115 protein-coding genes and 3 riboswitches (2 of these 118 only partly in view) are annotated in these 115,343 nt (G+C 43.5%); of the genes, 17 read left to right on the top strand and 98 right to left on the bottom strand.

What is annotated here, in order from left to right; genetic code table 11:
- From ACCB35_RS19175 to ACCB35_RS19210, 8 genes are all read right to left on the bottom strand, one after another.
- Positions 1-644, bottom strand: partial view of a diguanylate cyclase gene (locus tag ACCB35_RS19175; protein WP_374054892.1) — the 5' portion only. It extends 958 nt beyond the left edge of the window; 644 of the gene's 1,602 nt are visible here — the first part of the coding sequence; the start codon lies at positions 642-644; the stop codon falls past the left edge of the window.
- 371 nt (positions 645-1,015) lie between these two features.
- The gene (locus ACCB35_RS19180) at positions 1,016-1,273 is read right to left on the bottom strand and encodes an HPr family phosphocarrier protein (protein WP_374054893.1); all 258 of its coding nucleotides are present in this window, start codon (positions 1,271-1,273) and stop codon (positions 1,016-1,018) included.
- Between the two features lie 28 nt (positions 1,274-1,301).
- Positions 1,302-2,243: a DNA-binding protein WhiA gene (whiA, locus tag ACCB35_RS19185; protein ID WP_044338284.1), complete on the bottom strand. Its 942-nt coding sequence runs from the start codon at positions 2,241-2,243 to the stop codon at positions 1,302-1,304.
- Between the two features lie 57 nt (positions 2,244-2,300).
- Positions 2,301-3,263 (bottom strand): uridine diphosphate-N-acetylglucosamine-binding protein YvcK, encoded by a 963-nt coding sequence (yvcK, locus tag ACCB35_RS19190; RefSeq protein WP_374054894.1) that lies wholly within the window; start codon positions 3,261-3,263, stop codon positions 2,301-2,303.
- A complete protein-coding gene (gene rapZ, locus ACCB35_RS19195) occupies positions 3,260-4,153 on the bottom strand; it encodes an RNase adapter RapZ (RefSeq protein WP_044338286.1) in 894 nt (297 codons plus the stop codon). Before rapZ ends, yvcK begins: the two co-directional genes overlap by 4 nt.
- A 43-nt stretch (positions 4,154-4,196) precedes the next feature.
- On the bottom strand, positions 4,197-4,655 hold the full coding sequence (locus ACCB35_RS19200; RefSeq protein ID WP_044338501.1) for an 8-oxo-dGTP diphosphatase: 459 nt from the start codon (positions 4,653-4,655) through the stop codon (positions 4,197-4,199).
- A gap of 432 nt (positions 4,656-5,087) precedes the next feature.
- On the bottom strand, positions 5,088-5,804 hold the full coding sequence (locus ACCB35_RS19205; RefSeq protein WP_374054895.1) for a GDSL-type esterase/lipase family protein: 717 nt from the start codon (positions 5,802-5,804) through the stop codon (positions 5,088-5,090).
- A gap of 428 nt (positions 5,805-6,232) precedes the next feature.
- Complete coding sequence (locus tag ACCB35_RS19210) at positions 6,233-6,547, bottom strand: MerR family transcriptional regulator (protein ID WP_374054896.1); 315 nt, start codon at positions 6,545-6,547, stop codon at positions 6,233-6,235.
- Positions 6,548-6,729: 182 nt separating this feature from the next.
- Here ACCB35_RS19210 and ACCB35_RS19215 point away from each other — a divergent pair, with 182 nt between their 5' ends.
- Entirely contained in the window at positions 6,730-6,882 is a 153-nt protein-coding gene (locus ACCB35_RS19215) for a Fur-regulated basic protein FbpA (protein WP_374054897.1), read from the top strand.
- 53 nt (positions 6,883-6,935) lie between these two features.
- Here ACCB35_RS19215 and trxB read toward each other — a convergent pair whose 3' ends face one another.
- The 15 genes from trxB to hprK all read right to left on the bottom strand — a co-directional run bounded on the left by trxB (position 6,936) and on the right by hprK (position 20,530).
- Complete coding sequence (gene trxB / locus ACCB35_RS19220; protein WP_061810184.1) at positions 6,936-7,883, bottom strand: thioredoxin-disulfide reductase; 948 nt, start codon at positions 7,881-7,883, stop codon at positions 6,936-6,938.
- A gap of 150 nt (positions 7,884-8,033) precedes the next feature.
- Entirely contained in the window at positions 8,034-9,545 is a 1,512-nt protein-coding gene (locus ACCB35_RS19225; protein ID WP_374054898.1) for a tetratricopeptide repeat protein, read from the bottom strand.
- A gap of 123 nt (positions 9,546-9,668) precedes the next feature.
- Positions 9,669-10,298, bottom strand: a complete 630-nt coding sequence (gene hisIE / locus ACCB35_RS19230) for a bifunctional phosphoribosyl-AMP cyclohydrolase/phosphoribosyl-ATP diphosphatase HisIE (RefSeq protein WP_374054899.1) — start codon at positions 10,296-10,298, stop codon at positions 9,669-9,671.
- Entirely contained in the window at positions 10,295-11,053 is a 759-nt protein-coding gene (gene hisF / locus ACCB35_RS19235; RefSeq protein ID WP_374054900.1) for an imidazole glycerol phosphate synthase subunit HisF, read from the bottom strand. The genes hisIE and hisF overlap by 4 nt, the downstream gene beginning before the upstream one ends.
- Positions 11,047-11,781: a 1-(5-phosphoribosyl)-5-[(5-phosphoribosylamino)methylideneamino]imidazole-4-carboxamide isomerase gene (gene hisA, locus ACCB35_RS19240; protein WP_374054901.1), complete on the bottom strand. Its 735-nt coding sequence runs from the start codon at positions 11,779-11,781 to the stop codon at positions 11,047-11,049. Before hisA ends, hisF begins: the two co-directional genes overlap by 7 nt.
- Entirely contained in the window at positions 11,778-12,413 is a 636-nt protein-coding gene (gene hisH, locus ACCB35_RS19245; protein WP_374054902.1) for an imidazole glycerol phosphate synthase subunit HisH, read from the bottom strand. The genes hisA and hisH overlap by 4 nt, the downstream gene beginning before the upstream one ends.
- A gap of 3 nt (positions 12,414-12,416) precedes the next feature.
- Positions 12,417-13,004 (bottom strand): imidazoleglycerol-phosphate dehydratase HisB, encoded by a 588-nt coding sequence (hisB, locus tag ACCB35_RS19250; protein WP_374054903.1) that lies wholly within the window; start codon positions 13,002-13,004, stop codon positions 12,417-12,419.
- A 46-nt stretch (positions 13,005-13,050) separates the two neighbouring features.
- Positions 13,051-14,328, bottom strand: a complete 1,278-nt coding sequence (gene hisD / locus ACCB35_RS19255; RefSeq protein WP_374054904.1) for a histidinol dehydrogenase — start codon at positions 14,326-14,328, stop codon at positions 13,051-13,053.
- Positions 14,329-14,516: 188 nt separating this feature from the next.
- Positions 14,517-15,140 (bottom strand): ATP phosphoribosyltransferase, encoded by a 624-nt coding sequence (gene hisG / locus ACCB35_RS19260; protein ID WP_044338297.1) that lies wholly within the window; start codon positions 15,138-15,140, stop codon positions 14,517-14,519.
- Positions 15,137-16,324: an ATP phosphoribosyltransferase regulatory subunit gene (locus ACCB35_RS19265; protein WP_374054905.1), complete on the bottom strand. Its 1,188-nt coding sequence runs from the start codon at positions 16,322-16,324 to the stop codon at positions 15,137-15,139. Before ACCB35_RS19265 ends, hisG begins: the two co-directional genes overlap by 4 nt.
- A gap of 222 nt (positions 16,325-16,546) precedes the next feature.
- Positions 16,547-17,086, bottom strand: a complete 540-nt coding sequence (locus tag ACCB35_RS19270) for a DapH/DapD/GlmU-related protein (protein ID WP_374054906.1) — start codon at positions 17,084-17,086, stop codon at positions 16,547-16,549.
- Positions 17,083-17,733 carry a pyrophosphatase PpaX gene (ppaX, locus tag ACCB35_RS19275; RefSeq protein ID WP_374054907.1) on the bottom strand — a complete coding sequence of 217 codons (651 nt, stop codon included), beginning with the start codon at positions 17,731-17,733 and terminating at the stop codon, positions 17,083-17,085. Before ppaX ends, ACCB35_RS19270 begins: the two co-directional genes overlap by 4 nt.
- Positions 17,705-18,670, bottom strand: coding sequence for a nucleoside recognition domain-containing protein (locus tag ACCB35_RS19280; RefSeq protein ID WP_374054908.1), 966 nt, complete (start codon positions 18,668-18,670; stop codon positions 17,705-17,707). Before ACCB35_RS19280 ends, ppaX begins: the two co-directional genes overlap by 29 nt.
- 19 nt (positions 18,671-18,689) lie before the next feature.
- Positions 18,690-19,526, bottom strand: a complete 837-nt coding sequence (lgt, locus tag ACCB35_RS19285; RefSeq protein ID WP_044338302.1) for a prolipoprotein diacylglyceryl transferase — start codon at positions 19,524-19,526, stop codon at positions 18,690-18,692.
- Positions 19,527-19,594: 68 nt separating this feature from the next.
- Positions 19,595-20,530 (bottom strand): HPr(Ser) kinase/phosphatase, encoded by a 936-nt coding sequence (hprK, locus tag ACCB35_RS19290; RefSeq protein ID WP_044338303.1) that lies wholly within the window; start codon positions 20,528-20,530, stop codon positions 19,595-19,597.
- 248 nt (positions 20,531-20,778) lie between these two features.
- Here hprK and ACCB35_RS19295 point away from each other — a divergent pair, with 248 nt between their 5' ends.
- Positions 20,779-21,459 (top strand): N-acetylmuramoyl-L-alanine amidase, encoded by a 681-nt coding sequence (locus ACCB35_RS19295; protein WP_374057077.1) that lies wholly within the window; start codon positions 20,779-20,781, stop codon positions 21,457-21,459.
- Between the two features lie 119 nt (positions 21,460-21,578).
- On the opposite strand, the gene ACCB35_RS19300 is transcribed toward ACCB35_RS19295, so the two are convergent.
- The 6 genes from ACCB35_RS19300 to uvrB all read right to left on the bottom strand — a co-directional run bounded on the left by ACCB35_RS19300 (position 21,579) and on the right by uvrB (position 28,706).
- Positions 21,579-21,935 (bottom strand): phage holin family protein, encoded by a 357-nt coding sequence (locus ACCB35_RS19300; protein ID WP_374054909.1) that lies wholly within the window; start codon positions 21,933-21,935, stop codon positions 21,579-21,581.
- Complete coding sequence (locus ACCB35_RS19305; protein ID WP_044338306.1) at positions 21,935-22,138, bottom strand: PspC domain-containing protein; 204 nt, start codon at positions 22,136-22,138, stop codon at positions 21,935-21,937. Before ACCB35_RS19305 ends, ACCB35_RS19300 begins: the two co-directional genes overlap by 1 nt.
- A gap of 21 nt (positions 22,139-22,159) precedes the next feature.
- Positions 22,160-23,293: a DUF4097 family beta strand repeat-containing protein gene (locus tag ACCB35_RS19310; protein WP_374054910.1), complete on the bottom strand. Its 1,134-nt coding sequence runs from the start codon at positions 23,291-23,293 to the stop codon at positions 22,160-22,162.
- 22 nt (positions 23,294-23,315) lie between these two features.
- On the bottom strand, positions 23,316-23,630 hold the full coding sequence (locus ACCB35_RS19315) for a DUF4870 domain-containing protein (RefSeq protein ID WP_044338308.1): 315 nt from the start codon (positions 23,628-23,630) through the stop codon (positions 23,316-23,318).
- A 212-nt stretch (positions 23,631-23,842) separates the two neighbouring features.
- Positions 23,843-26,716 carry an excinuclease ABC subunit UvrA gene (uvrA, locus tag ACCB35_RS19320; protein ID WP_374054911.1) on the bottom strand — a complete coding sequence of 958 codons (2,874 nt, stop codon included), beginning with the start codon at positions 26,714-26,716 and terminating at the stop codon, positions 23,843-23,845.
- Positions 26,717-26,723: 7 nt separating this feature from the next.
- The gene (uvrB, locus tag ACCB35_RS19325; protein ID WP_044338310.1) at positions 26,724-28,706 is read right to left on the bottom strand and encodes an excinuclease ABC subunit UvrB; all 1,983 of its coding nucleotides are present in this window, start codon (positions 28,704-28,706) and stop codon (positions 26,724-26,726) included.
- 625 nt (positions 28,707-29,331) lie between these two features.
- Between uvrB and ACCB35_RS19330 the strand changes: the two genes are divergently transcribed.
- Positions 29,332-31,332 carry an N-acetylmuramoyl-L-alanine amidase gene (locus ACCB35_RS19330; protein WP_374054912.1) on the top strand — a complete coding sequence of 667 codons (2,001 nt, stop codon included), beginning with the start codon at positions 29,332-29,334 and terminating at the stop codon, positions 31,330-31,332.
- Positions 31,333-31,405: 73 nt separating this feature from the next.
- Here ACCB35_RS19330 and ACCB35_RS19335 read toward each other — a convergent pair whose 3' ends face one another.
- From ACCB35_RS19335 to ACCB35_RS19365, 7 genes are all read right to left on the bottom strand, one after another.
- The gene (locus ACCB35_RS19335) at positions 31,406-31,636 is read right to left on the bottom strand and encodes a CsbA family protein (protein WP_044338312.1); all 231 of its coding nucleotides are present in this window, start codon (positions 31,634-31,636) and stop codon (positions 31,406-31,408) included.
- Positions 31,637-31,708: 72 nt separating this feature from the next.
- Positions 31,709-32,350, bottom strand: coding sequence for an HD domain-containing protein (locus ACCB35_RS19340; protein ID WP_374054913.1), 642 nt, complete (start codon positions 32,348-32,350; stop codon positions 31,709-31,711).
- A 73-nt stretch (positions 32,351-32,423) separates the two neighbouring features.
- The gene (locus ACCB35_RS19345; protein ID WP_374054914.1) at positions 32,424-33,179 is read right to left on the bottom strand and encodes an alpha/beta fold hydrolase; all 756 of its coding nucleotides are present in this window, start codon (positions 33,177-33,179) and stop codon (positions 32,424-32,426) included.
- A gap of 70 nt (positions 33,180-33,249) precedes the next feature.
- Entirely contained in the window at positions 33,250-34,425 is a 1,176-nt protein-coding gene (locus tag ACCB35_RS19350; protein ID WP_374054915.1) for a phosphoglycerate dehydrogenase, read from the bottom strand.
- 2 nt (positions 34,426-34,427) lie between these two features.
- Complete coding sequence (gene serC / locus ACCB35_RS19355; protein WP_374054916.1) at positions 34,428-35,507, bottom strand: 3-phosphoserine/phosphohydroxythreonine transaminase; 1,080 nt, start codon at positions 35,505-35,507, stop codon at positions 34,428-34,430.
- Between the two features lie 1,381 nt (positions 35,508-36,888).
- Positions 36,889-38,211 carry a TrkH family potassium uptake protein gene (locus ACCB35_RS19360; RefSeq protein WP_374054917.1) on the bottom strand — a complete coding sequence of 441 codons (1,323 nt, stop codon included), beginning with the start codon at positions 38,209-38,211 and terminating at the stop codon, positions 36,889-36,891.
- Positions 38,212-38,214: 3 nt separating this feature from the next.
- Complete coding sequence (locus tag ACCB35_RS19365) at positions 38,215-38,871, bottom strand: TrkA family potassium uptake protein (RefSeq protein WP_044338318.1); 657 nt, start codon at positions 38,869-38,871, stop codon at positions 38,215-38,217.
- A 239-nt stretch (positions 38,872-39,110) separates the two neighbouring features.
- Positions 39,111-39,247: riboswitch (cyclic di-AMP (ydaO/yuaA leader) on the bottom strand.
- A gap of 200 nt (positions 39,248-39,447) precedes the next feature.
- On the opposite strand from ACCB35_RS19365, the gene ACCB35_RS19370 reads away from it, so the two are divergent.
- Positions 39,448-40,296, top strand: a complete 849-nt coding sequence (locus tag ACCB35_RS19370) for a DUF1206 domain-containing protein (RefSeq protein WP_374054918.1) — start codon at positions 39,448-39,450, stop codon at positions 40,294-40,296.
- A 110-nt stretch (positions 40,297-40,406) separates the two neighbouring features.
- Here the strand turns inward: ACCB35_RS19370 and ACCB35_RS19375 are convergent, their stop codons facing one another.
- On the bottom strand, positions 40,407-41,360 hold the full coding sequence (locus tag ACCB35_RS19375) for a polysaccharide deacetylase family protein (RefSeq protein WP_374054919.1): 954 nt from the start codon (positions 41,358-41,360) through the stop codon (positions 40,407-40,409).
- A gap of 169 nt (positions 41,361-41,529) precedes the next feature.
- Between ACCB35_RS19375 and ACCB35_RS19380 the strand changes: the two genes are divergently transcribed.
- The 4 genes from ACCB35_RS19380 to ACCB35_RS19395 all read left to right on the top strand — a co-directional run bounded on the left by ACCB35_RS19380 (position 41,530) and on the right by ACCB35_RS19395 (position 46,266).
- Complete coding sequence (locus ACCB35_RS19380) at positions 41,530-42,762, top strand: hypothetical protein (RefSeq protein WP_374054920.1); 1,233 nt, start codon at positions 41,530-41,532, stop codon at positions 42,760-42,762.
- Between the two features lie 23 nt (positions 42,763-42,785).
- Positions 42,786-43,478: a response regulator transcription factor gene (locus ACCB35_RS19385; protein ID WP_374054921.1), complete on the top strand. Its 693-nt coding sequence runs from the start codon at positions 42,786-42,788 to the stop codon at positions 43,476-43,478.
- Positions 43,459-44,853, top strand: a complete 1,395-nt coding sequence (locus ACCB35_RS19390) for a sensor histidine kinase (protein ID WP_374054922.1) — start codon at positions 43,459-43,461, stop codon at positions 44,851-44,853. The genes ACCB35_RS19385 and ACCB35_RS19390 overlap by 20 nt, the downstream gene beginning before the upstream one ends.
- Positions 44,854-45,030: 177 nt before the next feature.
- Complete coding sequence (locus ACCB35_RS19395; RefSeq protein WP_374054923.1) at positions 45,031-46,266, top strand: dicarboxylate/amino acid:cation symporter; 1,236 nt, start codon at positions 45,031-45,033, stop codon at positions 46,264-46,266.
- Between the two features lie 45 nt (positions 46,267-46,311).
- Here ACCB35_RS19395 and cobD read toward each other — a convergent pair whose 3' ends face one another.
- The 50 genes from cobD to ACCB35_RS19645 form a co-directional block, all read right to left on the bottom strand.
- Positions 46,312-47,388: a threonine-phosphate decarboxylase CobD gene (gene cobD / locus ACCB35_RS19400; RefSeq protein ID WP_374054924.1), complete on the bottom strand. Its 1,077-nt coding sequence runs from the start codon at positions 47,386-47,388 to the stop codon at positions 46,312-46,314.
- A complete protein-coding gene (gene cbiB / locus ACCB35_RS19405) occupies positions 47,363-48,328 on the bottom strand; it encodes an adenosylcobinamide-phosphate synthase CbiB (RefSeq protein WP_374054925.1) in 966 nt (321 codons plus the stop codon). The genes cobD and cbiB overlap by 26 nt, the downstream gene beginning before the upstream one ends.
- Positions 48,325-49,032 (bottom strand): adenosylcobinamide amidohydrolase, encoded by a 708-nt coding sequence (locus tag ACCB35_RS19410; protein ID WP_374054926.1) that lies wholly within the window; start codon positions 49,030-49,032, stop codon positions 48,325-48,327. Before ACCB35_RS19410 ends, cbiB begins: the two co-directional genes overlap by 4 nt.
- Positions 49,033-49,123: 91 nt before the next feature.
- A complete protein-coding gene (locus ACCB35_RS19415) occupies positions 49,124-50,320 on the bottom strand; it encodes a PDZ domain-containing protein (RefSeq protein WP_374054927.1) in 1,197 nt (398 codons plus the stop codon).
- A 234-nt stretch (positions 50,321-50,554) separates the two neighbouring features.
- Positions 50,555-52,000: a S41 family peptidase gene (locus ACCB35_RS19420; protein WP_374054928.1), complete on the bottom strand. Its 1,446-nt coding sequence runs from the start codon at positions 51,998-52,000 to the stop codon at positions 50,555-50,557.
- A 174-nt stretch (positions 52,001-52,174) separates the two neighbouring features.
- Complete coding sequence (locus tag ACCB35_RS19425; protein ID WP_374054929.1) at positions 52,175-53,248, bottom strand: homoserine O-acetyltransferase; 1,074 nt, start codon at positions 53,246-53,248, stop codon at positions 52,175-52,177.
- Between the two features lie 408 nt (positions 53,249-53,656).
- Positions 53,657-54,952, bottom strand: coding sequence for an O-acetylhomoserine aminocarboxypropyltransferase/cysteine synthase family protein (locus ACCB35_RS19430; protein ID WP_044338329.1), 1,296 nt, complete (start codon positions 54,950-54,952; stop codon positions 53,657-53,659).
- Positions 54,953-55,310: 358 nt separating this feature from the next.
- Positions 55,311-55,428, bottom strand: a riboswitch (SAM riboswitch).
- 94 nt (positions 55,429-55,522) lie between these two features.
- Entirely contained in the window at positions 55,523-56,662 is a 1,140-nt protein-coding gene (locus ACCB35_RS19435) for a PLP-dependent aspartate aminotransferase family protein (protein WP_374054930.1), read from the bottom strand.
- A 126-nt stretch (positions 56,663-56,788) separates the two neighbouring features.
- A complete protein-coding gene (locus ACCB35_RS19440) occupies positions 56,789-57,172 on the bottom strand; it encodes a DUF302 domain-containing protein (RefSeq protein ID WP_374057078.1) in 384 nt (127 codons plus the stop codon).
- Between the two features lie 99 nt (positions 57,173-57,271).
- Positions 57,272-57,853, bottom strand: a complete 582-nt coding sequence (locus tag ACCB35_RS19445) for a peroxiredoxin family protein (protein WP_374054931.1) — start codon at positions 57,851-57,853, stop codon at positions 57,272-57,274.
- The gene (locus ACCB35_RS19450) at positions 57,846-58,463 is read right to left on the bottom strand and encodes a hypothetical protein (protein WP_374054932.1); all 618 of its coding nucleotides are present in this window, start codon (positions 58,461-58,463) and stop codon (positions 57,846-57,848) included. Before ACCB35_RS19450 ends, ACCB35_RS19445 begins: the two co-directional genes overlap by 8 nt.
- A 22-nt stretch (positions 58,464-58,485) precedes the next feature.
- Positions 58,486-59,526, bottom strand: coding sequence for an ATP-binding protein (locus ACCB35_RS19455; protein WP_374054933.1), 1,041 nt, complete (start codon positions 59,524-59,526; stop codon positions 58,486-58,488).
- 10 nt (positions 59,527-59,536) lie between these two features.
- On the bottom strand, positions 59,537-60,223 hold the full coding sequence (locus ACCB35_RS19460; protein WP_374054934.1) for a response regulator transcription factor: 687 nt from the start codon (positions 60,221-60,223) through the stop codon (positions 59,537-59,539).
- Between the two features lie 9 nt (positions 60,224-60,232).
- A complete protein-coding gene (locus ACCB35_RS19465) occupies positions 60,233-60,946 on the bottom strand; it encodes a cytochrome c biogenesis CcdA family protein (RefSeq protein WP_374054935.1) in 714 nt (237 codons plus the stop codon).
- Positions 60,947-61,027: 81 nt separating this feature from the next.
- Complete coding sequence (locus ACCB35_RS19470) at positions 61,028-61,597, bottom strand: class I SAM-dependent methyltransferase (protein WP_374054936.1); 570 nt, start codon at positions 61,595-61,597, stop codon at positions 61,028-61,030.
- Between the two features lie 331 nt (positions 61,598-61,928).
- Positions 61,929-62,303, bottom strand: coding sequence for a hypothetical protein (locus ACCB35_RS19475; protein ID WP_374054937.1), 375 nt, complete (start codon positions 62,301-62,303; stop codon positions 61,929-61,931).
- Positions 62,304-62,363: 60 nt separating this feature from the next.
- On the bottom strand, positions 62,364-62,609 hold the full coding sequence (locus tag ACCB35_RS19480) for a type B 50S ribosomal protein L31 (protein ID WP_374054938.1): 246 nt from the start codon (positions 62,607-62,609) through the stop codon (positions 62,364-62,366).
- Positions 62,610-62,639: 30 nt separating this feature from the next.
- Entirely contained in the window at positions 62,640-62,909 is a 270-nt protein-coding gene (rpsN, locus tag ACCB35_RS19485) for a 30S ribosomal protein S14 (protein WP_044338339.1), read from the bottom strand.
- 184 nt (positions 62,910-63,093) lie between these two features.
- Positions 63,094-63,366, bottom strand: a complete 273-nt coding sequence (locus ACCB35_RS19490) for a hypothetical protein (RefSeq protein ID WP_374054939.1) — start codon at positions 63,364-63,366, stop codon at positions 63,094-63,096.
- 89 nt (positions 63,367-63,455) lie between these two features.
- Positions 63,456-63,546, bottom strand: a riboswitch (cyclic di-GMP riboswitch).
- 146 nt (positions 63,547-63,692) lie between these two features.
- Entirely contained in the window at positions 63,693-65,054 is a 1,362-nt protein-coding gene (locus ACCB35_RS19495) for a murein hydrolase activator EnvC (protein WP_374054940.1), read from the bottom strand.
- Between the two features lie 39 nt (positions 65,055-65,093).
- Positions 65,094-65,978, bottom strand: coding sequence for a permease-like cell division protein FtsX (gene ftsX, locus ACCB35_RS19500; RefSeq protein ID WP_044338342.1), 885 nt, complete (start codon positions 65,976-65,978; stop codon positions 65,094-65,096).
- Positions 65,968-66,654 carry a cell division ATP-binding protein FtsE gene (gene ftsE / locus ACCB35_RS19505; protein ID WP_044338343.1) on the bottom strand — a complete coding sequence of 229 codons (687 nt, stop codon included), beginning with the start codon at positions 66,652-66,654 and terminating at the stop codon, positions 65,968-65,970. The genes ftsX and ftsE overlap by 11 nt, the downstream gene beginning before the upstream one ends.
- 509 nt (positions 66,655-67,163) lie before the next feature.
- Positions 67,164-67,475: a cytochrome c551 gene (gene cccB, locus ACCB35_RS19510; protein WP_374054941.1), complete on the bottom strand. Its 312-nt coding sequence runs from the start codon at positions 67,473-67,475 to the stop codon at positions 67,164-67,166.
- A gap of 81 nt (positions 67,476-67,556) precedes the next feature.
- Positions 67,557-68,429 carry a YitT family protein gene (locus ACCB35_RS19515; RefSeq protein ID WP_044338346.1) on the bottom strand — a complete coding sequence of 291 codons (873 nt, stop codon included), beginning with the start codon at positions 68,427-68,429 and terminating at the stop codon, positions 67,557-67,559.
- A 555-nt stretch (positions 68,430-68,984) separates the two neighbouring features.
- A protein-coding gene (gene prfB / locus ACCB35_RS19520; RefSeq protein ID WP_156142358.1) for a peptide chain release factor 2 occupies positions 68,985-70,086 on the bottom strand; the annotation gives its coding sequence in 2 pieces (ribosomal slippage) (positions 68,985-70,013 and positions 70,015-70,086; 1,101 coding nt in all).
- 496 nt (positions 70,087-70,582) lie between these two features.
- A complete protein-coding gene (gene secA / locus ACCB35_RS19525) occupies positions 70,583-73,093 on the bottom strand; it encodes a preprotein translocase subunit SecA (protein WP_374054942.1) in 2,511 nt (836 codons plus the stop codon).
- A 473-nt stretch (positions 73,094-73,566) separates the two neighbouring features.
- Entirely contained in the window at positions 73,567-74,697 is a 1,131-nt protein-coding gene (locus tag ACCB35_RS19530; RefSeq protein WP_374054943.1) for a YecA family protein, read from the bottom strand.
- A gap of 129 nt (positions 74,698-74,826) precedes the next feature.
- Positions 74,827-75,663, bottom strand: coding sequence for a DUF1028 domain-containing protein (locus ACCB35_RS19535; RefSeq protein WP_044338350.1), 837 nt, complete (start codon positions 75,661-75,663; stop codon positions 74,827-74,829).
- A 155-nt stretch (positions 75,664-75,818) separates the two neighbouring features.
- Positions 75,819-76,397, bottom strand: coding sequence for a ribosome hibernation-promoting factor, HPF/YfiA family (hpf, locus tag ACCB35_RS19540; RefSeq protein ID WP_044338351.1), 579 nt, complete (start codon positions 76,395-76,397; stop codon positions 75,819-75,821).
- A gap of 419 nt (positions 76,398-76,816) precedes the next feature.
- A complete protein-coding gene (locus tag ACCB35_RS19545; RefSeq protein WP_044338352.1) occupies positions 76,817-77,380 on the bottom strand; it encodes a transposase in 564 nt (187 codons plus the stop codon).
- Between the two features lie 187 nt (positions 77,381-77,567).
- On the bottom strand, positions 77,568-78,323 hold the full coding sequence (locus ACCB35_RS19550; RefSeq protein ID WP_374054944.1) for an ABC transporter permease: 756 nt from the start codon (positions 78,321-78,323) through the stop codon (positions 77,568-77,570).
- 6 nt (positions 78,324-78,329) lie between these two features.
- Positions 78,330-78,674, bottom strand: coding sequence for an MmcQ/YjbR family DNA-binding protein (locus ACCB35_RS19555; protein WP_374054945.1), 345 nt, complete (start codon positions 78,672-78,674; stop codon positions 78,330-78,332).
- An 85-nt stretch (positions 78,675-78,759) separates the two neighbouring features.
- Positions 78,760-79,101: a flagellar protein FliT gene (locus ACCB35_RS19560; protein ID WP_374054946.1), complete on the bottom strand. Its 342-nt coding sequence runs from the start codon at positions 79,099-79,101 to the stop codon at positions 78,760-78,762.
- Positions 79,098-79,502: a flagellar export chaperone FliS gene (fliS, locus tag ACCB35_RS19565; protein ID WP_374054947.1), complete on the bottom strand. Its 405-nt coding sequence runs from the start codon at positions 79,500-79,502 to the stop codon at positions 79,098-79,100. The genes ACCB35_RS19560 and fliS overlap by 4 nt, the downstream gene beginning before the upstream one ends.
- 22 nt (positions 79,503-79,524) lie before the next feature.
- Positions 79,525-81,048, bottom strand: a complete 1,524-nt coding sequence (locus tag ACCB35_RS19570) for a flagellar hook-associated protein 2 (RefSeq protein WP_374054948.1) — start codon at positions 81,046-81,048, stop codon at positions 79,525-79,527.
- Between the two features lie 15 nt (positions 81,049-81,063).
- Positions 81,064-81,423, bottom strand: coding sequence for a flagellar protein FlaG (gene flaG, locus ACCB35_RS19575; RefSeq protein WP_374054949.1), 360 nt, complete (start codon positions 81,421-81,423; stop codon positions 81,064-81,066).
- Positions 81,424-81,556: 133 nt separating this feature from the next.
- Positions 81,557-81,793 carry a flagellin gene (locus tag ACCB35_RS19580; protein ID WP_374054950.1) on the bottom strand — a complete coding sequence of 79 codons (237 nt, stop codon included), beginning with the start codon at positions 81,791-81,793 and terminating at the stop codon, positions 81,557-81,559.
- A gap of 219 nt (positions 81,794-82,012) precedes the next feature.
- Positions 82,013-82,771 (bottom strand): flagellin, encoded by a 759-nt coding sequence (locus tag ACCB35_RS19585; protein WP_374054951.1) that lies wholly within the window; start codon positions 82,769-82,771, stop codon positions 82,013-82,015.
- 158 nt (positions 82,772-82,929) lie between these two features.
- On the bottom strand, positions 82,930-83,151 hold the full coding sequence (gene csrA / locus ACCB35_RS19590; RefSeq protein WP_374054952.1) for a carbon storage regulator CsrA: 222 nt from the start codon (positions 83,149-83,151) through the stop codon (positions 82,930-82,932).
- A 4-nt stretch (positions 83,152-83,155) separates the two neighbouring features.
- Positions 83,156-83,599, bottom strand: coding sequence for a flagellar assembly protein FliW (gene fliW, locus ACCB35_RS19595; protein ID WP_374057079.1), 444 nt, complete (start codon positions 83,597-83,599; stop codon positions 83,156-83,158).
- 18 nt (positions 83,600-83,617) lie between these two features.
- Entirely contained in the window at positions 83,618-84,208 is a 591-nt protein-coding gene (locus ACCB35_RS19600; protein WP_374054953.1) for a DUF6470 family protein, read from the bottom strand.
- Positions 84,209-84,283: 75 nt separating this feature from the next.
- Positions 84,284-85,189, bottom strand: coding sequence for a flagellar hook-associated protein FlgL (flgL, locus tag ACCB35_RS19605; protein WP_374054954.1), 906 nt, complete (start codon positions 85,187-85,189; stop codon positions 84,284-84,286).
- Between the two features lie 9 nt (positions 85,190-85,198).
- On the bottom strand, positions 85,199-86,761 hold the full coding sequence (flgK, locus tag ACCB35_RS19610) for a flagellar hook-associated protein FlgK (RefSeq protein WP_374054955.1): 1,563 nt from the start codon (positions 86,759-86,761) through the stop codon (positions 85,199-85,201).
- 29 nt (positions 86,762-86,790) lie between these two features.
- Positions 86,791-87,285 carry a flagellar protein FlgN gene (locus ACCB35_RS19615; RefSeq protein WP_374054956.1) on the bottom strand — a complete coding sequence of 165 codons (495 nt, stop codon included), beginning with the start codon at positions 87,283-87,285 and terminating at the stop codon, positions 86,791-86,793.
- Between the two features lie 14 nt (positions 87,286-87,299).
- On the bottom strand, positions 87,300-87,569 hold the full coding sequence (gene flgM, locus ACCB35_RS19620) for a flagellar biosynthesis anti-sigma factor FlgM (RefSeq protein WP_374054957.1): 270 nt from the start codon (positions 87,567-87,569) through the stop codon (positions 87,300-87,302).
- 113 nt (positions 87,570-87,682) lie between these two features.
- Positions 87,683-88,099 (bottom strand): TIGR03826 family flagellar region protein, encoded by a 417-nt coding sequence (locus ACCB35_RS19625; RefSeq protein ID WP_374054958.1) that lies wholly within the window; start codon positions 88,097-88,099, stop codon positions 87,683-87,685.
- A 61-nt stretch (positions 88,100-88,160) separates the two neighbouring features.
- Complete coding sequence (locus ACCB35_RS19630; RefSeq protein ID WP_374054959.1) at positions 88,161-88,709, bottom strand: ComF family protein; 549 nt, start codon at positions 88,707-88,709, stop codon at positions 88,161-88,163.
- 142 nt (positions 88,710-88,851) lie between these two features.
- Positions 88,852-90,345, bottom strand: coding sequence for a DEAD/DEAH box helicase (locus ACCB35_RS19635; RefSeq protein ID WP_374054960.1), 1,494 nt, complete (start codon positions 90,343-90,345; stop codon positions 88,852-88,854).
- A gap of 194 nt (positions 90,346-90,539) precedes the next feature.
- Positions 90,540-91,391: a DegV family protein gene (locus ACCB35_RS19640; RefSeq protein WP_374054961.1), complete on the bottom strand. Its 852-nt coding sequence runs from the start codon at positions 91,389-91,391 to the stop codon at positions 90,540-90,542.
- Positions 91,392-91,605: 214 nt separating this feature from the next.
- Complete coding sequence (locus tag ACCB35_RS19645; RefSeq protein WP_374054962.1) at positions 91,606-92,508, bottom strand: DMT family transporter; 903 nt, start codon at positions 92,506-92,508, stop codon at positions 91,606-91,608.
- Positions 92,509-92,789: 281 nt separating this feature from the next.
- On the opposite strand from ACCB35_RS19645, the gene murB reads away from it, so the two are divergent.
- Positions 92,790-93,710: a UDP-N-acetylmuramate dehydrogenase gene (gene murB, locus ACCB35_RS19650; protein WP_044338369.1), complete on the top strand. Its 921-nt coding sequence runs from the start codon at positions 92,790-92,792 to the stop codon at positions 93,708-93,710.
- Positions 93,711-93,919: 209 nt separating this feature from the next.
- On the opposite strand, the gene ACCB35_RS19655 is transcribed toward murB, so the two are convergent.
- The 5 genes from ACCB35_RS19655 to ACCB35_RS19675 form a co-directional block, all read right to left on the bottom strand.
- Positions 93,920-94,045, bottom strand: a complete 126-nt coding sequence (locus tag ACCB35_RS19655; protein WP_299743027.1) for a hypothetical protein — start codon at positions 94,043-94,045, stop codon at positions 93,920-93,922.
- A gap of 128 nt (positions 94,046-94,173) precedes the next feature.
- Positions 94,174-94,635, bottom strand: a complete 462-nt coding sequence (locus ACCB35_RS19660; protein ID WP_374054963.1) for a hypothetical protein — start codon at positions 94,633-94,635, stop codon at positions 94,174-94,176.
- Between the two features lie 77 nt (positions 94,636-94,712).
- Positions 94,713-95,642: a helix-turn-helix domain-containing protein gene (locus tag ACCB35_RS19665; protein ID WP_374054964.1), complete on the bottom strand. Its 930-nt coding sequence runs from the start codon at positions 95,640-95,642 to the stop codon at positions 94,713-94,715.
- Positions 95,643-96,121: 479 nt separating this feature from the next.
- Complete coding sequence (locus ACCB35_RS19670) at positions 96,122-96,511, bottom strand: VOC family protein (protein WP_374057080.1); 390 nt, start codon at positions 96,509-96,511, stop codon at positions 96,122-96,124.
- A 76-nt stretch (positions 96,512-96,587) separates the two neighbouring features.
- On the bottom strand, positions 96,588-97,514 hold the full coding sequence (locus ACCB35_RS19675; RefSeq protein WP_374054965.1) for a manganese-dependent inorganic pyrophosphatase: 927 nt from the start codon (positions 97,512-97,514) through the stop codon (positions 96,588-96,590).
- Positions 97,515-97,681: 167 nt separating this feature from the next.
- Between ACCB35_RS19675 and ACCB35_RS19680 the strand changes: the two genes are divergently transcribed.
- Complete coding sequence (locus tag ACCB35_RS19680) at positions 97,682-97,921, top strand: hypothetical protein (RefSeq protein WP_374054966.1); 240 nt, start codon at positions 97,682-97,684, stop codon at positions 97,919-97,921.
- 78 nt (positions 97,922-97,999) lie between these two features.
- Here ACCB35_RS19680 and ACCB35_RS19685 read toward each other — a convergent pair whose 3' ends face one another.
- Positions 98,000-99,034, bottom strand: a complete 1,035-nt coding sequence (locus ACCB35_RS19685; protein WP_374054967.1) for a DctP family TRAP transporter solute-binding subunit — start codon at positions 99,032-99,034, stop codon at positions 98,000-98,002.
- Between the two features lie 74 nt (positions 99,035-99,108).
- Here ACCB35_RS19685 and ACCB35_RS19690 point away from each other — a divergent pair, with 74 nt between their 5' ends.
- The 6 genes from ACCB35_RS19690 to ACCB35_RS19715 all read left to right on the top strand — a co-directional run bounded on the left by ACCB35_RS19690 (position 99,109) and on the right by ACCB35_RS19715 (position 106,045).
- On the top strand, positions 99,109-100,719 hold the full coding sequence (locus ACCB35_RS19690) for an ATP-binding protein (RefSeq protein ID WP_374054968.1): 1,611 nt from the start codon (positions 99,109-99,111) through the stop codon (positions 100,717-100,719).
- Entirely contained in the window at positions 100,703-101,392 is a 690-nt protein-coding gene (locus ACCB35_RS19695) for a response regulator (RefSeq protein ID WP_374054969.1), read from the top strand. The genes ACCB35_RS19690 and ACCB35_RS19695 overlap by 17 nt, the downstream gene beginning before the upstream one ends.
- Positions 101,393-101,545: 153 nt before the next feature.
- A complete protein-coding gene (locus ACCB35_RS19700) occupies positions 101,546-102,544 on the top strand; it encodes a TAXI family TRAP transporter solute-binding subunit (RefSeq protein ID WP_374054970.1) in 999 nt (332 codons plus the stop codon).
- A gap of 42 nt (positions 102,545-102,586) precedes the next feature.
- Positions 102,587-103,060 (top strand): DUF1850 domain-containing protein, encoded by a 474-nt coding sequence (locus tag ACCB35_RS19705; RefSeq protein ID WP_374054971.1) that lies wholly within the window; start codon positions 102,587-102,589, stop codon positions 103,058-103,060.
- A 12-nt stretch (positions 103,061-103,072) separates the two neighbouring features.
- Complete coding sequence (locus ACCB35_RS19710; RefSeq protein WP_374054972.1) at positions 103,073-105,238, top strand: TRAP transporter permease; 2,166 nt, start codon at positions 103,073-103,075, stop codon at positions 105,236-105,238.
- Between the two features lie 15 nt (positions 105,239-105,253).
- Positions 105,254-106,045, top strand: a complete 792-nt coding sequence (locus ACCB35_RS19715) for an SDR family oxidoreductase (RefSeq protein WP_374054973.1) — start codon at positions 105,254-105,256, stop codon at positions 106,043-106,045.
- A gap of 50 nt (positions 106,046-106,095) precedes the next feature.
- Here ACCB35_RS19715 and ACCB35_RS19720 read toward each other — a convergent pair whose 3' ends face one another.
- Entirely contained in the window at positions 106,096-107,166 is a 1,071-nt protein-coding gene (locus ACCB35_RS19720) for an SDR family oxidoreductase (protein WP_374054974.1), read from the bottom strand.
- 186 nt (positions 107,167-107,352) lie between these two features.
- Positions 107,353-109,353, bottom strand: a complete 2,001-nt coding sequence (locus ACCB35_RS19725; RefSeq protein ID WP_374054975.1) for a penicillin-binding transpeptidase domain-containing protein — start codon at positions 109,351-109,353, stop codon at positions 107,353-107,355.
- Between the two features lie 385 nt (positions 109,354-109,738).
- On the opposite strand from ACCB35_RS19725, the gene ACCB35_RS19730 reads away from it, so the two are divergent.
- Entirely contained in the window at positions 109,739-110,704 is a 966-nt protein-coding gene (locus tag ACCB35_RS19730; RefSeq protein WP_374054976.1) for a rhodanese-related sulfurtransferase, read from the top strand.
- 496 nt (positions 110,705-111,200) lie between these two features.
- On the opposite strand, the gene ACCB35_RS19735 is transcribed toward ACCB35_RS19730, so the two are convergent.
- The 3 genes from ACCB35_RS19735 to ACCB35_RS19745 form a co-directional block, all read right to left on the bottom strand.
- Positions 111,201-111,629: a VanZ family protein gene (locus ACCB35_RS19735; RefSeq protein ID WP_374054977.1), complete on the bottom strand. Its 429-nt coding sequence runs from the start codon at positions 111,627-111,629 to the stop codon at positions 111,201-111,203.
- A gap of 109 nt (positions 111,630-111,738) precedes the next feature.
- A complete protein-coding gene (locus ACCB35_RS19740; protein WP_374054978.1) occupies positions 111,739-114,192 on the bottom strand; it encodes a cell wall-binding repeat-containing protein in 2,454 nt (817 codons plus the stop codon).
- 171 nt (positions 114,193-114,363) lie between these two features.
- Positions 114,364-115,343, bottom strand: partial view of a cell wall-binding repeat-containing protein gene (locus ACCB35_RS19745; protein WP_374054979.1) — the 3' end only. Its footprint extends 2,992 nt past the window's final position; 980 of the gene's 3,972 nt are visible here — the last part of the coding sequence; its start codon lies beyond the right edge, outside the window; the stop codon is at positions 114,364-114,366.

A 115,343-nucleotide genomic window follows, 5' to 3' on the forward strand; every position in this document is an offset into this window, starting at 1 on the left:
AATTCTTCCAGATCAAAGGGCTTGGATATAAAATCGTCCGCCCCCATCTGATAGCTTTTGATACGGACTTCCTTACTGTTCTCCACACTCACCATGACCGTAGGGATGAACTGCTGCTTCAGCTTTTTTTTAAAAAAGTCCAGCACTTCGAATCCATTCGTCCCGTCCATATAAATATCAATGATGGCACAGTCCGGCTTTACGTCGTAGTAGGACATGACAGCCTTATCAGGATTGGCGATGGCTACGACATACCATCCTATTTTCTCAAGCTCTTCCTTCATGTACATAAGGAAAGAGGTGTCATCATCAATGAGCAATACGACAGGTTCTTCCCCGGTCCTTTTTTGCTTTCCCGGAAATACTTCCGTGGACTCCTCCTCATATTGATAACAGAATTGAATGATATCAAAAAGTTCTTCCTTTACTTCTGTAATCGTCCACAGCCGTTCGTCCTTTTCTTCATACTGACCCATCAGTTCTCGTGCACGGTCCCCGATTTTATGTAACCCAAGTACAGAAGCTGATCCAGCCATGGAATGGATGAACCGGTATACTTCTTCATGAGGGATGGAAACTGTGGCCTCCCACTCCCGTAGTTTTTTTCGTACATTATTCAAAAAATATTTTGTGTATTTTTCCATTTCGCATCGTCTTCCTTTATCGTAAACTCCTGACTTCCGGCATCCTTTTTTAAACGTATGCCGTACATACTGGAAAAGTCATGACTTTTATCATTTTGTAAGAATTTTCATCAAACCATTTTCATTATACTCCCCCATATACTAGTTTGATAGGCAGGGTAAAAAAATCTTTTCAGTCGTATTTGCAATAGTAACCTAGAAGTCCTGAAAGGTATAATGTAACAAAATATTCCATTAACATCCAACCAGGATATTGAAAAATGAAAAAAAGGGTCTATAGAAGTAGGATCACACTGTTTCAAAACAAGCACAATAAAAAAAGCCAATGCCCACTCCCTGGTCATTAGCTTTCCATTGATATAAAGTTGATCTTATGCTTCTTTTTGTACAAATCGCTCCAGGGCAAACAGTGCTTCTTCTTCGTCACTTCCGTCCGCTACCAGCGTAATGGCAGAACCTGTAGAAATGGCTAAACTCATTAAGCCCATGATGCTTTTTGCATTGACTTTCTTTCCATCCTTTTCTAAGAAGATTTCAGATGAGAAGCGGTTCGCCTCCTGAACAAATAATGCCGCCGGGCGTGCCTGAAGACCTGTTTTCAATTTCACTTCCACTTGTTTTTCCACCATAATCATTTCTCTCCCCTTTGCCCAAAATTTACACTTTCTCTCCCGCTCGGAGTTTCTCAGCAAGCTGGTCGATTTTCCTTAAGCGGTGATTGATACCTGACTTACTGATGGTGCCGCCTGACACCATTTCCCCTAGTTCTTTCAATGTAACGTCTTGATAATTCACTCGTAATTCTGCAATTTCTCTTAGTTTATCGGGTAAAACCTGTAATCCTACATGCTTTTCAATAAACTTGATGTTCTCGACCTGCCTTAAAGCAGCACCGATGGTTTTATTTAAATTAGCCGTCTCACAATTCACAAGGCGATTAACGGAATTTCTCATATCCCTGACAATCCTTACATCCTCAAATCGGAGTAGGGCATTGTGGGCCCCGATGATATTTAAGAACTCCGTGATTTTTTCTGCTTCCTTCAAATACGTAATGAAGCCTTTTTTGCGTTCAAGGGTTTTACTATTCAACCCGAAGGAATTCATCAGCTCGGACAACGCATCGTTGTGTTCAGAATAAAGAGAAAAAATTTCTAAATGATAGGAGGATGTTTCCGGATTGTTAACAGAGCCTCCTGCAAGGAACGCTCCCCTTAAATACGAACGTCTGCAGCACTTCTTCTTAATCAGGTCTTCCGATATATTATGAATAAAGGTGAAACCTTCACCTAGAATTTTCAAATCCTCGAGAATCATCTTTGAATCTTCTTTGATTCGTACAATGTAGACATTGTTTTTCTTTAACCGCATCTTCTTACGCACTAAAAGCTCTACCGGGGTGTCGTATCCCTTTTTGATTAATGTATAGATTCTCCTGGCAATGGCGGCGTTCTCTGTTTGAATATTTACGACGAGCTTTTGATTCGAGAATGACAATGAACCATTCATGCGAATCAATGCGGATAATTCTGCATTCGCGCAGCAATCCTTTACTTCAATGTTCGTTAATTCTTTTTTCGTTTCGGACGCAAACGACATCCCCATCACCTCCTAGCAAACGCTTGCACAACCTTATACAAAGGAAATTTTCGTAGTTTATCTGGTTGATTTTTTTAGATAAGAATAAATGATATCCGCGACCTTCTCAGTGTTATGACGAACAAGATGGTTGTCATAGGAGAGAATCTCTTCTGCAATCACTTCTAAGCCCATGGACTTTAATTTTTCTAGATCAAAGTGAACGGGCCTCGCTTGTTCTTCATTATAACGGGCCTGCACCTCTTTCGGTACCTGCTTTTTATTGACTAAGATATAATCAATGCTTGGCGTTTCCAGGTGATCGTATAAAGCCAACACATGATCACTTGCTGAATAGTCCAGTGTTTCCCCTGCCTGGGTCATGATGTTGCAGATATACATTTTCTTCGCTTTCGCCTGGCATACCGCTTCACCAATCCCCGGAACAAGGAGATTCGGTAAAATACTAGTATATAGGCTTCCCGGTCCCATCACAATCAAATCGGCTTCCCTAATGGCACGCAAGGTTTCTCCCAATGGCTTGATGCTATCCGGCTTTAAGAAGACCCTTTTGATCTTCTTCCCGGCTTTCGGAATGGCCGATTCTCCAGTGACAATCGTCCCATCCTCCATCTCCGCCTTTAAGATGACACTTTGATTCGCCGAAGGCAAGACCTTCCCCTTCACATTCAATACTCTGCTCATTTCCTGAATCGCATGAACAAAATCACCTGTAATGGAAGCAAGGGCAGCAATGATCAGGTTTCCTAACGCGTGACCGGAAAGTTCATTCGTTGTTTCAAAACGATGCTGAAACATTTGTTCCACCAGTGGCTCCACTTCTGAAAGGGCAGCCAGGACATTCCGTATATCTCCAGGAGGGGGAATATCCAAGCTGTCCCGCAAACGACCTGAGCTGCCACCGTCATCAGCGACAGTGACAATGGCCGATATATCTATAGGGTGTCGTTTTAATCCACGAAGAAGGACGGGCAAGCCCGTACCTCCTCCGATCACGACGACCTTGGGTGTATGTGTCATGTTGTTAGACCCTTTCTCTTCTGAATATCCCGATGAGAAATTTTCGTTTGATAGTCTTTTTCAAAATGATGGCCAAGATATTCTGCTAATGCAACCGATCGATGCTGCCCGCCTGTACAACCAATCGCCACCACAAGCTGACTCTTTCCTTCCCGCTTGTACTGAGGAAGCATGAACGAAAGTAAATCGGTCACTTTCTCGATGAATTTATTCGTTTCATTCCATTTCAACACATAGGTGGACACTTCTTCATCCAACCCCGTTTTCGGACGCATGTGATCGATATAATGCGGGTTAGGCAGGAAGCGTACATCAAACACCAAATCGGCATCGATCGGGATACCGTGCTTGAAACCGAAAGACACGACATTCACCGTGAAAATCGTCTTTTTATTCACCGAGAATTCCGTTAGAATCTTCTCCCGAAGCTCTCTTGGCTTCATGGTTGAAGTTGTATAAATCAACTGCGCACGCCCCTTCAATTCTTCAAGGAGCTCCCTTTCCTGACGGATCCCCTCGAGAGGCAGTCCCGATGGAGCCAGTGGGTGGGATCTGCGCGTTTCCTTGTAGCGTCTCACAAGGGAAGAATCATCTGCATCAAGATATAGTACCTGCGGTGTGACCCAAGAGGTTTCCGCTAATTCATCCAATGCCTTAAATAAATGATCAAAGAATTCTCTTCCCCTAAGGTCCATAACAAGCGCGACCTTATTCATTTTATTACCGGACTCTTTCATCAGTTCCAAAAATTTTGGCAGAAGAGTTGGCGGCAGATTGTCCACACAGAAGAATCCTAAATCCTCGAAGCTCTGAATGGCAACGGTTTTTCCAGCTCCGGACATCCCTGTTATGATTACTAATTGAACATCGTTTGTAGAACCTGTACTCATACTCTTCCCCCATTTTTTCGTAATGTTCTATTTAAAAAGTTCGTTAACTTGGATCTAATCGATAAGACAATAACTTAAAATCAGGAGTATAGGTAAACGTTCCATAAATCGTATTCTTTCCGTGTAAGAGGTAGTCCAGAATATGATAATCCCCTTCAGCCATCGGGAGGTCCTTAATATCCTCGATCGGATGCCATTTAATCTTGCCTTCCTCTGATTCCTGGAGGTTGACGCCATCCGCTTCGGTTGCAAAGAAAGAGAACATCATCCACTCCGATGCAATCTGATCTCCATCTTTAATAATGAACGTAAAGACGCCTTTCAAATCAGGATTCTTCAAGTAGATGCCTGTTTCCTCACGATACTCTCTAATGACGGCATCCCTGATCGATTCACCGGACTCCATCTTTCCACCCGGGGCGACCCACCAGTTCCTTCTTGGCTTTTGGAGAAGGAGCACCTTGTCTCCATCCAGATATAAACAATTTGTGACACGTTGCACTACCTTCACCTCAATCTTGATGAATAGGGATCCAATGAATACATCCATCCCACTTTCAGTCATTCTCATTCCTTACATTATACTATGATTGTAGACAAGCTACAATGTCTTGGCTTGCTGTTTGACGGTTGTCGATTGAAATCGAAAGATATTGGGACAGGTTTTGACATGATGAGGAATTGTAAATAATAGGTACAGACCCATTGGAGTCACTATAACAGGAAAAAAAACAAAAAAAATAGACACAGGCGAGTCCTGTGTCGTCTACGGGATTTATTACTTAAAAGGGGGTCAATTTCTTATTTTCTATATTACCCGAAAATTGTTTCACTAGTGTTACAACAGATTTAAAACGGTATTACGGAATTGTTAATGTTTCAAGGAGCTTTTTGCAAATTCTCTCGAAAGCTAACGAATCGTGTCAAAACAGGGTTAAAAGTCATAATTCTTCATGATTTGATCTGCGATTAATTCGTACCCTTTCCCATTTGGATGAAGGGAATCATGGAAATAGTTTTCCTTGGACTTCCCTTTGAATAATGGATTCGTTGGTACGTACTTCACATTTTCATGTTTTTCTGCTTCTTTCATCATCGACTTATTCCAATCCTCGACGTACGCTTCGATTTTGTCGCTGTCTTTGTCCGGGTATGGGTTGTATAAGCCCAAAACGATGATATCCGCTTCTTTGCTCGCTGTCCCTACAATATTCAGGATTTTATCCAGATGGTCGAGATAGTCCTTTTTTGCATCCATGATCTCATCATGGTGTAAAGGGAATAAGTCTCCACCATTGTTCTTGATTAAATCATTCGTTCCAATGTTGATGATATATACATCCGCTTCACTTAAATCCTCTGCTACCTCAGGCTTTACGATTTGACCGAGCAACTGATCCGACTGCTGCCCTGGTACTCCAAGGTTTTGGAAGTTATACGACACCATTGTATGTTTTTGATTTACTTTCTCTTCTAAACGCCCTATATAACCCGCTTCCTTTTTATCACCATATCCATAGGTGAGGGAATCTCCCAATGCAATCACGCGCTTCTTCGATGATGATTGAGTCTCATCTGCAAAAAAACTGAAATAGGTGATGGGAATAAGGGCAAACAGTGCGATCACAGCTGCGACCTTCAAAATTTTCATGGTTGATCCGACCTTCCAAAATAAACTGGGATGACTTTCATAATAGTGGTTATTCCCTCTTAAAGGGGTTGTAATCCTGTTTATTTATGGAAGTTGTCTGATGAACGATTGGTTCTTCATTTCTTTTAATGATGGCTTCGAGGAGCGTATACTTTTTAGATAGAGGAAAGTGACTTGTAGATGCTATTTGTATGGATTTGAGTCCTCTTTAAGTGGAATGCGTCGATTGGCGGCATACTTCTCAGGGAATTCCCCTTAATGAGCAGTCGTTCTGTATGCAGAGTGGGGTATTAATAGAGGTTTAGTTGAAAAAATCCAGCCGTTTTACTTTTTTCACCACAAAAAAGCATCAAATACCCACCCTACACATTTTGCAGATTCACAAAACCCCTTCAAAAACGAGCTTCACTCCGGAGGTCCGTCCCCCCTTACTTCTTCTGAACACCAAACCGCGCATTGAGTTGGCCCTTTATCATTTTTTGCTTTGCTTCTTTTCTTTCTTTTCTGGTTAATTCATTTTTGATTTCTTTTGTGGTGACCCCTTCTTCTCGCTGGTCGGCGATATCCATTAGTCGTTCTACGTCGGAGAAGGAGTATTTGCGATAGCCCCGATTGGAACGCTGTGGAAAGATCAGATTCTTCTCTTCGTAATAACGGATCTTCCTCTCGGTCAATCCGGTCAATTCACTGACGACACCGATTGATATCACTTTTTTATCCTTATAGGAAGGTTCATTCTCCACGTTCTCCTCATCCTCCTAAGCAGGGAATATCTTGATTATACATGTCCCTCTTACGGATTTGGACTATTATGTTAGAAAACCTCACAAAGAATTCTAAATTGGAAGAAAACTTAACGAACTAGAAGATTTCTACATTCATTCCCCTTACACTATGGGTAAGAATCCAAAAGGAGTGAACACGCATGCCATTTTTACGAGAAGCCGTTGAAAGAGAAAGACAGCAATTTATTCGTCGGTTAGTAGAAGCTGGTGTTTACAAGCCATGTGATGAAGGATTGAAGAAGTTGACCCTGTCGGAGTTGGTGTATGTGTTTAATAAACATAAGAAGAATTGACTCATACAAAAAAAGCCTTACGAAAGGGTTACCCTTGCGCAAGGCTTTCTTGTTTAACCGTTTTTGACTTTTTCTTTCAGCTCTTCGATATAATGCTGAGCCGTTTGAGCGGCGATACTGCCGTCACCCGTTGCTGTAACGATTTGGCGGAGTTGCTTTTCACGGACATCTCCGGCTGCAAAGATTCCAGGAACCTTTGTTTCCATTTGTTCGTTTGTTTCAATGTAACCTTCCGAGTTGATGATTCCAAGGTTAGCAAATGGCTTTGTCAGTGGAAGCATTCCGATGTAGATGAAGACACCATCCGCTTGGAAATCAGTTTCTTCTCCATTTTCTGTGGAGACAAGGGTCACACTGCCCACTTTTCCATCTTTGTCGTTGATTTCTTTCACCGTGTGGTTCCAGATGAAATCAACTTTCTCGTTATCAAAAGCACGCTGTTGCAGGATCTTCTGAGCACGAAGCTCATCGCGGCGGTGAACGATCGTTACTTTGTTAGCAAATCTTGTCAGGTAAACCCCTTCTTCTACAGCGGAGTCTCCTCCACCTACTACAACAAGGTCTTTTCCTTTAAAGAATGCTCCGTCACAAACTGCACAATAAGATACTCCGCGTCCGCCAAGCTCTTTCTCACCAGGTACACCGATTTTTTTGTATTCAGCACCCGTCGTGATGATGACGGCACGCGCTTTGAATTCTTTTGAACCGGTTTTGACGATTTTGAAGTCTTCTCCGTCAACGATCTCTTTAATATCCCCGTATGCGTATTCCGCACCGAATTTCTTCGCATGATCAAACATTTTATTTGAAAGATCAGGTCCAAGAATATGGTCGAAGCCTGGATAGTTCTCCACTTCTTCCGTATTCGCCATTTGTCCACCCGGCACTCCTCTTTCAAGCATGAGCGTTGAAAGACTTGCGCGAGACGTATAAACAGCTGCAGTCATTCCTGCAGGGCCTGCACCTACAATGATTACATCATAAATTTTTTCTTCAGACATAATGACATTCTCCTTCCGAAACAGTCGTAAGCATATTCTTTATTAAAATACTATGGTTAGAGGTTGTAATGGTGCTGAGCCTTCCACCCATAGTATTAACTTCCTACACCTATCCTATAAAAAATAGGGTCATATCGTCCAAAAATATGCTCACGGAAGGTAACTCTCAACGACTGCAATGTATTTTGTCAACGTACTTGTGGATAAGTTGAATCGATCACATAGCTGCTTCTTCGTGATTTTTTCATTTCGCAGCCGACTCCAGACGAATTCTGTCGCTGCTGCAAAAGCTTTGGCATTCTTGAAGGTTTCCCGTTCTTTTATGCCTCTGTATGCGATCGTGAACCAAGTTAGGAACAATCCGGACTCCACGCTCGTAATCGGACGGTGACCGCCGTAAAGGTGAAGGGCCACTTGATGCATATTCTGTATCTCCTGGTTCACTTTGATCGAGCTGTTTCCGTTGCTGTTCAACACCTGTGCCAAATACACCTTCTCGACAATGGAAAGGTCCTCAACATCACAAAAGTCGGCGTGAGTCAGGATGGCTCTTTGATTATCGGAGATGGACGTAAGAAACAGACCAAATAACTTCTCTTCGGTATATTCACTTTGCAGCTTTTTTAAAATCGATGTGACGTGATTTTCAAAGCCCTCTGCCTGCTTTTGGTCGTTCCAAGGCTCGAGTCCTTCTTTTTCAGGATTGATATCAAGTACCCTTTTCCACGCATTACGGGCAGTATCCTCATGACCCGTTTCATAAGCAGAATAAGACAACCAATAATAAAAGCTCGCATCTCCCTCGAAGCCAATCTTCTGAAGGGACTTCAACCAATCATACGCCCGCTTCGAATGACCAACAAGCGCAAACGTGGCCCCGAGCTTGTAACGATGCTCATGAAGTAAGGGACGGACCTTCTCAAGACCCTGGATCAATTCATCCAGCTCGTCATGACGCTTTTGGTAGAAATAAAAGACAGCCGTATTGCACAGGGCATGAAGATTTCCAGGATTCTTCTCCAGCACCTCTTCTAACGTAGCAGCAGCTTGATCGACTTCTCCTAAATAGAAATAGGCAAGTGCCAGATTATTATAAGCTGACCAGAATTCAGGATAATCCTGAATGACCTTCTGTAAGGTGTCCACGGCTTTTTGAAAATGTCCTGATTCAAGAAGATCTCTTGCTTTTTCCTGTTGGACGATAAGCTCATCATGCTCATATAAATCGTCCACAATCAGATCGGAATCGAGCTCCAGAAGTTCTAATAAGTCTTCTGCATCCTCGACGAATTCACCATATTCTTCTTTGTCAAGATAAGCTGAAACCTGTTCGTACGCCTCTTTAAATAAGCCTAGATGGGCATAATTGTTGGCAAGGAAATAATGACACTCCGCCATATGGGGATCCAGACCATCCAAGATTTGATGCAATAAATCATTGGAACGCTTGTATTCACCAAGTTCTGTATACACAATCGATAATTGACAGGCAATCATCGGTTCTATCGGTTCTAATTGAAATGCTCTATTTAAATATTTTAACGATTTCTTAAGCTCTCGACGTTGATAAGCCTTCATCCCTTTGTTGTAGTAATACTCGCCAGTCGGGACAAAAGACAACACTTTCGCTTGCTCACTACCTAATTTTGACCCTTTTCTCATCAAAGTCCTCCGAAACGTTCATAGTATAACTACAGTAGTATATCATACAATACCCCTGTACTAAACTACCATATTTTGAAGGACGGACCTTTGCGCGTGCGCGAAGGTCCGTCCCTCAGGGAGTTATTTATTATGACGTTCCACAAGGACTTTTAATACATCATCGAGTGGAAGTTTTTGTTCTCTTAATAGGACGAGGACGTGATAGAACAGGTCGGCGACTTCCCATTTCAATTCTTCAGTGTCCCTGTTTTTCGCGGCGATGATCACTTCTGACGCCTCTTCGCCTACTTTTTTAAGGATTTTGTCTACACCTTCTTCAAAGAGATATGTCGTGTATGCTCCCTCTGGTCGCTCGATTTCACGATTTTCAATGAGTTTTTCCAGAGTAAGGAGGATAGTTTCTGTTGATGATGCCTCCTCCCCATACACTCCTTCATGAAAGCAGCTCTCTTCACCTTTATGGCAGGCAGGACCTTTTTTATCGACGAGGACCAGGATGGTGTCTTTATCACAATCCCACGTGATATTCTTGACCTTTTGGGTGTTACCGCTTGTCTCTCCTTTATGCCACAGCTCCTGGCGTGAACGGGAGTAAAACCACGTTTCCCCTGTCTCAACCGTTTTTCTTAGAGACGTTTCATTCATATAGGCCAGTGTTAAAACTTCTTTAGTCGAAGCGTCCTGGATGATGGCAGGTACCAATCCTTTGTCATCATACTTAACGGATGCGATCCAATCGTCATTTGTCATCGTACATGCACCTCCTGCTCTCTTAAGTAGCTCTTTACTTCTTCAACGCTCGTTTCTTTATAGTGAAAAATGGAGGCTGCTAGGGCCGCATCGGCCTTGCCTTCCGTGAATACCTCCTTGAAGTGCCCCGCATTGCCTGCACCGCCTGAAGCAATCACCGGAATCGAAACCGCTTCACTGACTGCCTTCGTCAGGGCAAGATTGAACCCCTGCTTTTCTCCATCGCTATCCATGCTGGTTAACAAGATTTCCCCCGCACCGAGAGATTCCACTTCTTTCGCCCATTCAACGGCATCCAGGTCTTTCAGCTTTCTGCCTCCATGGGTGTAAACTTTCCAACCTTTGCTCTCTTCATCATACTTGGCATCGATGGCCACTACGATACATTGAGATCCGAAGTAATCGGCCCCTTCACGGACAAGCTCTGGACGCAGGACGGCTGCAGTGTTAAGGGATACCTTGTCTGCCCCTGCCCGCAGGATGGCTTTCATATCTTCGACTGAGTTAATCCCTCCACCTACTGTAAAAGGAATTGCTAATTCAGCCGCCACATGTTGAACGACCTCGACCATGGTTTTTCGGCCTTCGTGGGAGGCGGATATATCCAGGAATACAAGTTCATCAGCACCCTGATCGTCGTATACCTTGGCAAGCTCAACGGGGTCGCCCGCATCTCGCAGCTCCACAAATTGAATGCCTTTTACCACCCGGCCATCCTTCACGTCCAGGCAAGGGACGATACGTTTCGTTAACATGTTTTCACCTCATTTATAGCCTCACTCACCGTGAACTTTCCTGTATAAAGTGACTTTCCACAAATCGCACCGGAGACGCCTTGTTTTTCGTATTGCTTTAAAGTCTTTAGATCTTCAAGTGAGCTGATGCCTCCAGACGCAATCACTGATTTCCCCGTTTGTTCGGCAAGCTCCACAACCGCTTCAACATTGGGACCAGATAGCATTCCATCTGTGGCAATATCGGTGAAAATGAACGTTTCCGCGCCGGCTTCAGCCAGTTCTTTTCCAAGATCGACAGCTTTAAGCGCAGACGTTTCCAACCAGCCATGAGTTGCCACATATCCATCCTTTGCATCAAGTCCGATGGCAATCTTGTCACCATATTCCGACAGCCATTCCTTCACTAATCCTGTGTTGGAAACAGCGATACTGCCAATGATCACACGGTCGACACCCCTGCTTAAATAGTGCTCGATATCCTCTTTGGAGCGGATGCCTCCCCCGATCTGCACCTTGGCATCCAGCTTTTCTGCAACGGCAATCACGAATTCATCATTGATCCTGGAGCCTTCCTTTGCCCCATCAAGATCCACCATGTGAATCCACTCGGCCCCTTCATCAGCGAATTTCTTCGCCATATCATAAGGGGAGTCTCCATAAACCGTTTCTTGATTATAATCACCTTGAACGAGACGGACGCATTTCCCGTCCCGCATATCGATGGCTGGATAAATCGTAAAACTCACGAGACCGCCTCCTTCACTCGTTTTGTAAAGTTTTCTAACAGCTTCATACCAAGCTCTCCGCTTTTTTCAGGGTGAAACTGCATTCCGTATATATTTTCCCGGCTCACGACTGCCGGGATTTCGACTCCCGCATAATCAGCACTTGCTGCGATCACGTCTTGAGATCCTTCATGCACATAATACGAATGAACGAAGTACACATAGCCTTCTGATAACCCTTCTAAAAGGGGGGATTTTTTTTGGTAACGCAGAAGATTCCATCCCATGTGGGGGACTTTGAATGAGTTTCCTCGGCTGTCCTTATTCGGGATGTGAAGCACTTCACCGGGAAGCAGGGCCAAGCCCTTCGTCCTTCCATTCTCCTTGCTTTCCTCGAACAGGAGTTGCATGCCTAAACAAATGCCTAAGAGCGGCTTCCCGCTTTGGGCAAAAGTGAGGATGGTTTCTCTTAAATGAGTGGTTTCGAGAAGATTCATGGCATCTTTAAATGCTCCCACTCCCGGTAATATCAACCCATCTGCGTTCAGTAATTCCTCTTGTTGATCACTGATGAAATAAGGAACGTTCAACCGTTCAAGTGCTTTACTGACGCTGAACAGATTCCCCATCCCATAGTCTACAATGCCGATCATGAATTATAACATTCCCTTCGTAGACGGAACCCCTTTTACCCGGGGATCGATCGTGGTTGCCTCATCAAGGGCACGACCCAGTGCTTTAAAGATCGCTTCAATGATATGGTGGGTATTGTGACCATAATGAACAATGACATGAAGGTTCATTCTTGCCTCGAGAGCAAGTTTCCAAAGGAATTCATGAACAAGCTCCGTATCAAAGGTCCCAACTTTCTGACTTGGAAGTTCTGCACGGAACTCAAGGTGCGGACGGTTACTCAGGTCAACAACGACTTGAGCAAGGGCTTCATCCATGGGAACCATGGCCGAGCCGTAGCGCTTAATCCCTCTTTTATCTCCCAGTGACGCAAGTAATGCTTGACCCAAGCAAATGCCGATATCTTCTGTCGTGTGATGGTCATCCACTTCAATATCGCCATTTGCCTCGATCGTACAATCAAATTGTCCATGTTTTGTGAACAAATCCAGCATATGACTCATGAATGGGACGCCTGTCTCTACTTTAGAGTTCCCCTCTCCATCGATTCCAAAATTCAAACGAATATCTGTCTCATTCGTCTTTCGCACAATCTCTGCACTTCTCACCATGATGTCCTCCTTTTTGGAGGGACGGACCTCTGTGAGGTCCGTCCCTCTACCATTTCTCTTTATCGAATCGAATCTCAACTGCTCTTGCATGGGCTTCCAGTCCCTCTAATCGGGCAAGCTTCGCGATTTTTTGATAATTTTGCTTCAGTGCTGTCTCACTATAAGAAATAACACTTGTCTTTTTCATGAATTCGTCTACATTTAACGGACTTGAAAAACGTGCCGTCCCGTTGGTAGGGAGAACGTGATTCGGTCCAGCAAAATAGTCCCCGACAGGCTCAGAGCTGTAGCGGCCGAGAAAGATCGCTCCGGCATGACGGATTTTGGCCATCGTTTCAATCGGCTTTTCTGTAAGAATCTCCAAATGCTCTGCAGCGAGTTTGTTTACAACATCGATCCCCTCTACCATGTCTCTCGTCACATAGATCGCTCCGTAATCGGTTATGGATCGACGGGCGATCTCTTCACGAGGGAGGGTGGTCAGTTGTCGTTGGACCTGTGAGGAAACCTCCTCAGCAAGTGTCGCGGAATTCGTAACAAGAACGGCAGATGCAAACACGTCATGCTCGGCCTGGGATAGAAGGTCTGCGGCAATTTCATCGGCCCGCTGATGTTCGTCGGCCAGGATCACGATTTCACTCGGACCTGCGATCATATCTATATCCACATCACCGAACACTTCCCTTTTTGCAAGTGCTACGTAGATGTTCCCCGGTCCTGTTATTTTATCCACAGGAGTGATGGATTCAGTCCCATACGCCAGTGCGGCTACGGCTTGAGCACCACCCACTTTGAAGATGTCTTCCACTCCGGCAATTTTTGCAGCAACCAGGACTCCGGCAGACAGCTTGCCACCCTTACCCGGTGGCGAAACCATCGTGATCCGTTTGACTCCCGCTACTTTAGCCGGCAAGACATTCATTAATACTGAGGAAGGATACGCAGCCGTTCCACCTGGCACGTACACGCCGACTGAATCAAGCGGCGTCAGCTTTTGCCCAAGCATCGTCCCATCCTCGTTGGTTGTAAACCATGAGGATCTCTTTTGCTTGGAGTGAAAGTCACGGATATTATCCGCAGCTTCTTCAATGATCGAGACCATCTCAGCATCCATAGAAGCGAAGGCTTCCTCAATTTCACCCTGAGACACCTTGTAGTTCTCTAAATGAACCCCATCAAATTTCTCTGTATACTCACGGACAGCCTGATCTCCATTCTCTTGCACAGAAGAAATGATCCCCTGAACCGCTCTACGCTGCTCCTCCGTACCACTATCGATCGAGCGCTTAATCGACGCCCCGCCTATATCCTTAATAATCTTCATACCATTCACCAGCCTTTTACGGGGACGGACCTGCACACTAAGAGCAGATGCCGCGAACCCTATGTAATCTATATTTGGAGGGACGGACCTTGCCGTGAATGGACAAGGTTCCGAACCTCGGAGTCTCTTTATAAGTGTCGCAATCCCTGTATTAACAGATTCCAGGCAAGGTCCGTCCCTCTTGCCCATTATCCGATGATGCGTGTCAGCCGGGTGACGAGGTCTTCGATTTTTTCGTCTTTCATACGGTAGCTGACGGGATTGACGATGAGGCGTGAGGTGATGTCGACGATGGTCTCGTATTCCACCAGTCCATTTTCCTTCAGGGTCCTTCCCGTTGAGACGATATCGACGATGCGATCAGCGAGCCCGATTAAAGGAGCAAGCTCGATGGAACCGTTGAGTTTGATGATTTCCACTTGCTCTCCCTGCTCCCGGAAATAGGATGAAGCAACATTCGGGTATTTTGTTGCGATTTTCGGTGCCACATCACTCATCTTTGTATCCGGTAACCCCGCTACCGCCAAATAACAACCACTGATCCGTAAGTCCAACAGCTCGTAGACATCCCGTTCTTCCTCGAGCATGACGTCCTTCCCAGCAATCCCTAAATCAGCGACTCCATGCTCCACATATGTCGGAACATCCATCGGCTTCGCCAAAATGAATCGTAAGTCCTCCTGGGGAACTTCGATAATCAGCTTTCTAGAATCATCGAATTCAGGCGGCAGATTGTAATCTGCCTTCCTTAATAGTTCTACTGCTTCTTCAAATATCCTGCCTTTAGGCATGGCAATGGTTAATGAACTCATGATGTCTCACCGCCTTTCCGCTCCTGTCCCACAACGAAGTGAACATTGCTGAAGCCCTTCGTAAACTCATCCACATCTCCTACGCCCTTCCAGTTCTGCAGCACCACTTTAACTCCTTCGCTTCGCAGCTCTCGAGCAAGACCAATGGCCTCTTTCCTGCGCTCATCACTGAACAGCACACATTGCTGAAGGGTGGAAGTTAACTCAACCTGCATCGCTTCAAGCACATAATCGAGACGCAATCCAAAGCCTGTCGCACCGGAGTTCTTCCCGAATTTTTCAAGTAGCTTGTCGTAGCGGCCGCCATTTCCGATTGCAAACCCTACATTTTCTCCGTACACTTCAAATAAAATGCCGGAATAATAACTCATATGGCTCACCAGACTCAAGTCAAACTTCACATATTGCTCCACTTCATAATCTTTTAAAATACTCCATAGTTCTTTCAGCTGTTCGAGAGCATCAAGCCCTTTTTCCCCCTCTAGAAGGGAATGCGCTTCTCCCAACACATTTTCAGATCCACGCAATTGAAGAAATCGGAATAGTCGCTCTTTATCGATGGACGAAAGCGCCAGCTCATTTACATGTTGACGGTATCCAACATAATTCTTCTCATACAAAAATCTTCTTAACGTATTCGCACGCTCTTCTGTCCCAACGATTTGAGTGAATAGCTCTTGAACGAATCCAATATGCCCGATGGAAATTTTGAAGTTATCCAATCCTGCTTCTTTTAGGACCGATACCATTAACGCAATCACTTCAGCGTCGGCGCTGACCGAGTCATCACCGATGCATTCGATTCCGACCTGCTCAAACTCGGCCGGACGTCCGCCTTCCCGCTGCTGTGCCCTAAACACTGAATTGGAGTACGCCAATCGCAGCGGTGCCTCATCTATTAACAATTTTGACGCGGCAATCCGGGCGATGGGAGCTGTCATATCAGGTCTTAACACGAGGGTATGACCCTGCTGATCCAGGAGTTTGAATAGTTGCTGATCCAAGATGGCAGATGCCTCACCAACCGTTTCATGATACTCAAGGCTTGGGGTTTCAATAAATTTGTAACCCCACAGCTTCATTGTTTGTTCCATTTTCTTTTTCGTCTGATCTTTGATTTCGTATAAATCAGGAAATGTATCTCTCATTCCCAATGGCTTCTCGAACATAAATAACTTAGTCATAAGAACCACCTTTGGCGTATTAATTCATCTATTTTCCCCCGATTTGGGGTTTGCTACTAATTCTCGATTATTCAGAAATCCTTTAGTTCGCTAATGTGCTAATAAAATAAAGTTATTTGTAGTGTAGCGTTTCTTTTTTTATTCGTCAACCGTTTGATTTGCGGATTTTTTTATAAAACAAAAAAGGCAAAAATAGAACTCAGTCTATCTTTGCCTTTTCCCTTATTCTTCTCTTTTCAATCCGTAGATTGAATCTTCTCTCCATCGTTCGGCCAATTCGTCCTGGGTATAGATGACTCTCATCGGATTCCCTCCGACGAAGGCCCCTGCCGGAACGTCTTTATGGACGAGGGTTCCCGCTGACACGATGGCTCCGTCACCGATCTTAACGCCTGGCAGAATCGTGGTGTTGGCACCGATCATGACTTCCGATCCGATTTCCACGTCACCTAATCGGTATTCCTTGATCAAGTATTCATGGGCCAGGATCGTGGTATTATACCCGATCACCGTGTTCTTGCCGACGGATATTTTTTCCGGGAACATGACGTCAAGCATCACCATAAGAGCGAATGAGGTTTGTTCACCGATGTCCATCCGTAAAAACATCTTGTACAGCCAATTTTTCATCCCTAAAAAAGGAGTATACCTCGCCAGTTGAATGACGATGAAATTTTTGACTACCTTCCCAAAAGGAACGGTCTTGTAAACATGCCAGAGAGAGTTTGCTCCTTCCACAGGGTAGCGGGTCGTTCGTCTCATGTAGCCGGAACTCCGACAATCTTTAGTAAATCTTTCATATTATCCAACATAAAGTCCGGTTCGTAGTGAGCCAGATGCTCTCTTCCCTTTGCACTCCACGCGACACCTGCCGATAATACACCTGCATTTTTCCCAGCTAAAATATCGTGGTGATTGTCCCCGATCATAATCGCTTCCCCTGGTGAAGATCCCAATGCCACTAAAGCTTTCTCGATTGGTTCAGGATGTGGTTTCGCGTTCTCCACTTCGTCCAGGGTGATGATGACTTCAAAGAAAGGCCGTAGATTCATGAGATCCAATCCTTTTAACACAACATCCCGTACTTTCGTTGAGACAATCGCTAATTTGTATCCATTTTCGTAAAGTGCTTGAACGGTTTCATATACCCCTTCAAATTCAGTCACTAGTGCATCATGATGCTCATGATTATAGGCACGGTAGTGGGCACACATTTCGTCCATCCGGTCGGGATCCAATCCCCCGAATGACTCTTCTAATGGGGGTCCCATAAAAGCATGAACGTCTTTTTCCTCGTACTGCCCTGGATAATAATGATTCAATGTATGCAAAAAGGAAGAAATAATTAAATCATTGGTGTTGATCAATGTTCCGTCTAAGTCAAACAATATGGTTGTAATCCTGCTCATAATGTCTCTCCTTTTCTTTCTTTGCATCGACTCTATTCCAATAGTACGCAACCGCCATCGTTAACAGGATCGCTGTGACCAGCCTGATGATCAGGAGCGGCAGTACCGGGATGCCAAGCGGGATGAAGATTAACGTATCCTCCACCACTGCGTGGCATGAGACTAAGAAGATGAATGCAATCGTGACATCCTTCTTGCTCACTCCCTCCTCTTTTACCGCCTGGATCATGACGCCTGCTCCGTATGCCAGACCAATGACGAGTCCCGCTACCATCGTGGAAGACGTATTTGCATTCATGCCAAGCGCCCGGGTTGCAGGGGACATCCAGCGTGAAAACACATCCATCCATTTCAGATCTTTCATAATCTGAATAATCATCATAAGTGGAATGACGATCAGAGCTAATTGCAGGACACCGAATCCTGCTTTTTCAAGTCCCAGGAGAATGATTTCTCCCCATCCATCAGGCTCGGCTTGCTCTGGAGGCATCATTCCATACTTGGCGATATCAGATCCACCGTTCCAAACCAGATTGATAACAACCGCCGAAACCAAGGCCAATCCGACCCTTACCGCTACAATCAGCCAAATTTTCACTCCCACTTTGGCAGCCACTGTTGATTCAATGATGAGATTATGAGAGAAAGAGAGCATCACCGCAATGATGAATACTTCTTTTACCGTTAAATCAAGGGATAGGATCCCCCCGATTCCTGCATACAAGTTAAGGAAATTCCCCAATACCAGAGGAATGGCCGCATCACCTGAAAGACCTAGTAGCTTCATAAAAGGAGAGATTTTCTCCATGACCCAGGGAAGGACAGGCGTGTATTGAAGCAAAAACACAATCAGTGTGATTGGAAAGATGACCTTACCTAATGACCAAGTGGTTCTCAAACCTACGTGGCCACCTTTTTTCAAAGATGAGATCCACATTCTCCCTACTCCCCTTTTGTTAAGCGTTTACGCTATCCGTTTTCTCATCGTATGCCTTTTTCGCAAGACCTGCTTTTCTTCTGTAAAAGAACAATGCAAGAGCTCCAATAATAAGAACAATGGATATCACTTGAGCAAAGCGTAAAGGCCCCAGCATCAGACTATCCGTTCTCAAGCCCTCGACAAAGAACCGTCCGATGGAATACCAAATCACATACGTAAGGAAAAGTTCTCCTCGACGAAGGCTGCTTGCTTTTCTTCTCAAAACCAGGAGAAGAATCAGGCCTGCGAAACTCCAAAGAGATTCGTATAAAAATGTAGGATGATAATAGGCTCCATTAATGTACATTTGATTGATAATGAAATCAGGCAGCATCAGGTTTTCAAGAAACGTACGGGACACTTCTCCACCGTGAGCCTCCTGGTTAACAAAATTGCCCCAACGTCCTATTGCCTGACCTAAAATAATACTTGGTGCTGCAATATCAACAAGCTTCCAGAAAGGCAGCCCCTTTACTTTGGCAAAAACAATGGTGGTAAGAACCGAACCGATCAATGCACCATGAATGGCTATTCCACCATTCCACACTTTGATGATGTCCCCGGGGTGATCGGCATAATAATCATTCCATTCAAAGATGACATAATAAGCACGGGCACAAATGATGGCGATAGGAATTGCCCAAACGAGCAAATCTATGAATGTATCGGGATGAAGACCCAATCTTTTGCTCTCACGAATAACTAAATAGAGTCCTAATGCAATTCCCAGGCCGATAATGACACCGTACCAGTGTACTTGGATCGGCCCAAGTGAAATGGCAATGGGATCGATTGGCGTAATGTTTTCGTTCATTTTGTCTCTCCTTTTTTTTGATAAAGATAGAATGTGATCGTTAACACCATTAAAGTTTTATGTAAGGATCAGATATCTTCATTCTCTCCATCTTCAATCACATCAGACAGACGGCTTGTAAATTGCTCTGCTGCATTTACGCCCATCCGTTTCAAACGGAAATTCATGGCGGCCACTTCAATGATAACCGCGAGATTTCGTCCAGGACGAACAGGTACGGTTAGTTTTGTAATATCAGTATCAATGATTCTCATTTTTTCTTCATCCAGACCAAGTCGGTCGTACTGCTTCGCTTTGTCCCACAGCTCTAAATTAATACAAAGAGTGATGCGTTTATAACTGCGCACTGCTCCTGCTCCGAATAACGTCATCACATTGATGATGCCTAACCCTCGGATTTCTAACAGATGTTCAATCAATTCAGGAGAACTGCCGATTAGCGTATCCATGTCTTCTTGACGGATTTCTACGCAATCATCTGCTACAAGCCGGTGTCCTCTCTTCACAAGTTCCAGAGCTGTTTCACTTTTACCGACACCGCTTTTCCCGGTGATCAAAACCCCGACTCCATAGATATCGACCAATACACCGTGGATGGCCGTTGTTGGAGCAAGCTTACTTTCCAAATAATTAGTGAGCCTTGAAGAGAATCGTGTTGTTTTCATTGAAGAACGCATGACAGGAACATCATAACGATTCGATGCCTCCACTAGCTCAGGCGGGATCTCAAGGTCTCTTGAGATGATGATACCAGGCGTGATATCTGTACAAAGAGCTTCCATTCTGCGCTTTCGTTCTGCATCATCCAGCAATTCCAGGAAAGATAACTCGGTTTTCCCCAATAATTGTATACGCTCTGCGGGATAGTAATTGAAATAACCAGCCATCTCTAAACCTGGACGGGAAATATCACTTGTTGTGATCGGTCTATGTAAACCTTCTTCTCCACCGACAAGTTCTAATTTAAACTTATCGACGATATCTTTCGTGCGAACCTTTGCCACAAATAGCTCCTCCTTCACGATACACTCGCTTCAAATATTGATAAGCGTACTCTAACCTATTTTAGCAATTATAGAGAAAAGCGCAAGGCAGCTTCCTCGTGACAAACGAAAGGATGCGTATTTCCATTTTCGGTTCAGCTCGATGGCTGCTCATTCCTGAAACCTAAAGGTCCGTCCCTCTTTCAAAGGTACCCATAAAACGACTTTTTCCATATATGAAGGTTGAGAAATTCGTTTAGGGGAGGATGATGAGGTTGAAGATTATGTTGGACGCCGGGCATGGGTATGAGACAAGGGGGAAAAGGACACCGGATGGAATGAGAGAGTATGAATTTAACAGGGATGCCGCAGCATTTTGCAAAAATGAGTTGGAAAAATATGATGTGGATGTTTACTATTCTCACTCAGATTCAAAAGATATCCCATTACAATTGAGAACGGATCGGGCAAATAACTTAAAGGTGGATGCGTTCGTATCGATTCACGCGAATGCGTTTGGTTCCGGGGGCTGGAACGATGCATCGGGCATTGAAACATATACCTACACGACACAGCCTTCCAAAAGCACTGCCTTGGCGCGGGAGATTCAATCTCACTTGGTTGCCTCTACCCAAAGACGGGATCGTGGTGTAAAGTTTGCCAACTTTCACGTACTAAGGGAAACGGACATGCCATCTGTTTTAATTGAATGCGGGTTTATGACAAACCCTGAAGAAGCAGCCCTGTTAAGAACCAGAACCTACCGTCAAATATGTGGAAAAGCAATCGCCAAAGCCCTTGTTGCCTTCTACAAATTGAAGTCCAAAGAGCACAACTCACTATACAAAGTTCAGTTAGGAGCATTCTCGAAAGAAGAAAATGCCCGCAAGCTGGCAAACCGCCTAATAAAAGCAGGATTCACTCCTTACATCCATATTGAAACAAAGTAGGAATACACCAAATGGGGATACATGCTGGTAAAGGAATGCTGTGCCTATACGGCCTTTCGCTTTTGTTCATGACGAAAAAAAGTGCCTGTCTCATTGGCCAAGACAGGCGCTTTCCCTTATTATTTCTCTTTCATCGAATCAAACACCGTTTTTTGAATCACGAGATTGGCCAGGGACAAAATGATCGACGCCAGAAAAGCCATGCCAAAGCCTGATAACTCAAAGCTGCTCCCCATCAGACCATCCGTCAGGAGTAACGTGATGGCATTGATGACGAAGAGAAACAGTCCAAGGGACAAAATGGTGACCGGCAATGTCAGGATGATCAAAATGGGCTTTACGAGAACATTCAGGATCGACAGGATAAAGCTTGCCCCTATCGCTGCCCCGAACCCCGACACTTCAAACCCGTCAAAAAAACCTGCTAATGCAATAAAGATTACTGCATTGATTAAAATTCCGATTATCCATCTCATTATCTGATGGCTTCCTCCTCATGTGGCAGCACGAAGGCTAATAAAGCGTATACGATGATAAGGGGAAAGAATCCCGTCGGAATGAGCAGGATGATGAAAATCACCCTTAGAATCGTAGCATCGATTCCCACATAACGGGACAATCCTCCAATCACCCCAGAAAGCTTTCTGTTTGACCTTGATCGTGCTAATTGTTTTTTCATCTTTATTCCTTCTTTCTCATCTTATGCGTTGTCCTTATTAACATTCTTCTGTTCATGCTTTTTTATGAGGACAGATCCCGCTTTTGTTTCTGCAAAAAGATGAAGCTTATCTAATGAGTCGGTTTTACGACTGAAACGAATCGACTTTTGGACCACTTCGTTTTTTTCTTCTAGTACATCAATACCCGGCAATTCAAGTTTAAAACTACCGAAGTTTGATTTTGCCTCTCCGGAAATATTGATCTTTTCAGGAACGAGTAAATCAATGTTGCCCGTTACGGTTTTCGCGTGAAGTGTATCCGCTTTTTCCCCCGTTAAGGCACAAACAATGTTTCCATTGAGGGACTGTACATCCGTATAAGAGATATCTCCTTCCACATGCACCTTGCCGTTAATGGATTCCGCTTCAATATGGTCTGCTTTCGCATTCATGATGGAAATTGCACCATTGGAGGTTTCGACCTCGGCCTTCTTCGTCGTCAGATGGTCGATATGAATTTTCCCATTCGCCGCCTTGGCACGAAGATCCTGGACCTCTAATTTTCCGGCTTTCAAACCTCCATTGAATAAACGGACAGAAACCCTCTTATATTGATGCTTTGGAATGTATAGCTTAGAATCTACTTTCATCCACTTTAATTGCGTCGAGTAATAAAGCGTATCCCCATCGACCGCAAAGGACGTATTCTCCATAAACTGTTTTCTCGCCTCTTCGTGATCTTCCGTACGATAAACCTTGGCCTCGCATTCCACACGGACTTCCTCACCGTCCCAAGGAATAAGCTCCACCTTCCCATTGGCCACATCTATATCAATTTTCTCAAAATGAGTATTTGGCTGTTGGTAAACATGGGATAATTCAACCGATTGATTCCATTGAAAATCAAAGTCAAAATTCTTGATTTTGTTTAACGCCGAATTCATGAAATCCAGTAGCTTCTCTTTCGGATTGCCCGAATGGGTAGAGTGTTCTTGCTCACCCTTTTTACCATCTTGAAAGAGAGATACAAAATCATCAAGGAAATCCTTTTCTTTTGCCTTTGAGGTTGAGGTATTCGGCTTTTGATCGAGTGCTTCCAATAATGCCACTGCTTCCTGTGCCGAAATCGTCCCATTTTCTAGCATATCCAAAATGCGTTTACGTTCTTCATTCATACTCTTTCATCCCCTTTATTGATTATAAAAGTACTTTGATTCCCTTATACACATTCCAAATGACAACGACAACACTAAGTAATATAGCTAAACCGATCATGATGACGGTAAAAATCGGCAATCCCGCACCACTCGCGAAAACCCCCATATCCAAAAACAAGCCCGCAATGATTAGGGGAACCGCAACGACCGGTAATAAGTGAGATAAAAAGGCTGCTTTTGCGTCCTTTTTCACATAAGGTTGATCTGATACAAAATAAACAATCAGCGGAAAAAGGAAGCCTGCAAAAAATATACTGAAATAGCATAGGGCTGATAATACCTTATTGGTCTCCATCTTCATCCTCTCCTCTACTACTATTTACGATACGTGAAGGAAAAGGTTTCAATGCATTTGTTTGTAATCCTATTTTTACATAGAGGGAATGTTCTTCCCTCCATCTTGAGGCTGAATTCAGGTAGGTATGGAGGTGTGGTTTTGGTTGGTGGATTGATGCGAATATTGTTTTTCCAGTTGAAAGAGAGATGCATTATGCATCTCTCTCATCACTAATTCGTCACTTCTTCTTTTTCACGGATTTTCTTTTTCATCCGTTCACGATCGCGCTCGAGCACAGGTTTCAGATACTTTCCTGTGTAGGAGCCTTGTACTTCGGCCACTTTTTCCGGGGTTCCGCTTGCAACAATCGTACCACCTTTGTCTCCACCTTCAGGGCCAAGATCTACAAGGTAATCGGCTGCTTTAATGACATCGAGATTGTGTTCGATGACCAGGACCGTATCCCCGTTTTCTACAAGACGCTGCAGTACAACTAAGAGTCGCGCAATGTCATCCACATGAAGTCCAGTTGTCGGCTCATCTAAAATGTAGAGTGAGCGGCCGGTAGAACGGCGATGTAATTCTGACGCAAGCTTCACGCGCTGGGCTTCTCCTCCAGATAATGTGGTCGCTGGCTGACCCAATGTGATATAGCCCAATCCCACATCAAAGATGGTTTGAAGCTTACGCTTGATCTTCGGGATGTTTTCGAAGAATTTCACTGCGTCTTCGACTGTCATTTCAAGTACATCGGAAATATTTTTATCTTTATATTTTACTTCAAGTGTTTCCCGGTTGTATCGTTTCCCGTGGCAAACTTCGCATGGAACGTATACATCTGGAAGGAAGTGCATTTCGATCTTGATGATTCCGTCTCCGCGGCATGCTTCACAACGGCCGCCTTTTACGTTAAAGCTGAAGCGGCCTTTTTTATAGCCGCGCACCTTTGCTTCGTTGGTTGTGGCAAACACATCCCGGATATCATCGAATACCCCGGTATAGGTAGCAGGATTCGATCTTGGGGTACGACCGATGGGTGATTGATCGATGTCAATGACCTTATCAAGGTTCTCAATCCCCTTCACTTCATTATGCTCACCAGGCTTTGATTTCGCATTATGAAGCTTTTGAGCCAGTGACTTATGGAGGATTTCATTGATCAGCGTACTTTTTCCGGAACCCGACACACCTGTCACCGCTGTAAAAATCCCCAATGGCAGCTTCACTTTGACATTGTTCAAGTTATTTTCCTTCGCTCCCACAATTTCTAAATACCTGCCATCAGGCTTACGTCTTTCCTGTGGAAGAGGTATGAATTTCTTTCCTGACAGGTATTGGCCTGTCAATGAGTGCGGATCGTCCATTACTTCTTGAGGAGTCCCGGCAGAGACCACTTCTCCCCCATGTACTCCTGCTCCCGGTCCTATATCGATAAGGTAGTCCGCAGCCATCATCGTATCTTCATCATGTTCCACTACGATCAATGTGTTTCCTATTTCACGCATGTTCTTTAAAGTGTCAATCAGTCGATCATTGTCCCGTTGATGCAACCCAATGGATGGCTCATCCAGAATGTACAGGACTCCCGTCAGACGGGAACCGATTTGAGTGGCTAATCGAATACGCTGAGCTTCTCCTCCTGATAAGGTTCCTGCTGCACGGCTTAGTGTGAGGTATTCAAGCCCTACATTCACAAGAAAACCGAGGCGTTCACGGATTTCCCTCAAAATAAGGTTGGCAATCTTCATATCCTTTTCGGATAGCTCGAGTTTATGGAAAAACTGCTCTGCTTCTTCAATAGAAAACGCTGTTACTTCCCCTATATGAAGAGAATCTACTTTGACGGCCAGGCTCTCTTCTTTTAAACGGTGTCCGTTACAGGTTGGACAATCTTGCTGTGCCATGTATTTCTCCATCTGTTCACGGATGTAATCAGAACTTGTCTCACGGTAACGTCGCTCCACATTCGGGATGACACCCTCGAAACGAAGATAGTTTTCACGGACTTGACCGAAGTCGTTCTCGTAACGGAAGTAAATCTCATCCTTGCCGGACCCAAAAAGGATATTATCCATTTGCTGCTTGGGAATATCCTTTACAGGCATATCCATCGGAATTTCATAATGATCACATACGGCCTTTAGAAGAGATGGATAGTATTGGGAGCTTGTCGGTTCCCACGGAGCAATGGCATGCTCGTCGAGACTGCGATCCCAATTGGGAATCACAAGCTCCTTATCGACCTCAAGCTTTGTCCCTAATCCGTCGCAGCTTGTGCAAGCACCGTATGGACTATTGAAGGAAAACATTCTTGGCTCCAGTTCCGTAATGGAAAACCCACAGTATGGACATGCGTGATGCTCACTGAATAAAAGCTCTTCTTCCCCGATTACATCGATGATCACCTGACCGTCTGCCAATCTAAGTGCTGTTTCAAGTGAGTCAGATAGCCTCGCTGCCACACCTTCCTTCACAACGATCCGGTCAATGATCACTTCGATGGAGTGCTTTTTATTTTTTTCCAGGGAGATTTCTTCCCCAAGATCCTGGACTTCACCGTTTATACGAACTCGAACAAACCCTTGTTTTTTGATTTCTTCAAGGGTTTTCACGTGCGTTCCTTTTCGTCCCGACACAACAGGTGCCAGTACTTGAAGCTTTGTTCTTTCCGGATACTCAAGAATTCGGTCGACCATCTGCTCAATTGTTTGGGAGGAAATTTCGATCCCGTGATTTGGACAAATCGGCTTCCCTACTCTTGCAAACAACAGTCTTAAGTAATCGTAAATTTCGGTTACCGTCCCTACTGTCGAGCGGGGATTACGACTGGTCGTTTTCTGATCGATGGAAATCGCCGGGGACAACCCCTCAATGGCATCGACATCCGGCTTATCCATTTGACCTAAGAATTGACGGGCATAGGCAGAAAGGGACTCCACATAACGTCTTTGTCCTTCTGCATAAATGGTGTCAAAGGCTAAGGAAGACTTTCCGGAACCGGAAAGCCCGGTTAATACGACCAGCTTATCCCGTGGAATCTTTATATCTATATTTTTCAGATTATGAGCCCTGGCTCCTTGTACGATTATTTGATCTTGCGCCATATCTCTTTCATCCTTCCGCCTTGAGCTCAAGAATGGTATCACGAAGCTGTGCAGCCCGCTCAAAGTCCAATGCCTTGGCTGCTTCCTTCATTTCCACTTCTAAGCTAGCAATAAGTTTTTGTCGCTCCGGTTTAGACATATTCGAAACTTTTGTCTGTTCTCCTTCGTAAACCCCTGCTTCTTCTGCAGCATGGGTTGCCCTGATGACATCCCGGATTTCTTTTTGTATGGTCGTCGGTGTCACGCCGTGTTTTTCATTGTATTCTTCCTGGATCGTCCGACGACGTTCTGTTTCATCAAGTGCTTTTTGCATAGAGTCGGTAATTTTGTCCGCATACATGATGACTTTACCGTTACTATTACGGGCTGCACGGCCAATCGTTTGAATGAGTGAACGTTCAGAACGCAAGAATCCTTCTTTGTCAGCATCCAATATGGTGACAAGTGACACTTCAGGAATGTCCAATCCTTCTCGAAGTAAGTTGATCCCGACCAAAACATCATATTTCCCCAGACGAAGATCCCTGATAATTTCAATGCGCTCCAATGTTTTGATCTCTGAATGCAAGTATTGAACTTTTATCCCGATCTCCTTCAGGTAGGCGGAAAGATCCTCGGACATCTTTTTCGTTAAGGTGGTCACCAGGACACGCTCGTTTTTCTCGATACGTTCATTGATCTCACCCAATAGATCATCAATCTGTCCTTCGATCGGCCGCACCTCGATGATTGGATCCAGCAGTCCGGTCGGCCGGATGATCTGCTCGACCATTTCAGGACTATGCTCCAACTCATATGGTCCTGGAGTTGCCGAAACGTAGAGGAGCTGCTGGGTTTTCTTTTCAAACTCTTCAAAGCGCAGGGGACGATTGTCCATGGCTGAAGGCAGGCGGAAGCCGTGATCCACAAGCACCTTTTTACGGGCCTGGTCCCCGTTGAACATCCCCCTGATTTGAGGTAATGTCACATGGGACTCATCGACCACAATTAGGAAGTCGTCAGGGAAATAATCCAGAAGGGTATATGGAGTCGACCCGGCTGGTCTCAGTGTCAGGTGACGGGAATAGTTTTCAATCCCCGAGCAAAAGCCCATCTCCCTCATCATCTCCAGATCATAGCGGGTACGCTGCTCTAAACGCTGGGCCTCCAGCAGTTTATTTTCTTCTTTCATGACGGCGAGCTGCTCTTCAAGCTCTTTTTCAATGTTCTTAATGGCTACCTGCATTTTTTCTTCACGGGTTACGAAGTGGGAAGCAGGGAAAATCGCGATATGTTCACGATCACCCATGATTTCGCCGGTCAGTGCATCCACTTCACGGATACGGTCAATTTCATCTCCAAAAAACTCAACGCGCATACAGTGTTCATCCCGGGAAGCAGGGAAAATTTCCACTACGTCGCCCCTTACCCGGAAGGTTCCACGTTGGAAGTCTATGTCATTTCGTTCATACTGGATATCCACCAGCTTGCGGAGTAATTGATTTCGTTCGATCTCCATCCCGGTTCTGAGGGAAAGGACGAGCTCCCGATATTCTTCCGGATTACCTAAACCGTAAATACAGGACACGCTGGCTATGATGATGACATCTTTTCGTTCAAACAAAGCAGATGTGGCAGAGTGCCTGAGTTTATCGATTTCATCATTGATGCTGGCATCCTTCTCGATAAACGTATCCGTTTGAGGAACGTATGCCTCCGGCTGATAATAGTCGTAGTAACTGACAAAATATTCAACGGCGTTATCAGGAAAAAACTCTTTGAATTCGCTGTAGAGCTGTCCTGCCAACGTTTTATTATGAGCAATGATGAGGGTCGGCTTTTCAACCTGCTTGATTACATTGGAAACAGTGAATGTCTTTCCGGTCCCTGTTGCCCCAAGCAAGGTTTGATGACGTTTCCCTTCATTTATACCTTTAACCAATTTTTCAATTGCCAGGGGCTGATCTCCCTCTGGTTTATATTTAGACTTGAGCTCGAATTGATCTTTCACCGTGAAACCTCCTATAATAAAGGACTGCTACCTTGTATTTACCTACTTATACCCATCTTAAACACTGTCCATTCATCTATACACATTCTACCACATTTCCTACATTATTAACCAATAATAAGCGAACAAAAGTTCGTTATTTTTGATATTTAAGGATCGGACCTCATGAAACGTCCTCTTGGTTGTGGATAACATTCGGTGAAGTAGCAAATTAGAGGCTTGAATTGAGATTTCGACATTTTACGGGAGGTGACAAAGAAATTTTCGACACAATCCGAGCATTTCTATACACACCCTGTGTACAACTATGTGTATAAGTCGATATACCTTGTGGAAAATGCATAAACTTATTCACAATTCGTCAAATTTTTTGTGCACAATGTTGATGAATGCGTATTCAATTTGTGAATAACACGTCCAATACTTCATTTATTCACACTATTCTTTATTTATCCACAATTAAGAAACCAATAACTGAAATGCTCTCTACCACATCATAAAGATTATCCCTCCATCAAATATTCATTTAGGCATATATCCAATAATTGATTGACTATTCTGTCTAATTTCCAATAAGCTTTTTTATAAGTTCTACAAAAAAATACATATTGTTCAGGAGGAATGTATGAAAAAAACTAAATGGCTACAAGTCGCCGGTTCCCTTAGTTTAACGGGATTTCTGCTGAGTTCCACCATTACCCCGATGGCACCATCGATCACCTCTCATGGAGTGGTCCAAGCTGCTGAAGTTGCCGATTCACTCGAGTTGCAAAAAGCGTTCCAACAAGCAGCGCATGAATTCAATGTCCCGGTTGAAATCCTGCTTTCAGTTGGTTATAACGTATCCCTATGGGAGCATCATGACGGCAAGCCAAGTGCTTCAGGAGGCTACGGATTGATGCATCTTACGGATGTTAACACTGATAGTTTAGAAGATACCCACAGCGATGAACCCGCTCATATGTTTTTATCCGGTAAAGAGGACAGAGACGCTCCGCCTTTAGATGAATCAACACTGAAAGTCGAGTCTACATTAGATATTAATGACCCCAAACTTCATACTCTGAATACAGCAGCTGAACTACTCTCACTTCAACCAGAAACGTTAAAACAAAATAAAAAGCAAAATATCCGGGGTGCTGCAGCACTGTTGGCACAGTATGCCAAAGATACCTCTGGTGAGACATCTTCTGATGTAAATGAATGGTACGGGGCCGTAGCTAAATACAGCGGTTCATCCGACTACTCAGGAGCAAAGGACTTTGCTGACCGTGTATACGAGACAATCAACAACGGGGTGACGAAACAAACAGAGGATGGATCTTCCTTAACATTAGCACCTAAACAAACCACACCTAATCAGGAAGCGATCCAATCATTAAACTTAAAAATGGATACAGAAGAAACTGGGGCCGATTGTCCGAATGGCCTTGCATGTCATTACGTTCCGGCAGCTTACAAGAAGATTGACTGGGGCGGCGGGACCTACTATGAAACTTCCTACGGCAATTACGATATAGCAAACCGGCCACATGACAATCAGGAAATCAAGTACATCGTCCTCCACGACACGGAAATCAGCTATGATTTAACCAAAACCGTATTTCAACGTGAATGGACCCAGGCTTCCGCTCATTATGTGATCCGTTCTTCCGACGGTGATATAACACAGATGGTGGACAATAAGGATGTAGCCTGGCATGCCGGAAACTGGTACTTCAACTCCAAGAGCATCGGGGTCGAACATGAAGGAATCGCCATCGAAGGGGCAGCCTGGTATAACGAGCAGCTCTATCATGCATCCGCGCGTTTAGTGAAGCACCTTTCCAAAAAGTACAATATTCCATTGGACCGAGATCACATCATTGCACATGATGAGGTACCCGGAACGACTGCAGCAAGACAACCTGCAATGCATTGGGATCCAGGTCCATTCTGGGATTGGGCTCATTATATGCAGATTCTTGGAGCACCCCTGGAATCAGGGAAAGGACAGAAAGACATCGTCCAGATCCGTCCGAATTTCGAAACAAACAAGCCAATCCTTCAGACACCAAAGGGAGAACCTGTACCTGAACAATCGGCAAATTTTGTGTATTTGTATAAAGCCCCAAGCTTTGATGCTCCATTGATCAAAGATGCTGCCTTACCGAATGCCCACCCATATGATGCCTCCAATTGGGGCAACAAGGCGGTTACAGGGCAAACCTTTTACAAGGCAGAACAACAAGATGACTGGACAGCGATTTGGTACGCAGGACAAAAAGCGTGGTTTTATAATCCTAAAGGAACGAATACCACGAAAGGATCAGGCATTGTGATCAAACCTAAGGAAGGAACGACCGGTATCCCTGTCTATGGACTTGCTTATCCGGAAGAAGAAGCTTTTCCTGATGGCATCCCTGTAAGAGGAATGTCCCCTCTTCAGTACACGCTCACCTCTGATCAAAAGTATGTAGCAACCGAAAAAGTAAAAGGAAGCTACTATAGTGCGCCTGTTTACACGTACAATCCAGAGACGACACATAAAATCGTCTGGGGGAATGATGAGTTTTATCTTATTCACTTAAACCATCGCCTGGCATTTGTAAAAGCCAGCGATGTCGATGTTGTAGCTGCTCCATAAAAAAACGGGCTGTCTTTTATTAATAAAAGACAGCCCGTTATTTTCAAGAACTTCTATTCATCTGTCACCTGAATCATGCACTTCTTTTCGCTTTTTTCATCATCCGGTCGCTATACCAGAATCCGACGGTCAGTGAAGCCGCGTCTACGACAATCAGCAACCAGGAGTCCGTATAGCCCTTTGAAACCGAAGCTGCAATGAGGGCTACGGTCAAGATCAATCCCACATAGTGATTGTACGTAACCCGTGTGAACAGAACGACAAGCAAACCTGGCAAAAATATACCTAAAATGATTTTGGACACGTTCAACTCTCCTTAAAGATAAGGGAATAACACATATTCTACCGAAGTTTTCCCTATCTGGAAAGGGTTTTCCTACTCCTCACCCTGCTGAATTAATTTCTGGGTCCTTTCCTTCAACTCACTATGAGGGATGAATTTTTCAGAAAGCATATCAGGCAGGATGTATTCCAAGAAGTATTGTACGCACTCCAGGTCCTTGTATTTCACAATCGTCGACAGGGCTTCTTGATAAATCTCAATAAATAGAGGCTCCGGATTCCCTTTTTGGATTTCTCCAAAGGATTCATACAGAAGATCGATTTTATCTGCGACAGATAAGACCCGTCCTTCAAGGGTATCGTCTTTCCCCTCTTTAAACCGTTCTTTGTACACTTCTTGAAATTGCGGGGGAAATTCTGTAGTAATGAATTTATTGACCATCTGATCTTCTACCTGGCTGAAGAGCTCACGCAACTCTCCCGATGCATATTTTACAGGGGTTTTGATATCACCTGTAAACAGTTCCGCGTAGTCATGATTCAAAGCTTTTTCATATAGTGCTTTCCAGTCAATTTCTTTCCCGCTCTGTTCTTCCACCGTTCCTAAAAACTGTGCAATTTTGGTCACCTTAAACGAGTGGCTTGCTACGTTATGCTCATGATACTTAAATCTCCCCGGACAGCGAATGAGGGTTTCTAGATCCGATAAGCTCTTAAAATAATGATGAATTCCCATGTTAATCTCCTCTCATTGATCGACTTTACTTTATGAAAATAGTATCAAGTAGAAGGAGTAAGAGCAAAGATAATCACCCTTCTATTTCTCCTAACAGTATATTATTTAGAGCATCGTGATAACGTGTGGGTATTTGATGTGAGGCTCCTGGTATCACATATATTTTCTTAGGATAGCAATCGTTATACAGTTTAAGCTGAGAATTGATCCAATCCGATTTTTCCCCATAAATCAAAAGTAGCGGGATGGCAAGCTTCTCGACTTGCTCTATTCCATTATAATGAAGTGACTCCTCGTAGAACTGATACCAAATATGGGGGTTCGCCTTATTCATATGACCCCTCAGCTTCTCCCGTTCGAGCTTGTCCTTGAAATGCGCTCTGGAAATAATCCCGGATAGGCGGGCCGGATGGTCACGAACCATTTTCATGCCCATATGGTGCATCCATTTCAGCTTGGGATTCGTGACTTTCGGGTAGCCCCCAACTAGAATGAGGGTGGAAACCCGCTCTTCATATGTACAGGCGAATGATTGTCCCACTATACCTCCTGCAGAATATCCAAGCATCACGCAGACAGCAATGTTCAGGTGGTCGAGGATCGCCTTTATGTCCTCTACAAACTCAGAGATACTGATACTCTGATCCATAGTAAAGGAGTCCCCGTGACCTGTTAAGTCTGGAATAATCAGGCGGAAATGCCTGGAAAGCACATGCTGCTTTATGAAGGTCACCCTCCCCATTCCCGGGGGGTGAATCAAGACGAGAGGTGTTCCCTTTCCTAAATCATCAAAATAAAGATCTCTATTCTTAAAATGGATCATCGCCATAAAAATAAATCCTCCCTCAACCGCTTTACTACACATTGTTCTCGGGTTAAGGGAGTTCTAGTCACTTTATTTAAATGAGTCGGACGGAAACAACACCGTGTATTTCCTTCATCCTGCTTTTCACTTGATGTTGTTCTTCTTCGACGAGTTTCTGATCCAAATCAATCATGGTATAGGCCCACGTATGCTTACTGCGGTTGATCATATCTGCAATGTTGACCGCGTAACCTGAGAGAACATTGGCGATTTGGCTGACCATATTCGGAATGTTTTGGTGCATGACCGTTACTCTCATTTTTCCGCTATAAGGCAGTTCCACATCAGGCAGGTTCACAGCATGCTTGATATTCCCCGTTTCAAGATACGTTTTCAGCTGCTTTGTCGCCATGATGGCACAGTTTTCTTCAGATTCTACGGTAGATGCGCCCAAGTGAGGAACAGGGACGACGTTTTTCATGCTCAATACCTTTTTATTAGGGAAATCCGTCACATACTTACGGACTATTCCTGCTTCAAGGGCCTTTTCGAGAGCATCTTCTTCCACTAGTTCACCTCTTGAAAAGTTTAAAATTGTCATACCCTTTTTCATCTTCGTGAAGCCTTCTTCACTTACAAAGCTTGCCGTTTTGTCTGTCAGTGGAATGTGCAGCGTCACAAAATCACACTCTGCCCATACTTCTTCTATATGATGAGCGCGCTTCACATCCTGGGATAAACGCCAAGCTGCGTCGACGGATATAAATGGATCATAGGCGACCACATCCATACCAAGGGCAAGAGCATCATTTGCGACAAGGACGCCAATCGCTCCCAAGCCTACAACACCAAGCTTCTTCCCTTTAATCTCACTTCCTACAAATTCTTTTTTCTTTGCTTCTACGACACTCGGAACGTCTTCCCCTGTTTCTTTTAACGTGTTCGTCCAGCCGACTGCAGAATACAGGTTACGGGAAGAAGCGATCAAATTGGCCAGTACGAGCTCCTTCACCGCGTTTGCATTGGCACCTGGCGTATTGAAGACTACGATTCCTTTTTCCGTACAGAGATCGATCGGGATATTATTGACTCCCGCCCCTGCCCGGGCAATGGCTTTGACTGAAGCCGGAAAAGAGTAATCATGCAAGTTCTTGGATCTTACCAGAATTCCATCGGGATCCCCATTCCCATTCAGGTGGTAGTTAAGGTCATCCTCGATAAGTGAAAGTCCGCTTTGGCTGATGGCATTGTACGTATTGATTGAAATCATCCTCATAATCCTCCTTGATCAGATTCAAATTTTTTCATGAAATCGACTAGTGCTTCCACCCCTTCGATAGGCATGGCATTATATAAACTCGCTCGCATCCCACCCACGGAACGATGTCCTTTTAAAAACTCAAACCCTTCTTCTTTGGCTTCTTTTAGAAACCTTCCGTCCAGCTCCTCATCACGTGTTGAAAAAGGAATGTTCATTAAAGAACGATTTTTTTCCGGGACAGGGTTATGGAATAAAGATGATTGATCTATACAGTCGTATAAGAGACCAGCCTTCCTCTCATTTTGAGCCTGCATCCCTTCCACACCGCCATTCTCCTTCACCCACTCCAGTACAAGCTTTAATACATAGATGGAGAAGGTCGGAGGCGTGTTGAAGAGAGAATCATGTTTTACATACGTTTCATAATTCAGCATCGTAGGACACGTATTCGATGCTTGACCGACAAGGCTGTCATGAATGATCGCCACTGTTACACCCGAAGGACCTAGATTCTTTTGAGCACCTGCGTAGATCAGTCCAAAAGAGGAAACATCGATTTTCTCAGATAGAATATGGGAGGACATATCGGCTACAAGTGGAATGCCCCCTGTTTCAGGCCACTCATGGTAACGCGTTCCTTCAATGGTATTGTTGGATGTAATATGTACATAGCTTGACTGTGGTGAAAAATCTTCTGGTGTATAAGCTGGGATCTCGAACTTTTCTTGAGGTGATACAGTTCGGACATTTCCAACCTTCTCCGCTTCTTTCACAGCTTTTTTCGACCAGCTGCCTGTCACGATATAGTCAGCCTCTTGATGTGAACCGAGAAGATTAAGAGGAATCATGGAAAATTGCAGGGATGCTCCACCTTGCATAAATACGACATGGTAATCATCCGGGATCGAGAGCAGTTCACGCAATAAACCTTGAGCTTCTTCTATTATATTTTGGAAAGGAGCAGATCGATGACTCAATTCCATCACAGACATACCCGTTTCTTGATAGTTCAATAATTCATCTTGAACCTTTTTCAGAACAGGCTCAGGTAACACCGCAGGACCAGCAGAAAAATTATACACACGCTTCAACAACAGCACCGCCTAAAGTTCAGAATTTTTCAACAGTATAATCGCGTCCATTGGTTTAGTCAATATCAAAAAGCTGAGATGAAAACGCTTAACATGACCGTTTTTAGGCTCATGCGTGAGTATGGATAGTTTCTTTGTCGTTTTTAAAAAAGGCTCTTTTCGTAAAGAGAGTTGTTTTTAACATACGATCTGCAAGGCTCTGTCAATCGGTGTGTGCTGGATGGTGAGGGGAACTGCTCCGCTTGTAGCTAGCGTTCGGCCGAGCCTCCTCAGCTTAGCCGAACGGGGTCTCGGCACGCCCAAAATCCGCAGGAGTCTGCGCAGTTCCCCTCACCATCCTTAACAGGATCTTTGTGACAGAGCTTCAAGGCGTACCAGAAAACAAAATAACTAGTAAAAATAATCTTCTTTCTTAAGACAATCAATCTTTACTTACCTAAAATGAGATTGTTTGCTAAAAAGCTTGTTTTAATTGTTTTCGATTAAGGATTCATGTTTAGAAAGTTAATTGCAGCGGAAGGATGCTCGACTCCTGCGGGAATAGCTGGACAGTACGAAAAGCGGAGGGGCTTTGCCCAGGGGCGACAAGCATAAGACGAGTCTGCCGGAAAGGCGTTCTTTGCCTTTTTGGCAGAATTGGCTTATGACCTCGAGCCCCTAAGCCCCGTAGCTGGACAGTACGAAAAGCGGAGGGGCTTTGCCCAGGGGTGACAAGCATAAGACGAGTCTGCCGGAAAGGCGTTCTTTGCCTTTTTGGCAGAATTGGCTTATGACCTCGAGCCCCTAAGCCCCGGAGCTGGACAGTACGAAAAGCGGAGGGGCTTTGCCCAGGGGTGACAAGCATAAGACGAGTCTGCCGGAAAGGCGTTCTTTGCCTTTTTGGCAGAATTGGCTTATGACCTCGAGCCCCTAAGCCCCGGAGCTGGACAGTACGAAAAGCGGAGGGGCTTTGCCCAGGGGTGACAAGCATAAGACGAGTCTGCCGGAAAGGCGTTCTTTGCCTTTTTGGCAGAATTGGCTTATGACCTCGAGCCCCTAAGCCCCGGAGCTGGACAGTACGAAAAGCGGAGGGGCTTTGCCCAGGGGTGACAAGCATAAGACGAGTCTGCCGGAAAGGCGTTCTTTGCCTTTTTGGCAGAATTGGCTTATGACCTCGAGCCCCTAAGCCCCGGAGCTGGACAGGTGAGACCCCGGAGGCGCAGCCGAGGAGGCTCACCGCCAGCCCCGCGGAAAGCGAGCATCCTGTAGCGGAAATCAACTATTACTTTCTCCTCTACAAGAGCAACAAACTTTACGAAAAGAACCTTAAAAAAGAATTAAAAAACCGGCTCTCTTATATTACCCACGAAGGGAAACATGAAGAGAGCCGGTTGTTTGAGTATTAACCTGTTAAAATATCTTCTTTTGGATAGCGTATCTTTTCTTTGTCCGGTCTTGATAGGGAGAAGGCCAATGTGAGGGGGCCCAGTTTCCCGACAAACATCACGATGATGATGATCCATTTACCTATGGCCGTCAAAGATCCGGTAATGCCCATGGACAACCCCACCGTTCCAAAAGCTGATACCACTTCGAAGAGAATAGCCAGGAAAGAAGCATTCTTTTCAGTCATATCTAGAAAAAACAGAGCCGTAAAGACAAGGAGCACACTGATCATCGACACGGCCAAGGCCTTGAAAATATAGTTTTGATCGATCGTACGACGGAAAATACGAATTTCTCTTTTCTCCTTTAAGAAAGCAAACACACTCAATGAAATCACGACAAAAGTGGTCAGCTTGATTCCTCCACCCGTTGAAGCACTTCCGGCCCCGATGAACATCAAAAGAATTGTGAGGAGCAATGTGGAGCGCTCCATGCTGCCATAATCTAGCGAGTTAAAACCAGCCGTGCGGGGGGTGACAGCTTGAAAATAGGAAGCGAATAGTTTATCCAGGAATGGTAATTGAGCCAGTGTATTCGGGTTATTATACTCCAGGATGAAAATCATCATAAAAGCGAATACATTGATGACCAATGTCCCAACCACCATGATTTTCGTATGGAGGGACAGCCTTCTGATCGTTTTCGATTTCCACAGGTCCACTAAAACAGTGAACCCGATTCCCCCTAAAATAAACAGAAACGAAATCGTGATATTGACGACGGGGCTTCCCACGTAACCCATTAAACTATCGGACCAAAGGGAGAATCCTGCATTATTAAACGCAGAAATAGAATGAAATAAACTGACGTACAACCCTCTTCTCCATCCGAATTCCGGAACCCATTCCGATGCCAGTAAAAGTAAAGCGAAGCCTTCTACAACGAAGGAAAAGATAAACAAATATTTTACAAGCTTGATGACTCCTCCTACAGACGTCTGATTTAACGCCTGTTGAAGGAGAAGTCGTTCTTTAAACCCAATTTTCTTTCCAAGCATCATAAAGATCAGGACGGCAAAGGACATGATACCCAGTCCCCCGATTTGGATCAGACTCATTATGACCACTTCACCAAATAGGGTAAAGGCATTTCCCGTATCCACTACCGCAAGCCCAGTCACCGTCATGGCTGAAGTGGTCGTGAACAAGGCATCCAGCCAGGTAATCGATTCCGTGGTGGCAAACGGCAGCTTAAGCAAGCCCATTCCTACTATGATAAAAAATAGAAATGTCACAACGAGAAGCTGAGGGGGGCTTAACCGGATCACCTTATGCTTCATAAGTTATACACCTTCTTTTTCAAATCGGTTGATATCCCTGTTATGTCCAATGACGATGAGTAAATCTTCCATTTTTATGACTTCATCGGCAGAAGGGGATACAATGACTTCCTCCCCGCGGTGAATGGCAATGATATTACATCCGAATTTCGCCCGGACGTCCAGATCAATTAAGGTTTTGCCCGCGACCTTTTTAGACGCACGCACTTCTACGATACTGTGTTCTTTCGATACTTCGATATAATCAATGATCTTTTCTGACGTAATGTGGTGGGCAATTCTTCGTGCCATGTCACGTTCAGGGTGAATGACTTTATCGGCGCCGATCCGGTCCAATACCTTCTGATGATAAGCGTTTGAAGCTTTCACCCATACCTCTTTAACCCCTAATTCCTTTAAAAGTAAGGTGGTAAGAATACTTGCCTCTATATTATCCCCAAAGGACACGATCACGTGATCAAAATTTCTGAGCCCAAGGGATTTCAAAACGGATTCATCCATCGCATTCGCTTGCACGGCATGCGTGGCAATATCTATATATTGTTGGACAACATCGTGATGAATATCAATGGCTAATACTTCTACATCCAGGTCAGCTAATTCCTGAACCAGATTTCCTCCAAATCTCCCTAATCCAATAACGGCAAACTGCTTTTTCATGATGAAATCCTCCAAAACCTTTTTAATAGCTTAACCATATAGTACTTCTTCATTACAGCAAAGGCTCAGGCAACTCGAACTGAGGCCACAAACATAAGACGATCCTGGTGGAAACCTTTGCCTTTTGGCTGGTTTGTCTTATGCCGTCCTGCCTAAAGCCTACAGAAGCCAAACATCTAAACAACGCAAAAAGACCAACAGGAACTAAGCCTGTGGTCATCCATAATCGATCACAAGTATCATCCTCTCCCATTACGCTTACGAGGTTAGCTGACGGATTCGGGTCATGGAAGTAGCCCTACCTTTCAAAAGAAAGGATTCACCCCTTAAATACTCGGGTCCCCCGCTTCAAAAATGAATTAAGCGATAAAGAATATTCATTTGATGATAGATATATTACTCCTCTCCTAATTCGTTGTAAATAGGTTTTATGTAAAAATTTTTTTAAAAGAAAAAGGCAAATTCAGATCAATCCATCCAGCATTTACTGTTCGATAAAAAGGTTTCTTTTTTCAGATTCCGGGGAATAGCATACATAAGTCTCACGAAAATAGAATCAGAAAGGAAGAAGCGTAAATGGCAGGAGTTTCATCCATTACATCATCAAACACGAGTTCATCTGTTTCATCAAATGATATAAAACCCTGGATAAGGGGATTTGCTCGAATTGGATATGTTTCACGCGGATTAGTTTATATGCTGATCGGCGCTTTAGCCGTTATGGCGGCTCTCGGAATAGGAGGAAGCACTTCGGACTCGAGTGGTGCCTTTTCAGCAGTGGCGAGCAAACCCTTTGGGGAAGTCCTTCTGTGGATATTAGGTATTGGTCTGATCGGAATCGTTCTTTGGCGCCTCATTCAAGTGGTGAAGGATCCGGAACATGTGAAAAACGATGGGAAATCCATGTTTAGAAGACTCGCTAATCTGATCAGCGGGATTGCCTATGGTTCCTTGACTTATAATGCTTTCGCCATTGCGATGCATGCCAAAAGCTCCGGTTCGGGTTCTAAACAAACCTTATCCGCCAAGTTATTGTCTCAGCCCTTTGGTCAATGGATTGTCGGGATTATCGGACTCATCATTATCGGATATGCACTCTATGAAATTCATAAAGCTTATACTGAGAAATACACGAACAAATTTAAACGTCATGAAATGTCCGAAAAAGAATGGGAACTGGGAAGAAAGACAGGAAAGCTCGGGTTATACTCCAGGGGCACCGTCTTTTTATTGATCGGCTATTTCTTTATTCAAACTGCAATCACTGCCGATCCTGATAAAACGCAAGGGTTGGATGGAGCACTTTCTAAGATAGCTCAACAACCATATGGACAATGGCTGCTGGGGATAGTAGCGGTCGGATTATTTGTATATGGTGTTTTCCAGATTTTAAAAGGGAAAAACCGTCATATGAGTATTTATTGAATACCAAAGGAGCAGCCAATCGGCCGCTCCTTTGTTCTATTCCGATATCATATACACTTACTGCTTCCCTATTTAAACTCAATCGACTTGATTAATTGATTTCTCATTCCCTAAAACGTCACTGGTTCCATTTGTTCAGTTAATGCTTTCATGATATACCCTTGATCCGTCAGCTTCTCAAGAAGGGACTCTAAATAAGCGAGTGTCGTATGCTTTTCATGCATAAGAATGATTTTTGACTGATTTTCATATGGAAAAGAAGCTAACTGTTCCAAGACACTATGAACAAACTCCCCATTATGAAATTTCCAATCTTCACTATCCACATTCCAATCCCATAGTCTTAATCCCTCTCTCTTTACTGCTGTCAAATATTCCGGTTTCATATTGGGTACAGACCCATAAGGAACGCGAATCAGATCGCTGCGAATACCCGTAATGTCCTCTAAAGTAGACCGACCCGTCAGCATCTCCCGTACAACCGATTCACTAGATTGATAGATTTCAGATACATCATGAGTGACACCATGCAGCCCTACACCATGACCTTCTGCCACCATGTGCCGTACGGCCTCAGTATGCTCTTTCATATTCGGTTCCAGCATAAAGAAGGTCGCTTTCGCTCCATATTGATCAAGTACTTGTAGAATCTCTTCCGTATTTTCATTAGGACCATCATCGAATGTTATGTAAACCGTCTTCTCATCGCCGGTATTCTCTTGGTCAGTCACATTGGCCGAATGTTCTTCCATTTCCTCTTCCTCATCATGATTGTCATCTTTCACACTTACAGCTTCACTGGAATTAGCCTCTTGTTTCTCTTCATGAGAATTGCGCCCATGATCCTCATCCCCTACTACAGGTCCCCCCGATACGCCTTCCTCTTTTTCAGAAGGTTCTCCCTGGACTACTTTTTGTGGAGTGATTGTTTCCTTTGAAACCTTCGCTTCACCAATGTTAAGTAGCCACGAAGTAGAAAGAATGAGTAATAGCACGATCACTCCCGCCAATCCTCCCAACTCAATGGGCTTAATCCATTTTCTTTTTTTTCGTTGTCTCCCCATGTCGATCACCTTTCTGCATTCTTGTTACGTTTAATGATAGGATCATAGATGATGAAAAGGGTTACTTTCCGGTTACAAAGCAAGCGCGACTTTTGTAACTTTTTTGTTACTTTTGTCGATTGAGTTTACACTATACTAGTGAAAGCTATAGGCAGGATGTGATGATCAATTGAAGAAGATTTTGTTCCTTATGGGAAGTCTTTTGATGTGCACGGGTTGCTCTTTATTCCAATCCAACACTTCATTACTTAAGCCGCCTGAACTTCCGGTTAAACAGCAGGAAGTGAAACAAGCGATTGGAAAGTATGTTCCTTCACAGGCGGAATGGGTTTCACCGATTGAAAACAAACAAGCGAATAAAATGATTGAAGCAGATTTAGATCATGATCAAACGAACGAATTGATCGTATTTTATAGACTACCTGATCAAACCTCTCAAATGGAAGCCATTGTTCTAAAAGAAGAAAAAGGGGAATGGAAGGAAAAAATGAAATTGAAGGACCTTGGAAGGGAACTACATAAAGTGGAATTCCTGGACTTTAATCAGGATGGCTACAAAGAAATACTGGTTGGGTTCTCTTTCTCAGAAGACGCTTCAGACAAAGCATTGATCGTGTTCGACCTGACTAAAGGTAAACCACAGAAGCTGTTTGAATCCCAATATAGTGCATTTTTTTCAGGGAACTTCACGAAAGATGATCAAGGGGAGATCCTCCTCGCGTCACTGGTACCAAACCAGTCCCATTCTGTACGTCTTTATCAATTCAGCAATCATAAAATGAACGTGTTAGATGAGCTGAAATTAGATCCATATGTATACCCTTACTACCACTCCTTAGCCGGGTCCATTTCCCCTTCAATAAAAGGAGCGATACTGGATGCAGGTGTGGGTGCTCATTCGTCTACGTCATTCATTATTGGTGTAGAGGGTGAGAAGTTGAGGAATGTCCTACCGAAAAACATGAAGGAGGAAGAGCTTTTCAGGGCATATGCCGTGAATAGTGAAGATTCGAACGGAGATGGAATCCTTGAATTCACTCTTCAAAAAGAGGCAAGCGATGATGATCTTGCCTATTCTGAAATGCCTTTCATCAATGAGTATTATCAGCTCACCGATCAAAAACAAGCCGAGCTCATTCATCGATACTACGAAAATGCAGCTTATTTATACAGGTTCGAGATTCCACAAGACTGGCCTTCTGTAAAAGTGGAGGAATCAGAAGACGGACGTTATGTGCAATTTCTTTCCATGAAAGAGGGCAGCGTGCTATATGATGTATACGCGATTGACAAAGGTCAACCACTGCCAAAAGGGTGGAATCTATTATATGAAACCAATCAATTCACATATGTAACAAAATACTCAACGGCAATAGGCAAGCGTCTCTTCCAGCCTATCTGATGTGAAAATGGAGGTGTAGTTGGATGAAGCACATTTTGATTATTGAAGATGAAGAATCCATCCGTGGCTTTATCGAGATTAACTTAATGCGATACGGATACGCTGTCTTGCAAGCTGGTAGCGCAGAGGAAGGAATCGACCTGGTCAAGAAAGCACACCCCCCCATTGATATTGTCTTACTTGATGTCATGCTCCCCGGTATGAACGGTTTTGAAGCATGTAAAGAGATCAGAAATTGGAACCCATCCATTGGAATCATCATGTTAACGGCCAAAGTGCAGGAAATGGATAAGGTACACGGGTTGATGAACGGGGCAGATGATTATATTCCGAAACCATTCAGTCCGAATGAACTCATTGCTAGAATAGAAGCGTTACTGAGAAGAATGAATGTTCATCGGGTCAAGGAAGATAGCCAGTCCCCCATCACGCTAAACGAACAGAAGAGGCTACTATTCGTTCAAGGAAAGAAGATTGACCTTTCCCCGATAGAGTATGAATTACTCAGCATCATTTTCAAGGCAAATGGAGAAGCGGTCTCCCGCAATGATTTGTTGGATGAAATATGGGGACTTCAATACGCAGGTGATCCGAAGATTGTGGATGTGAATATTCGACGAATCCGTCAAAAAATTGAAAAAGACCCTTCCCATCCTCACTATATCCTGACGGTTTGGGGATATGGGTATCGCTGGAATGATGAAAATGGGAATTAAAAGAAGATTACTCATTCAGAACGTCTCTCTTATCACCTTAACCATTCTATTATTTTTGGGCATTCTCGTTTCAGGAATCTATTCGTATTACTACAACGGTACAATAGATATGCTGAAGAATCATGCGGTCAACTCGTCACAGTTTGCGAATAAGTATATGGACCTGCACTCCTTTACTTTGAGAAATGAATTGACTAATATCCAAAATAATTTCTCCATCCCTCAAGCCGAAACACAAATATTGAACGCGAGTGGAGACTTATTATCCTCTTCGACTGGCTTTATTCCAGATGAAAAGCCTGCCTTCAAGGATATTGAGGAGGCATTTCGAAATGGCAGCGGAACTTGGATCGGCGACCATCCTATTACAGGTGAGCATATTTTGGCTGTGTCGGTACCGTTGAATGGAGAGAATAACACCATTGGATTGATCCGGTTTATTACATCCCTGGAATCACTCGATAACAATTTCCGAACGATCTTGCTTTCTTTATTTTTAATTGGACTCGTTATTTTGCTTATCGTTTTTATGGTAAGTACACTTTTTGCCCGTAATTTAACGAATCCAGTGATTGAACTGACCGAAGCATCACAGAAGCTTGCCAAAGGAGAATTGGAAACTAGAATTGTCGGACAGTACAAGGACGAATTCCAAACATTGAGTACGTCCTTTAATGACATGGCGAGAGAACTCCTTAAAACGGAGAAAATGAAGAATGAGTTCATCTCCTCCGTTTCCCACGAACTTCGCACTCCCCTTACGAGTATTAAAGGATGGAGCGAAACATTGCTGACCGGTGATTTACAAAATGTTCAGGAAAATAAAACGGGATTAACAATCATTTCAAACGAAACGAATCGATTAATTGGAATGGTAGAGGATTTATTGGATTTCTCGCGCTTTTCAAATGGATCATTTACGATTCACCCCATTACCTTTTCTTTCAATCGGATTCTCAATGAAGTCATTCTACAGCTGGACCAAAAACGGAAACAAAAAAATATATCCATTCTGTTGGAAAGCGATGAGACAATGGATCTATTCGCCGATGAAAATCGTATCCGACAAGTGTTGATCAATCTCTTAGATAACGCAATTAAGTACTCGGAGCCGAATTCAACGGTTTTCATTCGTTATATCCAGACGAATTCCCATTTTACCTTTGAAATAGAAGATGAGGGGCATGGAATCCACCCGGAACACCTGCACCAAATTGCCACCTTATTCTATAAGGAGAGGGAGAATTCAGATGGGGTAGGGTTAGGATTAGCGATCTGTAAAAATATCATTGAATTGCACCATGGAAAATTGTTTGTGAAAAGTGATAAAGGTTCAGGTACAACTGCCGGTTTCACCATTCCCTTACGTTCTTAAAGAGCTTGGATTTTGAATCCAGGCTCTTTCTTTATAATGGATTAGGCATGAATTTTGACACTCCTTTCATTCTGTTGTATCTTATGACAATGAATCCTTACTAAACCTATCAGAATTATGAAAAATAGTATGTTTCAGATATTTGGGGAAATCTACTAAATAGAAGGAGTGGCTACAATGAAATCTCTTTGGAAAAGTTATCTAGATACGTCCCTTATTGTGAAAATAACCGTTGCTCTTGTACTGGGGATTGCGGTCGGACTGATATTCGGAAAAGATGCATCCGTCCTTTCCCCCTTGGGCGATATCTTGATTCGCTTGCTTAAATTTCTTATCATCCCTCTTATTCTGTTTACATTGATGGTTGGCGTGAACCAGACCAATGTGAGCAAACTCGGGCGAATGGGAGGAAAAACGTTCTTATATTATTTATTCTCATCGGCATTAGCGATCGTGGTAGGGATTGCCGTTGCAAGTATTCTCAACCCGGGAACGGGCATGACCCTCGATACGACGGAGAAATTTGAAGTACCCGAAAATCCAGGAGTGACCAGTGTACTCCTGAATATTATTCCTGAGAATATCGTCACGGCATTCACGGATATGAACCTCCTGGGAATCATCTTTACTGCCCTTGTGTTTGGTATTGCGATTTCCTATTTAAGGTCTTCATCCGAGCACCATGAACTGGGTGAACAGGTATATAAAGTCGTGAACGGGTTAAACGAAGCGACCCTAGCGATCATGAAAGTGATCCTTCAATATGTTCCGATCGGTATCTTCGCCATCATGGCTGAAACGGTCGGGAAACAAGGATTGGATACACTATTGTCTCTAGGAAACATGATACTGGTTCTTTACATTGCTTTGTTTGTTCAAATTGCCATTTATATCATCGCCTTACTCTTCTTTAAAATCAGCCCAGGCAGGTTCTTTGCTCAAGCAAGAACACCGATGATTACGGCATTTGTGACTCAGAGCAGCTCGGGTACCCTGCCTGTAACTTTAAACGCTGCGAAAAACCTTGGTCTGCCGAAGAGCTTATACGGATTCAGCTTACCCCTTGGGGCCACAATCAATATGGATGGTGCTGCGATCCGGATTGCAGTGTCCGCTGTTTTCGCAGCAAACGTAGTCGGCAATCCTTTAAGTTTGACTGACATGCTGGTAGTCGTCCTCGTCGGAACACTGGCATCGATCGGAACTGCCGGTGTTCCAGGAGCAGGCATCATCATGATTGCCACTGTCTTCGCACAGCTGGGGTTACCGATGGAAACCGTCGCCCTCCTGACAGCGATTGATGCCCTGGTTGGAATGGGTTGTACGGCTCTTAATGTGACGGGGGATTTGGTTGGTACGTCGATTATTGATAAGACGGAGAACAGAGACAATCAGGAAGCAGCTTCCGTATAAATATCGAATAAAAAACAAGCTTGAGGTGGCTCAAGCTTGTTTTATTTAAGGACGGGATTTCCATTCCGTTAAGGCATCCATCAATTTTCCGTGGTCTAATTCTCCCTTAACGGCAAACCTTAACCACCTTCCATCCAATCCCTTGAAATTATGGGTATGGCGGCTCACAATCCCATTCTCCAACAGAAAGCGAAATAACTCGGTTTGATCGTTAAGCCACGGATCCCTTAAGAGATAAAAGTTTGTCTGACTTGGTGAATAGCGAAATTGGGATTCGTCGAAAAATGCAAATAACTTCTCCCTCTCCTTTTTCACCATGTATTGAGTCTGACGGATAAAATCCTTTTCCTCCAAGAGTATTTCCCCTACTTTTTGAGCGATCCCGTTTACACTCCAATGAACCTGATAGTTTTCCAATTCTCTCACCACTGTTTCCCCAGCCATAAGAAAACCTAGGCGGATCCCAGGAATACTAAACATTTTCGTCATGCTTCTTAAAACAATGAGATTTGTATATTTCTTTACCAGAGGGGTTACCGTTATCTCTTCCAAAGGAAAATCATAAAATGCTTCATCCACAATCACGTAACACTGCTCATTATTAGCTTCCATAATGATTTCTTCTAACTTGGAAGCAGAATACAACACACCCGTCGGATTGGTAGGATTACATATAAAGACAGCATCCATTTTCGGCAGAGTGACTTTCAATCGATTCAAATCAAGGTCCCAATCATTCTCTTTTAAAATAAAATGATGGATTGTGCAATCATTGATTTGACAAGCCTTCTCGTACTCCGAAAAAGTGGGATGAATGATCATAACATTGGAACGGGACAACCATCTACCAATTTGATGAATCAGTTCTGCGCCGCCATTACCAATAAGTATCGCTTCTGGCTCTAGCCCTTCCTTCCGTGCAATGCTTTTTCGTAATGCTACAGAATGCGGATCAGGATACGTAACGATCTCATCTATCAGGTCTTTCCATATCTCTTTTAAAACAGTTGGTGGACCAATAGGATTAATATTTGCACTTAGATCAACGATTTGTTCAGGCATCCTAATATCCATTGCTTTATATGTATACTGTGGATTAGATCCATGATCTGGTAATACCAAAAATAATTCCTCCTATCCAAAGAACGATGATAAAGATGAAACAAGCCTTCTGCATTCGGACAATGGTTTTCGGGATATGATTTCGTTCTAACTCGAAAGCCTTCCTTCCCATTTTCGCCCGATCTGAGACCACTCCTTTATATGTATTGAGTCCCCCCAGTTGTATTCCTAAATTCGCAGCTACAGCCGCCTCTCCCCAGCCGCTGTTTGGACTGGGGTGTTTCTTGGCATCTTCCTGTAAAATTCGAAAACCTTCTCTGTAAGAGAAATATTCAGGTCGTTTACAGAAATATAGGATGACTCCCGTAATTCTACTTGGAATCCAATTCAGTACGTCATCCAGCTTGGCTGACGCCCACCCAAAATCGATGTACCGCTTGTTCTTGTATCCCACCATGGAATCACACGTATTCACACATCTGTACACGATGGCTAGTGGAGCACCGCCGATCAACGCCCAAAACAATGGAGCCGTTATCCCATCGCTAGTATTTTCCGCAACGGTCTCAACAGTTCCCCTTACGATTTCACTTTCATTTAAGTGTTCTGTATCTCTCCCCACGATATAAGAAAGCTTCTCCCTCGCTGTTTCCATGTCGTTTTTTTCAAGCGGGTGAAATACTTCTAAAGCCGCCAATTTCAGGCTCTTCTGGGAGATGGTCGTCATGATGATGATTGCTTCTATCAAGATCCCTATAATGGTATGAATAGAATAACTTGCCCAAATAATGCAGGAGGTAAGAATAAATGCCGATATTACCAATATCGATACCATCACTATGCCTTTACTTTTTAGAAATCTTCCTCTATTCAATCTACGATCCATACGAGAAATCGCCTTTCCCATCCATTTAACAGGATGAGGCCAGTCTGGTGGATCTCCAATCCATAGGTCCAGCACATAGGCAATGGTTATAGCAAACAAGTGATGAATCATCATGAGATCCCCACCCTTTTCTTATACTTGGATATCGCTTGGATGGTACACTCGTAGACTCCCTTACTAATCCTTTTACCTAAAGGAGTAATCGTACCAGCATATTCCAGAAGCACTCCCTCTTCAGTGCTAGCGATCAATACACTGTCAGTAGAGGTTCCCGTTGCCCCACTCCCTGTAATGGGATCTTTTACATTATGAGCTTCAAGAGCTTTCACCTTGGCTTCTGTTGCAGTCATAATCCCCTGTACGCTTGCCGCCTCTGTTACTTTCCCATTGATAAACACCCAGATATTAATCGTGCCCGGTGAATGATCAAACGAATGACGGTCACTCCTACTCGCATCAACCGCATTGCCTACTCCTGCGGTAACGACAATGAATACAGAAAATGATCCCTCCTCATAAAATCCCCAGCAGACATCTTCCAATTGAACAGCCGTCATCATCCCAACCGTGTCTTCCACCTTGGCACCCATTTGCTCAAGGAATCTTTTCATTTCTTCATGGTGGTCCTCACTATTATAGTTTTTCGATACATGGCGATTGACGAATGTTGAATACCAACCTGTTCCGGCATTGGTGACTGCAGAGGATATTGTTTTTAGTGGAATCGGTGATTGAAGAATGATTTGGTCCTTGGAGTGTCTAAGTAAGTGTTGATTGATGATGAAACGATTTTGAAACTCTTTATTTCTGTTATACATATCATCTGTTCCTCCCAGGAGATATCAATATCCCTATCACTATTTCTAATAAAAAAGCAAACTACTGTCAGTAGTTTGCTTGAAGAAGAATCTATGAAACCTGATGGTGTTCCCACCCTGAAGACTCATCCGCAAAAATGATTCCCAACTCGTGATGATCACCTTCGTACAGGGCTCCTTGCGTAAAACGGTTTTCCCCGTTCGTCCCAAGTACCTCAAGCTTACAATAAGCCCCGTTCTTTTGAAGGGCTTCATAAAACGCCCTTTCTGTATTCACTTCGACTCCATTTACTTTCAGGACGATTTCCCCTACTTGAAGCGTCAGTTTCTTTGCAGGAGAACCAGGTAGAATTCCAAGAATCATGACTCCCTTAGACTGTCTTTTAAAGAAGTATGGCTTGGAATCCTCAGTACTCCGGTAGCGATAAGAAATCCATACCCGTCCTACCATCGCCACAACAGCTGCCCCGATTGAAAACATAGGAGCCCAGAATCCCGTTACAGCCAGTGTCAACACAAATGCACCAAGCCAGAAAACCCTGTGACCTGTATGCTTGATTGCAACTTCAGGCAAGGTACTTTTAACAAGCTGCTGAAAACCAAGAAGGAACGGCACACAAAGGAGCGAATACGCCTCTGTCCCCATTGTAAACACCGGCCACCATTCAAATGGAGGGGTCAATGCACCAGCAGGAATCGGCATAAACATCGGCACGAGCCATAATTTCTTCCCTTGATGAGCCCCTACCTTAAGACCTCGGGCACTCTTTAGCAAACGGGGTGACGTATGCTTCCACCCGTTCAATCGAATCAAGCTTCCTTCAATCATGGTCAACACACCAAGAAGCACGACGATGGAACCCAGCAGTCCTACATTCAAGGTTTCTACATATGTATTCATATAGGGGATCTCCCACTGGAAATAATCCACCGCAAACAGTAAGAAATACGAAAACCCTACAGTCATGGTCGCAGACATAAGCTGAAAACGACTCGTTAAAGCAATGAGGATGGACACCACCCCTATAAGCATGATTCCAGCGAAAGGAATTACAACCCCAGCTCCAACTGTTACGACAGAAAACAGCAATCCAAGTACAATCCCATATGAAAATAAAACCCGAGTATCGTGATATCCGTCCAGCAATCTCGTATTAAAGTCCCTTCGCTCTCTTTTGACACGATAATAGCCCGTCATGATAGCGAAAAACACAGACAAATATAAAACAGGATGAAGAAATAACTTTCCAAATCCCTTCACTACCTCCAGCAACCAAATCTCAACCAATGATCCGTCACCACCTTTTTTAAGAAAATTTGCATTATCTACTATTTTATCAAAAGAATCCCCTAAAACCTATTGCAATTTTATTTGATAGTTTTACGATTCGATTTCATTTCCGACATCATTCCCCATATTTTCCCGGGAAATGATGTCGGATAGACGGGAAAAACAAGTGATTATGTTTGTTTATATAAACAAAAACAGAGCTGACCATCATGATGGTCAGCTCCCGATTTATTAACGCCGTGCTGTTCGTTCTACATATTCCAGTGCTGCCTGAAGCTGCAGATCATTTTTCTCATCCTGAACCGCTTCAAAGATTTCTTCCTGCAATCTTTCCGCCGTTACAGTATCAATGATTCCTGTGACATCAATACTCTCCTGACTCTGAAAATCCTTTACGGCCTTTTCCGTTTCCTTACTGAAATACCCATCCACGCGGTCAATGGAGAATCCAAGTCCTTGAAGCATTTCCTGGGCGTTTTGAACCTGTTCATTGTTCATCCCTTCTTGAAGAGGCTTTTCCACTTGAAGAGGGTGGGCATAGAAATAGGACGGCTGTCTGACAGGGATATCCGGTTTGATCCCCTTTTTATGAATCCAGTTTCCATTTGGCGTCAGCCACTTGAACATCGTCAGCTTGATATTACTTCCATCTCCCATCGGAACGGCTTGTTGCACGGTGCCTTTCCCAAAGCTCTTTGTTCCGATGAGCGGATATCCTTCAGCCTCTTTTAAAGCACCAGCCAGGATTTCAGAAGCTGAGGCACTTCCTTCATCTATCAGCACGACTACAGGGTAAGCCTTTCTTGCTTTACTGTTTGAGAAGGATTTCATCACTTCTCCACTTCGCTCTTGAATTTGAACATACGGCTTTTTCTCCGTTACAAATTCTTTAAGGATTTCTTCTACACTTGAAAGGAGACCTCCAGGATTCCCTCTCACATCCAGGACCAATCCTTCTACCTTTTTCTTTTCAAGTTCGCCTAATTGCTTCCTAAAATCAACGGCTGTATTTTCCGAGAAAGTAGTAATCTGGATGTAGCCTGTTTTCTTTCCATTGATTTCTTTCACATCAGAGAGGACCGTCTCAACAGGAATCTCATCGCGTTTCACGGATACTTTGATCGGATCCGTCAGTCCTTCCCGCGTAATTTCCAATTGGACCTCAGTACCCTTTTTCCCTCTGATTTTTAAAGTAGCTTCGTACAGGTCAAGTCCTTCGATGCTATTTCCGTCGACTTTAATGATACGGTCATTCGGTTTCAGTCCCGCTTCTTCCGCCGGAGAATTTTTAAAAGGGGCGACAATGATCAGCTTTCCGTCCATGATTGTGACTTCTGCTCCGATTCCTTCGAATGAAGAATCCAATGCGTCATTGAATTGGGAGGCAGTCTCGGCATTCATGTAAACCGAGTATGGATCATCGAGGGTCTTCAACATTCCTTGAATGGCACCTTCTACAAGCTGCCCCTTGTCCACATCCTGAAAGAATTTGTCACTGATCAGATCATAAGCCACTTCCACTTTGTGAAGCTTATCATTGAGCTCGCCTTTTCCGTCAAACTGAGCAAGCTCGTCCCCATCCTTGCCCGTCCATTCCAAGCCGCCATACATTCCTCCAGCACCGATCAGCATACTGATGATGATTGTGATGATGAGCTTTCTGCCCGTCCACTCCATATATTCCCCTCCAGCTTGTAGTTGGTCTTTGTATAGATAAGAGTGGCGCGACTAAGGACGCCAGCCTTCCTTATCCAACGAAAAAGACACCACACAAAAACGCGCTAAGGCGGTGCGATGTCTTTGCTTATCTAACTATATGCCGGAGGGGGACGAGTTATGATAAGAGAGCTCTTATTTTGAACCTGTAAAAAGTCTTTGAACGTGATGGTTTTTGAGATGAGAAGCAATGATTCCTCCCCATTTTTCAAATTCCACCAGGAATCCGTCATGACCAAAGGAGGTGGAGATAAAGTAATGTTCACTCTTTGGTACAAGCTGAGTAAACTCTTTTAAATATTGAGGTGAATAAATTAAATCTCCTTCATAGCTGATGGAAATCAATTCGCACTGGTAGTTCTTAGCTACCTCTTCTGTTCCTCCTCTTCCCCTTCCGATATCATGTGAGTTCATCGCTTTCAGCAAGGTTAGGTAGCTGTTTGGATCAAACCGCTTCCCTAATTTCTTTCCTTGGTAATCGAGATAGCTTTCCACATTGAACAGTTCGTTTTGCTTTTCACGTTGGAAACGATGATCGAACAGCTCCTGCGTCCGGTACGTGACCATACCGACCATTCTGGCAATCTCCAATCCTTTTAAGATAGCCCCTGGTGGATAATGCCCCTTTTGAAATTCGGGGTCCTCTTCAATCGCTGTGATGCCAATGTGATTAAAAGCAAGACCATAATCATTTAAGGCAGGGGTTACGGCAAGGGCGAATACTTTATTTATATAGGCAGGATAGAGGGCTCCCCATTCCAAGGCCTGCATCCCTCCCAGTGAGCCTCCGATGACTGCCTCGATGTGGTCGATTGTAAGTTGTTGGAGTGCTTCATATTGGGCATGGACCATGTCCCTTATCGTAATACCCGGGAAGTCCGGACCGTAACGCTCTCCGGTATGATGATTGGTTGACGCGGGTCCCGTACTTCCTTCACATCCTCCTAAAACATTAAAGGCAATCACATTAAAATGTTCGGTATCAATATACGATCCCGGACCAATAAGCCCATCCCACCAGCCGCGGTCTTCACTCGTCCCCTTTACGATATGGGTACCGGTGAGGGCATGGCAAACCAGGATGGTCGGGCCGTCTTTGTTTCCTGTTCGTTCATACGTAAGATCAACATTTGTCAACGTGGTGCCTGACTCTAATGTTAGGGATGGGATGGTAATGGAGCTTACTTCATATGTGGATGGCTTCTCCATTCCTCCACCTCCTTTTTTTGGTGTTGTGGCGGGGGTGATCAGGATTTTACTCCGGATTTCCCCCGCGTGTAAAACAGTTGATTTCGGTCTGTTTTTGGATATGGCGCTCAACCGCAAAAATTGAAAATTCGCCGTTAAGTCTCTCGCAAAGAATTCAGATTTTCATTCGAGGGGACAGCTAGCAGCCTGTTCGCTGATAAAATCCTGATTTCGCTGATATATTGCGGATTTCGCTGATAAATGGTCCGATTTCGCTGATATATTTGAAATTTCGCTGATAAAATCAGATTTTCTCTGATAACTCCCTTTCATAAACCCCGAATGCCCTAAAAATAGTATATAAATCCCCTTTTTCACCCTGTAAAGTGATTTCAATTACGATTTTAGGGTTTAATTCTCCCGTTTCAATCATACCCTTGATGTTTCCAACGCCACTTCAATGGCATGATCCAAATCCTCAATCAAGTCTTTCGCAGACTCTAATCCAACAGAAAGTCTCACCAGATCCTCGGTTACACCTGTCGCACGAATTTCCTGTTCGTTTAATTGCTGATGGGTCGTGGATGCCGGATGGATAATCAATGATTTGGCATCTCCCACGTTGGCAACGTGAGACCAAAGGGAGATATTATCGACTACTTTCCGTCCAGAATCCCTGCCGCCTTTTATACCAAAGACGACTATGGATCCCGCTCCATTTTTCAAGTATTTTTGAGCAAGTTTATGAGACGGATGCTGAGGCAATCCTGGATAGGATACCCACGCAACACCATTGTGCTGATCTAAATGCTCCGCAATCTTCAAGGCATTCTCTGTGTGACGTTCGATGCGAAGATGCAGCGTTTCCAATCCCTGCAGCAATAGGAATGCGTTTTGTGGACTTAAGCAAGCTCCCAGGTCACGGAGCAGCTGCACCCTTAATTTCGTAATGAAGGCTGCCGGTCCCACATCCTGTGCGTAGCGCAGTCCATTATAGCTCCGGTCCTCTTCCGTGAAGCCCGGGAACTTTTCATGATTCCAATCAAACTTCCCACCGTCAATGACGACTCCCCCTATTGCCGTACCGTGACCGCCAATCCATTTTGTTGCAGAGTGAATGACGATATCCGCTCCCCACTCGATCGGCTTACATACATATGGAGTGGCGAATGTGTTATCGATGATCAACGGAATATGATGGTCATGAGCCACTTTTGCCACTGCTTCAATATCGAGGACGTGAAGACTCGGATTACCGATGGTTTCAGCGAATACCGCTTTTGTTTTGGGAGTGATCGCTTTTCTGAAGTTTTCCGGGTCATCGGGATTTACAAAATGGACCTTGATTCCATATTTCGGTAGAGTCGTAGAGAATAAATTATACGTTCCACCGTAGAGATTGGTAGCCGCTACAATTTCATCACCTGCTCCGGCGATATTTAAGATTGATAGAGAGATCGCGGCCATCCCGGATGAAACACCCAGTGCTCCGATTCCCCCTTCTAGAAGTGCCAGGCGTTTTTCCAATACGTCTACTGTCGGGTTCATGATGCGGGTATATATGTTTCCCGGTTCTTCAAGGGCAAATAATTTTGCCGCATGATCACTGTTATCGAAAACGTAGGATGTTGTTTGATAAATGGGAACTGCCCTTGAACCTGTGGATGGGTCGGGCTCCTGGCCACCGTGAAGCAGTAGTGTGTCGAAATCGAATGATTTTGTCATAGAGAATTCCTCCTGAAATGGTTTTTAATTTTGGATTTTGCGTTTTGCGTTTGGATGTTTTAGACGTTTGCCTGTTGATGTTTGTTGGATTTTTGACTGTTGAATTTTAGTGTTAATTTGACTGTTGAATTTGGAATGATATTGGACTGTTAAAATAATGCGTTTATTTGACTGTTGAATTTCCGACTTATTTTAACTGTTAAATATCGACCCATTTTCTCCTGTTGAATTACGGCTAAAATTCTCCTGTTGAAATCAGAGACTCAAAAATCGAAGTAGTATGTTTCCTTAAGAAGATAGAAGAGGAAAAAATAAAAACCCTCTTCCTAAGAAGAGGGTCTAATTTAATAGGGTCCTCCTCTTATCTTTCAGGCAGATCGCCTGCAGGAATTAGCACCTTTTCATGCAGCTTGAAAGCGTACATGAAGGTTGCCGGGTTTCATCGGGCCTAGTCCCTCCACCTCTCTGGATAAGAGCATATAGTTGTCAATGTGAAAATTCTTGCGTTGAGATGAATTATAAGGGGTAACCGACCTCAACGTCAAGGTATTTTTAGAATTTTTACATTATTTAATTTTTAACCGAAGCTGCAATCGCTTCGTTGAATTGCACGACGATGTCTTCCCCATCCTCAATACCTAACGATATGCGCACGACATGTGTGTTTATGCCCAGTTTTTCCTGAGCTTCCTTCGGTAAGGCGCGATGGGACGTTCCTAACGGATAGGAAACCGTTGTCTCCACCCCGGCCAGGGACGGGATGATCTTGATCCATCCAAGTGACTTGAAGAATGAGCTGATATCACATGTTTTGGATAGCTCGATGGTTACTATGGCGCCATTTCCCTTATCGGATAAATCTCTTGGATAATAGACTTCCTTCACATATTCATTTGCTCGAAGGTCCGCCGCCAGAACTTCGGCATTCCTTGCTTGAGTCCCCATCCGAAGAGCCAATGTTTTTGCTCCGCGGCATGTCAGCCAGGCTTCAAATGGACTCAAGTTCGAACCGATGTTGACGACTTTTTCCCTCGCTTTTTGAACGAGCTCTTCTTTTCCGACGACGACCCCTGCTGTGATATCACTGTGTCCTCCGATATACTTCGTGGCACTGTGGGCGACCAGGTCCACTCCTTCTAAGAAAGGCTGGCGCAGGAACGGTGTGGCAAATGTGTTATCGATCATGGTTTTCAGGTTGTGTTTTTCAGCGAATCCGACCATTTTCGGAATATCTTCCACTCGCATGAACGGGTTTGTGACGGTCTCACTGTAGAGGAGTTTGGTTTGTGGAGTAATGGCTTCCTCTAATTCTCCCACACTTGTAAAATCAACGAATGAAGTAGAAATACCGAATGATTTCAGCTCTTCTTTCAGCATATGGAACGTACCTCCATATAAATCCTCAGCGGCAATGATGTGATCGCCTGATTTCACAACTGCGAGGATTCCCACAAGGATTGCCGATAACCCAGAAGAAGTTGCAACACCTGCCGGGGCCCCCTCCAGGTCTGCCACCATCTTACCAAGCTCGTCCGTATTTGGATTTCCCGTTCTTGTGTAGAGATAAGGAGACTTTCCTTCATAGAAACCTTCCAGCTCCTCTAAAGAGGCAAAAGAAAAAGCAGAGGTCTGATAAATCGGAGTCGTCTTACTGCGGATTTCCTCCGTTCCTTTTAACTGGTTGTGTACGACCTTGGTTGTGAATTTCATCTCTCTTTCATCCTTCCTGAATCATTGTATTTTTAAAAGTGTATCATATTCAGAAGATTGTGAGGAGTAAGACGTATTGGAGGGCATAGAAAAACACCTGCCAAATTGCAACAGGTGCTCTACATTTTATTGAACGTTATCTAAACATCCGATCAAGCGATTTTCAATATCCAATGCCAGGTTCTTCAGTTCATCGTTATCCACCATTTCGATCAGCTTGCTTGGTTTTGCCATACCGATCTTGGTGGTCCCGCCTTCTGTGTATACCGTTACTTTGCAAGGGAGGAAGTAGCTTACGAGCATGCTTTCTTCCAGCACCTTTTTCGCTTCATGCGGATTACACACCTCTAATACGACTACTTCTTCGTTGAAATCAAGCCCTTTATCCTGCAGCTTCTGGGCAAGATCGAGATTCCATAACACGCCAAAGCTTTCATTTTTCAGGGCCGTTTCTGCCGCTTCCACTGCTTCTTTCACACTCATTGACACTTCCTTTGTGTAATGAAACACGTTCACATCTCCTCCTTTATCTATCTCTAGCCTACATTCTGTTAATACCTCATAGTGTATCAGGTCAAACATCGATATTCAGAGGTCCGTCCCTCTTCATTATTCCATTCCTTCCACCATCTTACCCATCATTTCTTCGTTCATTGGTCCGACGATTTTGTGTTGGATGATGCCTTTGGTATCGATCATGTAGGTGGTGGGGATGGTGAATGCCCGGTATTCGTCTCCGATTTCTCCCTTTTCATCCATTGGGATAGGGAAGGTGAGTTCGTAGCCGTCGATGAATTCCTGGACAGCTTTTTCCCCATCGTCCATGGATGTCAGATTGACGGCAAGGATTTCAACGTTTTCTTTCTCTGCATTCTCTTCGTAGTAGCTCTGCATATGGGGCATTTCAGCTTTACATGGCGGACACCAGGTAGCCCAGAAATTCAGGATCACCTTCTTACCTTGATAATCTGAAAGCTTGACGGCTTCACCATCTAAGGTGGTTAATTCAAAATCCGGAGCGCGGTCCCCTTTTGCGAGGCCCTGCTGTGCATTAGAAAGGTCCATGGATTCATTGGCTAATTGGGCAGCCTCTTCCCTGGCCTTCTTTTCCTGTTGATCCTGAAAAAAGTTCACTAAGAAAATGCCGATAAGAAGTGCAACGATGGTCAAAGCAAAATTTCGTTTATTCAATGTGTTTCCTCCTTACGTTTAAAAGAAAGATGAGATAGGTCATCATGACCAGATAGGTCCAGGTGGTGACGGTAAATTCAAAGCCGCTAATGAATGCCCTTAGAAATAGCTGGACTAAAGTAAACATGATCAATAACTGGCCTGCCCAGGTATCTCCGCCTTGATCACCGGCTTTTTTACTAAAGAATACAAGGATCAATAGATTGAGCAGTACCTGAATACCAGCTAGTAGATAGTGGTTATAAAGGATATGAAGGACCGCTTCATAGACAAGAACTGTGACCATCCATGAAATAATAATTGTTGTTGGATGATCAACTTTTTTAACCATTATGTAAGTAAGAGCTGCTATCAGTCCTAACCAGTATCCAATGACTCCTCCGTGAAAATAGAGGATGGTAATTGGATGCTCTATCACCGTTTGAAAGTCAATTACTATCACACTCAGCTTCCAGACGAGTAAAAAAGTGAAAATAATATTGGAGTACCAGTCGCTTGCCTTTCTATTCCAAAAGAAGAGGAACAAGAAAGTGATTATGAACGAAGCGATAATGGCTCCCCATGAAGCCGGGAATGTGAAGGAGCCTATGGTGTACCACTGTTGTGTCATGATATTCTCCTTAAGTCGTTCTTTATTTAGGGATTGGAAGTCGTATTTCAAAGGTATGGTAATGGCTATCTGTTACGAGGGAAAGGTGCCCTCCATGCGCTTCCACAATTTCTTTTGCAATTGCGAGCCCCAGTCCGGTTCCACCTGTCACCAGTGAACGGGAAGCATCCACTCGATAAAAGCGTTCGAAAATAAGCTCACTTTCTTCAATGGGAATTTTTCTTCCCTTATGTGAAAAACGGATAATATAATGTTCTTTCTCCATATAGCCTTCTATCCTTACCTTTTTCCCATTGTCATAATCCACAATATTTTGAAGGATATTGCTAAGGACTTGATTAAGTCCATGAGTGCTCCCTTCCAAAGTGAAAAGCTTAAGATTGTAGTCCACTTTTATATCTTTCTCAAGGAATTTGACGTGAAAGATGGTGAGTCGTCTCTTTATCAGTTCGTGGATCAGAATTTTTTCATGGTTGAAGTGCTTCATTTCTCCATCTGATGTCCATTGATTGATTCGGACGAGTTGTTCCAGTAATCGTTCGATTCGTGTGGTTTCTTCTTGAAGTGAACGATACATCTCTTGGTCCCCTTCAATGACCCCTTTTTCAAGTCCTTCGAGATAGCCTGATAAATTCGTCAGGGGGGTCCTTAATTCATGAGAAAGATCTCTCAGCAAACGATTTTGCTTTGCTTTTATGATAGCCGTTCTTTCTGAAAGTTCATTGAAGGCATCATTCAGCTCCTTCACCTCATAGATCAGAGGATTCTTTAGCTTTGTCGGATGCTTTCCTTTTTGCAGCTCTTGAGTTGCTGCTGTTAATTTCTTTAGTGGATGAATCAACCATTTTAATAAAATAAAATGAAATCCGCCTGCAAGGATGAATGCAAGAATACTCACTTTAACTAAATACTCATTTAGGAGGGTTTCTAAGTCAGTTCCTCTAATCTCTTGCTGATTTACGAGTGTACAAGCATAGTTTTTCACGGTAAATCCTGCAATGACAATGACTATGGCAATGATAATGGTGTTAAGGAAAGTCAACTGTGTGAAGATCCCCCACACTTTTTTCCTCTTAAGCCTCAAACTTATACCCCATCCCTCTAACGGTTTGGATAAATGCTTGATGAGTCAATTCTTGAAGTTTTTGACGAAGGTGGCGGATATGGACATCGATCGTTCGTTCCGAAACCACTTTTTGATTCATGTCATACAGGGAATCAAGAATCTGTTGCCTTGAAATCACTTGACCAACATGCGTCATTAAAAAATGAAGGATTCTGAATTCAAAAGTCGTTAATTCCAGGACTTCCCCTTTATAGGTGACCTCGCCCTTCAAAGGCTTCAACGTCAATCCTTTCCGACTGAGCTTCTGGCAGCGTGTCCCTGTTCTGCGCAGCACTGTGTCCACGCGCGTAACGAGCTCAGATGGACTAAATGGCTTTGTGACATAATCATCCGCTCCAGCTTTCAATCCGTGGATCCGCTCTTCTTCACTCGTCTTTGCCGTAACGAAAATAATGCCGATATCACTTTTCTCTTCTTCCCTAATCCACCTGCAAAGCTCTTCCCCTTGAGTTTTCGGAAGCATCAAGTCCAGTATCGCAAAGCATGGGTCATGCTCTTTGAATAGTTGTTTCCCTTCTTCCCCGTCACTTGCTTCAAATACCTCGTACCCTTCTTTTTCAAGGAAAAGCTTTATCAGATTACGGATTTTCATATCGTCTTCAACAATCAGAATCGTTTTATTTTGAACCTTCATACTTTCCCCCTATGTTGAGAAGAGACTAAAGACAGATAGATACGAGCTGATTTGCTGCATCTTCCCGCTGAACACGAGAAATCCCAATGCAATCATCAATGCTCCATTGATTTTAGAAAGCTTTGGCAAGATTTTATTCACCATTTTCATTACGGTAAATGTCTTCGTGATCATCAGTGAGATAAGCAGGAACGGTACCGCTAAACCAATCGAGTACACAATCAACAGCACGACTCCTTGAGTCAATGTACTGGTGGCACTTGCCAATAAAAGGATGGAAGAAAGGGTTAATCCTACACATGGTGACCATCCGCTGGCAAAGGCCATCCCCAGCAGGATAGAACCTAACGTCGTTCCCTTCTTCCTTGTTTCAAACTTTCTCGTATCCTTCATTAAGAAAGAAAAGCTAAGCCAGCCCATCATCTGTAAACCAAACACAATGATGAGAATCCCTGCAATCTGTTCGATATAGATTCGATATTCTGAGAAAATCTCTCCAAGGAAGCTGGCAGAAGCCCCCATTAGAATGAAGATTAGGGAAAACCCTGCAATGAAACCAAATGACCTAAGTAAAACCACCGATCTTTCCACCTGCATTTGTCCTTCTCTTGCCTGACCACCTGTTAAATGACTTACGTAAGCAGGGAGAAGCGGGAACACACAAGGTGAAAAAAAGGATAGTGCCCCGGCGGCTAATGCGAACCAAATAGATACTTCCGTCATACTGATCACTCCTTTACATGAACAGTATGAACAGGAAATGTTAATGTTTGATTAAGATAGCTATCTTTATTTACTATATTCCTACCCTTTTTTCACGACAATATAATAAACCGATGGATGCAAGTGACCCACTGTTGTGTGGAACCCGGATGATTGGAGCTGCCGATCGAGTTCCCCTGAAGAAATCCGATGATCCAGAGGCGGTCCCATTTCTGACTCTACCCTTTCCCAATCCAGGATCAGCCAGATGCCTTCTTCCTTCAGCATATCGTGTAAATCCTGAAATACTTTGATCAGATCGGGAACTTCATGCAAGACAAAAGCGGATACGATTTTATCCAAAGTACCTTTGTTGAAGCTGAGATATTCAAGGGATGATTTCACATAAACGATATTGTCTACATTTTCTTCATTAGCACGGTGTTTCAAGTATTCCAGCATTTCCTGCTGCAGATCTACTGCCTGTACCTTTGATTCTACCGCTTTCGCAATGGGAAGGGTCAGGTAGCCATTTCCACAGCCTAAGTCGGCGACGATATCGTCTTTATTGAGTTTGAGAAGTTCGAGAACTTTGTCCACTGGTACGAGCTCCTGACGTCTTGGGTCGAGGAGCTTTGAAGCTTTATGGTGTTCGAATAAATCTCCGGCCATTGGGAATTCCTCCATTCGTTCATCATACCCTACTATGTATTAGTATCCTGAATCTTTTATATACAAGCAAGTTATTTACTCATAGTTTATCCTATAGGAGAATTATTACAGATTGCATGGATAAATGTGTGTCGAAATTTTGAATAATAAAAGGATTCTCCATGAAGGAGAATCCTTAATTTCTGCTTTTGTAGGATAGGGACTTCCCCTATGATCATAGGAAATCATAGAAGGGAAAACACCGGTTCCCTGATCTTCGATATTCCCATTTCCTACTGAGTATTTCTTTTATAACGAAAAGATTACGATTTAAATTATAAAGTTCTACTTCTTATTTAGTATAAGCATGATTCATGGAAAAGAAGAAGTAGCTTGTATTTATTGCTTCTGACCCTTTCATCGATCGAATGGTGTCTGTATAATCAATCCACGTTACATTTCGCAGCTTCTGATCTAACTTGGCATTAATCTCTTGTTCAATTTCCCTCATCCGTTTCATCAGCTCTCCAAAGTTCATGTTAAAATGAGAGGCTGCCTGTTGATGAGGAGAATGTTTCACAAGTAAGGCCATAAATTCCTCAGACGTCTCGGATCGGCTCGCCAATTCATCTTCAAGATCGACCACATATTGATAGATCTCCCTTTTTTCATTTGGCAGGCCCTTAACAATATCCCGAGCAGCAATTTCCATTAAATGTTCGTTCATCGTATTCACCCCGGCATAAGTCTATACCTTAACCTATTCTCTCTAGTGGCACGACATGCACTATTTCATGTTGTATTTTTTCAAGAAGCGTTCTGCACGCCCTCCTCTATCAGAGAACTTCTGTCTTCCTGTATAAAACGGATGCGTATCCGAACTTACTTCTATTTTTAATAAAGGATACGTGCTCCCGTCTTCCCACTCAATCGTTTCATTGGATGTTTTCGTAGATCCTGTTAAAAAGGAAAAACCGCTGTTCGTGTCCATAAATACCACTTGTTGATACTCTGGATGAATGTCTTTTTTCATTCTTAATTCCCCACCTTAACGTTTAATGTATTACCAACTTGATTTTTTGACGCCGGGTATTTGCCCTTTATGAGCAAACTCTCTGAAAGCGATACGGGACATCTTAAATTTACGGAGATAGCCTCTTGGTCTCCCTGTAACTTCACAACGACTGTTTAATCGGGTCGGCGAGGAATCCCTCGGCAGCTTCCTTAACGCTTCATAATCACCCTTCTCCTTTAACTCCCTGCGTAAATCTGCGTATTTCTGAACAAGTTCCTGACGTTTCTTCTCTTTCACTACCTTTGATTTCTTTGCCAAAATGGTTCTCTCCTTTATTAATCGTAATCATTACGTTTTAAGTACGTATGGTTATTAAACCATACTCTCTTTCTTTTTGCAACGATATTAATTTCCTACAATTTAATGGATTGAACTCTCTTATACTGTTAAAAAATAGATAAAACCGAATGCCATTCATGACCGGCATTCGGTTTTATTCGTCTTATGCTGCCTTTAGCCCTTCTAAAATAAGCATAAAGTATGTAACTGTATTTCCACCACGGCGATTGATGATTTCGATGTCCTGTACAACTCTCTTTACTTCTTCTGCACCGAGACTTTCGATAAGCATTTCACTGAGCTCTTCAGCTGTATATTTACCTACATAAGTAGACTTCAAAGCAGTACGATTCCTTCTACAGAAACTTCTTAATTGCCTTTTTAATTCAGTCAATTCCAACATCATCATCCTTACTACAGATTCAAATCTTATCAAACAAGTCGTATAAAAAAAGCCCACCAAAAAGGCAGGCTAAATGATACTAATAAAAACTTTCGAAATAGTATTCATTGTAATCCATTGTTTTCGGTAACCCGGCCATCGTTATTCTCATCTGAGAATGGTAGACCCGTGGCTTTGCGTCCTAATCTTTCAATTAGTTTGCCCTTATCAATTTGTAGAAACTACAGTTGTCATTATACTAAAAAGTGTAATATTTGAGAAGATTCTTAATGGAAATAGTGAATATTCCCTAGACTTACATTGAACTAGAAAAAACGGCAAAAAATAGACCCCGCTTCTCAGGAAGTGGGGTCGTAAAATTAGAAGTTAATATATTGACGTGGGTTTACAGCATTAGATTTCGATGCATTCCATGAACCTGCATGAAGTTCAAAGTGTAAATGCTGTCCGAAAGAGTATCCTGTGTTACCCATGTAACCGATTCTGTCTCCCTTGTTAACTGCTTGTCCAGTGCTAACAGACGAAGAAGCCATGTGGGCATAAACCGTTGTGAAGGTTTGTCCGTTGATTGAGTGAGTGATATATACTACGTTACCGTAGCTTGAGCTATAGTGACTCTTGATGACATATCCATCAGCAGCTGCAGAGATCGGAACACTGCCGCGAGCTGCAACATCAATACCATAATGATAGCGCTTTTTACCGTTCAAAACGTCCCAACCGAAGTTTGTAGTAATCGTTCCGGAAGCTGGAGATGTCCAGGCACCGGCACTTACTGGCGCACTAGGGGCTGATGGCGCTGGTGCTGCAGATTCTGAAGAAGAACCACCGCTGCTGCTTGTAGTTGCTTGTTGTTGTGCTGCTGCACGTTTTGCCGCTTCAGCTTCCGCTTGACGCTTACGTTCGATTTCACGCTGACGTGCAAGTTCCGCTAGACGTGCTTGTTCAGCCTGGATTTCACCTTCAAGCTGATGTTCCATTTTAGAAAGCTCATCAGATTCTTTTTGAAGATCTTCTTTCTCTACTTCAAGAGAAGCCTGTTGTGCTTCCAACTGCTTGAATAACTCAGCTTTTTGAGCTTTTTGACTATCAAGATCTTGTTTAAGAGACTCAAGACTCGCTTTAGTAGACTCCAGGTCTGCAAGCTTGCCTTCTACTTCTTCTTGTTTCTTTTCTAATTCAGCCTGATCACGTTTTTGTTCGTCCATGATCTTTTTATCGGCACTTACGATTGTATTTACTGCCGTTACGCGGTTGATGAAGTCACCGAAGCTGTCCGCGCCAAGTAGTACATCAAGATAATTTGCAGAGCCGCCTTTTTCCTGGATCGCACGGGCACGTTCTTTCAGTAGTTCATTACGCTCTTTTATTTTTTCTTCTAAAACTTTAATTTCTTCTTTAAGCTTATTGATTTCTGCAGTTGTTTCATCAATCTCTTTTGTTTTTTCGGCAATTTTGGTTTCAGTATCTTTTAATTTTGTACTGATTTCAGCAATTTGTGATTGGATTTCTTGTTGTTTATTGATGTTTTGGTTAATCTCTGATTTTTTCTCATCGATCTTTCCGTTGATTTCTTCTTTTTTTGAAGAAATGTCGTTTTGTTGCTTCTGTAATTCCTCCACACTATGGGAATGAGCGTTAGCGGTTGTCCCTAACGTTGGTAAACTTCCGATTGTTAAGGCTGCTGCAATTGATAATGATATGAAATACTTCTTGTTCAAGCGGCATGCTCCTTTCAGCTTCTATCAACCTATCAAATTTTACACTTTTAAGAACTTACGAACAGACATAAAGCTTCCCCATGCCCCGATCAAGCAACCCATTAATAGAATCAATCCGTTTACTTGATAGATAAAGGGGGTAAAATCCAATATCTGAATAAAATGGTTTTGTAGTTTTGGTTTAATAAAGTCATAAGCATAGTAGTAACCTGTAGTTACAAGAGCGATCGGGATAATAGAACCTAAAATTCCAAGCCATAATCCTTCTAAAATAAATGGCCAGCGCACAAACCAGTTGGTTGCACCCACGAGTTTCATTATCTCGATTTCCCTTCTTCTGGCGACAATCGTAATTTTTATCGTATTGGAGATAAGGAACATGGCTGTAAACAACAGACCGATGATTAACACCAGGCCAACGTTTCGGCTCATCTCAAGTACGTTAAATAATTTTTCGATCTTCGCTTCACCATACAGTGCTTCATTCACATTCTCATACTTGCTGATTTCAGCAGCAATCTTCCCTGTGTCACGAGGATTCTCTGCTTTTACGATAAACACATCGTATAATGGATTATCTTGTTCAAATAATCTGAAATCGTCTCCCAGATCTTTCACAAGATTCTGAAGCTCCTCTTCTTTAGAGGAATACTCTACGGATTCCACTCCACTTATTTGGTTAATCTTCTTTTCTATTTCATCTATTTGAGCTTTTTCAGTACCGACCTCGAGCAGAACGCGCACTTCAACGTCTTTTTCAATATCGGTTGCAACCTTGTTCATGTTTAGCATCAATACCATAAACACACCAACGAGCAGTAAGGTTACGGTAACGGCACTCACTGATGCAAATGTCATCCAGCCATTACGTCCGATGCTTTTGAAACTCTCTCTAAGGTGTCGACCATACGTTCTAGCTTTCATAACCGTAATCACCTCGCTGTTCGTCACGAACAATTCGGCCATTTTCAATGGCAATTACCCGATGCTTGATAGTATTTACGATTTCCCGGTTATGTGTAGCCATGATAACTGTCGTTCCACGGTTACTGATCTCTTCAAAGATGTTCATGATATCCCAAGATGTTTCGGGGTCTAAGTTACCTGTAGGTTCATCTGCAATCACAAGCTTCGGCGTGTTCACGATGGATCTTGCAATGGATACACGCTGCTGCTCTCCCCCGGACAACTCATCAGGCAGCATTCTTGCTTTATGCTTTAGCCCTACCAGATCCAGGACTTCCATGACTCTCTTCTTGATTTGCTTTGGATGTTCTTCTATTACTTCAAGTGCAAAGGCAATGTTTTCATAGATTGTCAGCGATGGTAACAGCTTGAAATCCTGAAATACAACCCCAACGTTTCTTCGTAAGTATGGAACTCTACTATTTTTTAATTTTGCGAGATTGATACCATTTACAATGATATCTCCTTTGGAAGGACGTTCTTCGCGGTACATCATTTTAATAAAAGTAGACTTCCCGGCGCCACTTGGACCCACAACATACACAAACTCGCCTTGCTTAATGTGGACGTTAAAGCCATTAGCAGCCATGACACCGTTGCTGTACTGCTTGTAGACGTCTTTCATTTCTATCATTTTAAAATCACCTAATTTGTATTATGTAGTTACCCTCTTGGCTGTTATCGACATATGTACGCGGTATGAGCTCAACGTTTTTACCATAATTAGACACAAAATGGCGAAAAAACTCGAATTGCTCTCCCGAAAATTATTATAACATCACTTTATACGATGTTAAGGAAAAAAATTATTACATTTACGTTTCAAAACATATAATAATGTGAATTTTTTACCTTTTTTATTGTCGATTGTACCTATTACGAACGAAAAAAGTAGTCTTTTATAACTAGTATCTGGTGCTAATACCAAGTTCGGAAGTTTGAGGATCCATTTCATCAAAATGCTAAGCTGGTGCTATTCTGATTTGGTTACTAGGTTATAACGGAGGACGGTTTGAGTACTGGTTGCCAGCTATGGTTATTGGGATTAGCTCCTGTAACAAATATTTAAAGAAGAGCAAGGGTAAAACTTGTGAAGTATCAAAAAAAAAGAAGAATCCTCTTACAGGGACTCTTCTTCCTCACTTATTTCTTATTCGCCAACCACTCTGCCACTGCTTCTGCTTCTTCACCTTTGATGAGTCCTGCAGGCATTTGACCTTTACCATTTTGAATGACTTCCAAGATTTGATCTTTGTTTAATTGAGCACCAATGTTATTTAGGGCTGGACCCATTCCGCCTTCAAGGTTACCACCGTGACAGCTGGTGCATTTATTGTTTACGATTTTTTCAGGGTCCACTCCGCCAGAGCTTGTTTCTGTACTTTCTTCGCCGCCACCGCAGGCTGCAAGTACCAATGAAGCGCCAAAAACAATTCCAAGTAGCTTTTTCTTCATTTTTTCTCCCCCTAGGAACACATTTTTATGAGTAACGGGATATACCGAGGTCCGTCCCTCTATTACATAATTATACCAAGGTTAAACGCGTTTGAAACCTTCTCCCAACACTTCAGAAGCGTCCATTGTGACGACGAAGGCAGAGGGGTCAATGGTTTTGACCAGTTGTTTCAGTTTTGTGAATTCTGTTTGATCGACCACACACATAAGGATCGGGCGCTCATCGTCCGTATAACCACCGTATGCAGATAGTTTTGTCACACCACGATCGATTTTATTCAGGATTCCTTCACGGACTTCTTCCTGTCTGTTTGTAATGATAAGAGCCATTTTTGAACGGCTGATGCCGACTTGGACTAAATCAATTGTTTTACTGGTCACGTATAAGCCGATAAGAGCATATAAACCACGCTCGATGTCAAACACGATGGCAGCCGATAGAACGATCATTCCATCAATAAGCGCCACACACGTGCCAAGGGACAACCCTGTAAATTTGTTGACGATCTGGGCTGCAAGGTCCGTCCCTCCTGTAGATGCCTTACCTCGAAAGACGATTCCCAACCCCAATCCTACACCGATCCCGCCGAATAATGCACCTAATAAAGGGTCCTCTGTCCATGGCTCCCAACTTTCTGTTAAGAACACCACTAATGGTAAGAAGACCGTACCGATGGCTGTTTTCACGCCAAATTGAAGGCCCAGGAATATTAACCCCGCAATAAATAACGGAATATTAAATGCCCACTGAACGAAGGCTGGCTTCCAATCGAACAAACCTTTAAGGATGGTCGATATCCCGCTCACTCCTCCTGAAGCCACCTCATTCGGCAATAAGAACACATTAAACGCAATGGCCACAATCGTTGACCCAAACACAACAAACAAATACTCTAACAACTTCTCTTTCCGTGGATTAAAAGCCTGCTCACGACGTCTCTCCTTCAAACCCATCCAGTACGACTCCTTTAACCTATGTATTTATAGTATGAGTACAACCTCTTCCTTTATGCAGAGGGACGGACCTCTTATCACGGATCCTGCCTCGTCTTTTGAGATAAGGGTTGTTCACCAATAGTCTTTTCTAATGACTGCAGAGGTAATGAATTGAGGTGATAAATAGACATATCAACCCTTTAAACACGCTCTGTATCAACCTTTGAGAGTATAGCATGGGTACTTAGAGGTGTAAATGACACTTCAATAACGTGGTAAAGCACTAATGGATTGTGGTGGTTACGAGTTGCAGTGGTGAGGGACGGACCTTGGATAATGGGAGGTCGGATAACTGAATATCGGACTTTCACTAAGAATAATTTAGATTCAACCTTCTGCAAAGGGGATGATGGCAGTCGTTGGTATGTACTTATTCATCTATGCAGAGTATATTCCAAGCCCTCCTTTATACATATAATGGAAGAACTTCATCACTCTTTGAGGTCCGTCCCTAAATAAATTTAGAAAAAAGCTGAACCCTCCATTGGATAGGTGGGCTCAGCTTGAAAATTATTATTGAATTTTGGAACGCAGGTAGGCATTGATGAATGGATCGATGTCGCCGTCCATGACGCCTTGTACGTTACCGGATTCAGTGTTGGTTCTGTGGTCTTTGACCATTGAGTATGGATGGAATACGTAGGAACGGATCTGGCTTCCCCATCCGATTTCCTTTTGTTCTCCACGAATTTCGGCAAGCTCTTGCTCTTGTTCTTCGATTCGCTTCTGATAAAGCTTGGCTTTAAGCATTTTCATGGCTGACTCACGGTTCTTGATCTGAGAACGCTCAGATTGGCAGGTTACCACGACATTCGTCGGTAAATGAGTGATACGGACAGCCGAGTCCGTCGTATTGATGTGCTGTCCACCGGCTCCACTTGCACGATACGTATCGATTTTCAGGTCTTCCGTACGGATTTCAATTTCGATTTCTTCATTAAACTCAGGCATGACTTCACAAGATACGAAAGAAGTGTGACGACGGCCTGAAGAATCGAATGGAGAAATACGCACAAGACGGTGTACGCCCTTTTCAGCTTTTAAATATCCATACGCGTTGTGACCTTTAATGGCAAGGGTCACACTTTTGATCCCGGCTTCATCTCCTGGAAGATAATCAAGTGTTTCCACTTTGAAGCCACGTTTTTCTCCCCAACGTGTGTACATGCGAAGAAGCATGGAGCCCCAATCCTGAGACTCGGTTCCACCTGCACCTGGATGCAGCTCAAGGATCGCATTGTTCTTATCATGTTCTTCACTTAGAAGAAGCTGAAGCTCGTAGTCATTTAATCGTTTGACTAAATCACCCAGCTCCTCTTCAAGGTCCTTTTGAAGTTCTTCGTCCGGCTCTTCTTTGATCAGTTCAAGGGTCAGCTCTAGGTTTTCATGGGATTCAAGCAATGATTTGTACTCATTTACAAGATCCTTCAGACCATTCCCCTCATTGATCAGCCCTTGCGCTTTTTGCTGATCATCCCAGAAATCGGGTTGAACCATGATTTCATCAAGTTCTTGAATTCTTGCCTCTTTGTTTTCTAAGTCAAAGAGACCCCCTGAAGTCCGCTAATGTCTTAGCTGATTTTTCTAACTCTGCTCTGATTTCTGATAGTTCCATGTGTGGTCACCTCTATAGTTATTTGGGTTGTTGAATTTGTTTTGTATTGTTGAAACGTTGAATAGAGTGGCATGTTTCTATTTGAGAGTGCTGGTTGATTTCCGCTCCAGGTGCTCGCTTTCCGCGGGGCGTGAGTTGAGCCTCCTCGGGCTTTGCCCTGCGGGGTCTCAACATTCCAGCTCCGGCGGCTAGCCCCTCGAGGTCATAAGCTAAATGGTCCAAGAAGGCAAAGAACGCCTTCCCGGCCCATTCAGCTTATGCTTGTCGGGGCTGTGCGAGCCGCCTCCGCTTTTCGTACTTTCCCGCTATTCCCGCAGGAGTCGAGCACCTTCCGCTCCAATCAACTTTAAAGTCATGCTTTTACATAACTTATTATTAAACTCTAGTACAAGAAAACATCCAATCATTAGTAAAATCTTTCCCAGGCACCCATTAAAAACGGAAAAGTACCTGGCACTTATTTTATCAAAATAAGCACCAGGTAGCATCTCTTTATTTATCCAGTTATGCCGTGGCAGTGTTTGTACTTTTTGCCGCTTCCGCATGGGCATGGGTCGTTGCGCCCTACGTCCTCTTGCTTGCGAACTGGTTGTTTCTTAGCCTTACCGCCTTCTTCTTTCGGGTTCACCGCTTGACCCTTGGCTACTTCCTGACGCTCAAGATTGTTGCGGATTTCAGCTTTCATGACGTATTTTGCCACGTCTTCTTCGATTGCGAGCACCATGCTTTCAAACATGGCAAACCCTTCATGCTGGTATTCACGCAGTGGATCGGTTTGACCGTATGCACGCAGGTGGATACCTTGACGCAATTGATCCATCGCATCGATATGGTCGATCCATTTCGTATCAACCGCACGCAGCAGGATGACTTTTTCAAACTCGCGCATTTGCTCCGGCGTGAGCTGTTCTTCTTTTTCATCGTAACGGTGCTTCACATCTTCATAGATCAGATCCATCATTTCTTCCGGCTCTTTTCCGCGAAGATCATCGACTGTCACATCGTCTTCAGGAAGAAGATTGGCGTTTACATAATCAACGATTCCTTGAAGATTCCAGTTCTCCATGTCTTCTTCTGCTGTATGGGCTGCTACCTGACGCTCGATGGCTGATTTGATCATGCCTTCAACAATGTCACGAAGGTTTTCAGAGTCAATTACTTCATTACGCTGTTTATAGATGATTTCACGTTGTTGACGTAGTACATCATCGTATTGCAGAAGCTGTTTACGAGCATCGAAGTTGTTTCCTTCCACTCGTTTCTGGGCCGATTCAACGGCACGGCTGACCATTTTACTTTGGATTGGCTGCGTATCATCCATTCCAAGGCGTTCCATCATGCTCTTCATATTGTCAGAGCCGAATCGACGCATCAGTTCATCTTCCATGGAAAGATAGAACTGGGTCACACCGGGATCTCCCTGACGTCCGGAACGTCCACGAAGCTGATTATCGATACGGCGTGATTCATGACGCTCGGTCCCGATAACGGCAAGACCCCCACGTTCGATGACGCCTTCTCCAAGCTTGATATCCGTACCACGACCGGCCATGTTTGTCGCGATCGTTACAGCACCAGGCTGACCCGCTTCCAAAATGATTTCCGCTTCACGGCCATGATTTTTCGCATTCAATACATTGTGGCGTACGCCTTTTTTCGTCAATAGTTTAGAGATGAGCTCTGACGTTTCAACGGCAACGGTACCAACCAAAACAGGCTGACCTTTTTCATGACGCTCTTTGATATCCTCCACTACAGCAAGGAATTTCCCTTCTATGGAAGCATAGATCAGATCGGCACGGTCATCACGGACGATCGGCTTGTTTGTTGGAATCACAATAACGTTCATATTGTAGATATTACGGAACTCTTCCTCTTCCGTTTTCGCCGTACCGGTCATACCGGAAAGCTTTTCGTACATACGGAAGTAGTTCTGGAACGTGATCGTTGCCATCGTCATACTTTCGTTCTGGATTTCAAGGCCTTCTTTTGCCTCGATTGATTGGTGAAGTCCATCACTGTAACGACGACCTTTCATCAGACGTCCTGTGAAAGAGTCAACGATGACGATTTCGCCTTCCTGAACCACATAGTCCACATCACGGTGCATGCTGACGTGAGCTTTTAACGCTTGATTGATATGATGGTTCAGGGTTACATGTGAAATATCGAACAGGTTTTCAATGTGGAAGGACCTTTCCACTTTGCTGATTCCGTCTTCCGTTAATTGCACACCTTTTGTTTTTTCATCATATGTGTAATCCTCATCTTTTTTCAGGGTACGTACGACGGCATTGGCCTGGATATAAAGCTGAGGCGTGCGCTGTGCGTTACCGGAAATGATCAGAGGTGTACGTGCTTCATCGATTAGAATCGAGTCAACCTCATCGATTACGGCAAAATGAAGGGGACGCTGCACCATTTGATCTTTGTACAGGACCATATTGTCACGAAGGTAGTCGAATCCGAATTCGTTATTCGTACCATATGTGATATCCGCTTTGTATGCTTCACGTTTTTCGTCTTTGGACATAGAGTTTAAGTTCAGACCTACAGAGAGTCCCAGGAAATTATAAAGCTTGCCCATTTCCTCAGCATCACGGCTGGCCAGGTATTCATTGACTGTGATGACGTGAACGCCTTTTCCAGTGATGGCATTCAAGTACACAGGCATAGTCGCTGTCAGCGTTTTACCTTCACCGGTTTTCATCTCGGAGATGTTCCCTCCATGCAGGGAGGCACCACCCATAAGCTGAACGCGGTAAGGGTACTGACCCAACACGCGGCGCGCGGCTTCCCGTACGACAGCAAAGGCTTCAACCAGCATATCCTCCAGGTCTTCACCCTTTTGGTAACGCTCCTTGAAACGCTCCGTTCTTTCACGGATTTCATCATCCGTCAAACGCTCCATATCGGGGCCTAATTCTTCTATTTGATCAGCCAGTTTTTCCAGCCTCTTTATTTCTCTTTTATTCGCATCGAATACTTTGTTTAATAGACCAAGCATGTATAAACGCTCCTTTATCTGTGTTTAAATGAGAGCCGAACGTCACTAATATAACAAAAGAAAATGAAATTCAGATGAGATTGTCGAAAACTCATGTAAAAACACACCCTCATCAGCTTCCAATCACTCTACTTAAAATTCGCTACAAAATCCAAATATCCTCCCACAAAAACACGATATATTCCCTACCAATCTTACCACTATCCTATATGGGTTACAACTCAAGGAGGGACGGACCTCTCAACCTCACCCGTTTCAATGGTTGGATGCTGCACTATCAGCCTGTGTTCGTGGATGGATCATGTGTTGAGGAGCCATTAGGAGCCATTAGGGACGGACCTCACCTACTTCATCAATTCATCAAGGATTGGCGACTTTAAAGCAATTCCATATATAATTGGTGAACGGCGAGGTCCGTCCCTCTAAAACAAAAAAGCCGCCTATGCAGGCGACTTTTAGGTGTTTTGTATTGGTCAGGCTTTGGTTGCTTTCAGTAGTTCGCAGACGGTGTCCTGGTAGCTTTCCCAGATTTGTTTGCTTCGTCTTGAGATGCTGTTGGCGGAGACATCGAAGTATTCTGCCAGTTCCTTTTGGACGTGACGGATACTGATTTCGTCGATGTTTTTCGCCATGTCCACCAGTGCTCCCGAGTAGATTTTCGGATTGCGGATCGTCGGGCGCTCTGTGTAGAAGTATTTTTCCAATACGGCTACGAGCAACTCACTTTCTTTTTTGTCTTCCCCTTTTTCAGTCAGGAAGTTTTGAAGGGATGTAATTGCTTCAACGTATTCCGGAGTTTTCCATATTTCTACTCCTTCGATCGCTTCTTCCGATTTCTCATCCGAATCCTTGGAAGTATCTGTTTCATCCGTGGCTTTAGTAGATGCTGCTGCTTTACCGCCCTTCTTCTTCTCAGCACTATAAAGAACGAATCCCACATCCGCTATTTCCAAGTACTGCCCTGAAAGGTAATCATGCAAGTTTTCAAACTCGCCTTGTTCAAAACGGATTTTCACCAGCTCCATCGCTGCTTTCTCAATCGCAGGATAAATGAAGTATTGAGCGAATGGAAGATACTTCTCCCCATTCGGCAACAATAACCCCAAGAAGAAACTATTCTCTTCCAGCTTACCGAACTTTTCCGTTACAATCAGCACATCACCAGAGAGGGCTTCTTCCACACGTAACGTATTGTCATCCAGCTTCTCGACTGAACCTGCCGTCACGCGAACGTTTTTCCATGACTCCAACACTTCAGCTGTCTGAGGACGAGTCACCGTGCTCAACTGCTTATCAACAAATCGTTCAATCAAACGAACACCGTCAGCATCCTTTTGAGTCGCTCCGTACCAGCTGACAAATGCCATTTCATAAATATCCGGATCCGCTTGCATAAGATCCATCTTCGCCAAGTAGTGATGATAGGATTCTTCCATCTCTGTTGACTGCGCCGTAGCAATATAATCATAAAGTTGCGCCTGAAGCACATCCAGCTCCTGACTCACCAACGTATCTATATTCACAACATTTTCTTTTTCACAGCATTTCTTATATTTTTTCCCACTGCCGCATGGGCATGGTTCATTTCTTCCGACTGTACTCATGTTTGTATTTACCTCCAACTTCTTGAGTCCCGTACACAAATGTTCATTATATAACATTTGTGGCGTTCCTTAAACTGTTTTAGAACAAGAAAAAAGAACCAATCGCTTTTGGACCGGTTCTTTAATGATCTATCGTCCTTGTTTTTTCATATAATCCAAGACATCTAAATCGATATAATTCTCATCCTGCTCCCGCATTTCAAAGTTCTCGGTGTGGAGATAGTCTTTCAAACTCTGATGAAGGGACTGTCTTTCTTTTGCATAGCCAAGACGGGTGAGTTCCCGCTCCACTTCATCGTGGATTTCACCTTCCAGTAATACGACTCTACCAGGATCTGATTCTTTAAAATAGAGCTGATGCAACAGATAGATTCGCTTCAGTTCCTTAATAGGAGACGCGTGATCATCCACCCTGAGATCGATGTACCGATCATTGAAGCCACCATATCCACCGCTTTCCTTCACCACTAGAAGAGCAGCAGACTGCATACCTCGGGAATCACCTCCCGCTTCCTGACCGGCATCTAATGCATGGAGTAATCGTTCAGCCAGTGATCCGGTCGTCGACTCAAATGTCTCTGCCATCGCCTTTACGGTATTCTCATCAACTAAAATATTCCCTTGAGCAGCAAAGTGCTTTCCTATTTGTCCTCCAGCCCAATCATAGCAGCCTTCTCCTGTAAAAGTGGCAGGGTTGCCTCCAGCATCAATTAACCCTACTTGACGTAAAGGACGCTCCGGATCATCCTGTGTGATGATATCGAGCGCTTCCTCCGCCGTCTTTCCTTCTTCCATTAATTGAAGTGCATGGGGTCCGTACGAAGTATTCGCGTAAGACTGAGTCGCTACCGCCCCCACACCCGCTTTCGCAAAAGGCACGACCGAACCGACCCCGAGGAATTTGGATTGGACCGCAATCCCCCACTCTTTTTCTTCCGGGTCATAGCCTACAATGGAATACGTCATGGTGATGTCCTCCTTAAGTTTTCTATTACCATCTTCCTATCTTTGAGGGTGAAAACATAATGTCTACCTACAAACTTCTACAATAATTGTCAAAAATCCTTTTTATAAAAAAGATCCTGCAGTCATGTAGACTACAGGATCACCTCATTTAATAGTTAATTCGTTTCAATCAAGCCGTACTTCCCATCACGACGCTTGTACACAATATTCGTCGCGTTCGTCTCTGCGTCCGTGAAAATGAAGAATGTGTGACCCAGCATGTTCATCTGCAAGATCGCTTCTTCACTGTCCATCGGCTTAAGATTGAACTGCTTCGTTCTTACTACTTCCGTATCGTCCTCTTCCTCCAATTCCACGGCAGCTGCGCCGTTAGGAGAAACATGATTCAAATCTTCCTGAGCCGCGAAGAACTCCTTCGGGCTGCCCTTTTCACGCATCTTACGGTTCACTCTCGTTTTATGTTTGCGAATTTGACGCTCCAATTTATCTACAATCAGATCAATGGCCGCATACATATCTGCGTTGCGTTCCTCTGCACGTAGCACTAATTGCGGCATTGGAATAGTCACTTCAGTTTTCGTATTTTTATCAGGATACACTTTTAAATTAACATGTACATTTGCATCAGGAGTTTCATTAAAGTAACGATCTAACTTGCCAATCTTCTTCTCCACGTGTTCGCGAATCGCTGGAGTTACCTCAATGTTCTCGCCTCGAATGTTGTAGTTCAACATGTAAACTCCTCCTTTTAAAAATAAAGCTATGTTTATATATTCTCCATTCCCTTGATTATTCCTTCTTAAACTTTCTAAATTTTTTGTCAATTTTCCGTAAAGTTTGTAATGTGGTGTCGAAAGTGTTGATAGGTGTGGGGTTGGAGAATGAAAGAGTGAGGTGATGGCTGCGAGTATGTAGGTTCACCTGTGGCTCTTTCTATTATTATTTTCTCACTTTTTGAGGAGATTAAACGGTGGGAATTTGGAGGTTTTGTGAATGGTTTGGGGCGGATTTGTGAATGAGGTTGATTGTCATTGGTGTTTTAAATTTATTTGTACCTGGTACATTTACTTTGGATTGTACCTGGTACATTTACTTTGGATTGTACCTGGTACAATGACTAACAAATGCACCTCGTACAAAATGAAATAAACAGTTATATCGGCTGGTTCCAATCCTTAATATTAAATTTTGTTTCTACATAAAATTTATATTTCTCGTTTGGATGATCACCAAGATTTGAAAGAATCTTTTGAGTATCGACAATTGATTTATAACCTGCATTTATAAAACTCTTATAGCTGCTCCAATTATAGTCTTCTGGTTGTTTAGAGTACTTGGATTTCACCGGGTTCAAATGAATGTAACTACTTGTATCGATAAGCTGCTTAGAATTATTAATCAGCTTGGCATAATATCGGTCCTGAAACACATGACCAATATAGTTGTATTTCCGGTTAAAATACCTAGCATAAATGGAATGAATGTAATGGATAATCTCTGAAGGAGAGTCATCGAGTGTCCCAATTATGAGATGAACATGATTGGGCATGAGGCAATACGAATGGAGAATGAATGGAGTTTTTTCTTTTGCTCTTTGTACTAATCCTAAATAATGATTAAAATCTTTTCTATCTCGAAAAAGATTATTCTTCCTGTTACCTCGTGCGGTTATGTGATAAATAGCTCCAGGATACCAGACCCTATGATTTCTTGTCATTAAATCTTCCTCTCCTTAATAAAGTTACAACTTTTATTCTTATTCGACATGATTCGAAATTTCCCTTCTCATATGTGTGTGAAAGTTGATATGTACCTGGTACATCTGAACCTTTTTGTACCAGGTACATATCTGACCTCTTGTACCAGGTACAAATTGGATTCATTGTACCTGGTACAAGAGAGAACTAAACATCCACATCCCGCCGACCAAAAAACCACCCCGCTAATCCACCAAACCCAATCAAATACACCACAATAACCCCAACAGAAAACAAAAACGTCATCCCTTCAAAAGGCGGTGTACCGAAGAAATACTGCTGCAGATCCGTATTTGCAAACAACAAATACCTCCCCCACTCCATTCCCCTCTCGTTCATTACAAGCAAGAATGTACCTGCAGAGAATGTCAGAAAGATGGTCGACCCGATGGCAAAGGAACCGCTTCTCGTCAGTACAGATAGAGTGAAAGCAAAGGAACAAATCACGACCAACTCAAGAAATCTCAGCACATAAGCCCCCGCTACAATAAAAACGTTCAAGCTGAAGTCAAAGAAGCTGTCGTAGAACCAGAGTATGCCCAGTATGGACGAAAATAAGAAATGTGCAGTCGTCAAAAGTGTTGCTATGACAACGACCGTTAAGTATTTTGAGAGCAATATTCTCACACGGTTGACGGGGCGAATGAGCAGCAGCTTGATGGTACCTGTCGAAAACTCACTGGATACGATGTCGCCTGCTATGATGAGGCAGAAGACTTGGAGGACAATGAGCAGGTTTGAGCTGATTCGCATGTATTCCCAGAAGGAGAATTGGATTCCATCGAATAGCATGTAGACGAAAAGGGATGCGATGGAGTTGATGAATACGATCACTCCAATGGAAATCCACATGCGGGGGCGGGATAGTTGTTTTATAAGTTCATTGGTTATTAGGTTGATCATATGTCTTCATCCGTTTCGAACTTGATTTGCCAGTTTCTTGGGAGCCACTCTCAAATAGCCTTCGTAAATCAAGGCTTCAATCGCTTGCCATCCTACTTCCTCGGCGTCTACCAACACCCAGCCATGTCTTCCGATGTAGGGGGCTTTTGTGTAGCCTGGCTGTTCGAGTAGGATTTCTTGTGTGGTGGGGAGGGTTTTAATAGATAAGGAGAGATTGTTCTCCTCGCCAATGATCACAAATGGCTTGTCCTTCACCCGGAAGGAAGTGTGGCCAAAGCCGTCTATGTGTTCATGAACTTCCGGATAAGTTACGCAAAGACTTCTGATTTCATCTACCAGACTATTTTTCATACCGGCTTCCCTCCAGCATTTTTTCTATTATTATAGCATGAGAGTATTTGGAAATAGAAAAAAGCCTCGCATATTGGTCGAGGCTTTATTTCTTTTTATCGTAGAACATTCCGTCGTATTGTAAGGATTCGTATGGATTTGCATATTTCTGAACGGAGGTTCTTTTCCTGGATAACCCGTTCATGTCCCGTTTTATTGAAGACTGCAATTGTGAGAGTTCCTTATCTATTTCTTGACTCCATGTGATCATTTGCTTTCCAAGCACTTGCTCCTCTTCGGTAAAAGGGGGCCTGATCGCTGTGATTAAAATTTGTCTTTTATCTAAAAGAGACTCTATTGTTTCGATCGTGGATTCCCGATTTTCTATGTGTTCCAACGCTTCTTTCAACTGCTTCGTAATGGTGTGACAACGAACGACCGAGCTCACGCCTGTCCCACCTGACCCCCGTGCTGCTTTTGACGGTTCAGCTTAATGACTTCTTTCCACGTGTCGCGGAACTCTGTGATGAGGCCATCCACTTCTTCTAAAATAGAAGCATCATTCTTGATATTGGCTTCCGTCAGACGGCGATTGATGTAGTCGTATAGGGACATTAGATTTTTCGATACTTCAAGATCCATGTTTAACGTAACCATCAGCTCATTCACGATGGCCTGTGTCTTCTGGATATTTGTGTTCTTCAGTTCAATATTCTTATCTTCCATCGCTTTTTTCGCGATATGGATGAATTTCAGGCTTCCGTTATAGAGCATAAGGGTGAGTTCACCTGGTGACGCGGTGTTAACCGAGTTGTTCTGGTATGCTGCATAAGGGTTGTTGATGGCCATAGTGACACTCCTTTAGGTATGATTAGCCGCCAAATTGGTTCATGAGGAACATGGATTGCTGGTTTGAACGCTGGATCGCTTTTTCCATGGCGGTGAATTGGCGCCAATAGCGGTCTTCGACTTGGATCAGACGATTTTCAAAGCGATCCATTTGATTGTCCATATTGTTCAAGAGGCGACCAAGGGTAAATGTATTATTCGTACTGGATGCTTTTCCGGCTTTTTTCTCAATGCTGTCCATTGTATTTTTCAACGTATCACGAAGTCGACGGGCAATTCCCTGCTCACCTGGAGTCTCTCCATTTTTCGCAAGAATTTCGTATAGAGCATTCGGATCTTTTGATATTGCTTCTTTCAGCTTGCTTTCATCAATGGTCAGCTTTCCACGGTCAAGGTAGTTACTTGATGTTTTGATTCCGATTTGCGCCAGCTGGTCGACGCCTGATGTACCGCCTAAAACTGGTGTGTACATGTCTGTCCGCATTTTGTTCAGACCCGATGTTAAGACGGAATCATTCCGAAGCGTTCCACTACGGGACTTTTCTTCCCATAATTCAATTTCCTTTTCTTCCATCGACTCTTTTTGTTCAGCCGTTAGTGGTTGGAAATCCCGGTATTTCTTTTCGTTCACTTCACCGTTTACTTTTTCGATGAGTTTGTTGTATTCGTCGACGAATTTGACGATTTTTTCTAGGATTTTATCCGTGTCAGGCTGTGAGGAGAAGGTTACATTGGTATTGGATGCATTCTTCAACGTTAATTCAAAGCCATTGATCGTAAACGTATTGGATGAACGTTCAGTCTCCATCCCGTTGTATGTAAACTTGGCATTCTCTCCAATGGAGCCCCTATTATTAGCCAGGGCCGTATCATTGTCAGCGTCAAGATTCAGGTGGGTAGTAAACAGGTCTCCCTGCAACTCAATTTCAGCACCTCCGGCATTGGCACCTGTATTCTTACTCATCACAGACATTTGCTTTGTGTGTTGATCATAGAACATCGTGACACCGGTCTGAGCATTGATCTTCGCTATTAAACTGTCCAACGTTTCATCTTCAGCAATAAATTTGATTTCGGTAAAATCAGCCGCCATCGTTCCGTCTGCTTTGATCGCTTTTACTTTGATGCTCTGCTCACCCGTCATCCCGAACGATTCACTCAACTTCTTTTTGGGATCAAATGCTCCCCCATCTGACTGGGTGATCGACGAGCTGTACATAGTAGCTGCAGTAGCTAATTTTTCCACCTTCAATGTTCCTGAGAAGTCAGTAGTAGAATTAATGTTTTTAATGGAGACTTCATTCGGGTTCGACACAGATACCGTTTTCTGAGTATACGTCCCCTGCTTCATTACTCCGTCAAAAATAAGATTACTAAAATCAAACATCATCTTATTCATATCCCGGTAATCATCACGCTGCCACTCAAGGAATTGCTTCTTCTGTTCAAGTTTATCTAAAGGAATTCGCTCTGCCTTCATCAGGTCTTTAATAATTTGATCCGTGTCCATGCCACTGGCAAGTCCACCAATTCGCATATCAGCCATATGTATCTCCTTCCGCTAAATCTTCTTATCGACCATTAAACCAACAAATTCCGTCATCGCCGCATGCATATCAAGAATCTTCTTTGCTGGTATCTCTTTCACTATTTCCTGCGTGCGATCATCCACGATCGTCACATAATATTCCTGTAATTTATCATGAAATTCAAATTTGAGGTGTGTATTCGAAGTGGACATAAACTCATTCATCCCATGAACGACATCTTCCACCTTTTCTTTGGTGACAGGTTCTCTTCTGGAGGTTTCTTCATGGTGTCGTTCCTGCGCTTGAATTTGCTTCACTTCTTCACTGGTTTGATTCTCTAATCTAGTAAATGATTGTACTCCTGAAACTCCGCCTGTCACTTTATCAATCATCGTTTGATCCTCCTGAGGGATATATGGGTTATATCGGAATTTGGTGGGAAAAGTTTAGTGGTTAGAAGCCTATTTAACTTTAAACATAGAAAAAGAGACCCTATTGCTAGAGCCCCTCTTAGAAATATTAAAATTAACGAAGAAGTTGTAAAACTCCTTGTGGTTGCTGATTTGCTTGCGCTAACATAGCTTGTGCTGCTTGAGAAAGAATAGAATTCTTCGTTTGGTTCATCATTTCTTTCGCCATCGTGCGAACATTTATTCTCATAAATGACCAGACTATATCTTCACCCTCTAGCATAGCAGGGGTTGGGCACTTCGGATCCACAATGCTGATGACCATTGTTTCACCTACGGATTTCATCACCATAGCTTTCGCCTTAGATGGTCTATCCTAGTCGTTGAACCTTCTCCAGAGTTTCCTCACAGAAGCTTGGCTGCTGATTGCCCAATCTCTTCTTTTGTTAAAGCCATCACGCTTGTCGTTTCCAACTACGTTGTGGCAAGAAAAGCTCTAAGGGGTTTCCAGCAATTCACCCAATTATGATCTCTAGCCGTTACCAGCTAGGACGACTGTGCTTGTGGCTGCTTAAGCAGCTAAAGCATAATCTACGTCACGCACACGAGATTCAGCTGCTGTTAAGTTTTCAGCAGATGTGTCAATATTATTGATTGCATAATCTAATCTGTTTTGATAAGCACCAAGATTAGAACGTTGAGCAGATACAGTTTCTATAGCATCATTAATAACTGTAATTGCTGCTGTAGCAACTGCTGCAGTTGAACTAATATCCACAGCACCATCTGTTTCCGCTGAACCTGCAGCTACTAATAGTGTAGCACCATCCATCGCAGCAACACTTAATGAAATTTGTTGATTTTCATTAGCACCTACTTGGAAAGTAAAAGAACCATTTCCATTTGGACCACCTGTTCCAGTTAATAAATCTTGACCATTAAATTGTGTGTCTCTTGCAATACGATTAATGTCTTTGGCTAACTGATCAGCCTCATCTTGAATCGCAGTACGATCCTCAGTAGTATTTGTATCATTAGAAGCTTGTACCGCTAATTCACGCATACGTTGAAGCATAGAATGCGTTTCATTTAACGCACCTTCAGCAGTTTGAATTAATGAAATACCATCTTGAGCATTACGTGAAGCTTGTTCTAAACCACGAATTTGGCCACGCATTTTTTCTGAAATCGAAAGACCCGCAGCATCATCACCTGCTTTATTAATACGGAGACCTGAAGATAGTTTTTCCATTGAAGATGATTGTGCAGTAGAAGCACTATTCAATTGACGATAAGTATTCAACGCCGCGATATTATGATTAATTCTCATAACTAAAATTTCCTCCTTGAAAGTAAGCCCACATCCATGTGAACTATAAAAGTTTAGTAGTCTGCAACGATTCACAAAGGTCGGCCGCCCTTTTCCTCATTGCTTACACTACTAATATCGGTCGGTTTAACTAGTATTTAATAGTTAGTGAAAATTAATTACTCATTTTTTGGCAAAAGATTAAATAGATTGTCGATTCCCTTCGAAGCTTCGGTGTTTTCTTCCTGAATAGATAGGTAGACTTCTTTCCGATGAATATCTACATTCTTTGGGGCATTAATCCCCAACCTCACTTGATCCCCTTTTACTGAAATCACGGTTAACTCAATGTCATCCCCAATCTGAATGCTTTCTCCCGTTTTCCTTGTCAGTACTAACATCCCCTCACCCCTTCTTCCCTGCAGGCTGGGCAAAGATCTGGTGCTTGGTTTGGTAGTCTGTGTTGTTCAGGATGACTTGTTTTCCTTTGCGATTTGCCAGATTAATAATGATCGGAGCCTGGAGATTTGCGGTTGATTCATGAAGGGTTTCGCGTACAGTCAAAATAGAAAGCACCTGCACCTCTTTTTCCGAAGGGTTCTCTAGTAACTCCACACTCGCCTGATCCAATTCAAAGTCATATTCCTTAAAGAATACAAACGGATCCGTGACCACGAATCCAAGTTGAGGTGTGGCCACCGATTGCAGGATATGAAACCATTCATTTTCAGGGAGGGGCAATAATATAAACTGCTTTTCTTCTCCAAATCCGGGGATTCCGTGATCAAATATCAGGACTTCCTCTGAATGGATGTCAATGGCGCCGTGGTATTTTGTATCTATGTTCATCATTCTCATTCCTTCGTTTTATATTTCTTGTTCGTAGTTAATGCCGACATGCTTTAAGTTCGCGAAGTCGATTTGTAAATCGGCGTATCGTTTCAGGCTGATGTCGACTTTGGCAGGCGTATAGTGGATGGTCGGTTTCTGTGGACGGGTATTATTGATTACTCTTTGAGGTTCGAAGTTCACTCTGACACTTCCCGGATCATACCCGATCTTGACGCTTCCGGGAGATGGAATCCAGCCAATATTAAAGTCGTATATAGGGTTTTCGCTGTTTCGTTTTGCCTGGTCTGCTATCGCGTTTCCTCCATGTTCAACCATCATGAGTTCATCGCCATCCTGGGCCACCCGGGCAAGCCCCCGTAACCAATCTTCGTACCCTTGTTGAGAGTATTCTTCTATCCTGCGGCGTACGGATTTCAAATCCATGTCTGCCCTTGCCTCTGTTTGATCGATGGTCAGCCTGGATGGTCTCCGTTCAATCTCCATTTTCCCTGCCGGCTGTTGGATATCGAGTTCTACTTTGGGTTGTTCGATATCCATTCGTCCCGGAGTCGTGTGGATCCCGAGTTCCGCCGGAGTGGATTGCAATCGAATTTGTGGCATGTTCATGAGTGTTCACCTCCAAAGAAAAAGGGACTACCCCTTAAGGTGACAGTACACCTTAAAGGGTCAGTCCCCTTGCTTTTATCGTAAGAAATCCATCAATGTCGGCTGCATGATTCTTGCCCCTACACTGAGGGCGGCACGGTGGACACTTTCCTGGGTTTTCAGGTCGGTGATCACCCGTTCGATATCGGCGTCTTCGTTATCCGAAAGAATACGGCTGGCGGTCACTTCCTGCTGAGCCAAGCGGTCATCGATCATTTCCAGCCTATTGTAGCGGGCGCCCAGGTCCGAACGTTCCGCAGATAGTGTATTCATCACTTCATCCAAGTTTTCGAGTTCCGTATCAAGACTTGAAACATCTCCCGATTCTAATGCTTTTTGGATTGAGTGTACTGTATTGAACAATTGTTGACTAAAAACTTTTGATGGGTTGGCGTTTGCCTTTAGTGATACGCCCTGTGACACTTCAATGGTGTATTCGCCGTTCGTCCCATTGAGTATGTTATCAGCTACCTTTGGGGCGGTCCCGTCAGCAGGTACCCCATCCTTCATTGGAGAATTCCCGACATCCGTTCCATTAAAGATGTATCGTCCTGCCACTTTTGTTTCAGCCACACTGACAAGGTCCTTTTTGATTTGTTCGATTTCAACGGCCACCGCTTTACGGTCTTCTTCACTGAGGGATCCGTTCTTCCCTTGCAGTGTCAATTCCCGAACACGCTGCAGTCCCTGATTGGCATGATCAATTCCGGACTCTGAATTCTCCATCCATAAGTAAAGTTCTGATAGATTCCTTTTATATTGTTCGATTCCCGTCAGATTGGAGCGATAGAACATGCCCTTCATGGCAACAACAGGATCATCGGAAGGCTTGGTAATTTTCTTCCCCGTCGCCAACTGGTCCTGTAGCTGCCCCATCCGTCCATAGGATGAACTGAGATTTCTCATCGAGTTCCCCGTCAGCATACTTTGAGTTACACGCATATTGTTTACCTACCTTCCAACGGTTCCCATGCCGTTGATGATTTTATCGAGCATTTCGTCCTGCAGCGTGATCATTCTGGCAGAGGCGTTGTAGGCATGCTGGAATTTGATCATGTCCGTCATTTCTTCATCAAGGGAAACCCCGCTTACGGACATCCTGCGTTCGTCAACAGCGGATCTGAGGACATTCGAGTTGCTCGCAAGTCTTAAAGATTCCTGTGATTCAACCGCCATCCTTCCAATAACTGATTCGAAATGACCCTGAAAAGATGACTCTTTTTCCCCATAAGGTAATTTGGTGGTTGTGATGATATCAGCGAGGGCCAGCACATTTGTTGCATCCCCCAGGGTAGGATTGTCTGCACTGGCTGTGGCTATGTTGTCGAGATTGCTAAGTTCATCAGCTATTTGAATCCGTTGAGCGAATCCCTCTTTATTATCGGGATCCAAGTCTAATGAGGGATCTTTTGAATCCTGAAAGAATTTAGGTGTTTCTGAGATGGAGGTCGGATTATTGATTTGTTCCGCTGTTACGCCTTGTTGATGCTGTTCATTAAAGGCTTTCGCAAATTCAAACGCCATGCTGTCTAATTCTTGGAGCATGGTGACATAAGATCCTTCTGCCTCACCTTTTTCATTTTCAAATCCATATGTATCGACAAGGGCCCTCAATTTCCCTTCACCTTTTGATAAGAAGTCATTTATAGCGATCGTTTCCCCACCGATTGTGACAGAATCAACCGTATCTTGATCTCCATTAAATGAAAGACTGAGTTCCTTAGCTCCACTCTTATCGACCAGGTCCACCGGATTCTTTCCGTCTTTACCTACTAATGTTATGGTCACGGAACCTTCAGCCATTGGAGAAGACCCTCCACCGTTCGACTGATAACTTGTTTTGATCGTGACCTGTTTTGATAACTCATCGATTAAACGATCCCGTTCATCATACAAATCGTTTGGGAGATAGCCATGGGGCTCTACTTCGGCAATTTGTTTATTAATATTATCAATCTGTCTTGTAAGAGAGTTAATTTGCGTTTCACTCACAGACAATTCATTTTTCAAATCGTTTCTCACGCTTGTTAATGAAGATGATAAATAATTAAACGTTTCTGCAACAGCGATTCCACGCTGACGTACGACAGACCGGGCACCTGAGTTCGTAGGGTTGACTGCTAGATCCTGAAGGGATTGCCAGAACATATCCATCGTTTTCGACAAGCCTGAATCAGATGGTTCATTCATCACTTCCTCCATCTTCTTCATGGCTTCCATTTTCGTATCCCAGTAGCCAAGCTTATTATTTTCCCCTCTATATTGGGTGTCCAGGAAAGAATCTCGAACACGCTGGATCGATCCAGCTTCAACACCTGTTCCGATTTGACCGGGAATTTGCGGACGGTTCATGGAGGGAGCCGGGTAAGGTTCCGTTTGGGCAAAATTGACACGTTGTCGGGTGTAACCGGGGGTATTTGCGTTGGAGATGTTATGACCAGTCGTATAAAGGGCTCCTTGTTGGGTGTACATCCCCCGTTTAGCCGTTTCAAGGCCCATAAAAGTGGATCGCATGGTGTTGCCTCCGTTTCACATGATTGGTGTTATGCTTTCGAATCGAATATGGATTTTCCTGCAGGTATCGACTTTTCAGCGTTTGGACGGGAATACGTTAATTTTACTGATTTAGGCTGCAGCAACGACAAGTTCATATTGACAAATTGAAGAGATTGATAGACAAGCTTTTGATTAAGTTCGTTCCGTGCCTTTAACTCGGCTATCATATCAACAAGCCTTCGCTGCCAGATGCCAAGAATCTCTGCATCTTCAGGTGAACTGTATTCCATACACAAAGAGATTGTTGGGGTTTTCTCCATTCGGACTCCTAATGAATCAAGATAGTGATTGGACTCCTGTTGTCTTTTGATTTCAAGCGTATTGATGGCTGCCAGATGCTTTTGTTCATCCTTTAGCACTGCGTCCAGCTCGATCATGGCACCTTTTTTAATTACATCCGTCTTTTCAACCGAAAGATCGAACAAACTCTTGTGCAACTTATAAAGTTTTTCCAACGTTGCAATCAATGAAGTTGCCGGCATGTCTGTTCGCTCCCTTAATTTCCGTTATAAAAATTCTTTAATCCTTTAGCAATCGCTTTAGGGTCAATGGTGTAGTTACCGCTCTGCACCTGGTCCTTGAGTGCTTCTACTTTCGCCTGGCGTTCCTTGCTGATTTTAGAGACCTCCTGCATCTCTTTGGCAGCAGAAGAAATCTCAATCTTATCTGAAGCCGTCTTTCCGGTCTTGCCAACTTGATCCATTTTGTTAAGATTGCGCTTATAAGGATTAATGTTTTGATTTCCGATATTGTTAATCTTCATCATTTTTCCCTCGCTTTCATCACGTCCATCGTCTCTACCTAGTATATCGGATAAAAAAACGGTTTGTTTAGTTCGAAAGACTGGTTAGTATTTCCTGATTTTCTTGCGTGACGTATCTAGTTCTTATTTCTTACTGTGTAATACGTTTTTTGATTCGATTCCTTCACCTTACTCTTCCATTCTTGCTCCGACTCGAACTGCTTCAGCTCACTGACAAGTTCTGAAGAACAATCGTTACAAATCCTCCCCGTCCCAATAATCTTCCCGCATTTATCACACGGATAACCCATGTTCGGAAACTGCCTTGTCTGGATGCGCCCCTTCTTCACCCATTTATAGAGAAGCTCTTCGTCCACACCCGTCACTTCAATCACACGATTCATGGTGGCCGCACGGTTTTCCCGTCTCTTCAGGAATTGGTAGACTGCCTCGTACGTATTCTCTTCTTCTTTATAGCACGTATCGCATACATCCCTGAATTGATTTTTCATAAAAATCCCGTTGCAGCGTGGACAGTTAATGATCTCTGACATCGTTCCATTCCTCCCTGATTCACTTCTATTATTCTCTATATCGGCAGAAGCGAGCGTTGCTTTAACCTCTTGCAAGGGTCAAAGAGGATACTTCGCTGGCACCCGCTTCCTTCAGCAATTTAGCTGCTTGCCTCAACGTCGTTCCCGTCGTATAAATATCATCAAACAGAAGGACCCTCTTTCCATCAACACCCCCTTCGCCCAACTGAAACACCTGCTCCTGCTGAAGCCGCTCCCACCGCGTCTTCTTCGACTGCTTTTCCGAGTGGGAGCGGGTAAGGAGACGAGAGGGACGGACCTCTGCTTCTTCCAGGAGAGCAGTGGATTGATTGAATCCTCTTTCATATAAACGGTCGTTACTTAGTGGGATCGGGGTCACTAGATCAAACTCACTTTTTTCAATATAATTTTTGAGAATAGAAGCAAATGGTTTTGCCAATACATAGTCTCCTCGATATTTGTATCGAGCAAGATACTCTTTAAGAAAATCATTATATTGATAGAGTGATACGTTCTGTCGCAGGACCCCTTTCCACTCATGGTCAGACTCCCACCGTTCACAATCCAGGCACTGCTCCCCTTTTATAAAATCGGAAGGTAGCTCTTCCATGGACCGGGAACAACCTGAACAACGCTTTCCCTCTATTATCACCAGCTGTTTTTCACACTTATTACAAAGCAACGGAGGTACTCTGTAAAATAAACCTTTCCAGGATAAGACCTCAACAAGTTCATTCCCACAGTACAAGCAGTTACTTACCATCAATCAACCCCCGCTTCACGGCTTCCCTGTTCATGTCATTGATATGAAGGAGCGCTTTGATCATCTCACGGGTGCGACCGAAGTGAAAATAGACGATGTCACCCTTTGGAAAGTCCGCACTTCGCCCCACTCTCCCTGCAATCTGAACAAGGGCGCTTTCTGTAAAGATCTTTTCTTCAGCTCCAAGGACTGCTACATCGATATTGGGTATGGTAACCCCCCTTTCTAAAATGGTGGTGGTGAGTAAGATCGGAATCTCTTTATTACGCATTTTCATGACTTTTTCTTTTCTTTGGGGATCTTCTGCATGCACAGATTGGATGAGAGGATCGATTTCTTGAAAGAGAGGAAGGGCTTTTTCCATGATTTCAACGGTGGGGAAGAAGATCAAGGCTTGTTTGGATTGCTGTAGTTTTAGGGACGTCCATTTCTTCAGTCCAGGAGGAATCCGTTTTTTCTCAAGGGATTTCTTCCAAAGTCCGCACCATGCAAAGCGTGGCAGGGGAATCGGATGGCGGTGGAAACGGGCTGGGATTTCGATGAAGGATCGCTTCCCTCCCGCACATTGCTTCTGTGTCTTTCGATCAGGTGTGGCTGTGAGATAAATGATAGAGGATTGAGTTTTCCGCGCTTTTTCTACTGCCCACTTCAAAGAAACATCATAGGAATACGGAAAGGCATCCACTTCATCGATGATCATGACGTCAAATGCTTCTTTAAACCGGTAAAGCTGGTGGGTGGTGGTAAGAACGAGCTGGCCATAGGTGTTTCTTTCTTCAGACCCGCCGTAAAGTGTGATGATCATTGTGTCAGGGAAGACCTTTTTAAGGCGGGGAGACAGTTCAAGAATGACGTCGGTTCTGGGTGCGGCAATGCATACCCGTTTGTTTTCCTGAAGAGCTTCATGAATCCCTTCAAAGAGAACCTCGGTCTTTCCTGCCCCGCATACGGCCCACACAAGCAGGTCCTTGCTGGTATGGACTGCTGAGACCATTCGCTTGGAAGCTTCTTTCTGCGCCTCTGAAAGAGTTCCAAGCCATTGAAAAGTTGGAGGTGAGTCAGGAACCGGTTCAGGCCCATGCCATGTCAGAAGCGTTGTGCACTCCGATACCTTTCCCATCATGATGCAATTTCGGCAATAGGTACACGTGGTGTGGCATCTTGAACACGAAAAGGAAGCGAACAAATGAGGCCGTTTGTTTCCACAACGGTGGCAACAGCTCTTTTCCACACCCTTTTGATAGGAAACATATCCATTTAAATAATGCTCATGCAGGACATCAATCGAAATTGGGATTTCGTCTAAAAGCAGGGATCGGCCGCTGAGAAAGGATTGAAGCTCTGAAGAAAAGGTGAAGGATTCATTGAGGGGTTGAAATGGGATGGAAGATATATCTGAAATCCGCTGCAAAATGGTACTTTCTCCTATCAGCAGGGATTGCGGGGTTAAATGGTTATCTGTAAAAGCAAAACGCAAACACATCACTCCTTTTTGGGATAGTGTTGTATTCTACACTGGTCTGTGAAAATCCTGCCTAAAATAAAGGTGCCAGGCACAAAAGCTTTGTTTTGTGCCTGGCACCGAGAGTTCGGAAGTGTACCTGGTACATGATAACCTGATTGTACCTGGTACAAAATCTTATCATTGTACCAGGTACAATCAAAAACCCCCAAAACCTAACGACTCATCTTCCGAGCCCATCCCATCCCCATCGAACCCTCACCTAAATGAGTACCGATGACAGGACCGAAAATACTGACATTGAACTCCACATTCGGATACTTCTCCTGAAGCTCATTCTTCCACTCAATCGCATCTTCTTCGCGATTCGCATGGATGATCGAAGCTTGAAATTCTTCTCCGGAAGACACGGCTTCTTCAAGCAGTGACTCCACCCGCTTCAATGCTTTCTTCTTCGTACGGATTTTTTCGAACGGGACGATGACTTTATCCACAAAGTGCAGAAGTGGTTTTACCTGCAAAAGGCTTCCGATGATTGCCTGTGCCTGTGATAATCTGCCTCCGCGTTGTAAGTGAGCCAGGTCATCAACCATGAAGTATGCCTGTACCGATTGCTTCATTTCATCCAGTAACGCAACGATTTCTTCAGCCGTTTTCCCTTCACGGCCAAGCTTGGCCCCTTCAATCGCATAGAAGCCCTGAATCATGCAGCTGATCTCGGAATCATACGCATACACGTCGATTCCCTCGACCATTTCTCCAGCTTGAACGGCACCTTGATACGTTCCGCTGATCCCACTTGATAAGTGGATTGAAATGACGGCATCGTAGTCCCTTGAAAGCTTTTCGAACAGCTCGACGAACTTCCCGACAGGAGGCTGCGAAGTCGTTGGAAGCTTTTCCTGGGTGCTGACCTCTTCGTAAAATTCACTTGCCGTAATATCAACTTCTTCTTGATAGGTTTCTCCTCCCAAAATGACGCTGAGAGGGATCATATGTATGTTCAGTTGATCACGCAATTCTTTCGGGATGTAGGCTGTACTATCCGTTACAATTGCCGTTTTCATAGAATTACCATCCTTATTGTTTATTTTTAAGCCCGTGCTGCGAGCTTGTTTAGTCTACCTTATGTATCCTTTTCATTTTATATGAAAACAAGTTGGTTTGCATCTGTTTATCGGGACTTTCGGGTCCACAAAACGAATCAAACGTTTGTTTAAGACTCAGAACCCTTAAGCTATAAGGGATTCCATATCCTAATCAAACGTTTGTTTAAAGGTCTTACCTCGTACCGACAGGCATGGTCGAGACCAGTTTTTTTGATTTTCTGGAAGACAGGTACACTCCTGCAAAGATAATCAATAAACCTAAAATGAGATTATGTGTCACAGGCTCCCTCAGAAGAACAAACCCCCAGATCATCGCTGTACCCGGTATCAAATACGTCACCGTCGATGCAAATTCAGGTCCTCCATTGGTCATGATGTAAAAATAAAGAAGCGTCGCCACTCCAGAACCTAAACAGCCCAACCCGAGAATGCCAAGAATCACTTCACCGGATAGCAGGCTTCCTACAGATATCGGATTGGTCAACATCATTCCCACAAATCCCACCGCTGCACCGATCAACAACTGGAACGTAGAAATCACCACTACACTCGTTCCCGCCAGGTATTTTTTCGTAAACTGTGAAGCAAACGCGTAGCTCATTGTCGCGAGCACCATCGTCCCTACCCCTACAAAATCAGAAGTGAAAATCCCGCTCACTTCGAAATTCATCAGGACGAGGATTCCTATAAACCCAACGATGATCCCAATCCATTGAAATCCGGTCAATAGGACCGAGAAAAATAAAAATCCCGCAAGTCCAGTCCAAATGGGAGTCGTTGCGTTTAAAATGGAGGCAGTGTTACTATTGATCTGTGTTTCACTTAACGCGATCAGAGTCCAGGGCAACGCCGCATTACCAATCCCGACAACAAATAACTTCCACATAGGGAGCGATTTCTTCTCTCCTTTTTTCCTCTTTATAAATAAGATCGGAAGAAGCACAAGAGCACCGGCTATACAGCGTAAGAATACCGTCCCCCATACACCTACGGGATCCACCAGCCACTTGATAAAAACGAACGACATCCCCCAAATCAAACTTAAGCCAATTAGCGCTATATATAATCTGGCCAATTTGCTTCCTCCTCTCCAAATTGTATAATTTAATAGTTAAATAGACGTTATAACATATTTTGTTAGTTCTATCCTATCTTACTTTGCTGGCGATGGAAACATTCTTTTTTCGTATTTTCGACCTATGATCAAGCATTCTTTTCCAGTTGGAAGAGGTTCATTCGGAGGGGATTCACATCTGCCAACTGAAACCATTTAACTTTCATGGGTTTTCGTCATATAATGGTTGGGTAGGATTTAACTTAGAGAAGACGAAAATTACTTTATAGGACTGATATAGAATGTACAATAAGGAAAAAGTGTTTGAAGAATTATCAAAGGTGATGCATTCTGACAATATCAAACGTGACGAATTGTTAAGAGAGCATCTGTATACGAAGTTAGGCGGAAAAGCAGATTTCTTCTTGACTCCGACCACATATGAAGAAGTTCAAAACATCGTGAAGCTGTCAAATGAAGTGGATGTCCCATTTACATTATTAGGGAACGGATCGAATTTGATTGTAAAAGATGGTGGAATCCGTGGGATCGTTCTTCATTTAAAGAACTTCACAGACATCAAAACGACCGATCAACTGATTGTCGCTCAAAGTGGCGCAGCGATCATCGATGTGTCGAGACGTGCGTTAGCTGAAAAATTATCAGGACTTGAATTCGCCTGTGGTATCCCGGGTACCGTTGGTGGTGCTCTATTCATGAACGCCGGGGCTTATGGCGGAGAAATCAAAGATGTTCTGGATTATTGCCATGTCGTCGACCGCGATGGGAACCTGGTAAAACGTACAGCCGCAGAATTGGAGCTTGATTACCGCCACAGCAATATCTCTGAAAAAGGCGATATTGTACTGGAAGCAACCTTCAGCTTGAAGCCTGGCGACTACGAAGAAATCAAGGCCGTCATGGATGACCTCACTGACAAGCGTGAATCCAAGCAGCCGCTGGAATATCCATCTTGCGGGAGTGTCTTTAAACGACCACCTGGTTACTTTGCCGGTAAGCTTATCCAGGACAGTGAGCTTCAAGGAACGAACTTCGGTGGCGCTGAAGTCTCCACGAAGCACGCCGGTTTCATCGTGAATAAAGACAATGCGACAGCCTCTGATTATATTTCACTTATTGAACACGTTCAAAAAACAGTGAAAGAAAAATTTGATGTGGAACTTGAACGGGAAGTACGCATCATCGGTGAAGATCTAGAATAAAAAAGTCAGGAATCATTTGATTCCTGACTTTTTTATTGGCCATACAGCATCATCGGCGATACAAATCCATAATTAATGATTGAAACGCTTGGAGCAATAGTTGTATCCCCAATGTTTGAAATGTGTACTGGATGAACGGAAATAAACCGAAAAAAACAGCCTAAAAGAGTTTTAGACTGATCAGGGTTTATTCGATTTGGTTGTTTACACTATCTTTTTTTGACAATGGGGGCGGGCTTCGTTCTACGGAATTCCCTGAGCTTGATTACTTGGGATTGAGATACTTTCGCATCCAGCTCATATGCTTCACGAGCTTTAAAGTAGAGTAACGACACAGCTAATGCCCTCCTTTATAAAATAATTAGTTTCTTATTACCCGATAAATTCTAAATAAAACCAATATAGAAGAAAAAAATCAGACGTTTTTCACTTTGCCTTATTACCATGATCATGACACCTTTTGTCAGAAGCTATAATCCCACAGGATCTTCCATTCTCCTTCTTCCAGTGCCACGTAACAGATTTGACTGATGGTCAGCTCTCCGAATTGACTGTCAAAAAATAAATCGACCTCTGCTTTTCTTACATTCTTGAACGTCAGGCCTTCCTCGTTAAACGTGAACTTCTCTAATTTCTCTATTTTTCCCACTTCCACCTCAAACTCGTCTACCCCCATATGCCCCATGAATACATGGTTCTTCGTTTGAATGTAAGAGGATTTAGGGAATTTGTTCTGCATTTCCGGATGAAACAATTCCCACGCATTTCCGAAATCACCGGATTGTTCAAATTGATAAAATTCCTTGATGACCTCTTCTGGTGTATCAGGTTCCCGGCTTTCCCCCACCATCATGAATAGGGCCACTACGATCAGAATGGACGCAATCGCCCCAATGACCAGAGGAACCGGGCTTTTCCTTCTCATAGCTCCACCACTCCCTGTCTATAGTAATCTTTATGAGGGACTTGCTGGATGTATGAAAATAAAAAAGCTCTACGAAGTTATCTTTTCGTAGAACCTTTTATTGGAGTGAATGTAGAATTCTTTTCCAGCTTTTGAATCAATTCTTCTTTTTTCTCTAAGATGAAGGCTGTCAGCTTTTGGTTAAATTGTATATCAAACAGCATGGCCGCTTTGTCGAGATAAGGTAATGCTTCCTTGTAACGCTCTTGCAGCTCCAGGTTATACCCTATATGATAATTTAATTGAGCAAAACCATATAAGGTTTCTTCTTCAATGATCCACCTGATGCCTTCTTCACAGTATTCGATGGATTCCTGATACTTCCCCAGTCTTGTTAACACTCTCGCAGTATTATATAAAAGCCGTGTTTTAATCGATTTATCGATGAGCTGGTCATTGTATTTTAAAGCATCATTCACTTTATGATAGATTTCCAATGCTTTCTCATAATTATTTCTGCCGAATTCAAGTATCCCCATACTGATGAGAATGTTCATTTCTCTTTCTGACATGGCTTTTTTTATATCAAGGGTAAGTGAAAGTGCTTCCTCTAGGATTTGTAACGCTGTTTCTCGGTCCTTTTTTACTTCAATCATATAAATTCCCTTATGCCAGTAGAGGAGCTGGAGGTTGGTTTCATCTTTTAAAAATAGTGGGTTCTTCTCCTCCGTTTTAACTATCTCAATGATTTCATCATATTTTAATTTTACTCTGAGCTTCTTTAACTGTCGCTCTACTTCCTTAACATAATCCAGGCGGGGTGTCATCCCAATCTCAAAAAAGTAGTTTACATCCACTCCGAGCTTCTTTGAAATTTGATAAAGAGAAGTAGCACTCGGATAGATGTCTCCTTTTTCGATCCGGCTGATGAGAGCTTGTGTGCAAATCCCATCGGCTAGTTCACCCTGAGTCAATCCGACTACTTTTCTGAGCTCTTTAATCTTGGTTCCAATGACTGAATAATCCACACTCTCACCACCCTTAAAATATTAATATATTTATATTTTAACAGAAAACGAGCAATTTTTTTAGGGAAATCCTCATACATCTCCCCTCAAGCCCATAGACCGACAATACATACATTTCAAATCTATGTTTTAATATACCTAACGACAAATTACAATACCTTTGGACGGCACTTCTCCTTGTGGGAAGTGCTCTTTTTTTTGAGGGACGGACCTCACATTCCAACGGCTATATACAAATGGTGCCAGGCACAAAAAAGAGGTTCTATGCCTGGCATCCCATTTCGCAATATTAATATTTTAATAAATATAAAGATAACAGAGTTATTCGTAAGAAACGCCTCTAAATATCAACCAAAATCGCACCTTAACGACAATACACGGTTTATCAATCTATGATTTAATATACCTAACGACAAATTACAATACCTTTGGACGGCACTTTCCTTAATGGGAAGTGCCCTTTTTTTAGGGACGGACCTCTACATGCTTTCATACATTTCTATAGGAAGTCCATCTGGATCTTCAAAGAAAGTGAAACGTTTATGAGTATATGGATCTATCCTTATTTCTTCCGTTTCAATCCCTTTTTCAGTTAGAAGATTTACACTCTCCTCGATATCCTCCACTTCAAATGCTAAATGACGTAACCCTTGGGCTTCTGGATAGCTGGGACGTGCTGGTGCGTCAGGGAATGAAAATAATTCGATGACGTATTCACCATTTAACGCTAAATCAAGTTTATATGAGTCCCTTTCCTTCCTGTATATCTCTTGTTTTATTTCAAAACCCAGTTTGTTGACGTAAAAGTCTTTTGATTGATCATAATCTGAGCAGATAATGGCGATATGGTGGATTTTCTTAAAGTTCATTGTCATGGGTCACAAGCACCTCCTGTTTTTGTCGAAAAAAAGAAGCAGCCCATAGACTGCTCCTCCCAATTCTTTATTACTTCATCGCATCCGTCAATACAGGTACGATCTGCTTCTTACGTGATACAACACCTTTTAAAAGGGCTGTATTGTTTTGTAGGGTTACATTGAATGCTTTTTCCACTTCCGCTGCTTTACTTCCAAGAGCCAATGCCGTTGAGTCATTTTCCAGGATGTCAGTGACAACCAGCAGGAAAAGATCCAGTCCTTTTTCTTTGATCAGTGTTTCCATCGCAGCTTCGACTTCTGCCTGACGTCCGAATACGTCATTCACATCGACAACGTTGATTTGAGCCACTTCAACTTTCGCGTTACCCATTGAAAATTCTTTCGCATCAAGGGTTACAAGCTCCGCCACTGATTTCGTGCTCATGTTCGCACCGGCTTTCAGCATTTCCAATCCGTAAACTTGAGCATCAACTCCAGCGATTTCAGCCAGTTCGTTGGCTGCTGCTACGTCTTCGTCCGTGCAAGTTGGGGATTTGAATAATAAAGAGTCTGAAATGATTGCTGAAAGCATTAATCCAGCCATTTCCTTCGTTACCTCTACTCCTTTTTCCTTGTAGATCTTGTTTAAGATCGTTGCCGTACATCCAACTGGCTCTGCACGGTAGTATAAAGGATCTGCCGTTTCGAAATTGGCGATGCGGTGGTGGTCGATGACTTCAAGAACGCGTACTTCCTCGATGTCTTCTGCGCTTTGCTGACGCTCATTATGGTCAACAAGGATGACCGTATCCGTTTCACCGGCAACCTTTTCAACTAAACGAGGTGCGTCAACGTTAAAGTAATCAAGGGCATATTGTGTTTCACCGTTCACGTCACCTAAACGTACAGGCTCAACGTCCATCCCGATCTTTGTCTTCAAATCAGCATATACAAGTGCAGACGTAATCGTATCTGTATCTGGATTTTTGTGTCCGAAAATAAGTGTTTTACTCATCATCATTCTCCTAACTCTATGTAATGGTCATCTTTGATTTCATTTTCTTATATTACCATATTTAAAAGCAAAACCGTATCCGTTGGGAAAGATTTTTTCCAGTGATTATGAAGGCAATATTCCCAAATTCTGTGTTATACTAGGTGGACAAAGAGGTGACAAATGGCATGGATCAGGTATTACAAGCCATAAGAGAGCTGCAGGGGCAAATGACACGTTTTGAAGACAATATGAATGAACGCATGACGAAATTAGAAACCCGTATGGATAATCTCGGATCCAGAATGACCGTCCTCGAAGAAAATCAACAAGACATCCAGGATAACATCACGATTCTGGTAAAAGAAAACTGGGATCACAAAAAAGATCTCCATAAAGTAAAACGACGAGTGGGGATGGAGCAGTAACCTCAAAACTTTTCACTCCCACTCTTCCCACTTAGATAAACTTCAGCAATAACCACCTATCACATACCTGACCACTTTTCATTCAATCTCACTCATGATTTCCCTCCCTATTTCATCTTCATATTCTTCATACATAGGAGCCAGTTTCTTCATCCATTCTTCTTTTTCCGAATTCAACAGAATGTGGACATCCAAATCAGTATTTCTTTTTAATTCACGCAAATGATCATCATTGATTTCGATGGAGTGCCGGCGGATCCAATCAGTCGTTTGCTTCATCGCTTCATCAATTTCCACTCGGTACTCTTCAGGCAAGTCATCCCAAAATTCTTCATTCATTAATACGACATAGCCCAAATAAGAATGGTTGCTCACTGTAAGAAACGATTGATGGTCATAAAGCTTCTTCGAGTAAATATTCGAAATGGTATTTTCCTGTCCATCTATAAATCCTACTTCTAAGTTCTCGTATATTTTATTAAAAGGCAGGTGACTTACGGCAGCCCCCATCCTTTGATATTGTTCTTCTATCACTTCACCGGGCATCGTACGGAAGTGGAGACGGTTGAAATCACCCGGCCTGATCAAGGGTCGCTGATTATTGGTGATTTGCTTAAATCCGTTATACCAAAAGGTTATTCCTTTCACGTTTTCTTGTTTTTCTAGCTTTCTCAGTAATATCTCTCCCGCGTTCCCTTCAAATGCCCGTTGAACATCGTCATAACTAGTAAAAGCAAAGGGTAAGTCAAACACACTATACTCCGGAACATAGGCAGAGACTTTAGACGTGGCAGGGATGATCATTTGTACATTATTATTTTTAAGGGCATTCCATTCACTGATGTCTGAATAGAGCGATCCGTTCGGATAAATTTCAACCTTCACTTTCCCCTTGGTATTCTTTTCGACGAGGGCTTTAAAACGCCTGATCGCTTTTCCTTTCGGTGTGTTTTCAGAAACAACATGACTGACTTTTATGACGATGCCATCTTTAAGCTTTTCTTGATCGTCATCATATTCCGAGGTAAAGCCGTTCTGAGATTGAAATCCGACAAAATAGGCTGTAGCGATTCCTGTTAAAATAAACACCCCTATAAAGAAAAATGTTCTCATATTTGGACCTCCCCTCTCTCCGTTCTATTAAAAATGGTACAATAACTTTGAATGAAGAGGAAGGAATATTCAGAATGAATCGAAAACAAATGCCCATTCGTTGGAAGATGACGATATTATCCTTTGGTGTCGTCCTGTTTGCGCTCATCATTGGATTTATTATATTTGTCGGAAAATCGATTGAAATGAAGAAAGAAGAGTTAGGAAACCAGGCACTTATTACAGCCAGGACGGTAGCGAATCTTCCTACCGTTCAGAGCCATCTCGAGGATTCCGGAGGATGGGGTGAAATCCAGCCCATCGTAGAAAATATCAGGACCGTAAATGGCTCTGATTATATCGTTGTCCTCAACATGAACCGGATCCGTTACTCACACCCGTCGGATGAGCAGCTTGGGACCATCTCTGCCGGAAAGGATGAAGGTCCTGCTTTTGCCGAGCATAGTTATGTGACGACAGCCAAGGGGGAAATCGGTACGGCGGTCAGGGGGTTCGTGCCGATCATGAACGATCAGCACCAGCAAATCGGTGTGGTCATTGTAGGTATCCTGCTCCCTTCTACGTTCGATATAATGAAGGATCTTAAAAATGAACTCATCATTATAGGCACCATCACCCTCCTCTTCGGCATCATTGGTTCATGGTTACTGGCAAGACAAATAAAGAAAGATACCTTTCACCTTGAGCCCCATGAAATTGGAAAACTCCTGGTGGAAAGGACCGCTACTTTTCAAGCCATGAATGAAGGGATCATTGCCATTGATAATCAAAAAAGGATCACCGTCTTCAATGAGAAAGCCAAGGACATCTTGGTATTAAAAGGAGACCCGACCGGAAAATCCATTCAAAAGGTACTTCCTTCTTCAAAATTACCGGACGTGTTACACAAGAAGGAACCGGTTTATCATGAAGAAATGAGATTAGGGAACAAGATCGTATTAAGCTCCAGGGTTCCAATTTTTGTAAACGAGGACATCGTCGGTGCCGTTGCCGTGTTTCAGGACCGGACGGAGATGACTCAACTGGCGGAAGAGCTGACCGGAGTGAAAGAATTCGTTGAGGCATTGAGGGTCCAAAACCACGAACACCAGAATAAATTACATACCGTTGCCGGTCTGATTCAATTAGAAGCAGGAGAGAAAGCTCTCGATTATATCTTTCAATCCTCTCAAGAAGAGGAACACCTCACTGCCACCCTGACCCGGCAGATCAAGCTTGATAGTTTGACAGGATTACTATTGGGCAAGATCAGGAGAGGAAATGAAATGGGAATAAAAGTAAAGGTCGATCCCGATAGCTACCTGGAATCCCTTCCCCCTCTTCTGGATGAACATGATTTTGTCATCATCTTAGGAAATCTCATTGAAAATAGCTTTTATGCCATTAAAGAATCTGGAGAAGAGCCCAAAGTCATCCATGTCTATTTAAAGGAAGACCCTGATACTTTTCATATAGAAGTAGAAGATAATGGTACAGGAATGACGAAAGAACAGCTTCCCCACTTATTTCAAAAAGGATACACGACCAAAGGAAAAGACGGCTCGGGCATCGGACTCTACTTGATTGATAGCATTATAGAGAAAGCAGACGGTCATATTAAAGTGGACTCAACCCCAGGTGAAGGGACGTTATTCCAACTCACTTTTCCAATGAATGGAGGGAACAATCATGAAGGAGCCGATTAACGTACTACTTATTGAAGATGATCCAATGGTTCAGGAAGTCAATCGAATGTTCATAGAACGTGTACCCGGCTTTACAGTGTGTGCGATTGCCGGAAATGGACAGGAAGGTGCGGACAAGGTTGCATCCTTTAAGCCTGACCTTGTTCTCTTGGATAATTTTATGCCTAAACAAAATGGTCTTGAAACCTTACAAGCTTTCCGGCAGCAGGATACAGACGTGGATGTGATTGTCATATCAGCGGCACAGGATAAAGAAACCATCAAGATGATGATGAGACTCGGAGTATTCGATTACATCATTAAGCCTTTCAAGTTTGAACGGTTGAAACAAGCTCTCGAGAAATATCAAATGTTCAAACATCAAATGGCTGGAGAAGGACCGGTGGGTCAGCAGGAATTAGATCGGCTTCAGCGTGTTCCCTCCCCCATCGAACCACAGGAAAAGAAAGAAGAATTACCAAAAGGATTGAACCAGCAGACGTTACAGCAGATCGTTCAATTTATAAAAGACCAAAAAAGCCCCTTATCAGCAGAAGAAACCGCTGAAGGAATCGGCATCGCCCGTGTGACAGCACGAAGATATTTAGACTACTTACAGAAATCAGGACAGGTTCAAATCATGATCGAGTATGGCGGTATTGGACGCCCGATCAATCGATATCAATGGCAGTAAGAATGAATGAGGACACGCCTCATTCTTTTTTTTATTCTCCTCAACCGCACTCCCGGACCAAAAAGACCAAAACGTCCTTTAAGTTCTAAATATTCTCATTTTAATTTGTAAGCGTTACCATATTTAATAGGTAACTTAAAGGAGGACGAATCGATGAAAAAATTAAAATGGATTTCGATAATAGTCATCATTTCATTACTACTGGCGGCATGTGGAAGTGATGGCGCAAGCGGAGGCGATTCAAGCGGTGGCGGTGATTCTTCCAGCCAATCCATCGTATTTGGTACAGGTGGGACGTCAGGTGCTTATTATGCGATTGGCGGATCATTAAAACCGATTTTCGAGGAAAGTGATTCGATCGGGAATGTAACAGTTGAATCAACAGGAGCTTCTGTAGCCAATATCCAGAACATCACCGACGGCCTTAATCAAATGGCTATCGTCATGAGCGATGTCGCCTATGACGCCGTAGAAGGAAAAGGACAGTTCGAAGGCAATAAAGTAGAGGTGCAGGCTCTCGCAGGCATGTACCAAAACGTTGTCCAGGTTGTCGCTATGTCTGATAGCGGAATTAAGAGTATAGAAGATTTAAAGGGTAAGAAAGTGGGAGTCGGTCAGGTAGGTTCCGGCGTGGAACAGAGTGCGAAGAAAGTATTGGAAGCGGCCGGTTTATCATATGATGACCTTGAAAAAGTCACTCACACGGGGTACGCGGATTCTGTACAGGAAATGAAAAATGGTACACTTGATGCCGCATTCTTCACATCAGGTGTACCGAACAGTAATATCACAGACCTTATGCAGCAAAATGATGTATCGTTTGTTGAAATCAAAGGAGATCTTGCTGATAAGCTAATGGAGAAATACCCATTCTATAAAACATTTACGATCGAGTCAGGAGACGAGGCAAAATACAATCTGGATTCAAAAGTCGAAACAGTCGGCATCCAAAATATGCTGATTGTATCGAAGGATGTAAGTGAAGACACAGTGTACGACTTAACAAAACGTTATTACGACTACTTAGGAACAGATGCAGTTGCGGTTGCACCGCTTAAAGAAGTCAACCGGGATGAAATGGCGAAGGGCCTCATTGCTCCATTGCACCCGGGGGCGAAGAAGTTTTATGAAGAAAAAGGATTACTGGAATAATCGAGAAAGGGCATCAATCCTGGTGCCCTTTTCATTCTATCTATGAAAAAAAGAATCCTGGGTGCCTCAGCCCTGCTCCTTCTTACCCTTCTCGCCGTTGTCCCGATGAACACGATGGTCTTATCCTACGAGAATAAAAGTATAGTAGTGCAGCCTTTTTTAAACCAGAAGGAAGTGTCCATCCGCTGGACACATTCTGTAGAAAAAGAAGATTGGGAAGAATTTTTTCTCATTGAAAATACGACCATCACCTTGACCTCCACCCGTTTCAAAACGTTTGGTGCCGGTGTCCCGGATGACGCAGGCGAGGACACATTTATCAAAGACGGATGGGTGTATATGACGGATATCCATCAACCGGTTGGAGACTCATTGCGCTTCCAGACAGGTAAAAATACGAATCATCGTATCTCATTTAATGAACGAACTTTAGTACTTGATTCACAGCGGTCCTACCAATTATCGGTGAGGTCCGTCCCTATGTATCAACTGATTTATATGATTGTTAATGATTAAGCGAGGTGACTCATGATGAGAAAACAAAAGAATACATCCGTGGAAGAGTTGGATCGGGAGGGAAATACGAGAAGCGGGTTTCCCAAAGTGATCGGGCTGTTCATTTTAGTATTGGCAGCCGGGATTGCACTTTTCCATCTATACACGTCTTATGCAGGGGCGTTAGTCGATGTAAAGCAGCGAAGCATCCACTTGTACGGATTGATGGCGATTGGATTTATCCTGTACCCTTTTATCAGTAAAAAGAAAGGCCTCCCTGTTCCATTTTATGACTATATCTTAAGCGGGTTGTCCTTATTCGTTGGTATTTATATGTTATTCAGTGCAGAGCGGATCATTAAAATGGGGGGACAAATCAACGATACCGATTTCATTGTCGGGATACTCGTCATTGTCCTTCTCCTCGAACTTACAAGGCGTGTGACCGGCTGGGGATTGACCCTTCTTGCCCTTGGATTTTTAATCTATGGTCTTTATGTGAAGCTGGCCATTTATCCGGAATTGAATTCTCAAATCACAATGACCGTGACAAAGAAAATGATATCCCAGCTTGTTTACATTACCGAGGGGATCCTCGGTACAGCGATCGGCGTATCGGCAAGCTACATCATTCTCTTCATCTTGTTCGGAGCATTCCTTAGCCGCTCAGGCATGGGGAAATTATTCAATGACCTGGCACTGGCCGTCGCTGGTCATACAAAAGGCGGTCCTGCAAAAGTTGCCGTCATCGCCAGTGGATTTCTCGGCTCCATCAATGGTTCGGCTGTTGCCAATGTCGTGACAACCGGGGCTTTCACCATCCCATTGATGAAAAAAATCGGCTATAAGAAAGAATTTGCAGGGGCTGTTGAATCCGCTGCAAGTGTCGGTGGGCAGATCCTTCCCCCAATCATGGGTGCAGCCGCCTTCATTATGGCAGAGAATCTAAATATTCCTTATACCAAAGTGATCTTGGCAGGTATCATCCCTGCACTGCTATTCTACATCGGCATCCTGCTTCAAGTGCACTTTAGAGCTTCCAAACGTGGATTGCATGGAGTACCGAAATCAGAATTGCCATCCGTGAAAGCAGTACTGGCCGAAAGAGGACATTTAATCATCCCGATGGTGATTCTCCTGTACTTATTATTCTCAGGAAAAACACCATTCTACGCTGCGTTCTGGTCTATTTTGGCAACGATTATCATTTCCGGTTCGAAGCAGGTTCTTACTTTATCAAGCCTACTGGGAGTATTTTTCATTTTCCAACCACAATTGAATAGCCTCCTTTCGGGAGAAGCCATCCCTCCCCTTAAAAGCGGATGGTGGGAACTCCTGTTGATCGTGGTGATACCTTTAATCATCAATCTCGTTAGAAAAACAAAAAATCTGGAAGCTGAAGAAATCGGCTTAAAGGATTGCGTACAAGCATTGGAAGAAGGAGCGAAAACGACGATTCCGGTTGCGGTCGCGTGTGGTGCGGTTGGGATTGTCGTAGGAGTTGCCTCACTGACTGGAGTGGCACTGGAGCTTGCAAACAGTATTGTCGGTATTGGTGAAATGATCGACAGCCCGCTCCTTCAGCTCATTATTACGTTACTGCTGACAATGGTCACTTCCATCGTGCTGGGAATGGGTTTACCAAGTATTCCAACCTATATCATCACGAGTACGATGGCAGCACCGATCCTTTTACAGCTGCCATTGTTCCGTGAATTGGCCGGGTCGACGGAAACGGCTGTGTTTGTTGCTCACATGTTTGTGTTCTACTTTGGAATCTTCGCCAATATCACCCCGCCTGTCGCACTGGCAGCGTTTGCCGGAGCAGGCATCAGTGGCGGTGATCCGACTAAGACCGGATTCCAGGCGATGAGACTTGCCATTGCAGGATTTATCGTTCCGTTCATGTTTGTGTTCTCCCATGAAATGTTGATGGTGGACGCATCTGTTACGAGTATTCTTGTCCTGACCGTAACATCTGTTATCGGAGTGTTCCTGTTATCCGTTTCCATTGAGGGCTATTTCAAAAAGAAAATCCCTGTCAGTATGCGCTTGATTAGTGCTGTAGCCGCTTTTCTCCTGATTTATCCCGGCTGGGTGACAGACATTATCGGCTTCACCGTCTTCGTCTTTGTCCTGTTTTGGAATTACCAGGGAAAGGGTAAACCGATGAATAAAGAGATCAATATTCCAAATTAAATGAGGTGGATGTTAATGGATTTTGGTTTAAAAAATAAAGCAGTGATTGTCACTGCTTCCAGTAAAGGATTAGGAAAGGCAACGGCGCTCGAGCTTGCAAAAGAAGGAGCGCACGTGCTTATTTCAAGCCGAAATGAAGAAGAGCTTCAATCTACTGCAAAAGAGATCATTGAACTGACAGGGAATCAACAAGTCTATTTCGCCACATGTGACATGACAAAGCCGGAAGACATTCAAGCACTTGTTGAAACAGCAGTAAATAAACTTGGAGGTGTCGACATTCTCGTCAACAACACAGGAGGTCCACCTGCAGGGGGCTTCCAGCAATTCGATGATGAAGACTGGCAGTATGCCTTCGAGCTCAACCTGCTCAGCTATATCCGTACCATCAGAGCGGTTATTCCCCATATGAAAAAGAATAAGGGCGGACGGATCGTCAATATCGCTTCTTCCTCAACGAAGCAGGCAATCGATGGTTTGATTTTATCCAACACCTTCAGAACAGGAATCGTCGGATTATCGAAGAGCTTATCAAGGGAACTGGCCAAGGATCATATTCTCATCAACACGGTGGGTCCTGGTAGGATCGCAACAGAACGAGTGGCTCAGTTGGATCAATTAAACGCAGATAAACAAAATGTTTCTCTTGAGGAATTTAAGAAGCAAAGTGAAAAAGCGATTCCGATGGGAAGGTACGGCGAGCCTGAAGAATTTGCCCGGGCCATTACCTTCTTAGTTTCAGACGCCAACACTTATTTAACCGGTCAATCCCTCGTCGTTGATGGCGGATTGGTTACCGCACTATAAAAAAAGCAAAGCCCCAATGGCTATTACCATTGGGGCTTTGCTTATTCTGTTTATACCGTAACTTTCCCACCGTTAGGCTCGCAACCCGTCCGTATGATCATCTCAATCGTCTCATTCGACATATCCAAATGGGACACCCCGGTACCTTCCATCAGGTCTTGAGTATTGCGATCATCAAACGTCAACGCCCCCGCCAGATACACCTTGAACACATCAATCAAGGTATTAAGCTTTACTTCCTCTTCATCTAACTCGTACTCACCCGTGTTTTCAACGACCGATAAGTTTTCATATTGAAGAGCTTCTTTTAACATCTTCAAAATCTCGATGTTCTCAGGAGGATTCGGATTCGTAATATGATAGATTTTGTTCGCTTGGGCTTTTTCTGGAGCCAGGCTTAGAATGTCCGCCACATAATCCACGGGAACAAGATTGGAAGTTCCGTTTTTCGCCGCAACGAGTCTGTAGGTCCGCTCTTCCCCCTTGCGCCTTGCAGTCTTACGCTTGAAAACCCCAAGGGCACGCATAAACCCATACAGAGTGAACTGAGAATCCGCTTCGCCTGTTTTTGAATCACCAACAATGATAGCCGGCCGGAAAATGGACACATCCATTTTGTCTCGATAAGAAAAAACAAGATGTTCCGATTTCACTTTGCTTTCCTCGTATGGGTTGTGAAATTCTCCATCTGCCGGATAAAGCTCCTCTACCCCTTCTGCAAGCTTCCCGACCGTGTACGCCGTACTCACATAATAAAACTTCTTCACACCAAGAAGTGAAGCCAATTCAAGGATATGTCTGGTCCCATCGTAATTAGCAGCAAACAATTCATCACGCAGCTCCAAATCAAACTTCACCAGGGCAGCGAGATGATAAACCGCATCTATTTTTCCTGTCAACCATTCAAGGTCATCCCTGCTCAGACCGGCATCGGGAATGGTAATGTCCCCTTGGAATATGTGAATTCTCTTTTGCTCATCCGCTTCAAAGGAATCTCTTAATCTTTCAGCCTTCTCTACATTTCTCACTAAAATATAGACTTCGTTCACTTTATTTTGTAAAAGGTTCTTGATGAGCCTTCCACCAAGGAAACCTGTCGATCCCGTTAAAAATAAATTCAAATTGATCACTCCTGTTGAATTTCAACCACAAGGGCTATTTTGTCTATCATAGCACATATTGAAAGCGGAATCGTTGTGAATGAGAGAGTTGGAACATGATGTCAAAAAGAGGGACGGACCTCCAGAGGTCCGTCCCTACCTAATCCATAAAAACCGGTGAGCATATATCTGCTCACCGGTTCAGGATTACCAGCTATCATAAAACCTCTTCGTCACTTCTACCGTATGCGTACTTCCTCCAGCATCTTCTACATCTTCAAGAAGCATGGCGAGCACCATTGTCGGGTCATTCTGATCGTAGGATACAAATAATCCATTTTCCGCCCCGGTTGTCCCCTGTTCTGCCTTGATTTCTGCCGTACCGGTTTTACCGGCGATCGCTTTCCCTTTTACACTTGCTTTTCCTGCAATTCCTTCCGTGACAACTTTTCGGAGATCCGTTTTCAGCAAGTCCGCTTGTTCTTTCGTCAGCAGGTTTTCTTTCCAAACCTCATGCTCTTCATCCTTTAGAACCCTCGGCTTCATCATGTTCCCATCGTTGATGATGCCGCCATAGGCACTGGCTAGATGTACGATGCTCATGAGAACTTCCCCTTGACCAAAGGCTGAATCGGCCAATTGAACCTCCTTGGAGATGGTTCCGTCATTGGAGATCTGCGACTTGTAGATGGGATAGGAAGTGGGAATCTCGTCTCCAAAACCAAAGTCTTTCAAACCGGCGATAAAGGTTTCTGCCCCCATCTCCAACCCGACTCTTGCGAAATATATATTATCCGAGAATTTCAACGCGCTTTCCAAATCCACCTTACTGTCATTGTCAAAGACACGGACGACCTTGTAATTTCCCCAAGAATCATCCTTCTGCCACTTCTTACCCTTTATATCATAGATCTTATTTGGATCTAACTTTCCGGATTTCAATCCAACAGAAGCTGTGATTCCCTTCATTGTTGATCCAGGTGAATACGCAATTGGAAAACGGTTGCGTAATGGCTTTTTCGGATCGTCCGCCAATTTTTTGTATTTTTCAGAGGACATACCTAAAACAAAATCATTCGGATCATAGGCTGGTGTACTGACCAATGCCAACGCTTCACCAGTTTGGGGATTCAGGGCTGCCGCGGTCCCCGCTTCATTCTTCATCTGTTCATAAATTTTCTTTTGCATGTCGGCATCGATGGTCAAGGTGATGTTTTTGCCATCTTCCACCGGTTGTTCTGCAACAGTGACTACTTCTTCAGATTCTTGTTTTTTCAAATAAATCCGCTGTCCATCTTTTCCCCGCAACTGATCTTCGTATACTTCTTCGGCACCGCTGAGACCCAGAAGTGATTGAGGGGAATAACCTTTATCTTTTAACTTCTCTAACTTTTCTGCATCGATTTTACCGATATAGCCTGTAAGGTGGGCGACAGCTTCTCCATATGGGTATTCTCTTGCAGGCACCCGCTTAGAGTACAGACCGCCTAATTCTATAACTTCCAGAGCCAAAGGACGCTCGGTAAGGGCAATCTTTTTAATCGGTACAAAAAATTCAGGTTTCACCCAGCTTTGATCAAGTTTCCCCTGAATGGATTCCGGTGACATATCGATCAGGGATGAAAGCTTCTTTAAGTCACTCTCGTTGAATTCTTTTGGTACAATCCCGAGTTCAAACGCTTCTCCATTCATGGCAAGAGGCTGTTGATTCCTGTCAAGTATATCACCACGCTTGGCGGTTATACTCTCTACGCCTACTTTATCTCCCTTTTCCAGTTCAGGCAGGATAAAAGAAGGTTCCCATTCTACAAACCAATTTTCATCTTCACCCTGTTTTTCTTTTGTTAAAGTGATTTCTTTATCATAGGAAACCTCACCAGCCAAAGTTTTGAACGAAATAGTCAACGGAAATTCCGCTTTTGTTTCTTTATCCCAGTCCACTTCTTTTTCCGGTTTTTTAAAAGATATCTTTACATCTCTCACTTCTAAATCTTCATAGATGTCCTTGTATCTTGTGACGTAATCTTCCTTCTTAAATGTGTCTTTCGTTGTGGTGGTTAGGTAACCGGTGAACATGTCATCGAACTTTTCTTTGTTCCAAAGGTCCACGTATTCCTGCAAGCGATCATCAGGCTTAGGCTTTTCTTGACATCCGGCGACCAACAGACTGGCAACTAAGAGACAAAACAGCATGACTTTTCTATACATATGTACGGACAACCCCTATATTAGACTTTTCATTCTACTTCTAATTCTTTCAAAAATAACAAATTTTTTCAAATTTAATGTATCTATATGCTTGTATCTCTCTGTTATGATGATGACCTGAAAGGCAGCGATATTTGTCTATTTTGAATAGCGCCAGATATCTCTCAATACGGCACATATCCCTTCACTAAAGCCAGATTATGCGCACCTCTCACCCACTAAAAAAACCAATTTCCACCACCTTTTCCTCACAATCCCCAGCTTTTCTCACCCATACATAATGCAATTCTTAAAAAATTTGTTATAATAGTACATCGTAAGAGTAATAAGGAACAGAATCCTAAGATTATATCTTGCAAATATATATCGATAGGTGGAAATAAACATGAAAAATTATAGAGTACTACTGTATTACAACTATGTAGACATCAAGAATCCCGAGGAAGTCACTGCTCAGCATAAAGAATTATGCACGGAGCTTGGCCTTATGGGACGCATCCTGATTTCATCTGAAGGAATCAACGGAACATGTTCCGGAACGATTGAACAAACAGATGCATATATGGAAGCGATGAGAAAGGATCCTCACTTCTACGACACTGTGTTCAAAATCGACGAAGCAGATGGTCATGCCTTCAAGAAATTGAAAGTTAAGCACCGTCCAGAGTTAGTGACACTTCGTCTTGAAGATGATGTGAATCCGAATGAACTTACTGGTAAATACCTTGAACCAAAGGATTTCTTTGAACAAATCCAGCAGGAAGATACGATTCTTCTTGATGCACGCAATGACTATGAATATGAATTAGGGCACTTCAGAGGTGCCGTGAAGCCGGATATCAAAAACTTCCGTGATCTTCCGAATTGGGTCCGTGATAATAAAGATAAACTGGAAGGCAAGAAAATCATCACGTACTGTACAGGTGGTATCCGCTGCGAAAAATTCTCAGGCTGGTTAGTGAAGGAAGGCTTCGAGGATGTAGCACAGCTTCATGGTGGAATTGCAACCTATGGAAAAGACCCTGAAGTAAAAGGTCAGCTATGGGACGGCCAGCTATACGTATTCGATGAGCGCATCGGTGTTCCTGTCAACCAGACAGAGCATGTCGTTGTCGGGAAAGACTTCTACACAGGTGAACCTTGTGAACGCTACGTAAACTGTGCGCACCCGCCTTGTAACCGAAAAATTCTTTGCTCTGAAGAAAATGAGCATAAATATATGAGAAGCTGCTCCGATGAGTGCCGCAAGAGCCCTGAAAACCGCTACATTAAAGAGCATGGTTTAACTGAGGAAGAAGTGGCAGAGCGTTTGGCAGTGATTGAGAACGAGAAGGAAACTGCGACGATCTAATGAATATATGAAAAAGAACCGGCTGTAATGAGCCGGTTCTTTTTTAGTTGGCTCTTTTCGCAAAGATTGTTGTTTTTAACATGAGTCCTGCAAAGCTCTGTCAATTAGTTACTTACCTTAGATGAGATTGTTTGCTAAAAAGCTTGTTTAATTTTTTTTCGATTAAGGATTTATGCTTAAAAAGTTGATTCTCGCTGCAGGATGATCGACTCCTGCGGGAATAGCTGGATAGTACGAAAAGCGGAGGGGCTTTGCTCAGGGGCGACAAACATAAGACGAGTCTGCCGGAAAGGCGCACTTTGCCTTTTTGGCAGACTTGGCTTATGACCTCGAGCCCCTAAGCCCGTAGCTGGACAGGTGAGACCCCACAGGCGCAGCCGAGGAGGCTCACCGCCAGCCCCGCGGAAAGCGAGCATCCTGGAGCGGAAATCAACTAGTACTTTCTTATCTGCACTAGCAACAAACTTTACGAAAAGAGCCTTTTAGTTAATATGTTTTATCCATTTTGAGCCATTGAAGAACCAACCATAATCTTTTGGTTGATGCAATAAAACAGAAAATAGAATGTAATTCCAACGACATCATATCCTACATCTAGTAAACAACCGGTTCGTGAGAAGTACAGCTGTGCAATCTCAGTAAACAAACCAAAAGCAACGGAAAGAATAAATCCAATTGAAGCTTTCCTAACAGCAAGGTGAATGACGAATGCAAGAAAGAAGAAGGCGATGGCATGCCCTGATTTTTGGGTTAAATAGGCTTGGCTGTAAAAGGGGTACGAGTGAAAATCAAGGAAACTCAAAAAATCCGGATCAGGATTCCATTGAAAGGATGGTCGTCCCTCAACGGCAAGTTTTGTAATACTCTGGGTACAAGTCAGGATGAATACAAAGCTACAATACATAAAAGCCACTAGTAGACGCAACGCTAATCACTCCCTCTAAAATTAGCGTTGACCATCCCGTAGCTTTTTAAATCATTTGAATACAGAAAAAAGCCATCGAAATCAATCGATGGCTTGATATTGTTGAGTGTTATTTCATCAACTTCTCAACAACAACATCACTTACAGCATTTTCTCCGCCAAGGATATGGAAATCCTTCGCTTTCATCTCTTCAATGGCATCAGAAGTGACAGCTGGAAGATCATTAGGCTGTACTAAAAGCATAGAAGCATTTTCTTTAGCTGCAAGGACAGAACCTGCCAATGCATCGGCAAAATTCTTTCCAGTCGCTAAGTATACCTTGGTTGATGGATTAAGTTCAGTCGCGATTTCTGCTGCCGTGCCGTAACGGTCTTGACCGAAATAGCGAGTCGCATCAGGAAGTGATTCCATTACATCCTTGCTTACTACAGCTTCTCCACCGGCTACAATCGTACTGTCGATCCCTTTTAGAGCTTTCTTCGTTTCAGCTGGTAGTTTATCAGAATCCGTCAATAGGATCGGGTATCCATTGCTCGCTGCATAAGAAGCGATGGCAAGGGCATCAGGGAAGTTTTGACCGTTTGCCACTACTGCTTTCTCAGGGGATCCCCCAAGACTCGCAGCAATGTTCACAGCCGTTTCCCAACGATCATCTCCGCCGATACGATCGACATCAAGACCCATTCCTTCTAGCTGATACTTCACATAGTTACTTACAGCACCTTTTCCACCAAGAATAATGACATTCTTAGCACCAAGACGCTCGATTTCTGCTTTAGCCGCTTTATTTAATGTACCTTTTTCCGTTAACAGGATCGGCGCATCATGTTTGTATGCAAGAGGAGCTCCTGCAAGTGCGTCAGGGAATGAATCTCCGCGGGCAAGGATAACTGTATCTGACATTTCCCAACCTTCTTGTGAAATTTCAACGGCTGTCTCGTAACGAGTATCACCAGTCAGACGTGTCACTTCCGGTGCTTCTTCTTGTACGATGCGATCTTCGATAGCCGGTGAAATAGGGCTGTTTTTCTCAAGGTAAGAAGTGAACACCTCAAAATCGACAACGAATAATTCCGTCATGCGGCCTTCTTCTTTCGCTTCCTTGAACATTGTATATCCGTCTCCACCATCGGCAGTGAATGCGTTTGTTGCCACAGAGTACATCATTTCAGGGTCAATCTCTTCAAATCCGTCGTCAGTCATGACTTCTACATGCCACACACGTTCTCCGGCAGGTTTAGTCACATCATACTTATAGTTGATACCGGATACTTGAAGGAATTCACCTGGTGCGTCTTTTCCTTCGACTCTGGCTACACTGTGTTCAAGGGCAGCTACGATTTCTTCGCCGGTCAGGTCAAGTGTCACAAGATTATTTCCGAATGGCATCGTCGTCAGAACTTCTCCAAGTGTGATATCACCAGCATCGATTGACGCACGGATCCCTCCACCGTTTTGAAGGCCAATATAGGTTTCCACAAACTCATTTGCCTTCGCAACCATACCGTCGGCAATCAAGTTTCCTAGGTTTGTTTCTTTTCGGCGTACATCTGCACGTTCGCCATCAAGAGCTACTTTTGTGTTCCCAACCACTTCTTTTTTCATTTCATCAAGCGGCTTTTTGAACTCTTCTACCTTCGCAAGAGCCTCAGCATCCTGTTCATAGCTTTCAAGGTCCAGCACTTCTCCATTATGGCTTGTTACTACACCTTCATCATCGAATGATACATCCAATAATCCAAGCAGGTTCAAATATTCACCAGCTTGAACAATCAATGTCGGCTCTTCCTTCTCAATGACCACAGGCTCATCAAGAACCGTATGGGAATGCCCACCTACGATGACATCGAGTCCATCCACTTCCTCAGCCAATTCTAAGTCATTCGAGTATCCAAGGTGAGAAAGGGCGATGATTTTGTTGACGCCTTTATCTTTAAGCATCGCGATCGTGGCATTCGATTTTTCAACTGCATCTTCAAAGACAACATTTTCTCCCGGGTTGGAGATGAATTCTGTATCTGGAGTCGTTAATCCGTAGATTCCCACTTTTTCTCCATCTACTTCTTTGATCATGGCTGGATAGACGTTGCCGCCGTCACCTGGTTGTCCGATTTCATTTTTGAAAAGGGGCTCCAAATCCGTGTCGCCTGTAACGGTAACGTTTGATGACACCATCGGGAAGTTCATGTTTTTAATGAAGTCTGCAAGGGTTTTAGAATCTTTATCGAATTCATGATTACCAAGTGTCATGGCATCGTAGCCAAGCTCGTTCATGAAATGTAGGTCAGCTTGTCCAAGATATTGACGGAAATAAAGGGTTCCTGAGAATACGTCACCGGCGTCTACCAGTAAAGAGTTCGCTTTTTCAGTGCGCAGTTCGTTTACTGCTGTTACTAAACGGGGATAGCCTTCAACATGAGCATGCGTATCGTTGGTATGCATGATCGTTAAATCAAAATCTTCCCCTTCTGCTGAGGCTGCAGTTGCCGGGGATACTGCAAAAATCGCAGCGGCCAGAGCTGCAGTTGATAATACACCGTATAAAGGTTTTTTAATATTCATTTGGTTAATCCCTTCCCTTTCATATGTAGGTTTTTGTCGAAATTTCATCCACAAAACCCATTATATAGTAACTCTATGACAAAATGTGATAATTTTACTAAATATTAAAACAAATCTGGTTCTTTTTACATATCAGGGCAGGGGAGGAATTCCCCCGCCTTTTTCTACATTCTATTTCTTTAGCTGCTTTACAACTTCTTCACTAACGGCATTTTCCCCACCAATAACACGAAAGTTAGAAATATCATCCATATCAATTGCTTCCATAATATCTTCTGGTACTTCCTCTTTCTTCACAAGAAGGATTTCAGCACCCTCTTTTGCTGCAAGGACCGAACCTGCCAGAGCATCGGCAAAATTAGTCCCTGTTGCCACAATTGCATTGTTAGTTTGAGGAGTTAAGTGTTTCGCAATTTCAGCTGATGTTTCATAACGGTCCAGCCCACTATAACGGGTCGCTTCATCAAAGCTTTCAAAAATGTCTGTACTGATCGCATTTTCGCCACCCACGACGATTTTTTCATCAATATCTTTTAATACTTTACTAGAGGCTTTTGACAACTTGTCTTGAGCAGATAGTACAATCGGATATCCATTCTGTGCGGCATAAGAAGCAACAGAAAGGGCATCGGCGAATTGGTAGGCATTTGCTACAATCGCTTTTTCAGGATCTCCATCCAATTTGGCAGCGATATTTGCCGCTGTTTCAAATCGATCGTCACCTGTGATACGGTCTGTTTTCAAACCTAATCCTTTAAGCTGATATTGAACATACTTGGATACAGCACCTTCGCCACCAAGGATGATCGCTTTCTTCGCACCTAAACGCTTGATTTCATCTTGTACCTCAGCGTTCAAACTGCCTTGCTGCGTCAATAAGATCGGTGCATCATGTTTGTAAGCAAGCGGAGCACCTGCAAGGGCATCAGGGAATTTATCGCCTCTCGCAATGACCACTGTTTCTGCAGACTCCCAGCCTTTTTTAGAAATCTCAATGGCCGTTTGGTAACGATCATCGCCTGAAATGCGTTCTACCTTATTTTCAAACTGAATCTTAGCGAGGACAGGATCGTGGTCACTCGCACGTCCATCTTCTTCACTAAAATCAGAGTTGATGTTGATACTATCGATCATCGTTGTTTTTGCCAGAT

Source organism: Rossellomorea sp. FM04394 (assembly GCF_041889765.1).
Classification (GTDB): Bacteria; Bacillota; Bacilli; order Bacillales; family Bacillaceae_B; genus Rossellomorea; species Rossellomorea aquimaris_B.

What these genes read in the sequence shown, in the direction of transcription:
- ACCB35_RS19640 (WP_374054961.1), bottom strand. Translation starts at nt 91,391, where the DNA reads ATGAAAACGGCAATTGTAACGGATAGTACAGCCTACATCCCGAAAGAA.
- ACCB35_RS19700 (WP_374054970.1), top strand. Translation starts at nt 101,546, where the DNA reads ATGAAAAAATTAAAATGGATTTCGATAATAGTCATCATTTCATTACTA.
- rapZ (WP_044338286.1), bottom strand. Translation starts at nt 4,153, where the DNA reads ATGAGTACAGGTTCTACAAACGATGTTCAATTAGTAATCATAACAGGG.
- ACCB35_RS19470 (WP_374054936.1), bottom strand. Translation starts at nt 61,597, where the DNA reads ATGGCCGGAGATTTATTCGAACACCATAAAGCTTCAAAGCTCCTCGAC.
- fliS (WP_374054947.1), bottom strand. Translation starts at nt 79,502, where the DNA reads ATGGCCATCAACAACCCTTATGCAGCATACCAGAACAACTCGGTTAAC.
- ACCB35_RS19430 (WP_044338329.1), bottom strand. Translation starts at nt 54,952, where the DNA reads ATGACAAAATCATTCGATTTCGACACACTACTGCTTCACGGTGGCCAG.
- ACCB35_RS19460 (WP_374054934.1), bottom strand. Translation starts at nt 60,223, where the DNA reads ATGAAGGTTCAAAATAAAACGATTCTGATTGTTGAAGACGATATGAAA.
- ACCB35_RS19315 (WP_044338308.1), bottom strand. Translation starts at nt 23,630, where the DNA reads ATGGAGACCAATAAGGTATTATCAGCCCTATGCTATTTCAGTATATTT.
- ACCB35_RS19680 (WP_374054966.1), top strand. Translation starts at nt 97,682, where the DNA reads ATGGATCAGGTATTACAAGCCATAAGAGAGCTGCAGGGGCAAATGACA.
- ACCB35_RS19695 (WP_374054969.1), top strand. Translation starts at nt 100,703, where the DNA reads ATGAAGGAGCCGATTAACGTACTACTTATTGAAGATGATCCAATGGTT.
- ACCB35_RS19265 (WP_374054905.1), bottom strand. Translation starts at nt 16,324, where the DNA reads ATGACTAAGTTATTTATGTTCGAGAAGCCATTGGGAATGAGAGATACA.
- hpf (WP_044338351.1), bottom strand. Translation starts at nt 76,397, where the DNA reads ATGTTGAACTACAACATTCGAGGCGAGAACATTGAGGTAACTCCAGCG.
- whiA (WP_044338284.1), bottom strand. Translation starts at nt 2,243, where the DNA reads ATGTCGTTTGCGTCCGAAACGAAAAAAGAATTAACGAACATTGAAGTA.
- ACCB35_RS19345 (WP_374054914.1), bottom strand. Translation starts at nt 33,179, where the DNA reads ATGGCGATGATCCATTTTAAGAATAGAGATCTTTATTTTGATGATTTA.
- ACCB35_RS19180 (WP_374054893.1), bottom strand. Translation starts at nt 1,273, where the DNA reads ATGGTGGAAAAACAAGTGGAAGTGAAATTGAAAACAGGTCTTCAGGCA.
- ACCB35_RS19270 (WP_374054906.1), bottom strand. Translation starts at nt 17,086, where the DNA reads ATGAGACGAACGACCCGCTACCCTGTGGAAGGAGCAAACTCTCTCTGG.
- ACCB35_RS19375 (WP_374054919.1), bottom strand. Translation starts at nt 41,360, where the DNA reads ATGGGGAGACAACGAAAAAAAAGAAAATGGATTAAGCCCATTGAGTTG.
- ACCB35_RS19340 (WP_374054913.1), bottom strand. Translation starts at nt 32,350, where the DNA reads ATGGGAATTCATCATTATTTTAAGAGCTTATCGGATCTAGAAACCCTC.
- ACCB35_RS19635 (WP_374054960.1), bottom strand. Translation starts at nt 90,345, where the DNA reads ATGTGTTTGCGTTTTGCTTTTACAGATAACCATTTAACCCCGCAATCC.
- cbiB (WP_374054925.1), bottom strand. Translation starts at nt 48,328, where the DNA reads ATGATGATTCATCACTTGTTTGCTATAACCATTGCCTATGTGCTGGAC.
- hisB (WP_374054903.1), bottom strand. Translation starts at nt 13,004, where the DNA reads ATGGTGAGAAGTGCAGAGATTGTGCGAAAGACGAATGAGACAGATATT.
- hisF (WP_374054900.1), bottom strand. Translation starts at nt 11,053, where the DNA reads ATGTTAACGAAACGTATCGTCCCTTGCCTGGACGTGAAGGATGGCCGG.
- ACCB35_RS19600 (WP_374054953.1), bottom strand. Translation starts at nt 84,208, where the DNA reads ATGAACATGCCACAAATTCGATTGCAATCCACTCCGGCGGAACTCGGG.
- csrA (WP_374054952.1), bottom strand. Translation starts at nt 83,151, where the DNA reads ATGTTAGTACTGACAAGGAAAACGGGAGAAAGCATTCAGATTGGGGAT.
- ACCB35_RS19740 (WP_374054978.1), bottom strand. Translation starts at nt 114,192, where the DNA reads ATGAATATTAAAAAACCTTTATACGGTGTATTATCAACTGCAGCTCTG.
- ACCB35_RS19370 (WP_374054918.1), top strand. Translation starts at nt 39,448, where the DNA reads ATGGCAGGAGTTTCATCCATTACATCATCAAACACGAGTTCATCTGTT.
- ACCB35_RS19225 (WP_374054898.1), bottom strand. Translation starts at nt 9,545, where the DNA reads ATGAGAAAAGGGTCAAAATTAGGTAGTGAGCAAGCGAAAGTGTTGTCT.
- hisIE (WP_374054899.1), bottom strand. Translation starts at nt 10,298, where the DNA reads ATGACAAATGACGATTGGATCGCATCCGTTAAGTATGATGACAAAGGA.
- ACCB35_RS19625 (WP_374054958.1), bottom strand. Translation starts at nt 88,099, where the DNA reads ATGTCAGAGATCATTAACTGTCCACGCTGCAACGGGATTTTTATGAAA.
- ACCB35_RS19385 (WP_374054921.1), top strand. Translation starts at nt 42,786, where the DNA reads ATGAAGCACATTTTGATTATTGAAGATGAAGAATCCATCCGTGGCTTT.
- ACCB35_RS19395 (WP_374054923.1), top strand. Translation starts at nt 45,031, where the DNA reads ATGAAATCTCTTTGGAAAAGTTATCTAGATACGTCCCTTATTGTGAAA.
- ppaX (WP_374054907.1), bottom strand. Translation starts at nt 17,733, where the DNA reads ATGAGCAGGATTACAACCATATTGTTTGACTTAGACGGAACATTGATC.
- trxB (WP_061810184.1), bottom strand. Translation starts at nt 7,883, where the DNA reads ATGTCTGAAGAAAAAATTTATGATGTAATCATTGTAGGTGCAGGCCCT.
- ACCB35_RS19310 (WP_374054910.1), bottom strand. Translation starts at nt 23,293, where the DNA reads ATGAATGAAGAACGTAAACGCATTTTGGATATGCTAGAAAATGGGACG.
- flgL (WP_374054954.1), bottom strand. Translation starts at nt 85,189, where the DNA reads ATGCGTGTAACTCAAAGTATGCTGACGGGGAACTCGATGAGAAATCTC.
- yvcK (WP_374054894.1), bottom strand. Translation starts at nt 3,263, where the DNA reads ATGACACATACACCCAAGGTCGTCGTGATCGGAGGAGGTACGGGCTTG.
- ACCB35_RS19580 (WP_374054950.1), bottom strand. Translation starts at nt 81,793, where the DNA reads ATGGTGATGAAATCCGTAGGTGAAACAATGGTCATCAGCATTGTGGAT.
- ACCB35_RS19615 (WP_374054956.1), bottom strand. Translation starts at nt 87,285, where the DNA reads ATGCCGGCAACTTCATTGATTGCAACGTTGGAAAAACTTTATAAGTTG.
- ACCB35_RS19690 (WP_374054968.1), top strand. Translation starts at nt 99,109, where the DNA reads ATGAATCGAAAACAAATGCCCATTCGTTGGAAGATGACGATATTATCC.
- ACCB35_RS19390 (WP_374054922.1), top strand. Translation starts at nt 43,459, where the DNA reads ATGATGAAAATGGGAATTAAAAGAAGATTACTCATTCAGAACGTCTCT.
- hisD (WP_374054904.1), bottom strand. Translation starts at nt 14,328, where the DNA reads ATGAAGATTATTAAGGATATAGGCGGGGCGTCGATTAAGCGCTCGATC.
- ACCB35_RS19295 (WP_374057077.1), top strand. Translation starts at nt 20,779, where the DNA reads ATGAGGTTGAAGATTATGTTGGACGCCGGGCATGGGTATGAGACAAGG.
- ACCB35_RS19360 (WP_374054917.1), bottom strand. Translation starts at nt 38,211, where the DNA reads ATGAAGCATAAGGTGATCCGGTTAAGCCCCCCTCAGCTTCTCGTTGTG.
- ACCB35_RS19465 (WP_374054935.1), bottom strand. Translation starts at nt 60,946, where the DNA reads ATGACGGAAGTATCTATTTGGTTCGCATTAGCCGCCGGGGCACTATCC.
- ACCB35_RS19410 (WP_374054926.1), bottom strand. Translation starts at nt 49,032, where the DNA reads ATGTATAACAGAAATAAAGAGTTTCAAAATCGTTTCATCATCAATCAA.
- ACCB35_RS19710 (WP_374054972.1), top strand. Translation starts at nt 103,073, where the DNA reads ATGATGAGAAAACAAAAGAATACATCCGTGGAAGAGTTGGATCGGGAG.
- ACCB35_RS19420 (WP_374054928.1), bottom strand. Translation starts at nt 52,000, where the DNA reads ATGGAGTGGACGGGCAGAAAGCTCATCATCACAATCATCATCAGTATG.
- ACCB35_RS19300 (WP_374054909.1), bottom strand. Translation starts at nt 21,935, where the DNA reads ATGAGATGGATAATCGGAATTTTAATCAATGCAGTAATCTTTATTGCA.
- ACCB35_RS19535 (WP_044338350.1), bottom strand. Translation starts at nt 75,663, where the DNA reads ATGACGTATTCCATTGTAGGCTATGACCCGGAAGAAAAAGAGTGGGGG.
- ACCB35_RS19350 (WP_374054915.1), bottom strand. Translation starts at nt 34,425, where the DNA reads ATGATTTCAATCAATACGTACAATGCCATCAGCCAAAGCGGACTTTCA.
- ACCB35_RS19550 (WP_374054944.1), bottom strand. Translation starts at nt 78,323, where the DNA reads ATGATCAACCTAATAACCAATGAACTTATAAAACAACTATCCCGCCCC.
- ACCB35_RS19480 (WP_374054938.1), bottom strand. Translation starts at nt 62,609, where the DNA reads ATGAAAAAAGACATTCATCCAGAGTATCAACAAGTGGTATTTATGGAC.
- fliW (WP_374057079.1), bottom strand. Translation starts at nt 83,599, where the DNA reads ATGAACATAGATACAAAATACCACGGCGCCATTGACATCCATTCAGAG.
- ACCB35_RS19515 (WP_044338346.1), bottom strand. Translation starts at nt 68,429, where the DNA reads ATGGGTTTGAAGGAGAGACGTCGTGAGCAGGCTTTTAATCCACGGAAA.
- ACCB35_RS19705 (WP_374054971.1), top strand. Translation starts at nt 102,587, where the DNA reads ATGAAAAAAAGAATCCTGGGTGCCTCAGCCCTGCTCCTTCTTACCCTT.
- ftsE (WP_044338343.1), bottom strand. Translation starts at nt 66,654, where the DNA reads ATGATAGAAATGAAAGACGTCTACAAGCAGTACAGCAACGGTGTCATG.
- ACCB35_RS19305 (WP_044338306.1), bottom strand. Translation starts at nt 22,138, where the DNA reads ATGAAAAAACAATTAGCACGATCAAGGTCAAACAGAAAGCTTTCTGGG.
- uvrA (WP_374054911.1), bottom strand. Translation starts at nt 26,716, where the DNA reads ATGGCGCAAGATCAAATAATCGTACAAGGAGCCAGGGCTCATAATCTG.
- ACCB35_RS19205 (WP_374054895.1), bottom strand. Translation starts at nt 5,804, where the DNA reads ATGAAAATTTTGAAGGTCGCAGCTGTGATCGCACTGTTTGCCCTTATT.
- ACCB35_RS19215 (WP_374054897.1), top strand. Translation starts at nt 6,730, where the DNA reads ATGCCATTTTTACGAGAAGCCGTTGAAAGAGAAAGACAGCAATTTATT.
- ftsX (WP_044338342.1), bottom strand. Translation starts at nt 65,978, where the DNA reads ATGAAAGCTAGAACGTATGGTCGACACCTTAGAGAGAGTTTCAAAAGC.
- ACCB35_RS19715 (WP_374054973.1), top strand. Translation starts at nt 105,254, where the DNA reads ATGGATTTTGGTTTAAAAAATAAAGCAGTGATTGTCACTGCTTCCAGT.
- flgM (WP_374054957.1), bottom strand. Translation starts at nt 87,569, where the DNA reads ATGATGAAGATTAACAATATCGGAAATCAAAACATTAATCCTTATAAG.
- ACCB35_RS19675 (WP_374054965.1), bottom strand. Translation starts at nt 97,514, where the DNA reads ATGAGTAAAACACTTATTTTCGGACACAAAAATCCAGATACAGATACG.
- flgK (WP_374054955.1), bottom strand. Translation starts at nt 86,761, where the DNA reads ATGCGATCCACTTTTATGGGCCTTGAAACGGCTAAACGGGGGATGTAC.
- hisH (WP_374054902.1), bottom strand. Translation starts at nt 12,413, where the DNA reads ATGATCGGCATTGTAGACTATGGGATGGGGAATCTGTTCAGCGTCAGT.
- ACCB35_RS19280 (WP_374054908.1), bottom strand. Translation starts at nt 18,670, where the DNA reads ATGTGGATCTCATCTTTGAAAAAAGGTGGCCACGTAGGTTTGAGAACC.
- ACCB35_RS19450 (WP_374054932.1), bottom strand. Translation starts at nt 58,463, where the DNA reads ATGACACAACAGTGGTACACCATAGGCTCCTTCACATTCCCGGCTTCA.
- lgt (WP_044338302.1), bottom strand. Translation starts at nt 19,526, where the DNA reads ATGAACGAAAACATTACGCCAATCGATCCCATTGCCATTTCACTTGGG.
- flaG (WP_374054949.1), bottom strand. Translation starts at nt 81,423, where the DNA reads ATGATTGATAAAGTGACAGGCGGAGTTTCAGGAGTACAATCATTTACT.
- ACCB35_RS19685 (WP_374054967.1), bottom strand. Translation starts at nt 99,034, where the DNA reads ATGAGAACATTTTTCTTTATAGGGGTGTTTATTTTAACAGGAATCGCT.
- ACCB35_RS19570 (WP_374054948.1), bottom strand. Translation starts at nt 81,048, where the DNA reads ATGGCTGATATGCGAATTGGTGGACTTGCCAGTGGCATGGACACGGAT.
- ACCB35_RS19365 (WP_044338318.1), bottom strand. Translation starts at nt 38,871, where the DNA reads ATGAAAAAGCAGTTTGCCGTTATTGGATTAGGGAGATTTGGAGGAAAT.
- ACCB35_RS19545 (WP_044338352.1), bottom strand. Translation starts at nt 77,380, where the DNA reads ATGACAAGAAATCATAGGGTCTGGTATCCTGGAGCTATTTATCACATA.
- ACCB35_RS19585 (WP_374054951.1), bottom strand. Translation starts at nt 82,771, where the DNA reads ATGAGAATTAATCATAATATCGCGGCGTTGAATACTTATCGTCAATTG.
- ACCB35_RS19670 (WP_374057080.1), bottom strand. Translation starts at nt 96,511, where the DNA reads ATGAACTTTAAGAAAATCCACCATATCGCCATTATCTGCTCAGATTAT.
- cccB (WP_374054941.1), bottom strand. Translation starts at nt 67,475, where the DNA reads ATGAAGAAAAAGCTACTTGGAATTGTTTTTGGCGCTTCATTGGTACTT.
- ACCB35_RS19730 (WP_374054976.1), top strand. Translation starts at nt 109,739, where the DNA reads ATGAAAAATTATAGAGTACTACTGTATTACAACTATGTAGACATCAAG.
- ACCB35_RS19330 (WP_374054912.1), top strand. Translation starts at nt 29,332, where the DNA reads ATGAAAAAAACTAAATGGCTACAAGTCGCCGGTTCCCTTAGTTTAACG.
- secA (WP_374054942.1), bottom strand. Translation starts at nt 73,093, where the DNA reads ATGCTTGGTCTATTAAACAAAGTATTCGATGCGAATAAAAGAGAAATA.
- murB (WP_044338369.1), top strand. Translation starts at nt 92,790, where the DNA reads ATGTACAATAAGGAAAAAGTGTTTGAAGAATTATCAAAGGTGATGCAT.
- ACCB35_RS19555 (WP_374054945.1), bottom strand. Translation starts at nt 78,674, where the DNA reads ATGAAAAATAGTCTGGTAGATGAAATCAGAAGTCTTTGCGTAACTTAT.
- ACCB35_RS19435 (WP_374054930.1), bottom strand. Translation starts at nt 56,662, where the DNA reads ATGAAATTCACAACCAAGGTCGTACACAACCAGTTAAAAGGAACGGAG.
- ACCB35_RS19530 (WP_374054943.1), bottom strand. Translation starts at nt 74,697, where the DNA reads ATGAGTACAGTCGGAAGAAATGAACCATGCCCATGCGGCAGTGGGAAA.
- ACCB35_RS19475 (WP_374054937.1), bottom strand. Translation starts at nt 62,303, where the DNA reads ATGAACGAACATTTAATGGAAATTGCTGCTCGGGATATTGTTAAGGGC.
- ACCB35_RS19630 (WP_374054959.1), bottom strand. Translation starts at nt 88,709, where the DNA reads ATGGAAGAGCTACCTTCCGATTTTATAAAAGGGGAGCAGTGCCTGGAT.
- ACCB35_RS19660 (WP_374054963.1), bottom strand. Translation starts at nt 94,635, where the DNA reads ATGAGAAGGAAAAGCCCGGTTCCTCTGGTCATTGGGGCGATTGCGTCC.
- hisG (WP_044338297.1), bottom strand. Translation starts at nt 15,140, where the DNA reads ATGAGTTCATTAACCATTGCCATGCCTAAAGGCAGGATATTTGAAGAA.
- ACCB35_RS19425 (WP_374054929.1), bottom strand. Translation starts at nt 53,248, where the DNA reads ATGGAGAAGCCATCCACATATGAAGTAAGCTCCATTACCATCCCATCC.
- ACCB35_RS19725 (WP_374054975.1), bottom strand. Translation starts at nt 109,353, where the DNA reads ATGTATAGAAAAGTCATGCTGTTTTGTCTCTTAGTTGCCAGTCTGTTG.